101 protein-coding genes, 3 tRNA genes, 2 pseudogenes and 1 riboswitch are annotated in these 103857 nt (G+C 59.9%); of the genes and pseudogenes, 48 read left to right on the top strand and 58 right to left on the bottom strand.

What is annotated here, in order from left to right:
* The first annotated feature begins 71 nt into the window (after positions 1–71).
* The 8 genes and pseudogenes from ASC97_RS05250 (at position 72) to ASC97_RS05215 (ending at position 9194) form a co-directional block, all read left to right on the top strand.
* Positions 72–1159 (top strand): IS3 family transposase gene (locus ASC97_RS05250; protein WP_113001517.1). Its coding sequence is split into 2 segments (ribosomal slippage): positions 72–333 and positions 333–1159, totalling 1089 coding nucleotides; the frame shifts between segments, so codons are not numbered across the junction.
* A 138-nt stretch (positions 1160–1297) separates the two neighbouring features.
* Positions 1298–2059 (top strand): annotated as a pseudogene (locus tag ASC97_RS05245) (AAA family ATPase); the annotation flags it as partial.
* The gene (locus ASC97_RS05240) at positions 2056–3009 is read left to right on the top strand and encodes a DUF58 domain-containing protein (protein WP_057467292.1); all 954 of its coding nucleotides are present in this window, start codon (positions 2056–2058) and stop codon (positions 3007–3009) included. The pseudogene ASC97_RS05245 and the gene ASC97_RS05240, both read left to right, overlap by 4 nt.
* A gap of 4 nt (positions 3010–3013) precedes the next feature.
* Positions 3014–3526, top strand: a complete 513-nt coding sequence (locus ASC97_RS05235; RefSeq protein ID WP_057467291.1) for a DUF4381 domain-containing protein — start codon at positions 3014–3016, stop codon at positions 3524–3526.
* Positions 3513–4502, top strand: coding sequence for a vWA domain-containing protein (locus tag ASC97_RS05230; RefSeq protein ID WP_057467290.1), 990 nt, complete (start codon positions 3513–3515; stop codon positions 4500–4502). The genes ASC97_RS05235 and ASC97_RS05230 overlap by 14 nt, the downstream gene beginning before the upstream one ends.
* Positions 4499–6052: a vWA domain-containing protein gene (locus ASC97_RS05225; RefSeq protein ID WP_057467289.1), complete on the top strand. Its 1554-nt coding sequence runs from the start codon at positions 4499–4501 to the stop codon at positions 6050–6052. The genes ASC97_RS05230 and ASC97_RS05225 overlap by 4 nt, the downstream gene beginning before the upstream one ends.
* Positions 6049–7344 (top strand): BatD family protein, encoded by a 1296-nt coding sequence (locus tag ASC97_RS05220; protein ID WP_057467288.1) that lies wholly within the window; start codon positions 6049–6051, stop codon positions 7342–7344. The genes ASC97_RS05225 and ASC97_RS05220 overlap by 4 nt, the downstream gene beginning before the upstream one ends.
* Positions 7345–7535: 191 nt before the next feature.
* Positions 7536–9194, top strand: coding sequence for an arylsulfatase (locus ASC97_RS05215; RefSeq protein WP_057467287.1), 1659 nt, complete (start codon positions 7536–7538; stop codon positions 9192–9194).
* Between the two features lie 164 nt (positions 9195–9358).
* Here ASC97_RS05215 and ASC97_RS05210 read toward each other — a convergent pair whose 3' ends face one another.
* Positions 9359–11287: a hybrid sensor histidine kinase/response regulator gene (locus ASC97_RS05210; RefSeq protein ID WP_057467286.1), complete on the bottom strand. Its 1929-nt coding sequence runs from the start codon at positions 11285–11287 to the stop codon at positions 9359–9361.
* Between the two features lie 234 nt (positions 11288–11521).
* Between ASC97_RS05210 and ASC97_RS05205 the strand changes: the two genes are divergently transcribed.
* Positions 11522–11704: a YegP family protein gene (locus ASC97_RS05205; protein ID WP_057467285.1), complete on the top strand. Its 183-nt coding sequence runs from the start codon at positions 11522–11524 to the stop codon at positions 11702–11704.
* A 146-nt stretch (positions 11705–11850) separates the two neighbouring features.
* Here ASC97_RS05205 and ASC97_RS34580 read toward each other — a convergent pair whose 3' ends face one another.
* Positions 11851–12027, bottom strand: coding sequence for a hypothetical protein (locus tag ASC97_RS34580; protein WP_200959438.1), 177 nt, complete (start codon positions 12025–12027; stop codon positions 11851–11853).
* 209 nt (positions 12028–12236) lie between these two features.
* On the opposite strand from ASC97_RS34580, the gene ASC97_RS05200 reads away from it, so the two are divergent.
* Both ASC97_RS05200 and ASC97_RS05195 read left to right on the top strand, forming a co-directional pair.
* Complete coding sequence (locus ASC97_RS05200) at positions 12237–12485, top strand: hypothetical protein (RefSeq protein ID WP_244481397.1); 249 nt, start codon at positions 12237–12239, stop codon at positions 12483–12485.
* Positions 12486–12497: 12 nt separating this feature from the next.
* The gene (locus ASC97_RS05195) at positions 12498–12824 is read left to right on the top strand and encodes a hypothetical protein (RefSeq protein ID WP_057467284.1); all 327 of its coding nucleotides are present in this window, start codon (positions 12498–12500) and stop codon (positions 12822–12824) included.
* 82 nt (positions 12825–12906) lie between these two features.
* On the opposite strand, the gene ASC97_RS05190 is transcribed toward ASC97_RS05195, so the two are convergent.
* Both ASC97_RS05190 and ftsZ read right to left on the bottom strand, forming a co-directional pair.
* On the bottom strand, positions 12907–13110 hold the full coding sequence (locus ASC97_RS05190; protein ID WP_057467283.1) for a hypothetical protein: 204 nt from the start codon (positions 13108–13110) through the stop codon (positions 12907–12909).
* 79 nt (positions 13111–13189) lie between these two features.
* Positions 13190–14221: a cell division protein FtsZ gene (ftsZ, locus tag ASC97_RS05185; RefSeq protein WP_057467282.1), complete on the bottom strand. Its 1032-nt coding sequence runs from the start codon at positions 14219–14221 to the stop codon at positions 13190–13192.
* A 197-nt stretch (positions 14222–14418) separates the two neighbouring features.
* Here ftsZ and ASC97_RS05180 point away from each other — a divergent pair, with 197 nt between their 5' ends.
* Positions 14419–14631: a hypothetical protein gene (locus tag ASC97_RS05180; RefSeq protein WP_057467281.1), complete on the top strand. Its 213-nt coding sequence runs from the start codon at positions 14419–14421 to the stop codon at positions 14629–14631.
* Between the two features lie 88 nt (positions 14632–14719).
* Positions 14720–15727, top strand: coding sequence for a ketopantoate reductase family protein (locus tag ASC97_RS05175; protein WP_057467280.1), 1008 nt, complete (start codon positions 14720–14722; stop codon positions 15725–15727).
* A 90-nt stretch (positions 15728–15817) separates the two neighbouring features.
* On the opposite strand, the gene ASC97_RS05170 is transcribed toward ASC97_RS05175, so the two are convergent.
* Positions 15818–16975 (bottom strand): pyridoxal phosphate-dependent aminotransferase, encoded by a 1158-nt coding sequence (locus tag ASC97_RS05170; RefSeq protein WP_057467299.1) that lies wholly within the window; start codon positions 16973–16975, stop codon positions 15818–15820.
* 201 nt (positions 16976–17176) lie between these two features.
* Here ASC97_RS05170 and ASC97_RS05165 point away from each other — a divergent pair, with 201 nt between their 5' ends.
* The 5 genes from ASC97_RS05165 to aat all read left to right on the top strand — a co-directional run bounded on the left by ASC97_RS05165 (position 17177) and on the right by aat (position 20988).
* A complete protein-coding gene (locus tag ASC97_RS05165; RefSeq protein ID WP_057467279.1) occupies positions 17177–17935 on the top strand; it encodes a DsbA family protein in 759 nt (252 codons plus the stop codon).
* 144 nt (positions 17936–18079) lie between these two features.
* On the top strand, positions 18080–18517 hold the full coding sequence (aroQ, locus tag ASC97_RS05160; protein ID WP_057467278.1) for a type II 3-dehydroquinate dehydratase: 438 nt from the start codon (positions 18080–18082) through the stop codon (positions 18515–18517).
* 22 nt (positions 18518–18539) lie between these two features.
* The gene (gene accB, locus ASC97_RS05155; protein WP_057467277.1) at positions 18540–19010 is read left to right on the top strand and encodes an acetyl-CoA carboxylase biotin carboxyl carrier protein; all 471 of its coding nucleotides are present in this window, start codon (positions 18540–18542) and stop codon (positions 19008–19010) included.
* A 10-nt stretch (positions 19011–19020) separates the two neighbouring features.
* On the top strand, positions 19021–20367 hold the full coding sequence (gene accC / locus ASC97_RS05150; protein WP_057467276.1) for an acetyl-CoA carboxylase biotin carboxylase subunit: 1347 nt from the start codon (positions 19021–19023) through the stop codon (positions 20365–20367).
* A 6-nt stretch (positions 20368–20373) separates the two neighbouring features.
* The gene (gene aat / locus ASC97_RS05145) at positions 20374–20988 is read left to right on the top strand and encodes a leucyl/phenylalanyl-tRNA--protein transferase (protein WP_057467275.1); all 615 of its coding nucleotides are present in this window, start codon (positions 20374–20376) and stop codon (positions 20986–20988) included.
* A gap of 3 nt (positions 20989–20991) precedes the next feature.
* Here the strand turns inward: aat and ASC97_RS05140 are convergent, their stop codons facing one another.
* The 5 genes and pseudogenes from ASC97_RS05140 to gatB all read right to left on the bottom strand — a co-directional run bounded on the left by ASC97_RS05140 (position 20992) and on the right by gatB (position 24201).
* Positions 20992–21423 carry a DUF2155 domain-containing protein gene (locus ASC97_RS05140; RefSeq protein ID WP_057467274.1) on the bottom strand — a complete coding sequence of 144 codons (432 nt, stop codon included), beginning with the start codon at positions 21421–21423 and terminating at the stop codon, positions 20992–20994.
* A gap of 103 nt (positions 21424–21526) precedes the next feature.
* Complete coding sequence (locus ASC97_RS05135) at positions 21527–21925, bottom strand: NADH:ubiquinone oxidoreductase subunit NDUFA12 (RefSeq protein WP_057467273.1); 399 nt, start codon at positions 21923–21925, stop codon at positions 21527–21529.
* 104 nt (positions 21926–22029) lie between these two features.
* Positions 22030–22179: pseudogene (locus ASC97_RS35035) on the bottom strand (GNAT family N-acetyltransferase); the annotation flags it as partial.
* A 10-nt stretch (positions 22180–22189) separates the two neighbouring features.
* On the bottom strand, positions 22190–22693 hold the full coding sequence (locus ASC97_RS05130) for a GNAT family N-acetyltransferase (RefSeq protein WP_057467272.1): 504 nt from the start codon (positions 22691–22693) through the stop codon (positions 22190–22192).
* A 5-nt stretch (positions 22694–22698) separates the two neighbouring features.
* The gene (gatB, locus tag ASC97_RS05125; protein ID WP_057467271.1) at positions 22699–24201 is read right to left on the bottom strand and encodes an Asp-tRNA(Asn)/Glu-tRNA(Gln) amidotransferase subunit GatB; all 1503 of its coding nucleotides are present in this window, start codon (positions 24199–24201) and stop codon (positions 22699–22701) included.
* 144 nt (positions 24202–24345) lie between these two features.
* Here gatB and ASC97_RS05120 point away from each other — a divergent pair, with 144 nt between their 5' ends.
* On the top strand, positions 24346–24645 hold the full coding sequence (locus ASC97_RS05120; RefSeq protein WP_057467270.1) for a DUF1294 domain-containing protein: 300 nt from the start codon (positions 24346–24348) through the stop codon (positions 24643–24645).
* Here the strand turns inward: ASC97_RS05120 and ASC97_RS05115 are convergent.
* A complete protein-coding gene (locus ASC97_RS05115) occupies positions 24642–25148 on the bottom strand; it encodes a GNAT family N-acetyltransferase (RefSeq protein WP_057467269.1) in 507 nt (168 codons plus the stop codon). The genes ASC97_RS05120 and ASC97_RS05115 overlap by 4 nt on opposite strands.
* 291 nt (positions 25149–25439) lie before the next feature.
* Between ASC97_RS05115 and ASC97_RS05110 the strand changes: the two genes are divergently transcribed.
* On the top strand, positions 25440–25697 hold the full coding sequence (locus ASC97_RS05110) for a YjhX family toxin (protein WP_057467268.1): 258 nt from the start codon (positions 25440–25442) through the stop codon (positions 25695–25697).
* A gap of 49 nt (positions 25698–25746) precedes the next feature.
* Here the strand turns inward: ASC97_RS05110 and gatA are convergent, their stop codons facing one another.
* From gatA to ASC97_RS05095, 3 genes are all read right to left on the bottom strand, one after another.
* Positions 25747–27228 (bottom strand): Asp-tRNA(Asn)/Glu-tRNA(Gln) amidotransferase subunit GatA, encoded by a 1482-nt coding sequence (gatA, locus tag ASC97_RS05105; protein WP_057467267.1) that lies wholly within the window; start codon positions 27226–27228, stop codon positions 25747–25749.
* A gap of 56 nt (positions 27229–27284) precedes the next feature.
* A complete protein-coding gene (gatC, locus tag ASC97_RS05100; RefSeq protein ID WP_057467266.1) occupies positions 27285–27572 on the bottom strand; it encodes an Asp-tRNA(Asn)/Glu-tRNA(Gln) amidotransferase subunit GatC in 288 nt (95 codons plus the stop codon).
* A gap of 123 nt (positions 27573–27695) precedes the next feature.
* Positions 27696–28400: a metal-dependent hydrolase gene (locus tag ASC97_RS05095; RefSeq protein ID WP_057467298.1), complete on the bottom strand. Its 705-nt coding sequence runs from the start codon at positions 28398–28400 to the stop codon at positions 27696–27698.
* Between the two features lie 119 nt (positions 28401–28519).
* Here ASC97_RS05095 and ruvX point away from each other — a divergent pair, with 119 nt between their 5' ends.
* Entirely contained in the window at positions 28520–29014 is a 495-nt protein-coding gene (gene ruvX, locus ASC97_RS05090; RefSeq protein ID WP_057467265.1) for a Holliday junction resolvase RuvX, read from the top strand.
* On the opposite strand, the gene ASC97_RS05085 is transcribed toward ruvX, so the two are convergent.
* Positions 28951–29283 carry a DUF6105 family protein gene (locus ASC97_RS05085; protein ID WP_057467264.1) on the bottom strand — a complete coding sequence of 111 codons (333 nt, stop codon included), beginning with the start codon at positions 29281–29283 and terminating at the stop codon, positions 28951–28953. The two genes, ruvX and ASC97_RS05085, sit on opposite strands and share 64 nt — an antisense overlap.
* Positions 29284–29361: 78 nt before the next feature.
* On the opposite strand from ASC97_RS05085, the gene ASC97_RS33770 reads away from it, so the two are divergent.
* Positions 29362–29529: a hypothetical protein gene (locus ASC97_RS33770; RefSeq protein WP_156390312.1), complete on the top strand. Its 168-nt coding sequence runs from the start codon at positions 29362–29364 to the stop codon at positions 29527–29529.
* A gap of 54 nt (positions 29530–29583) precedes the next feature.
* On the opposite strand, the gene ASC97_RS05075 is transcribed toward ASC97_RS33770, so the two are convergent.
* Both ASC97_RS05075 and ASC97_RS05070 read right to left on the bottom strand, forming a co-directional pair.
* Positions 29584–30246 carry a TetR/AcrR family transcriptional regulator gene (locus tag ASC97_RS05075; RefSeq protein WP_057467262.1) on the bottom strand — a complete coding sequence of 221 codons (663 nt, stop codon included), beginning with the start codon at positions 30244–30246 and terminating at the stop codon, positions 29584–29586.
* Positions 30247–30397: 151 nt separating this feature from the next.
* Positions 30398–31600, bottom strand: a complete 1203-nt coding sequence (locus ASC97_RS05070) for a TCR/Tet family MFS transporter (protein ID WP_057467261.1) — start codon at positions 31598–31600, stop codon at positions 30398–30400.
* Positions 31601–31730: 130 nt separating this feature from the next.
* Between ASC97_RS05070 and ASC97_RS05065 the strand changes: the two genes are divergently transcribed.
* Complete coding sequence (locus tag ASC97_RS05065) at positions 31731–32366, top strand: TetR/AcrR family transcriptional regulator (protein ID WP_244481396.1); 636 nt, start codon at positions 31731–31733, stop codon at positions 32364–32366.
* Between the two features lie 33 nt (positions 32367–32399).
* Here ASC97_RS05065 and ASC97_RS05060 read toward each other — a convergent pair whose 3' ends face one another.
* Positions 32400–33017 (bottom strand): GNAT family N-acetyltransferase, encoded by a 618-nt coding sequence (locus tag ASC97_RS05060; protein ID WP_057467260.1) that lies wholly within the window; start codon positions 33015–33017, stop codon positions 32400–32402.
* A gap of 3 nt (positions 33018–33020) precedes the next feature.
* Complete coding sequence (locus ASC97_RS05055; RefSeq protein WP_057467259.1) at positions 33021–34670, bottom strand: acyl-CoA dehydrogenase family protein; 1650 nt, start codon at positions 34668–34670, stop codon at positions 33021–33023.
* 180 nt (positions 34671–34850) lie between these two features.
* On the opposite strand from ASC97_RS05055, the gene ASC97_RS05050 reads away from it, so the two are divergent.
* Genes ASC97_RS05050 through dprA form a run of 4 tightly spaced genes read left to right on the top strand, consistent with a single transcriptional unit; the run spans position 34851 to position 38908 of the window.
* Positions 34851–35807, top strand: a complete 957-nt coding sequence (locus tag ASC97_RS05050; RefSeq protein WP_057467258.1) for an aspartate carbamoyltransferase catalytic subunit — start codon at positions 34851–34853, stop codon at positions 35805–35807.
* Positions 35804–37093, top strand: a complete 1290-nt coding sequence (locus ASC97_RS05045; RefSeq protein ID WP_057467257.1) for a dihydroorotase — start codon at positions 35804–35806, stop codon at positions 37091–37093. The genes ASC97_RS05050 and ASC97_RS05045 overlap by 4 nt, the downstream gene beginning before the upstream one ends.
* Positions 37094–37137: 44 nt before the next feature.
* Entirely contained in the window at positions 37138–37758 is a 621-nt protein-coding gene (plsY, locus tag ASC97_RS05040) for a glycerol-3-phosphate 1-O-acyltransferase PlsY (protein WP_057467256.1), read from the top strand.
* Position 37759: 1 nt separating this feature from the next.
* Positions 37760–38908: a DNA-processing protein DprA gene (gene dprA, locus ASC97_RS05035; protein WP_057467255.1), complete on the top strand. Its 1149-nt coding sequence runs from the start codon at positions 37760–37762 to the stop codon at positions 38906–38908.
* Between the two features lie 4 nt (positions 38909–38912).
* On the opposite strand, the gene ASC97_RS05030 is transcribed toward dprA, so the two are convergent.
* Positions 38913–39092, bottom strand: a complete 180-nt coding sequence (locus ASC97_RS05030; RefSeq protein ID WP_057467254.1) for a hypothetical protein — start codon at positions 39090–39092, stop codon at positions 38913–38915.
* Positions 39093–39350: 258 nt separating this feature from the next.
* On the opposite strand from ASC97_RS05030, the gene topA reads away from it, so the two are divergent.
* The 5 genes from topA to rpmG all read left to right on the top strand — a co-directional run bounded on the left by topA (position 39351) and on the right by rpmG (position 46566).
* Positions 39351–42002: a type I DNA topoisomerase gene (gene topA / locus ASC97_RS05025; protein ID WP_057467253.1), complete on the top strand. Its 2652-nt coding sequence runs from the start codon at positions 39351–39353 to the stop codon at positions 42000–42002.
* Complete coding sequence (gene rnr, locus ASC97_RS05020; RefSeq protein WP_057467252.1) at positions 41999–44371, top strand: ribonuclease R; 2373 nt, start codon at positions 41999–42001, stop codon at positions 44369–44371. Before topA ends, rnr begins: the two co-directional genes overlap by 4 nt.
* Positions 44372–44403: 32 nt before the next feature.
* Positions 44404–44856: a DUF983 domain-containing protein gene (locus tag ASC97_RS05015; RefSeq protein WP_057467251.1), complete on the top strand. Its 453-nt coding sequence runs from the start codon at positions 44404–44406 to the stop codon at positions 44854–44856.
* Between the two features lie 264 nt (positions 44857–45120).
* Positions 45121–46305: an MFS transporter gene (locus ASC97_RS05005; protein WP_057467249.1), complete on the top strand. Its 1185-nt coding sequence runs from the start codon at positions 45121–45123 to the stop codon at positions 46303–46305.
* A gap of 93 nt (positions 46306–46398) precedes the next feature.
* The gene (gene rpmG / locus ASC97_RS05000; RefSeq protein WP_003547442.1) at positions 46399–46566 is read left to right on the top strand and encodes a 50S ribosomal protein L33; all 168 of its coding nucleotides are present in this window, start codon (positions 46399–46401) and stop codon (positions 46564–46566) included.
* Positions 46567–47304: 738 nt separating this feature from the next.
* Here rpmG and ASC97_RS04990 read toward each other — a convergent pair.
* Both ASC97_RS04990 and ASC97_RS04985 read right to left on the bottom strand, forming a co-directional pair.
* Entirely contained in the window at positions 47305–48672 is a 1368-nt protein-coding gene (locus ASC97_RS04990) for a PleD family two-component system response regulator (protein WP_057467247.1), read from the bottom strand.
* Between the two features lie 18 nt (positions 48673–48690).
* Positions 48691–49062, bottom strand: a complete 372-nt coding sequence (locus ASC97_RS04985) for a response regulator (RefSeq protein WP_003547430.1) — start codon at positions 49060–49062, stop codon at positions 48691–48693.
* Positions 49063–49194: 132 nt separating this feature from the next.
* On the opposite strand from ASC97_RS04985, the gene ASC97_RS04980 reads away from it, so the two are divergent.
* The 4 genes from ASC97_RS04980 to ASC97_RS04965 all read left to right on the top strand — a co-directional run bounded on the left by ASC97_RS04980 (position 49195) and on the right by ASC97_RS04965 (position 52904).
* Positions 49195–49503 carry a DUF3572 domain-containing protein gene (locus tag ASC97_RS04980; RefSeq protein WP_057467246.1) on the top strand — a complete coding sequence of 103 codons (309 nt, stop codon included), beginning with the start codon at positions 49195–49197 and terminating at the stop codon, positions 49501–49503.
* 2 nt (positions 49504–49505) lie between these two features.
* Entirely contained in the window at positions 49506–50177 is a 672-nt protein-coding gene (locus tag ASC97_RS04975) for a hypothetical protein (RefSeq protein WP_057467245.1), read from the top strand.
* A 108-nt stretch (positions 50178–50285) separates the two neighbouring features.
* Positions 50286–51575 carry a DNA polymerase IV gene (locus ASC97_RS04970; RefSeq protein ID WP_057467244.1) on the top strand — a complete coding sequence of 430 codons (1290 nt, stop codon included), beginning with the start codon at positions 50286–50288 and terminating at the stop codon, positions 51573–51575.
* Positions 51576–51668: 93 nt separating this feature from the next.
* The gene (locus tag ASC97_RS04965; RefSeq protein ID WP_057467243.1) at positions 51669–52904 is read left to right on the top strand and encodes a L,D-transpeptidase family protein; all 1236 of its coding nucleotides are present in this window, start codon (positions 51669–51671) and stop codon (positions 52902–52904) included.
* A gap of 3 nt (positions 52905–52907) precedes the next feature.
* Here the strand turns inward: ASC97_RS04965 and dnaE are convergent, their stop codons facing one another.
* Positions 52908–56399, bottom strand: coding sequence for a DNA polymerase III subunit alpha (dnaE, locus tag ASC97_RS04960; protein WP_057467242.1), 3492 nt, complete (start codon positions 56397–56399; stop codon positions 52908–52910).
* A 303-nt stretch (positions 56400–56702) separates the two neighbouring features.
* Here dnaE and ASC97_RS04955 point away from each other — a divergent pair, with 303 nt between their 5' ends.
* Both ASC97_RS04955 and ASC97_RS04950 read left to right on the top strand, forming a co-directional pair.
* A complete protein-coding gene (locus ASC97_RS04955) occupies positions 56703–57284 on the top strand; it encodes a hypothetical protein (protein WP_057467241.1) in 582 nt (193 codons plus the stop codon).
* Between the two features lie 24 nt (positions 57285–57308).
* Entirely contained in the window at positions 57309–57773 is a 465-nt protein-coding gene (locus ASC97_RS04950) for a DUF5680 domain-containing protein (protein ID WP_057467240.1), read from the top strand.
* 15 nt (positions 57774–57788) lie between these two features.
* On the opposite strand, the gene ASC97_RS04945 is transcribed toward ASC97_RS04950, so the two are convergent.
* From ASC97_RS04945 to proS, 3 genes are read right to left on the bottom strand one after another with little or no spacing between them, the layout of a single operon-like run.
* A complete protein-coding gene (locus ASC97_RS04945) occupies positions 57789–58472 on the bottom strand; it encodes an ABC transporter ATP-binding protein (RefSeq protein ID WP_057467239.1) in 684 nt (227 codons plus the stop codon).
* A 14-nt stretch (positions 58473–58486) separates the two neighbouring features.
* Positions 58487–59794 carry a lipoprotein-releasing ABC transporter permease subunit gene (locus tag ASC97_RS04940; RefSeq protein WP_057467238.1) on the bottom strand — a complete coding sequence of 436 codons (1308 nt, stop codon included), beginning with the start codon at positions 59792–59794 and terminating at the stop codon, positions 58487–58489.
* A 16-nt stretch (positions 59795–59810) separates the two neighbouring features.
* Positions 59811–61133, bottom strand: coding sequence for a proline--tRNA ligase (gene proS, locus ASC97_RS04935; RefSeq protein WP_057467296.1), 1323 nt, complete (start codon positions 61131–61133; stop codon positions 59811–59813).
* Here proS and ASC97_RS33765 point away from each other — a divergent pair.
* A complete protein-coding gene (locus tag ASC97_RS33765; protein ID WP_156390311.1) occupies positions 61132–61407 on the top strand; it encodes a hypothetical protein in 276 nt (91 codons plus the stop codon). The genes proS and ASC97_RS33765 overlap by 2 nt on opposite strands.
* Before the next feature lie 300 nt (positions 61408–61707).
* Here ASC97_RS33765 and ASC97_RS04930 read toward each other — a convergent pair whose 3' ends face one another.
* From ASC97_RS04930 to ASC97_RS04825, 22 genes are all read right to left on the bottom strand, one after another.
* Positions 61708–61989, bottom strand: a complete 282-nt coding sequence (locus ASC97_RS04930) for a DUF1467 family protein (protein ID WP_057467237.1) — start codon at positions 61987–61989, stop codon at positions 61708–61710.
* A 133-nt stretch (positions 61990–62122) separates the two neighbouring features.
* Positions 62123–62527 carry a methylmalonyl-CoA epimerase gene (mce, locus tag ASC97_RS04925; RefSeq protein WP_057467236.1) on the bottom strand — a complete coding sequence of 135 codons (405 nt, stop codon included), beginning with the start codon at positions 62525–62527 and terminating at the stop codon, positions 62123–62125.
* Between the two features lie 3 nt (positions 62528–62530).
* Positions 62531–64201, bottom strand: coding sequence for a ribonuclease J (locus ASC97_RS04920; RefSeq protein ID WP_057467235.1), 1671 nt, complete (start codon positions 64199–64201; stop codon positions 62531–62533).
* 17 nt (positions 64202–64218) lie between these two features.
* The gene (locus ASC97_RS04915) at positions 64219–64983 is read right to left on the bottom strand and encodes a biotin--[acetyl-CoA-carboxylase] ligase (protein ID WP_057467234.1); all 765 of its coding nucleotides are present in this window, start codon (positions 64981–64983) and stop codon (positions 64219–64221) included.
* On the bottom strand, positions 64983–66428 hold the full coding sequence (gene nuoN, locus ASC97_RS04910; RefSeq protein ID WP_057467233.1) for an NADH-quinone oxidoreductase subunit NuoN: 1446 nt from the start codon (positions 66426–66428) through the stop codon (positions 64983–64985). Before nuoN ends, ASC97_RS04915 begins: the two co-directional genes overlap by 1 nt.
* 18 nt (positions 66429–66446) lie before the next feature.
* A complete protein-coding gene (locus ASC97_RS04905) occupies positions 66447–67958 on the bottom strand; it encodes an NADH-quinone oxidoreductase subunit M (RefSeq protein ID WP_057467232.1) in 1512 nt (503 codons plus the stop codon).
* Positions 67958–69955: an NADH-quinone oxidoreductase subunit L gene (gene nuoL / locus ASC97_RS04900; protein ID WP_057467231.1), complete on the bottom strand. Its 1998-nt coding sequence runs from the start codon at positions 69953–69955 to the stop codon at positions 67958–67960. The genes ASC97_RS04905 and nuoL overlap by 1 nt, the downstream gene beginning before the upstream one ends.
* Positions 69956–69962: 7 nt before the next feature.
* Entirely contained in the window at positions 69963–70271 is a 309-nt protein-coding gene (gene nuoK, locus ASC97_RS04895; protein WP_018900202.1) for an NADH-quinone oxidoreductase subunit NuoK, read from the bottom strand.
* Between the two features lie 29 nt (positions 70272–70300).
* Positions 70301–70915 (bottom strand): NADH-quinone oxidoreductase subunit J, encoded by a 615-nt coding sequence (locus tag ASC97_RS04890; RefSeq protein WP_057467230.1) that lies wholly within the window; start codon positions 70913–70915, stop codon positions 70301–70303.
* A gap of 141 nt (positions 70916–71056) precedes the next feature.
* Positions 71057–71548: an NADH-quinone oxidoreductase subunit NuoI gene (gene nuoI, locus ASC97_RS04885; RefSeq protein WP_037063430.1), complete on the bottom strand. Its 492-nt coding sequence runs from the start codon at positions 71546–71548 to the stop codon at positions 71057–71059.
* Between the two features lie 40 nt (positions 71549–71588).
* Positions 71589–72629 (bottom strand): NADH-quinone oxidoreductase subunit NuoH, encoded by a 1041-nt coding sequence (gene nuoH / locus ASC97_RS04880; protein WP_057467229.1) that lies wholly within the window; start codon positions 72627–72629, stop codon positions 71589–71591.
* Between the two features lie 12 nt (positions 72630–72641).
* The gene (gene nuoG, locus ASC97_RS04875; protein WP_057467228.1) at positions 72642–74723 is read right to left on the bottom strand and encodes an NADH-quinone oxidoreductase subunit NuoG; all 2082 of its coding nucleotides are present in this window, start codon (positions 74721–74723) and stop codon (positions 72642–72644) included.
* Positions 74724–74944: 221 nt separating this feature from the next.
* On the bottom strand, positions 74945–75565 hold the full coding sequence (locus ASC97_RS04870; RefSeq protein WP_057467227.1) for a helix-hairpin-helix domain-containing protein: 621 nt from the start codon (positions 75563–75565) through the stop codon (positions 74945–74947).
* Between the two features lie 5 nt (positions 75566–75570).
* Positions 75571–76875: an NADH-quinone oxidoreductase subunit NuoF gene (gene nuoF, locus ASC97_RS04865; RefSeq protein WP_057467226.1), complete on the bottom strand. Its 1305-nt coding sequence runs from the start codon at positions 76873–76875 to the stop codon at positions 75571–75573.
* 10 nt (positions 76876–76885) lie between these two features.
* Positions 76886–78019: an NADH-quinone oxidoreductase subunit E gene (locus tag ASC97_RS04860; protein WP_057467225.1), complete on the bottom strand. Its 1134-nt coding sequence runs from the start codon at positions 78017–78019 to the stop codon at positions 76886–76888.
* A gap of 16 nt (positions 78020–78035) precedes the next feature.
* A complete protein-coding gene (locus tag ASC97_RS04855; protein ID WP_057467224.1) occupies positions 78036–78308 on the bottom strand; it encodes a hypothetical protein in 273 nt (90 codons plus the stop codon).
* A complete protein-coding gene (locus tag ASC97_RS04850) occupies positions 78308–79498 on the bottom strand; it encodes an NADH-quinone oxidoreductase subunit D (protein ID WP_057467223.1) in 1191 nt (396 codons plus the stop codon). The genes ASC97_RS04855 and ASC97_RS04850 overlap by 1 nt, the downstream gene beginning before the upstream one ends.
* 73 nt (positions 79499–79571) lie before the next feature.
* Positions 79572–80174: an NADH-quinone oxidoreductase subunit C gene (locus ASC97_RS04845; protein WP_057467222.1), complete on the bottom strand. Its 603-nt coding sequence runs from the start codon at positions 80172–80174 to the stop codon at positions 79572–79574.
* A gap of 15 nt (positions 80175–80189) precedes the next feature.
* Positions 80190–80774 (bottom strand): NuoB/complex I 20 kDa subunit family protein, encoded by a 585-nt coding sequence (locus tag ASC97_RS04840; RefSeq protein ID WP_037063407.1) that lies wholly within the window; start codon positions 80772–80774, stop codon positions 80190–80192.
* Positions 80765–81130, bottom strand: a complete 366-nt coding sequence (locus ASC97_RS04835; RefSeq protein ID WP_056537832.1) for an NADH-quinone oxidoreductase subunit A — start codon at positions 81128–81130, stop codon at positions 80765–80767. The genes ASC97_RS04840 and ASC97_RS04835 overlap by 10 nt, the downstream gene beginning before the upstream one ends.
* A gap of 330 nt (positions 81131–81460) precedes the next feature.
* Positions 81461–81537, bottom strand: a tRNA-Asp gene (locus ASC97_RS04830).
* Between the two features lie 50 nt (positions 81538–81587).
* Positions 81588–81664 (bottom strand) — tRNA-Asp (locus tag ASC97_RS04825).
* Positions 81665–82054: 390 nt separating this feature from the next.
* On the opposite strand from ASC97_RS04825, the gene ASC97_RS04820 reads away from it, so the two are divergent.
* The 3 genes from ASC97_RS04820 to ASC97_RS04810 all read left to right on the top strand — a co-directional run bounded on the left by ASC97_RS04820 (position 82055) and on the right by ASC97_RS04810 (position 84303).
* Positions 82055–82130: transfer RNA gene (locus ASC97_RS04820), tRNA-Val, on the top strand.
* Between the two features lie 368 nt (positions 82131–82498).
* Entirely contained in the window at positions 82499–83551 is a 1053-nt protein-coding gene (locus ASC97_RS04815; RefSeq protein WP_057467221.1) for a GGDEF domain-containing protein, read from the top strand.
* A 146-nt stretch (positions 83552–83697) separates the two neighbouring features.
* Complete coding sequence (locus ASC97_RS04810; protein WP_057467220.1) at positions 83698–84303, top strand: class I SAM-dependent methyltransferase; 606 nt, start codon at positions 83698–83700, stop codon at positions 84301–84303.
* A gap of 6 nt (positions 84304–84309) precedes the next feature.
* Here the strand turns inward: ASC97_RS04810 and ASC97_RS04805 are convergent, their stop codons facing one another.
* Positions 84310–84711: a (R)-mandelonitrile lyase gene (locus tag ASC97_RS04805; protein ID WP_057467219.1), complete on the bottom strand. Its 402-nt coding sequence runs from the start codon at positions 84709–84711 to the stop codon at positions 84310–84312.
* A 254-nt stretch (positions 84712–84965) separates the two neighbouring features.
* Between ASC97_RS04805 and ASC97_RS04800 the strand changes: the two genes are divergently transcribed.
* Positions 84966–85952: an aldo/keto reductase gene (locus tag ASC97_RS04800; protein WP_057467218.1), complete on the top strand. Its 987-nt coding sequence runs from the start codon at positions 84966–84968 to the stop codon at positions 85950–85952.
* 44 nt (positions 85953–85996) lie between these two features.
* Here the strand turns inward: ASC97_RS04800 and ASC97_RS04795 are convergent, their stop codons facing one another.
* From ASC97_RS04795 to ASC97_RS04775, 5 genes are all read right to left on the bottom strand, one after another.
* Positions 85997–86911: a DMT family transporter gene (locus ASC97_RS04795; RefSeq protein ID WP_057467217.1), complete on the bottom strand. Its 915-nt coding sequence runs from the start codon at positions 86909–86911 to the stop codon at positions 85997–85999.
* Between the two features lie 89 nt (positions 86912–87000).
* Positions 87001–87150: riboswitch (FMN riboswitch) on the bottom strand.
* Between the two features lie 123 nt (positions 87151–87273).
* On the bottom strand, positions 87274–87549 hold the full coding sequence (hupB, locus tag ASC97_RS04790) for a DNA-binding protein HupB (RefSeq protein ID WP_018900220.1): 276 nt from the start codon (positions 87547–87549) through the stop codon (positions 87274–87276).
* A gap of 206 nt (positions 87550–87755) precedes the next feature.
* Positions 87756–90170, bottom strand: a complete 2415-nt coding sequence (gene lon, locus ASC97_RS04785; protein WP_057467216.1) for an endopeptidase La — start codon at positions 90168–90170, stop codon at positions 87756–87758.
* 416 nt (positions 90171–90586) lie between these two features.
* Positions 90587–91864: an ATP-dependent Clp protease ATP-binding subunit ClpX gene (gene clpX, locus ASC97_RS04780; RefSeq protein ID WP_037063391.1), complete on the bottom strand. Its 1278-nt coding sequence runs from the start codon at positions 91862–91864 to the stop codon at positions 90587–90589.
* A gap of 293 nt (positions 91865–92157) precedes the next feature.
* Complete coding sequence (locus ASC97_RS04775) at positions 92158–92787, bottom strand: ATP-dependent Clp protease proteolytic subunit (protein ID WP_057467215.1); 630 nt, start codon at positions 92785–92787, stop codon at positions 92158–92160.
* Between the two features lie 382 nt (positions 92788–93169).
* Here ASC97_RS04775 and ASC97_RS04770 point away from each other — a divergent pair, with 382 nt between their 5' ends.
* Both ASC97_RS04770 and ASC97_RS04765 read left to right on the top strand, forming a co-directional pair.
* Entirely contained in the window at positions 93170–94420 is a 1251-nt protein-coding gene (locus ASC97_RS04770) for a GGDEF domain-containing protein (protein ID WP_244481395.1), read from the top strand.
* Positions 94421–94474: 54 nt separating this feature from the next.
* Entirely contained in the window at positions 94475–95719 is a 1245-nt protein-coding gene (locus tag ASC97_RS04765) for a cytochrome P450 (protein WP_057467214.1), read from the top strand.
* 63 nt (positions 95720–95782) lie between these two features.
* Here ASC97_RS04765 and ASC97_RS04760 read toward each other — a convergent pair whose 3' ends face one another.
* Entirely contained in the window at positions 95783–97117 is a 1335-nt protein-coding gene (locus ASC97_RS04760) for a dicarboxylate/amino acid:cation symporter (protein WP_057467213.1), read from the bottom strand.
* A gap of 238 nt (positions 97118–97355) precedes the next feature.
* Between ASC97_RS04760 and ASC97_RS04755 the strand changes: the two genes are divergently transcribed.
* Both ASC97_RS04755 and ASC97_RS04750 read left to right on the top strand, forming a co-directional pair.
* Entirely contained in the window at positions 97356–99218 is a 1863-nt protein-coding gene (locus tag ASC97_RS04755; protein WP_057467212.1) for a sensor histidine kinase, read from the top strand.
* Positions 99215–100576 carry a sigma-54-dependent transcriptional regulator gene (locus ASC97_RS04750; RefSeq protein WP_057467211.1) on the top strand — a complete coding sequence of 454 codons (1362 nt, stop codon included), beginning with the start codon at positions 99215–99217 and terminating at the stop codon, positions 100574–100576. Before ASC97_RS04755 ends, ASC97_RS04750 begins: the two co-directional genes overlap by 4 nt.
* A gap of 65 nt (positions 100577–100641) precedes the next feature.
* On the opposite strand, the gene ASC97_RS04745 is transcribed toward ASC97_RS04750, so the two are convergent.
* Positions 100642–101445 (bottom strand): SDR family NAD(P)-dependent oxidoreductase, encoded by an 804-nt coding sequence (locus tag ASC97_RS04745; protein WP_057467210.1) that lies wholly within the window; start codon positions 101443–101445, stop codon positions 100642–100644.
* Between the two features lie 150 nt (positions 101446–101595).
* Here ASC97_RS04745 and ASC97_RS04740 point away from each other — a divergent pair, with 150 nt between their 5' ends.
* Positions 101596–102102, top strand: coding sequence for a MarR family winged helix-turn-helix transcriptional regulator (locus ASC97_RS04740; protein WP_057467209.1), 507 nt, complete (start codon positions 101596–101598; stop codon positions 102100–102102).
* 53 nt (positions 102103–102155) lie between these two features.
* Here ASC97_RS04740 and ASC97_RS04735 read toward each other — a convergent pair whose 3' ends face one another.
* Together ASC97_RS04735 and ASC97_RS04730 are read right to left on the bottom strand one after the other, a co-directional pair.
* Positions 102156–102500: a cupin domain-containing protein gene (locus ASC97_RS04735; protein ID WP_057467208.1), complete on the bottom strand. Its 345-nt coding sequence runs from the start codon at positions 102498–102500 to the stop codon at positions 102156–102158.
* A 5-nt stretch (positions 102501–102505) separates the two neighbouring features.
* Positions 102506–103789, bottom strand: a complete 1284-nt coding sequence (locus tag ASC97_RS04730) for an O-acetylhomoserine aminocarboxypropyltransferase (RefSeq protein ID WP_057467207.1) — start codon at positions 103787–103789, stop codon at positions 102506–102508.
* Positions 103790–103857: the final 68 nt, after the last annotated feature.

Below are 103857 nucleotides of genomic sequence, written 5' to 3'. Positions count from 1 at the left end.
GGTAATCCCCCCGCAAATTAACGGGCTTCAAAAGTAGAATTTTCTCGGGCTTTATGATCGAGGAGATTTTGATGAAGACGAGCAGATTTAGCGAACCCCAAATCCTTGCCATCCTTCGCCAGGCGGAAGGGGGCGTCCCAGTCCCCGAGCTTTGCCGGGAACATGGAATGAGCACGGCGTCCTTTTACAAATGGCGATCCAAATACGGCGGCATGGACGCGTCGATGATCAGCCAGATGAAGGCTCTGGAGGATGAGAACCGTCGGCTGAAGAAGATGTATGCCGAGATGAGCATGCAGGCAGAACTGCTGAAGGAAGCTTTGGGAAAAAAATAACACGGCCGTCTCAACGCCGAGAGATGGCCGGGAAAGCAGTGGCATCGCGCGGGGTGAGCATTGCGCTTGCCTGCCGCACCTTCGCGGTCAGCGAGACCTGCTATCGTTACAGCGCCAAGCTGAACGACGAGAACGAGCAGATCGCCGATCTTCTGATCGGACTGACGCGGGCAAAGAAGACCTGGGGCTTCGGCCTGTGTTTTCTTTATCTGCGGAATGTCCGGGGACATCGCTGGAACCACAAGCGCGTATACCGCATCTACCGCGAGATGGAGTTGAACCTCAGGATCAAGCCACGCAAGCGTTTGAAGCGGGACAAGCCCGATGCCTTGACTGTGCCTGAGGCTCCGAACCTGGTTTGGTCCATGGACTTCATGGCAGATCGTTTGGAAGACGGCAGGCAATTCCGGCTGCTGAATGTTCTGGACGACTTCAACCGCGAAGGGTTGGGCATCGAGGTGGATTTTTCGCTGCCTGCTGAACGCGTCATCCGCAGTCTGAACCAGATCATCGAATGGCGCGGTAAACCGTTCGCCATTCGTGTGGACAATGGSCCCGAGTACGTCAGTGGCAAACTGATGGAATGGGCCGAAACGCAAGGAATTGCCTTGAGCCACATCCAGCCCGGAAAGCCGCAACAAAATGCCTATGTCGAGCGCTACAACCGCACCGTCCGACACGAATGGCTCGACCAATACATCATTGAAAGCATCGAGGAGGCGCAGGAATTCGCCACACAGTGGCTATGGACCTACAACAACGAACGGCCCAATATGGGCATCGGCGGCATAACACCCGCACAGAAACTGAAAATGGCCGCGTGAATTCTACTGCGGAGCCCCGTTAAAAACGGGGGGATTACCNGGCCCAATATGGGCATCGGCGGCATAACACCCGCACAGAAACTGAAAATGGCCGCGTGAATTCTACTGCGGAGCCCCGTTAAAAACGGGGGGATTACCCTACCAGCGGACATAACCGGATCGGAAATCTATTTTTCCGAGGGAGGAAAGGGCGAGTTCAAATTCCAGCAGGGCCCGATTTTCGCGAACCTCATCCTGGCCGACGAAATAAACCGCGCGCCGGCGAAGGTCCAATCCGCCTTGCTCGAGGCCATGGAAGAGCGTCAGGTTACCGTGGGCGGCAAAAGCTACCCCCTTCCCGACCTGTTCATGGTGATGGCCACGCAAAACCCCATCGAGCAGGAAGGCACCTACCCTCTGCCGGAAGCGCAGCTGGACCGCTTCCTGATGCATGTCGAGGTCGGCTATCCGGACGACGCGTCTGAGGCAGCCATCATGCGTCTCAATCGAAATGAGGAGAACGCCGCGCACACGAAGGGCCAGCCTACCGCCCCACAAAGACTCGATCCGCAATCTGTCTTCGACGCGCGCAAAGATATCGGCGCGGTCGTTGTTTCAGAGCCGGTCGAAAAGTACATTGTCGCTCTCGTGATCGCCACGCGGTATCCCGACCGCTACGACAAGGATCTCGCGAAGCTTCTTCAGGTCGGCGTCAGCCCCCGTGGCAGCATCGGCCTCGATAAGGTTTCCCGCGCCTATGCATGGTTGAAGGGTCGCGACTATGTGACGCCCGACGATGTAAAGGCAGTCGCCAATGACGTTTTCCGTCATCGGCTCATCCTGTCCTACGAGGCTCATGCGTCCAACACCACTCCCGACCAGGTCATCGACCGGATCACCGAACTCGTGGGCGTCTCATGAGCGCACCCCCGGCAAGCGGCGACGGAGTGCACGTGACGACCCAGCAGCTGGTCGCCCTCGAAAGCCGTGCCCGCAACCTTACGTTCGTACAGCGGGCGCGCAGTCACCAGCAGCTTGCCGGGCGCATGCAGTCGGCGATGCGCGGCCGAGGCCTGGTCTTCGAGGAACTGCGCGAATACCTTCCGGGGGACGATGTCCGCGCGATCGACTGGCGGGTCACAGCCCGAACCGGCAAGCCCGTGGTGCGCGTCTACAGCGAGGAGAAAGAGCGACCCGCGATCATCGTCGTCGACCAGCGCATCAATATGTTTTTCGGCAGTCGCCTCGCCATGAAATCCGTGGCTGCCGCACAGGCCGCCATGCTTGCGGCCTGGCGCATCCTGGGCTCCGGCGACCGCGTCGGAGGCTTCGTCTTTGACGACGAAAGCGTCAGCGAAATCAAACCACATCGCAGCCGCAATGCGGTCATCGCACTTGCGGACAAGATCGCGGAAATGAATGGCAGGCTGCGGGCTGACTATACGGGCGTCCCTTCTCCCGCAGCGCTCGACGGCGTGCTGCAGAAAGTGGCCAGCATCTCCCACCACGACCATCTCGTCATCGTCGTCAGCGATTTCGATGGCCATCAGGAGGCAACACGCCAACTCCTGCTGGAGCTTTCCAGCCGCAACGATGTGATCTGCCTGCTCGTCTACGATCCATTTTTGCTCGAACTTCCAAAATCGGGAGACATCGTCGTCAGCGGGGGAACGCTCCAGGCCGAGCTGTCGCTGCGTCAAACGGGCGTACGTCAATCGATCGATGCGTTCGCCCGCAATCGCGGACGCGAACTGAGAGACTGGCAACGCCAGCTAGGCCTCCCCATGCTTCCCATTTCCACGGCCGACGACGTCTCTGCTCAGCTGCGGAGCCTGCTCGAGCAATCCGCCTGGCGGCAGCGGAGGCGATGAACCGATGGAGCCGCAAGCCAAGCTCGATCCGCTGACTGAAATCGCGCTTCGATCCCTGAAGGATATCGCAGTGCCACCGCCCGTTTCATGGATGCCGCAGACATGGGGTTGGGGGATTCTGGCACTCGCCGTCGTGGCGGCCATCCTCGTGTGGTGCGCATTGGGCTACCGGCGCTGGCGCCGCAACGCCTATCGCCGGGAAGCGCTGAAGCTCCTTGACGAAGTAGCCGCAGCGATGCGGCATCCGAATACCAGAGAGCAAGGGATCAACGATCTCAGCCAACTTGTAAAGCGCACGGCGCTTGCCGCATGGCCGCGCAAGGACGTTGCGGCGATATCAGGGCCGGACTGGGTCGCATTTCTCGCGGCTCATGGAGGCGATAAGGAGAGCTTGGCGTTCAAGAGTTTTTTCAACGACCTCGAATACCAGCACGGAAAGCCGCCCACCTCGGATGCAATCGATGAACTTGTCCATAGCGCGCGGCGCTGGATCGAGGGCCATCATGTATCAGCTTGATTTGCCATGGATGCTTTTGGTTCTGCCGGCCCCTTTGTTGGTTTGGTGGCTCATGCCGTCACATCGCGAGACATCTGCTTCGATCAGGCTTCCGTTCTTCAATCAGGTCGCAAGCGCCGCTGGCATAGAACCGAGCGAGGGTTCGGTGGTACCGAAACGATCCTGGCCACAAACGATCGTGGACACGCTGGCATGGTGCCTCATCGTTCTGGCACTGGCGCGACCGCAGTATGTGGAGCCACCGATCGAGAGAACCGAACCGCAACGTGACATTCTACTCGCGCTCGACCTTTCACAGTCGATGGATACGCGCGACTTCGCTGCGTCCGATGGAACAGTCAAAGCACGCGTGGATGCTGTACGGACTGTCGTTTCCGACTTTGTCTCCAAGCGCCCAGGGGATCGCCTGGGGCTGATTGCTTTCGGCGACGCGCCCTACCCGCTCGCTCCCTTCACGATGGACCATGCGCTCGTCAAAACACTGGTCGAAGGGCTTTTGCCGGGCATTGCGGGACCACGCACAGCGCTTGGAGACTCTCTGGGTCTTGCCATCCGCATGTTCGACAAGACGAACGTGCCGCAAAAGGTTCTGATACTGTTGACCGATGGCAACGACACGGCGAGCAAGATGCCTCCCTTGAAGGCGGCGGAGGTCGCCAAGAACAAGGGTATCGTCATCCATGCCATCGGTATCGGAGACCCGGCGGCGACGGGCGAGGATAAGCTCGATACGGCGTCGCTTCAAAAGATCGCCACGGACACCGGAGGACGGTATTTCTTCGGCGGCGATCAAGGCCAGCTTCAGGACATCTACAACGAACTCGACCGGATCACCCCCCAGGACCAGAAACAGCTCTCCTGGCGTCCACGCTTGGAGCTCTTTCATTGGCCATTGGGAGCGGCGGTTATGCTTTTGGTACTTTGGTATGGTCTGGCCGGAATAATGGGCCTTTTGCACAGGAGGTCGCCGGCATGATTGCGGACTTCCATTTCCTCCGTCCCTGGTGGCTCCTCGCCCTGCTGGTCCCGCCGGCAATCATATGGATGGCGTCCCGCTCGGGAGACATCCGCAACCGCTGGAAGGGATTGATCGCCCCTCATTTGCTCGACAGTCTCGTTGTCGAACCCAACCAAGGACGCCGCGGTCTGCCCGCGTTTTTTCTCGCTGCCCTGATGACCTTTGCTGTGATTGGTGCGGCCGGCCCCACCTGGAAGCGCGAAGCGCCGCCGTTCGTTTCTGACACCGCCTCCCTCGTCATCGCCGTCGATCTGTCTCCGACGATGGATGCGATCGACATTTCTCCAAGCAGGATCGAACGGACGAAACTGAAGATCCGTGACATTCTCGCGACGCGAAACGGAGCACGCACCGCGGTCGTCGCATACTCCGGCACGGCGCACCTCGTGGTGCCGCTGACCGACGACATCGAGCTGATCGAAACCTATACGGACGCATTGGCGACGGGCATCATGCCGAGACCCGGAAAGGATACAGGAGCGGCCCTGAAGCTGGCCGACGGCTTGCTGGAGCGGGATGGAACCGCGGGCACGATTGTTCTCCTCACCGACGGAATCGAACCCGCGGCAACGGCGGTTTCGAACGACCTCAAGAGCGCCATCGTCGTCCTCGGCATCGGCACCGCGGAAGGCGGCGTGGTGAAACAGGCGAGCGGCGAATTTCTGAGTGAGGCGGGCGGAGCGCGTGTCAACGCCAAACTGGATGTCGACGCCCTCAAACAATTCGGACATGACACGGGGGCGCCTGTGGCGACAATCACCGATGACGATACCGATGTCCGCTGGGTGGCACTGCGTGTCCGCACGAACTTCGCCCAACAGACCGCTTCCGAAGGCGACAGGTGGCATGATCTCGGGTGGTGGCTGATCGGCCCTGTTGCGCTCCTGTTCGGCTTCACGTTTCGAAGCGGCTGGGTCGTCAGACTGTCTGCGATGGCAATATCGATCCATTTTGCGTTGCCATCGTCATCGTCTGCCGCTGACTTCGCCGATCTCTGGCTGACACGGGACCAGCAAGGGCGTCTCGCCTACCAGCATGATGACTATCCTTTGGCAGCCGAAAAGTTCGAACTGCCTATGTGGAAGGGCGTCGCGCTCTATCGAGCAGCCCACTACCAAGAGGCGCTTGACGCTTTTGCTACCGTCGACACGCCCGAGAGCTGGTACAATCAGGGAAACACCCTTTTGCACCTGGACCGGATCGAAGAAGCGGTTGCCGCCTACGAGCACGCTCTGGAAAGGCGCAAGGATTGGCCGGAGGCCGTAGCTAACCTTGCCGTCGCTGAGCAGCTTCTCAAAGTGCAAAAAGACAAGGAGCAAGAGCAGCAGCAGGATCCGAACGAAAAGCCCGACAGTGTCAAATTCGACGACAAGGCAAAGAAAGGCAAGGCGGGTGAAGTCGAGGTCGTCGAACAGACTTCCGAGATGTGGATGAAGAATATCCAGGTGAGCCCCGCTGACCTCATGGCGCGAAAGTTCTCCATCGAAGCGGGTGGGACGAAGCAATGATGAGGGTCCTGCTCGTCGTATTGTCGCTGATCTCCCCGTCGCTGGCGTGGGCGGCCGAGCCGTTCGCTCGTGCCAGCGTCGAGGATGGCGGAAACATCGTGCCGGGCCAGCAAGTACGCGTGGACGTGGATATATTTGTACCCGATTTCTTTACATCGCCTCCGCAGTTTCCGCTTTTCGACCTCCCGAACGCATTGGTTACTCTTCCGGAAGAGCGCACTCAGAACATCACGCAGACGATCGATGGGGTCCAGTACTCCGGAATCCGGCGCACCTATGCAATCGTTCCGCAGGCGCCAGGAGCGTTCACGTTGCCGGAGATCGACGTAGACCTCGGATACTCAGTCGACGGCACGCCGACACGGACCACGGTAAAGATCCTACCCGTCTCCTTTGCTGTCGGCGGATTCACGTCGGCCGATCAGCCATCGATCGCGTTCGCCGCAAGGAACCTGTCGCTCGAACAGTCCTTCGATCGCGACGCCCGATCGCTCGAGGTCGGCGATGCACTGGTCAGGACCATCACGGTGACCGCCGAGGACACACAGGCCATGATGATCCCGCCGATCGCGGCTGGGAACGCCGAAGGACTGCGACAGTATGAGAAATCGCCGAAGATCGAAGACGGCATAGCAGTCGGGCGGGAGACGGCGAGTCGGAGAACGGAAACGTATGTCTATACCGCCGACAGGGATGGCTCCTTCGTCATTCCGGCGGTCTCCTACGAGTGGTTTGACGTCGCAAGTCATGAAACCAAATCCAACTCTCTGCCGCCCATCACCGTCGCAGTTTCCGCCGCAGGGTCCGAGACTGCGATCAAACCCGTCGTTGACGACGTGCAAGAGGACCGGCCGCACGTGTCCCGGCAGAAGATCGCCCTCGCGATCACCGCGTTTCTGGCCTTGGTTTTTCTCGTCTGGCTGGCTTTGCGTCTTTTCCCGATACTGGCAAGGCGAATTGCCGAAGCGCGCCATCGCCGTCTCTCCTCGCATGGCTACCGTCTAAAGTTGCTTCGGCAGACCATTCGAACGGGCAATGACCCGGACATCTACTCCGGGCTGCATGCGTGGAGTCGAAGCCTCGGGTATCGGACGTTGGCAGCCTGGGTCGACGAAGGTCCAGATGATTTGGCGGTGCAGGTGGACATTCTTTCGCGCAAGCTGTTCCAGGGTAGCCGTGAGGAACTCGACAGGATAAAACTCGCGGCGGTGGTCGAGTTTGGAAATGCATCTCGTATGCTGCCGATGTCCGCGCTCCCACCACTCAATCCTTCCCCCAGGGCTGTTGCGTAAAAATGCGGGGTACTCGTCTCCCAAGTCGGTCTCTGGAACCGCTGGTGAAGCAGTCGGAATCAACTGTAACGTTACGTTTTTACAGGCATCGACGCCGGCATTTACGTTTTCAATTTACTGTAACGTACTTCCGTCACCAGGACCCTTCGAACACTACTGCGGTGCATGGCTCATCACGAAGGAGTTTCCCGATGAAGGATTATGATACCGGAACGACCACCGACGTGCCAACATCCGTCAGCCGCCGCAACCTGCTTTTGGGCAGCAGCTCGCTTGCCATTGCGGCTCTCGCCGTGGCGGCGACCACAGAACAGGCAGCAGCACAGACGCAGCAACCCGCCCCGGCTTCGGGCTCGAAAAAGCCCCCGAACATTCTCGTGATCTTTGGCGACGACATCGGCATCCCCCAAATTAGCGCATACACGATGGGGCTGATGGGATACCGCACCCCGAACATCGATCGCATTGCAAAGGAAGGCGCGATCTTTACGGATTCATACGGCCAGCAAAGCTGCACTGCTGGGCGCGCGTCCTTCATCCTCGGGCAGGAACCTTTCCGCACAGGCCTTCTGACGATCGGCATGCCGGGCGATCCCCATGGCATTCAAGATTGGATGCCGACTATCGCCGACGTCATGAAATCACAGGGTTACGCGACCGGCCAGTTCGGAAAGAATCACCTCGGCGACCAGGACCAGCACCTGCCAACCAAGCACGGCTTCGACGAATTCTTCGGCAACCTGTATCATCTCAACGCTGAAGAAGAGCCCGAAGGATATTTCTATCCGAAGGACCCCGCCTTCCGCAGGGAGTTCGGGCCGCGCGGCGTGATCAAGTCGAGCGCAGATGGAAAAATCGAAGATACCGGTGCGCTAAACACGAAGCGCATGGAAACAATCGACGAAGAGTTCCTGGCAGCCGCCAAGAATTTCATCGATCGGCAAGCGAAGGCTGAAAAGCCGTTCTTTTGCTGGTTCAACTCAACCCGCATGCATGTGTTCACGCACCTGAAAGCCGATTCGGTTGGCAAGACCGGCAAAGGCATCCATGCTGACGGCATGGCCGAACACGACGGTCATGTGGGCCAGCTTCTCGATCAGTTGGATCAGCTTGGAATTACCGACGACACGATCGTTCTCTATACGACCGACAACGGCGCCGAACTCGCCCTCTGGCCCGATGGCGCGCAGACAATGTTCCGCGGCGAGAAGGGAACGACGTGGGAGGGCGGGTTCCGCATTCCGATGATGGTTCGCTGGCCCGGCGTCGTGAAGCCCGGCACCGAGATCAACGAGATCGTCACGCTGATGGACTGGATGCCGACGTTCGCCAGTGCGGCGGGCCTGACAGACCTCAAGCAGCAGATGAAGGCAGGCTTCAAATCCGGGGCGAAGGACTTCAAGGTTCATTTGGACGGATATGACCTTGTGCCACTGCTGAAGGGCGAGGTTGCAACGGGTCCGCGCGATGCAGTCTACTATTTCGATCAGGGCGGCAATCTCAACGCGATCCGCTGGAATGACTGGAAGCTGAGCTTTGCGGTTGCAAGCCACGGCAACATTGCCACGGCAACCAGAGAGGTTCCAAGCTGGGCCTTGATCGCCAACTTGCGAATGGATCCGTATGAACGCGCCATGGAGGACGGCGGTGGTGCGCTGGAATTCCTTGCGAGAAACATGTGGCTCCTTGTGCCGATTCAGGGGAAAATCAAGGACTTCTTCAGTGATTTTGACAAGTTCCCCTACCAGGAAGGAAGCTCGCTGAATGCCAGCGGCATCAACTATGGCATGCTTCGCCAACAGGCCGCACTCAACCGCCTGAACGAATTGGAGCGGTTGACGCCACAATAAATCCTCCCGCTGCGTGGGGAGGCTACAAATGGTCTCCCCACGCGTTCTCTCGCCTCTTCTGCTTTATCAACCTACCAGATACGAAAAGAAAAATGATGCCGTGACACGTCCTCGGCAACGGCCTGCGCCGAGTTCGAAGACGCGATCTGGCTCAACGCCGCGCACTACCTGGCGCGTTCCGCGCGTGTGCGTGCCTGCCCCAGCGCCGCCGTCAATTGGGCCTGGGTGAACGGTTTCGACAAACGAACCGTCCGCGGATCGGCGCCTGCGGGGAGTTCCGCGTAGCCCGTTGCCAGGATCACCGGGATGCCCGGAAATGCGTCCTTGATCGTGGCTGCAAGCTCCGATCCGGTCATGCCGGGCATGGCGTGATCTGTCACCACGACGTCGGGCACCGTGCCGCTGTTGAGGATCGCAAGCGCTTCCTTTCCCGACTGGGCCTGGACCGTTTCGTGACCGAGATCTTCCAGCATGAGAACGGTGTTCATCAGGACGAGCCCGTCATCATCGACCGCGAGAACGGTCAGGGGCCGATCGGAATCAAATGCGGCCGTCTCCCCGATTTCCGTTTCCGTCGCGGTCGGGATTTCTGTTTCCACCACCGGCAACCAAAGTTCGGCCGTCGTTCCCTCTCCTTCTCGAGACTTGAGAACAAGCTTTCCGCCCGACTGTGCCATCAGCCCTTGAACCATGGGAAGACCAAGACCAGTTCCCTTGCCGATACCCTTGGTGGTAAAAAATGGTTCTACAGCGCTCGCGAGCGTCTTCTCGTCCATACCTTCGCCCTCGTCTTTCACGACGAGGCATACGTACTCGCCCGGAGGGAGGTCGTCCCGGGATGACGACTTCGATACGGATCGGTGATCGGCGCCGATCGTGATGGTTCCGCCGCCCGGCATGGCATCGCGCGCGTTGACACAAAGATTGAGCAGAGCGCTCTCGAGCTGGGCCGGATCCGACTTCACCTTCGACAGGCAAATTGGAAACTGCGTCAGGATCGGAATCTCTGGACCGATCGCGCGCTGCAAAAGATCCGCCATTCCGCGGACGAGATCCGTGATGTCGACCGCTTCGAACGACAGCTCCTGACGTCGCGCGAATGCAAGGAGACGCTGGGTGAGCGCTGCACCGCGCTGGGCGCCCTGAATGGCATTGTCGATCAGGTCGACGACCTCCATCCCCTTGAGAGCGCGCTTGCGTGCCACCTCAAGGCTGGCGAGCACGACGGTGAGAAGATTATTGAAGTCGTGGGCCATCCCGCCAGTCAGTTGACCGAGCGCTTCCATCTTCTGCGCCCGGATGAGTGTCTCCTGCGCTGCCCGCTTCTCGCTGACATCGCGTGTCACCTTGGCGAATCCTACGAGCGTGCCGTCGTCCGCGCGAATGGGATCTATGATGACGCTCGCCCAAAAGCGAGTGCCGTCCTTGCGCAGACGCCACCCCTCGCGCTCGAAGCGCCCTTCTTCGACAGCGATCTTCAATGCCTTGGCCGGCAGTCCTTCCGCCCGGTCTTCATCGCTGTAGAACCTGGAGAAGTGCTGGCCGATTATTTCTTCCGGCGTGTATCCCTTGATGCGCTGCGCGCCGACATTCCAGCTCGAGACGTTGCCTTCGGGGTCGAGCATGTAGATCGCGTAGTCCGTCACGCCCTGCACCAGCAATCGGAACTGCTCTTCGCTTCGACGGAGTTCCTCCTCAGCCTTCCTGCGCTCCGTCAGGTCGCGTGTAATCTTCGCAAAGCCCAGGATTGCGCCGTTCTGATCGCTTATTACGTCGATGATGACGTGTGCCCAAAAACGCGTTCCGTCCTTGCGGAGACGCCAGCCCTCATTCTCGCAGCGGCCCTCCTTGGTCGCTATTTCAAGGGCCCGCTGCGGAATTCCTCGATCGCGTTCTTCCTCAATGTAGAAGGTCGAGAAATGCGCACCTAAAATTTCGTTCTCGTTGTAGCCCTTGAACCGCTGCGCGCCGGCGTTCCAGCTGCTGACATAGCCTTCCGGGTCGAGCATATAAATCGCATAGTCCGTGATCCCATCGACCAGGAGCCGGTATCGGTCGTCCACCGGGACCTCGACGGTCGCTTCAGCTAGCATGTTACTGTCCGAACTGTTTTTGAGTAAAAGAAAGAAATAGGGCTGACACCCGAGTTTCCAACGGCCGGGGCAGGACATCGGATCTCACTGTGCGCATCACGCGAATTCGCCAGCGGCCAGCAGGAATCACAATCGCAACCTACAGCGCCGCCACCCTGCGGTTGCGTCTAATTCGTAGAGCGCCGCAACGGAATCACCTAGCTCTCTCCTGTTAACATCAAAAGGGAGACGAACATGGCAAGCTGCGTCGCAAGCAATGGCGATACTTGGGAAATCTATAGTGGAAGCGACGGATGGCGTTGGAGGCGCACTGCATCAAACGGCCGCATCGTCGGTGCATCTTCACAGGGCTATTCCAACCGAGGCGATTGCGTAGACAACGCCGCGCGCAACGGGATGACCTGCAATCCGGTCTGATTTCGTCGGCTCGCGAGCCGATTTTGACGGATTCTCGGATTGAGAACTGGTCATCGGCCGCCAACATAAAGTCAACTTGCTTCCAAGGCTTCTAGCCTCAGGGTAAGGGCTGATCATGAACGCCGAAAACGGCGCCCGGTCCGCCCTTACCGCACACTCTTCGCATCGGTCGTGACTGTCGTAACGGAATGCTTGGCGTCTTCGGCCACTTCTTCGGCAACGGCAGAAAGATCGAGATTACCCCAGATCGATTCCGATTGACGGCGATCGGTGCGGCGGGATGTTTTGATTTCGACGACGAACGGCTTCGACTGAGCGCGCATGGGCTTCCTATTGAAATGCGTTGAACGAATCCTCAACGCCGTGAGCCTATGAAGCGTTCCGCGCCGACGCAAGCTCCCCTGAAAATTGAATCCAGCTTCACACAGGCCACGAGATCTTTTGGTGCCGCGTGCTTTCGATATGCCGGCCTTTCCGCGGGTCGTCTGCCGGCTGTGAAGATTGTTGTGAAAAATCCTTGAAGCACGAAACGATGTCGATTACGAAGCACCTCGCCGAACACGATGGCGCCTGGGCACACCTGCCTGGACGAAGTCTGGTCGGAAACCTTCCCAACTCGAAGAAGCACTGGCAGCGATCAAAATCGCCGCCGAGCGATGACAGCTCGGTGGCCAGGATGCGGAAATCACATATCAGCGTGCACAACGACAGCTGGACAACGGAACGGTCGATCGGAGGCGACCGCCCCGAAGCTGCTGTCGTCGATGACGTCAAGGAATGAAAAAGACTACGAATGACAATCAAAGACCGTTTTCTAAAGCAGCAATACGCCTGGATGATCGCTGCCTGTTATTCCCGCAAGCATCCCGACTTCCATCGCTACGGCGGCGTCGACGTAGCGGTGTCGTCACGGTGGAAGGAAAGCCTGGACGCCTTCATCAACGACATGATCGACACCCTGCCGCGCAGCCTCTCCGAACGCCGGTTGGAACTCAGAAATCCGCGGCGTCCCTTCGAGCCCGGCAATGTCGAATGGGTATTCGCAAGCAAGCATCGCGGCCTTCGTGCCCCCGACGGGACTCATCCCAGCATGCCTGAGATGCGTGCGCGCCGGGTCTGAGTCCCCAGCCCGTCGCAACGTTCGCCGGCCACAACGCATAACGGGGGAGCAATCCTGCTTCTCGCTTATCCGGCGAACACCTTTATCGCGATCTGCCGCGCGCATTCCTGGTGATGACGAACAGAAGGACGCCCGCTGCAACGGCTAATGCTCCCCAGTATATCCAGGGCGTTTGATCGATCATGAAGCTTTCTGCAGGGTATGGGAAATAGCCGCTGCCCTGTCCCATCCAGATCATCCCGATCAGAACAAGCAGGCTCGCGAAAACATATGCAAGCTTCGCCATAAAACGTCCCCTCATAGCAACCGGGTGGAAAACCGCGCGCTTGAGAAAGCGCGCGGCCGAGAGATAACGAAAAAACCGTCTATTGCAGGGTGCGCGTCGGCATGCCTTGGCCAGGTGCGGCACCCGCGTGAACCGCCGTGGCACCGGCGCCGGCACCATCAAGGCCCGTCGCAACGACCGAGACACGGAACTTGCCGTCGAGATTGCGGTCGAAGATCGCGCCGACGACAATGTCGGCATCGTCCTGGACTTCGTCCCGGATTCGGCTTGCGGCCTCATCGACCTCGAACAGCGTCATGTCGGAGCCGCCCGAGATGGAGATCAGCACGCCCTTGGCGCCCTTCATCGAAATGTCATCGAGCAGCGGATTGGCGATTGCGGCTTCCGCCGCCTTCATCGCGCGCTCCTCGCCCGAAGCTTCGCCGGTCCCCATCATCGCCCGACCCATGCCACGCATGACCGACTTCACGTCGGCGAAATCGAGGTTGATCAGACCCTCCTTGACGATCAGGTCGGTGATGCAACCGACACCGGCGTAAAGCACGCGGTCGGCCGTCATGAAAGCATCGGCAAAGGTGGTTTTTGCATCGGCGATGCGGAAGAGGTTCTGGTTCGGGATGACAATGACGGTATCGGCGGCCTGGCGCAATGCCTCGATACCTGCCTCGGCTGTCTTCAAGCGGCGATTGCCTTCGAAGGTGAAGGGCTTGGTCACGACGCCGACCGTCAGGATGCCCGCGTTGCGGGCCGCCTGCGCAATGACCGGTGCAGCGCCTGTGCCGGTGCCGCCGCCCATGCCGGCGGTGACGAAGCACATGTGCGACCCGGCGAGATGATCCATGATCTCGTCGATCGATTCTTCGGCGGCAGCGCGGCCGATCTCCGGCAGCGAACCGGCGCCGAGACCTTCGGTCACATGCGCGCCGAGCTGAATCCGTCGCGAGGCCTTGGACGTCGCCAGGACCTGGGCGTCGGTATTGGCAGCGATGAAATCCACGCCTTCGAGATTTTCCGAAATCATGTTATTGATAGCATTACCGCCGCCGCCACCGACGCCGATCACAGTTATTCTTGGCCGCATTTCGGAAATCCCGTTCTTGGCGTTCGTCATCGCAATCTCCTTCGTGCGCTTTGCTGCCGGCTCCGCCTCTTTATCGGGAACCGAATCGAGCACCAGCCTAGGCGCGCAACAAGGCAGAGCCGGGGCGAAAGAACAAGATGAAGCGTTTGGGAAACTTTATCCGGAACCTTTTTTGCGCCCCGCGCATTGTAATGAATCGAGCCAGCCCAAAGAGGAGAATTGCGCAGATGCCTACGCTAGCCTCACGCCACTCCATTGCCCCTCCTAACGATCATATTCTTACCGCCCAGGAGGCGCTGGAACCTCTCTTCCTTCAGATCGAAGCGGAAGCGGAGGTGAGGATGATTGCCGCAGCCATCCGTGCAGGCTGGAGTGCGGAGGCTGCCGTTGTCGCAATCGACGAGCTTCGCCGCAACGAACTGCTACCGGGTGGGCATTGAGCGTGGCGGAATGCACATGCATATAGTTCGCCTTGCGGGCGGGATGACTTATGTGTAGCGCGGTCCACTGATCGCGAGGAAGCTCTTTATGCCCATCAGAAATATATGCGTTTTCGGCGCGGGCGCGCTCGGCGGCGCGATTGCAAGCAAGCTTGCCTCGTCGCTTGGAGAGGCGGTGAACGTGTCGGTCGTCGCGCGCGGAGCCCATCTCGAGGCAATACGGCGGGACGGGCTGAAGCTGTTTGATGCTGGGGCAGAAATACCGAAAACCGCGCGCCTGACAGCGACCGACGATCCCACCCGCCTGCCGGCGCAGGATCTGGTCATCACGGGCCTCAAGGGCCACCAACTCAGTCCAGCGGCCGAAGGCATTTCACATCTCCTAGGCGACCGCACCCGTGTCCTGACGATCCTGAACGGCATTCCCTGGTGGTATTTCCACAGCGACAAAGGCAGCCGCCACGCCGAACTCCAGTTCGAGGAGCTTGATCCGGGCGGCAAGCTTTGGCGGATGGTCGGACCCGAGCGCGTGATCGGCTGTGTCGCCCATCAAGGTGCCGAGGTCAGCCAGCCCGGCGTAATCAGGTTGAGCAATGACGGGCACTTCATCATTGGCGAGCCGTCAGGCGACGTCAGTGGCGACCTTCAGGACGTCGAGTCTCTGCTCCGGAGCGCGAGAATCGGCGTGACCGTCTCATCGCGGATTCGCGACGACATCTGGAGCAAGCTGATGGGCAATGCCTCCTTCAATCCGATCAGCGCCCTCACCCGCTCCCTGATGTCCGCCCTCATGGCCGACACCGCAGTCAGCTATCAGATCGGCAAGGTGATGACGGAAGTGAAGGCGGTTGGCGAAGCACTCGGCGCCAATGTGGGCATGTCCGTCGAACAGCGGCTGGAACAGGCGCGGCAAATCGGCCCGGTGCGAACCTCGATGCTGCAGGACCTTCTCGCCGGCAAGCCTCTCGAGATCACCCCGCTGGTCGGGATGGTGGTGGTGCTCGGTCGGCTGACGGAGGTGCCGACTCCGGTGTCGGAGACTTTGCTCGCTCTCGTTTCGGAACTCGACCGGGAAAACCGCCGGACCTTCCAGTAAACCGCCCCAGGGGGCGCTCTTCATTTCTTCATTCAGGACGGTAAGAAAAAGAATCCGAAAACCGTCACAGAACCTTGATGCCAAACGCCTTTATTTCAGCCATGAGGCCATCCGCTGGACCGCCTCTACGATCTCAGCCTCCGAGCCCGCATAGGACATGCGCATCGTCCTGTCGCCTTCCAACGGGTCGAAATCGAGGCCCGGAGTCGCAGCGACATTGATCTCGGCAAGCATCCGCTTGGCGAAAGCCATACTGTCGTTGGTGAAGCGGGTCACGTCCACATAGGCATAGAAAGCGCCGTCCATTGGCGAGGCAATGGAAAGGCCGATTTCAGGCAGGCGGCGCATCAGGAACTCGCGGTTGGCAGCATAGCTCGCCTTGTAGACGTCGAGCTCGGCGCCGGCCGCGAGGGCCGCCGTCGCCGCGATCTGAGAGAGTTCAGGGGGAGAAATGTAAAGACTCTGGGCAACGCGCTCGATCGGTCGCACCAACCGATCCGGCAACACCATCCAGCCAATCCGCCAGCCCGTCATGCAATAATACTTGGAGAACGAATTGATGACGATCGCTTCGTCGGTCAACTCCAGCGCGCTCGTTTCCTCGCCTGCGAACGTCAGGCCGTGATAGATCTCGTCCGAAATGAAGGCGATAGACTGGGCAGCGCAATAGCCGGCGAGCGCCTTCAGTCCTTCGCGCCCCGTCACGGTGCCGGTTGGATTGGCCGGGCTGGCCAGCAAAACACCCTTCAGCCGAACATTGTGTTCCGCCTGCGCGGCCTCGAGGCTTTCCGGCGTCAAGGTAAAATGCGTGTCAGCCGTTACCGGAACTTCGATCACCTTCAGACCGAGTGCTCCCAGGATGTTGCGATAGGCCGGGTATCCCGGCCGCGCGATCGCCACGGCATCTCCAGCATCGAACAGCGACAGGAAGGCAAGATTGAAACCTGCCGAGGATCCGGTCGTGATCGCAATCCGCGCCGGATCGATTTCCAGATCATGGCGATCCCTGTAATGCCCGGCGAGCGCGTGTTTCAATCCCGTTGTTCCGAGCGCATCGGTGTAGCCGATCTTACCTTTGGTCAGAGCAGCCCTTGCGGCCTCAAGAGCCGCTTGCGGCGCCGGGTGAGATGGCTGCCCGACAGCCATGGAGATGACCGGATGACCGCTTGCGCGCCGCTTGGTCGCCTCAGCCAGGACATCCATGGCATGAAAGGGTTCGACTTCGCTGCGTTTGGAAATGGAAAACACGATCGCTTCTCTCTTGCTTTGTTTACGGCCCGACAATTGCCGCATTAATCGGCTCATCACAATCCTGCGATCAAACAACCGAAGTGAAAATTCCTGTTTGACGACAGCCGACCGCACCGTAATTTGACGCTTCGCATTGCTGCCTGTTAACCGGGTGGTGATATCCGGAACGACGCATATCATCCCAAAGACGAGGATATCATGGCCCTTCTCCCAAAAATCTTCACTGCGCTGGCACTCACGGCCTCCGTCGCCGCTGCCTACCCGGCAGCCGCGCTCGATGACGCGCAGAAAAAGGAGTTCGGCGATTTCATCAAGCAGTACCTGATCGAGAACCCCGAGATCATGATTGACGTTCAGGACGCGCTGCAGAAGAAGCAGGAAGCCGCCCGCCTCGTCAAAGCGAATGCCGTGATTGCCGACAACAAGTCGACAATCTTCGATGCCAAGTACGACATGGCGATCGGCAACCCGAAGGGCGACGTCACCATCGTCGAGTTCTTCGATTATAATTGCGGCTATTGCCGACATGCGCTTACCGATATGCAGACCATGCTCAAGAAGGACAAGAACGTTCGTTTCGTCCTGAAGGAATTCCCGATCCTCGGGCCGGAATCCGTCGCCGCCCACAAGGTCTCGGATGCTTTCCGCAAATTGGCGCCGGAAAAATACAGCCAGTTCCATATCGCGCTTCTCACCAGCGAGGGCCGCGCCGACGAAGCAAGCGCCATCGAAGTGGCTAAATCGCTTGGCGTCGGCGAAAAGCAAATCCGTGAGGAAATGGCCAAAAGCACAAGCGATGCGTCCGTTCAGGAAACCTACCAGCTCGCCCAGAGCCTCGGCATCACCGGCACACCGTCCTATGTCATCGGAAACGAATTGGTGCAGGGTGCGGTCGGCTTCGACGACCTCGAGACCAAGGTGAAGAACATGCGCACCTGCGGCAAGACGCGTTGCTGAGGCGACGCCCATCAATTCGCCAAAATCGAAGCGTTTCAGCCATGTGGACAAATACTGTGCGATTCGGGCTGCCCTTCCCAAAGGGCTTTCATTAAGCCTTTGGTGAGTCTATAGGTTGCCCTCGCACATTTGACGGAACACTCGATGACGCAGACTATTTTCGTCCTGAACGGGCCAAACCTGAACATGCTCGGCAAAAGAGAGCCGGGCATCTATGGCGGCAAGACGCTCAAGGACATCGAAACGGATTGCAAGGCGGCTGGACGCGATCTCGGCATCGAGATCGATTTCCGTCAGAGCAATCATGAAGGCGCGCTTGTCGATTGGCTCCAAGAGGCGAATGACAAGGCCATCGGGGTGGCGATCAATGCAGGTGCTTACACACACACGTCGGTCGCGCTCCACGATGCTATCCGCGCTATTTCCATTCCGGTTGTAGAGCTCCATATTTCCAACGTTCATGCGCGGGAGGAATTCCGCCACAAGTCGATGATTGCGCCTGCGGTTAAGGGCGTCATCTGCGGCTTTGGACCGCATAGCTACATTCTGGCGCTGCAGGCGCTGAAGAATCTCACGGCATAAGAAGAAGACAGGGCAAACACTCATGGCTGAGAAGAAAAACGGTATCGATCAGGCGCTGATCCGCGATCTCGCAAACATCCTCAACGAGACGGATCTGACGGAAATCGAAGTCGAGCAGGAAGACCTGCGCATCCGCGTTTCGCGCAACGGCACCACACAGTATGTTCAGGCGCCCGTCGCGGCACCTGGCTATGCTGCTGCCGCCCCCGCCGCGGCTGCCGCAGCACCGGCGGCACCAGCCGCCGCCGTTCGCAACCCGGCGAACACGATCAGCGCGCCGATGGTCGGCACCGTCTATATGGCCCCTGCCCCCGGCGCCCGCGCTTTCATCGAAGTCGGTGCGACGGTGAAGGAAGGCCAGACGCTTCTGATCATCGAAGCGATGAAGACGATGAACCAGATTCCTTCGCCGAAGTCCGGCAAGGTCACAGAAATTCTCGTCGAGGACGGCAGCCCCGTCGAATACGGCCAAGCCCTCGTCGTCGTCGAATAAGGCGGGCATCATGGTCTCGAAAATCCTCATAGCGAACCGCGGCGAGATTGCGCTGCGCGTGCTGCGTGCCTGCAAGGAACTCGGCATTCCCTGCGTCGCGGTCCATTCGACCGCCGACGCAGATGCAATGCACGTGCGCCTTGCCGACGAAAGCGTCTGCATCGGCCCGCCGCAATCGCGCGACAGCTATCTGAACATCCATCAGATCGTCGCAGCCTGCGAGATCACGGGCGCCGACGCTGTGCACCCCGGCTATGGCTTCCTGTCGGAGAACGCCAAGTTCGCCGATATCCTCGAAGCACACGGCATCACGTTCATTGGCCCGACGGCGGACCATATCCGGATCATGGGCGACAAGATCACCGCCAAGACGACCGCCCTGGAACTCGGCATTCCCGTCGTTCCCGGGTCCGATGGCGAGGTGAAAACCGAAGAGGACGCGCTGAAGACGGCTGCGGAAATCGGCTATCCAGTCCTGATCAAGGCCACCGCGGGCGGCGGCGGACGCGGCATGAAGGTCGCCAAGACGCCCGAAGACCTCATAGAAGCCTGGTCGACGGCACGCACCGAAGCGGCTGCGGCCTTCGGCAACGACGCCGTCTACATGGAAAAGTACCTCGGCAAGCCGCGCCACATCGAAATTCAGGTGTTCGGTGACGGCGAAGGCAATGCGATCCATCTCGGCGAGCGCGACTGCTCGCTGCAGCGCCGCCACCAGAAGGTTTGGGAAGAAGCAAACTCTCCGGCTCTCAACGTCGAGCAGCGTATGAAGATCGGCCAAGTTTGTGCCGATGCCATGATGAAGCTCAAGTACCGCGGCGCCGGCACGATCGAGTTCCTCTATGAAAACGGCGAGTTCTATTTCATCGAAATGAACACCCGTCTGCAGGTGGAGCATCCGATCACCGAGGCGATCACCGGTATCGATCTTGTGCACGAGCAGATCCGCGTCGCTTCCGGCGGCGGCCTGTCGGTGACGCAGGACGAAGTGCATTTCCACGGCCATGCCATCGAATGCCGTATCAACGCCGAGGACGCGCGCACCTTCGTTCCCTCGCCCGGTACGATCACGCATTTCCATGCGCCGGGCGGTCTTGGCGTCCGTGTCGATAGCGGTGCCTATCAGGGTTACAAGATCCCGCCCTATTACGACAGCCTGATCGGCAAGCTCATCGTCTTCGGTCGCACGCGCGTCGAATGCATGATGCGCCTTCGCCGTGCGCTTGACGAATTCGTCGTCGACGGAATCAAGACCACGCTGCCGTTGTTCCAGGATCTGGTCGATAACCAGGATATTGCCAACGGCGACTACGACATTCACTGGCTGGAAGACTATCTGGCCAGCAAGCCGGCGTAACTAGGAATGGCAGGGTCGCGCAGGAAATCTCCAGGCATCACACCGGAAATCCTCCTGCGCGCCTATTCCATCGGGCTCTTCCCGATGGCCGAGTCAGCCGACGATCCTGAAATATTCTGGGTCGAGCCCGATATCCGCGGCGTCCTGCCGCTCGACGATTTCCATGTTTCCAAAAGTCTCGCCAAAACGATCCGGCGACAGCCCTTCGACATTCGCTTCAACGGCGACTTCGATGCTGTGATCGCCGCCTGCGCGGAGGAGACTCAGGGCAGACCGAGTACCTGGATCAACCAGACGATCAGGTCGCTCTATTCGACTCTGCATCGCATCGGCCACGCGCATTCGGTCGAAGCATGGGATGGCGATGAATTGGTCGGCGGCCTTTACGGCGTTTCGCTTGGCTCGGCGTTTTTCGGCGAGAGCATGTTTTCCCGTCGAACGGACGCGTCGAAGATCTGCCTCGTTCATCTGGTCGATCGCCTCCGAGAAAAAGGCTTCACGCTGCTCGACACGCAGTTCACCACCGAACACCTGAAGACGTTCGGCGCCATCGACGTGCCGAAGGACGACTACGCGCACATGCTCACTGCGGCGATGGAATCCGCTCACCTGCAGTTTTGAGGTTTATTTGGCCGCCTTATCAGGCGCCGGGACGTCCGAGGTCTGCTTGCAGTCCTTCAACCAGACGTCATAGATCGGATGCTCGACGGCGTTTAGGCCGGGGCTGTCCGCGAACATCCAGCCGGTGAAGATACGGCGGATCTTGCGATCAAGCGTGATCTCGTCCACTTCGACGAAGCCGTCGATCTTCTGCGCTTCGGCCTGGTCGCGGGAGTGGCAGGCTTTCGGGGTCACCTGCAGGGCACCGAACTGCACCGTTTCGTTGACATAGACGTCGAAGGTCGTGATGCGGCCGGTGATCTTGTCGAGGCCGGAAAAGACGGCGACGGCATTGTCGATGCGGGCCGCGGATGCTGCGTGCGGCAACAACGACGAGCAAAACGCAAGCGCCAACCCGGCAGCAAGCAGGGTACGGTTCCGCGTGAAAAGCTTCATATCTACCCGTCTCCACCGCATCTCGAAATCAATGGCCGCAGTTTCTGCGGCCAACCTGCGGGTAAAGGTCAATTGTGGCCAAAAGCGGGGCCGGATGGCCTTCTCAGTTGCCGGGCGTCCAAGCGTCGTAGTCACCGGTCACGCGCGGGCGCTCGCCAGGAACGGCAAGGGAGCCCGGCGGCCGGTAAGCCTGAGCCGTACCGGTCGGGTTGGCGCGATGACCAATTTGCCAGTCCTTGGCAACGTAGTTTTCCTTGGACGGCGGAACATCGGTGCGATGATGCATCCAGCCGTGCCAACCCGGCGGAATGGCTGAGGCTTCGGCGTACCCCTTGTAGATAACCCAGCGCCTGGGCAGTCCGAAAGACGACGTGCCGCCTTCATAGTAGATGTTGCCCAATTCATCTTCGCCGACGCGCTTGCCGAAACGCCAGGTCGCGAAACGCGTCCCCATCGTCTGACCGTTCCACCAGGTGAAGATTTGCAGGAGGAGATTTTTCATGTCTTTTCCTTGAGCTTGCCAGACGGCCAGCGGGACCTGAATTCGATCCCTCGCTTATGCCGTCAGCGGAATGTATTGTCCAGTGATTCCGGAGCAAACTGGCTTCATTTCAGGGTCATCACGAAGCCCAGGTGCGACGGTGAAAAGCCGAGCTTTTCGTAGAAACAATACGCGCCTTCGCGTCTGGCGCTTGAAATCAGGTGCACTCGGCAAAGACCGCGGCCTTTTGCCTCGCCAGGGCAGAATTCGATCATCGTGATCGCATCATTGTGTTTCGAGCGGCTTTTCAAGGATCAAGGTGGCAATGCCGGATTGGCCGGGACCGTCGTTTTCGTTGCGGCCGACGTCCGCAAAGCCGTGGGCGCGGTAAAAGGCTATGGCCGTCGCGTTCATCGGCTCGACCTCCAGGCGCATCATCTCCGCGTCTGGAAAACATGTCTCCAGTTCCGCAAAGATCTCGCGCCCGATGCCCTGCCGATGAAGTGCCGGACGGACGTAAAGCAGATGCAGCATGACTGTCTTGCTCATGTCGTCGGACATGGCGGCATAGCCGATGCCGCCTATGTGCTTGCCGTTGTCGGCGACAAGAAACTCCGCGTTCTTCCTGGCGAGCCGCGCCTGAAGCGCCGAGGGCGAAAAGAGGTGTGCGATGAGTTCGTTGACCTTTGCCTCGCCGTGGAGTGCGGCATAGGCGGCGCGAAACGCTTCGCCCAGCAGGGCGCTGACCTTGTCCAGGTCACGCTCGCTCGCTGTGCGCACGAAATACACGATCCTTACTCCTCGATGCCTAGCTTTGCCTTGACCAATGCCTGCACGGCCTGCGGGTTGGCCTTGCCGCCGGTCGCCTTCATCACCTGGCCGACGAACCAGCCCGCGAGCGCCGGCTTTGCCTGAACCTTGGCGACCTGGTCGGGGTTGGCAGCAATGATCTCATCGACCGCTTTTTCGATTGCGCCGGTATCCGTCACCTGCTTCATGCCGCGGGCTTCGACGATCTCGGCCGGATCCCCACCTTCGGCAAGCACGATCTCGAAGAGGTCCTTGGCGATTTTCCCGGAGATGGTCTCGGCCTTGATGAGATCGATGATCGCACCGAGTTGAGCGGCGGAAACAGGAGTCGATTCAATATCCTTGCCGATTCTGTTCAAGGCGCCCAGCAAGTCGTTGATGACCCAGTTCGCGGCCGTCTTGCCATCACGGCCAGCGGCAACAGCTTCGAAATAATCGGCAATTGCCTTTTCGGACACGAGCACCGAAGCGTCGTAGACCGACAAGCCCAGTTCGCGCACAAAGCGCTCCTTCTTGTCGTCGGGCAGTTCCGGCAGATCCGCTTCGAGCGCCTTGACGAACGCATCGTCGAATTCGAGCGGAAGCAGATCCGGATCGGGGAAGTAGCGATAGTCATGCGCATCTTCCTTGGAGCGCATGGAACGCGTCTCGCCCTTGCCGGCATCAAACAGGCGGGTTTCCTGATCGATGGTGCCGCCGTCCTCCAGAATGCCGATCTGGCGGCGGGCTTCGTATTCGATCGCCTGGCCGATGAAGCGGATGGAGTTGACGTTCTTGATTTCGCAGCGCGTGCCGAAACCTTCGCCCGGACGGCGGACGGAGACGTTGACGTCTGCGCGCATCGAGCCTTCGTCCATGTTGCCATCGCAGGTGCCGAGATAGCGCACGATCGAGCGCAGCTTGGTCATGTAGGCCTTTGCCTCGTCCGACGAACGCATGTCCGGCTTGGAGACGATTTCCATGAGCGCCACGCCGGAACGGTTGAGATCGACATAGGACATCGTTGCGTGCTGATCGTGCAACGACTTGCCCGCGTCCTGTTCCAGGTGCAGACGCTCGATGCCGATCTCGATGTCTTCGAACTGGCCCTGGCGATCAGGCCCAAGCGAGATCACGATCTGGCCCTCGCCGACGATCGGGTCCTTGAACTGCGAGATCTGGTAACCTTGCGGCAGGTCCGGATAGAAATAGTTCTTGCGGTCGAAGATCGAGCGTTTGTTGATCTGCGCCTTGAGGCCGAGGCCCGTGCGCACGGCCTGACGGACGCATTCCTCGTTGATGACGGGCAGCATGCCGGGCATGGCGGCGTCGACGAGCGACACGTTGGAATTCTGCGGCTTGCCGAACTCCGTCGACGCGCCGGAAAACAGCTTCGAATTCGACAGCACCTGCGCATGGACTTCCATGCCGATGATGACTTCCCAATCGCCAGTGGCGCCGGGAATGAAGCGTTTCGGATCAGGCGTGCGAACGTCGACAAGGGTCATGAGATGCTCTTTTTGAAGCTGTTCTTTTCAGCAGGTGAGGTAACGGAAATGGCTTGCCGGTGCAAGGCTTTCGGCGTGTTCCGGGTACCCATCGACGTGCACCGGGTTTTCCGGTTGTTAATAGGAACGCGATAGTATCGCACCATGCTGACGACGGATATCATCAAGTTTATGGGGCTATTCGCAGCACTCAACATCTTTGTGTTTTCGATCTATTTCGTGGACAAGCAAGCTGCCCGCAATGGCCGCTGGCGTATCAGCGAGAGAACGCTGCTCATGCTGGCTTTTTTCGGAGGCAGTCTGGGTGCTATCAGCGCCCAACGCCTGCTTCGCCACAAAACGCAAAAAGAGCCGTTTCGATCGTTCCTTCAGGGGATTGTCGTCCTTCACGTCTTGCTGGTGCTGGGCATCGGTTGGGCGGGCATGACGGTCGGCTTTCTCTAGAATAAGCCGTAAATTCCATCTCCTCCCGTTTCCATCGCCTTCGACAGTCCCACCGACGGCACGTCGCGATCGACTTTGGGATTGTAGACGATCGAAAGCCAGTGGATGGAGTATCCGTGCTTCTGGAAAAAGCCGATCGCTTCAGTGTTGCCCGAGTGCGTCTGCATCATCGCCTTTTCGAAACCGTGTTCGGCGATATCTCTTTCAATCTCTTTGAGCAGGGCGGAACCGAGACCGTGGCGAGTGAAAACGGGATCGATCCAGAAATCGGAAATGGTCTCGTCAAAGGCTTCCCGGGCGGCCCAGCCGGCGACGTGGCCGTGCCATTCCACGACGGTAATCGTCAGCCACCGGCTCGCAGCAAAATTGAAGAATGCACTGCGAGCGGCATCGACCATGGCGTCGGATTCGCCGATCGACGCCATCGCTCTCTGCCAGGCTCGCAGCCCGATCTCGCTCAAAAGTTCTGCTTCCCCTTCGCGGGCATTGCGAATGTGGATCAATGCTACCTCCGCGCTACCGAGAAATTAAACCATCGAATCGACGTATTATCAAAGCGTCGCCACGAAGATTCGCGCCTTTTTCCTCGTCTGCTCACAGGTGCGACGCTTGACGGGAATTTTGCCGCGCACTATCAAACCCGGATGTTGAGCCCGTCATCAGAGACCCGGTAGAGGCCCTGCCCGCAGATTTTCTTGCGCGCATGGGCCCGAAAAAACGAAGCCCTGACGTCCATCCGGACGCCAGATCGTTTTTGTGCGCCTTGTCAGGCGCGAGACCGGATCAACATTCCAATGGACATTTCACGCACGGAGCAGCGTATCCTGCATCTGTTGGCCCAGGGCGGCCGCATCGAAATCGAACGCGACGACAAACGAAAGATCGAAGCAGTGAGCTGCTTCACCCGCGACGGCTGGGTCTATCCCGGCTTTGACCTTGAGCTCTTCCGCAAGCTCAAACGGCTGAAGGCAATCAAGTCGCAGACCGGACAACCCTATCGGATCACGGAACGGGGGCTGCGACTCGTGAGGGCGCAGTTGGACAACCGCTGAAATGGAAACGGCGCCTCACGGCGCCGTTTTCGCATCAGGCAAGTTGAACTTACCACCATTTTGCAGGCGTAAACCGCCCCGCAGCCTGTTCGATGACATGCGCCGTCTTGAACAGCGTCTCTTCGTCGAAAGGTTTGCCGATCAGCTGCAGGCCCAGCGGCAGGCCCTTGTGGTCGAGGCCCGCGGGAACGGCGATGCCTGGAAGGCCGGCCATATTGACGGTCACCGTGAAGATGTCGTTGAGGTACATCTTCACGGGATCGGATGCGAGATCTTCGTCGGCGATGCCGAAGGCGGAGGACGGAGTGGCTGGCGTCAGGATCGCGTCGACGCCGGCATGGAAAGCCAGATCGAAGTCGCGCTTGATGAGCGTACGGACCTTTTGCGCCTGGATGTAGTAGGCGTCATAGTAGCCGGCCGACAGCACGTAAGTCCCGATCATGATGCGGCGCTTGACTTCCTTGCCGAAACCCGCAGCGCGGGTCTTCTCGTACATGTCGGCGATGTCCTTGCCGTCGACGCGCAGGCCGTAACGCACGCCGTCGTAGCGGGCGAGGTTCGACGAGGCTTCCGCGGGAGCGACGATGTAGTAGGCCGGCAGCGCATACTTGGTATGCGGCAGCGAAATGCTCACGATTTCGGCACCGGCATCCTTGAGCCAGGCGATGCCCTGCTGCCACAGCGTTTCGATCTCCTCGGGCATACCGTCGACGCGATATTCGTTCGGGATGCCGATCTTCATGCCCTTCAGCGACTGGCCGAGGACAGCCTCGTAGTCAGGAACCGGAAGATCGACCGAAGTCGTATCCTTGGCATCGACGCTGGCCATCGATTTCAACAATATCGCGGCATCGCGGACGTCGCGGGCAATCGGTCCAGCCTGGTCAAGCGAGGATGCAAAGGCAACAGTGCCCCAGCGCGAGCAGCGACCGTAAGTGGGCTTGATGCCGACGGTGCCGGTGAAGGCTGCCGGCTGGCGGATCGAACCGCCGGTATCGGTGGCCGTGGCGCCGGCGCAGAGGTGTGCGGCAACGGCAGCCGCCGATCCACCGGAGGAACCGCCGGGAACAAGCTGCTGATTGGAGCCCGCCGCACGCCAGGGATTGATCACGGCACCATAGTATGAAGTTTCGTTGGAAGAGCCCATGGCGAATTCGTCCATGTTCAGCTTGCCGAGCATGACGGCGCCATCGTCCCAGAGGTTCTGCGTGACGGTGGACTCATAATGCGGCTTGAAGCCGTCGAGGATATGGCTGCACGCCTGCGTATGGATGCCTTCGGTGGCGAACAGGTCCTTGATGCCGAGCGGGATGCCTTCAAGCGCACCTGCCTTGCCGCTGGCAAGGCGCGCGTCGGACACTTCGGCCATCTGCAGCGCCTTCTCAGGCGTGATCTTCACATACGCGTTTAGCTTCTCGTTCGCCGCTTCGATGGCCGAGATATAGGCCTCGGTCAGTTCGGTCGCTTTGATGTCCTTCGCACGCAGCTTCGCGCGGGCTTCGGCAATGGTCAGAGTGGTGAGTTCGCTCATGATACTTCGCTTCAAATCTAGAATCGCAACGGTGTCGGAAACAGGCAGCAGGGTCCTTATTCGACGACCTTGGGTACCAGGAAGAAATTCTGATCGGTGACTGGCGCATTGGAAACGATATCGGAGGCTTTGCTGCCGTCCGTTACCTGGTCAGTGCGCTTCTTCATGGCCATCGGCGTGACCGACGTCATGGCCTCGACGCCATCGACATTCACTTCGGAAAGCTGCTCCACGAAACCGAGAATGCCGTTCAACTCGCCAACCATGCGGTTTGCCTCTTCTTCGGAGACGGCAATACGGGCAAGGCGCGCAACGCGCTTAACGGTGGCAAAGTCGACGGACATGACATTCTCCGGATGGGATTTTCCTACTCGCTATAAAGGCCATGCCCGCGGTGTGCAACGGGCATGGCCTCTTGATCGCGCAGAATTCCGTCGCTCGAATCGAAGTGATTCAGCGCTCCCGGCCTATAGAGAAAGGCTCTCGCTGGGCCTGATCGCCTTCACGTCGGTCTTCGAACCATCCATGCCCGACACGAACTTCTCCGCCGTCTGGTCGATGATCGGGAACGTGCCATAGTGACAGGGGATCGCGGTCTTGAAGTTGAAGTAGCGCTGGCAGGCCAGCGCGGCAACCGCCCCGCCCATAGTGAAGCGATCGCCGACCGGCACGAGGCCGATATCGGGCTGGTGAAGTTCGTTGATCAGCGCCATGTCGGAGAAGATGTCGGTGTCGCCCATAGCAAGGATGGAGGCTTCGTCGTCGAAATGCAGCATCAGGCCGTTCGCGTTGCCAAGCGCATGGGACACGCCATCCTCGGTGATCTGTGCGGAGGAATGCAGCGCATTGGTGAATGTCGCCGAGAACCCGCCGAGCGAAACAGTGCCGCCGGTATTGCCCATCTCGATCTTCGCGATGCCCTTGGAGCCCAGCCAAGCTGCAAGATCGGCGTTGGCGAGAACCACGGCACCGCTCTCCTTGGCGAGCGCAATCGTATCGCCCACGTGATCGCCGTGACCATGTGTCAGGAGGATGTGGGTTACCCCTGCGGTCACGTCCTTCAAATTCTGGCCAGCGAAAGACGCGTTGTGGGTCAGGAACGGATCGAGGAGAATCGTTGCCTTTCCGGTCTCGATGCGGAAAGCCGAGTGACCTAGCCAAGTGATCTTCATGAAATCGATCCTTTTATTCTGGATGCAAAAGCGTACTTCGATCGCTATGGACATATCCGATGCGGCCGTAAAGAAAAGCGGCGGCGGCTTCAATTTCTTTTGACGGGATGACAACGACGATGACGGTGCTGACGATCGAGGAACTGGCGCAAGCGCTTCAGCCGGGACAGGCCATCGCCGGGCTCGACCTCGGCACGAAGACGATCGGACTTTCCATGTCGGATCTCGGGCGGCGCTTTTCGACGCCGAGACCGGTCATCAAGCGCGAAAAGTTCACGATTGACGCCCAGACGCTGCTGGCGTTCGCGGCCAAGGAAAAGGTGGCGGGCTTCGTCATCGGGCTGCCCATGAACATGGATGGCTCCGCCGGGCCCCGCGTGCAGGCGACACGCGCTTTCGTCCGCAACATGGAACAGAAGACCGCCCTTCCATTTGTCTATTGGGACGAACGGCTGTCCACGGTCGCCGCAGAGCGCGCATTGCTGGAGATGGACGTTTCACGCGCCAAGCGCGCCGAACGCATCGATTCGGCGGCCGCGAGCTTTATCCTTCAGGGTGCCCTCGACAGGCTTTCCTTGCTTGCAAGGGCCGGTTCGGACGATTTCGACGCCTGACGCGACTGCCACCAGCAAGCGATCGCTTTCCGTTTGCGGAAGGCAAGAATGGCGAAGACGACGAGGCTGTCGACGGCGATCGCGCGGGCAACCAGCGGTGGGATTGTTTCCGGCGGAATGCCGAGAATGTTGCCATAGATCTGGAACGTCAGGTCGTGCACCTGACGGCTGAACATATAGAAGCCGAAACTGATGTCGTAGTAGGAAAGCCAGTACCATCCCGCCAAAAAAACGATCGGACCGCCCCAGAAGATCAGGAACCACTTCATGCCGCGGCCTCTCCATGTCTCCGGCTAATTCTCCGGCTGGACGAACGCTCGTGCGACACCAGCCATGTGGACAGCACCATGACGCTCAAAACCGTCGCCGGAACTGCAATATCCAACGCCAGCACAGCGAAAAACGTCATTGCGCCGATGAGTAACGCCGTTCTTGCGATCTTGGTTCCCATGGCTCCGGCTCTCATTCTGAACTGTCCGGTAACCTGTCTCCTTAACGCCAACCGCGCAACGTAAACCATTCGTTAAGGTTAACGTCACCGCCGCTCGCTGTGGAAAGACTGGACGACGTCAGCCGTAGACGCCACGAACGATGCGTTTCAGCGCGGTGGCGGCCTTTTCCCAGTCCTTGGCTGATTTCAACGCGAGACCGGCGCATTGGCCACCGGCGGACGCAGACAGAACGAGATGCTGGATGGCCGCGATCAGAATCGCGTTGACCGCGACGGCATCGACGCCCTTCGGCGGCGTAAGCGATCCGCGCATGCGCTCCAGCCAATTTGCCAGCGCCTTGGACCTGGCTTCGGAAAGCCGCCTCACCTGCTCGGTATTCTCGGACACCTCCCAGGCGACGATCCGGCGAACCAGCGGATCGTCCCGAAGAGCCTCGAGGAACAGCAGCGACAGCCGCTCCATCAGATCGCCATAGGTGAGCAGGAACATGCCGCCGGTGTCTTCCGGGATGCGATCCTTGACCCATGTGCCGAGATCCGCCCCTATCGCTTCCACGAGGCCGTTCAGCCCGCCATAGTAGCGATAGATGAGCTGCTTGTCGCAACCCGCGCGGCGCGCGACCGCGTTGATACCGAAATTCTGGAAACCCTCTTCCGCCAGCAGAGACTTCGCGGCATTGAGGATTGCCCTTTCCGTTGCGCGGCGGTCGCGAACGCGCTTTTCGGGCTCGCTGCGATTGTCGCCGGCGATCGGCGCCAGAACCACGGTGTCATTCAGCATGTTCGAACAGATCCCCGTTCTTGTCACTGCAAGGTGAGTAGCAACGGCACCGCACCCCGGCAACGGACAAGCTCTTGGAAGATTGTGGATAATGGCATGGCCAACGGCACATTGCGAACCAATGCGGCCCAATGATCACGGCTGTCGACGATCAGACAACGTCAGCCGTTTCCGTCGTGGGAAGACGCAGGGTCAACACCATAGAAGCGGCGATCGCGTAGACGGCCACCGCGGAAAGCCAGATCGCGCCCGGCCATTGCTGCTGCACGACGAAATAGAAACTGGAAAAGCCGAGCGGTGCGACGACCGACGCGAGACTGACGGCCGAGGCCAGCACGCCTTGGAATTGCCCCTGCCAGTCCTCGCCTACCATGCGCGTTGCAAGGGACTGGAGCGACGGCACGCCAACACCCCCAAGCACGAACACCGGCATGATGGCAAAGACTACCCAGGGCTTTGTCGTGAAGGCCATGATGATCAACGCGAGGCACGTGCCGGCGAGACCGGTCAGGATGGTGGCACGCTCTCCGAGCAGCTTCACGGCGGGTCCTGGCAAGAACATCTGCGCGAGCGCCTGGCAGGCGCCATAGGTCCCGAGCGAGAGGCCTATCCACAGGCCGTTCCATCCGAACACGTCGTAGCCCCACAAGGCCCAGCAGGTGCCGTAGACTTCACCGATGCCGCTGAAAATGAAGAACACGATGATAATCGGCATCAGGCCCTGCATCGAGAATATCCAGCGGAACGGGCGGAGCGGATTGAGTGCCGCGAGGTCGATCGGCTCGCGTTTCTCGCGGCTTGGCCGGCGCGACTCCGGCAGCACGAACAAGGCCAGTAGCAGATTGCCGTCATTGAGGACCGCAGCGGCGATGAAGGGCAGACGCAGCCCGTAGTCGCCGAGTACCCCGCCGAGAATGGGCCCGACGATAAAGCCGATGCCAAACGTGGCGTTGAGCAGTCCGAAGCGGCGAGCGCGGTCTTTCTCGGCCGAAATGTCGGTGAGGTAGGCAGTCGCAACGGAGATGTTGGCACTGGTCACCCCTGCAATTGCGCGACCGATCAACAACATCCAGAGCTGCGGCGCACCGGCCATGATCAGATAGTTGATGGCGGCACCGGTCATGGAGATCAGAAGCACCGGCCGTCGGCCGAGCTGATCGCTGAGTGCGCCAAGCATGGGCGCAAAGATGAACTGCATCGCGGCGTAGAGAGCCGTCATGATGCCGATGTAGTGCGCCACGTTGCCAGCGTGCGTTACACTATCAATCAGTCGCGGCAGAATAGGAAAGATCAGCCCGATCCCGACAGCGTCGAGGCCGATCGTTGCAAAGATGACGACGAGAGCCTTGTTCAAGGCAAATCTCCATGTACCGAGTTTTAATTTGTACTCAGTACATAAAATGACGATGGCCTTCAGTCAACTGAATATGTACTCAGTATAGAAAATGCGCTATCAAGCCGACATGACACTAAGCGCCGAACCAATGCCCACTGATCTTCGATCCCGTAAGCGTCTCGCCACACGGCGGGCCATCTCGTTGGCTGCCGACCGCCTCTTCCTTGAGCGTGGCTTCGACAATGTGACGGTGGATGAGATTGCGGCCGCCGCCGACGTCGGCCGGATGACGGTGTTCAACCATTTCCCGCGCAAGGAGGATATGTTCTTCGATCGCGAGGAAGAGGGCCGCGAGGTCCTGCTCGACGCCCTGCGACAACGCGATCCGGGCGTCGCACCGGTCGAGGCGTTGCGGCTCCTCGCCCACCGGCTGGTGGCGGAACAGCGCCCATACGTCGAATTCTCGAACAGGAGCCAAGGCTTCATAAAGACGATCGAGGGCAGCGAAACCCTCAAGGCTCGCGCCAGGGCGATACGCGACGAACTCGCGCAAGCCGTAAGGGTCGCGCTAGCCGAATGCGCAGGGCGGGACCCCGGCGATACCGACGCCCGTCTGGCGGCCGAACTGCTGTTGGCGACGTGGACCGTGGCCTTCATCGAGGCTCACCGGACGTTTCGAGAGGGCGGCCGGGACACAGAGAAAGCGAAAGCCGCCTTCCTCGCAGTTGTCGATAAGGGAAGCGTCGGGGCGAAGGCTGCAATGGGGGGAACGCCTTACGTCTGAGCCCCCAAGGCCAATGTCTCCGCCGGGAGACGTTCAGAGTGTTTGGCCAAACCAGATCGAGCGGTCGGCGGGATCGACGATCGGTGGCGCGAGCCTGTGAAAGCCGCGCGAGCCCCAGAAACGAAGAGCATTGTGGTTGCCTGCATTGGCGCCGAGATGGACGCCTTTGACGCCTGCGCGCCGGGCGGTCGATATCCAGAGATCGAGCAGCCTACTGCCCATTCCCTGCCCCTGCAGCCGTGGCAGAAGGTTCATGTGAATATGTGCCGGGAAGGCGCCAACCAGCTGCTCCCTGGCATGACGCGGATTGTGAATGGTGAAACTGCGGCGCTGATCGGCGTTCCACGCCACCTCGTCACCCTCCGGTGCCGGAAAGGCATTGCGAAGTGCGGGCCACCATTCTTTCTCCAGCAGCCGCTCGAAGGCGGGCGTGTCGTAGGCGCCGACGATGTAGCCAGCGACGCCTTCCTCGTCCTCGACGACAACCGCCGTTTCAGGGCTGAGAATGACATAGGGCGCGGAATAGATGTGGCCGATGAGCCTGCGATCACCATGCAATGCCGAGGCGTCCTGCCCGGCATCGCCGGTCAGCAGGGAGATTTCGTAGATCTGGTCGAGATCGCCGGGGCGGACGCCGCGCAGCTCAGCCATGGATCAGCTCGCTGGCGGATAGAGCAGATCGACGATGTAGCTGGCGTCGAAGCGCGAATCGAGCATGCCGTAGGTCGCCCTCCAGCCACCCGCCAGGCGGGTTTCGATGAAGGCGTCGGCGATCCGCCCTGCCCCAAGCCGATAGAGTTCGGCGGCACCTGCGGCGAGCGCAAGCTGTTCGACCAGAAGTCGGGCAGCGCCCTCATCGCGTTCGCAAAGCGCCATCGCAGCGCGCAGGACATCGATGGTCTTTTTTCCGGCCGGTCCCAGATCGCGCGCAAGACCGGCAAAGACGGTTTCGAAAAGATCCTTGCCACGATTCAGGATGCGCAGGACATCGAGCGCCATGACATTGCCGGAGCCTTCCCATATCGCGTTGACTGGAGCCTCGCGATAGTGGCGGGCAATCGGGCGTTCCTCGATGTAGCCGCTGCCGCCGATGCACTCCATCGCCTCATAGATCAGGGCGGGTGCGATCTTGCAGCACCAGTACTTGGCAACCGGCGTCATGACGCGGGCGTAAGCGGCTTCTTCCGCGCTGCCGCGCGCTTTGTCGAATGCGTCTGCAAGGCGGAAGGAAAGTGCCGTCGCGGCGGCGACGTCGAGTGCCATATCGGCGAGGACCCGCGTCATAATCGGCTGGTTGACGAGCATCTTGCCGAAGACGCTGCGGCCACGGGTGTGGTGTACCGCCTCCGCCAGCGAAGCACGCATGATGCCGGACGAGGCAAGTGCGCAATCGAGGCGTGTCAGCGTCACCATGTCGAGTATGGTGCGGACGCCGGCATCAGGGCCTCCGAGCAGGAAGCCGAACGTATCGTTGAATTCGACTTCGGACGAAGCGTTGGAACGGTTGCCGACTTTGTCTTTCAACCGCTGGAACTGCAGGCCGTTTGCAGAGCCATCTTCCAGCAGGCGCGGGACGAGGAAGCAACCCATGCCTTCCTTCGTCTGGGCCAACATGATGAAGGCGTCGCTCATCGGCGCCGACATGAACCACTTGTGACCGGAGAGGCGGTAGATTCCGTCGCTTACCTTTTCGGCAGCCGTCTTGTTGGAGCGGACATCCGTGCCGCCCTGTTTCTCCGTCATGCCCATGCCGATCGTCACAGCTGATTTCTGCATGGCGGGCTTGTTGGTCGAATCGTACTTGCGCGAAAGTATTTTCGGCGCCCAATCTTTTTGCACGTTTGGAGAAGCCGAGAGAGCGGCAACGGAGGCGCTTGTCATGGTGATCGGGCAGAGATGGCCGGATTCGAGCTGCGCCGTCAGATAGAAACGTGCCGCCCTGATCTTGTGGGCTTCATCCTTTGCATCGGCATCTGCCTGCGGATCCCAGACCGAGGAATGAAGACCTGATGCCATCGAGCGGCGCATCAGAGCGTGCCAAGCGGGATGAAACTCGACAACGTCGAGGCGCTCGCCACGCGGTCCGTGGGTACGAAGCTGGGGCACGCCCTGGTTTGCCATGCGCGCCAGCTCCTGCGCCTCCGGCGAGGTGACGTAGCGGCCCATGTTGTCGAGGTCGTCCCGGATACCGCGCGGCAGCGACCCCGTCAGGTCGACGATCAAAGGATCGGACCTGTAGGCATTGATTCCGGACCACAGGCTCGGCTGATTGAGTTCGGCAAGTTTTTCTTCGGCGGGGGTCATGAATCGCTTCTAGTGCAAGAGGCAGGCAAAGGGAAACCGGAAGTTACGATTTCCGTCGCTCTTGCTTTAGCTGAATTCCCGGAAAATTGCAGGGGGAGATGGGCCTTTGCCCACAGGGCATGCTTGCAGCAGCCCTGCTCACTCTTTATAGAGCCGCTGACGACAGCAAGAGGCAGGTTCATGGTCTTCTTTCCCCACCGCCACCTCATCGGTATCAAAGGGCTCACAGAGCAGGATATCACCTTTCTTCTCGACAAGGCCGACGAGGCCGTCAAGATCAGTCGGCAGCGAGAAAAGAAGACGTCGACGCTCCGGGGGTTGACGCAGATCAACCTCTTCTTCGAGGCATCGACACGCACGCAAGCCTCCTTCGAACTTGCCGGCAAACGGCTTGGCGCCGACGTGATGAACATGTCGGTCGGCAATTCGTCGGTCAAAAAGGGCGAAACGCTGATCGATACGGCGATGACGCTGAACGCAATGCGGCCCGATGTGCTGGTGATCCGCCATTCGAGCGCGGGCGCCGCGGCACTCCTTGCGCAGAAGGTCTCCTGCTCGGTGGTCAACGCCGGTGACGGCCAGCACGAGCATCCGACGCAAGCGCTTCTCGACGCACTGACGATCCGCCGTGCCAAGGGCAAGCTGTCCCGCATCATCGTCGCCATCTGCGGGGACGTTCTGCACTCGCGCGTCGCGCGGTCGAACATCCTGCTTCTGAACGCAATGGGTGCACGCGTCCGTGTCGTGGCGCCGGCAACGCTGCTGCCGGCCGGGATCGCCGACATGGGCGTCGAGGTCTTTCATTCGATGAAGGAGGGCCTCAAGGACGCTGACGTGGTGATGATGCTGCGCCTGCAGCGCGAGCGCATGTCCGGCGCCTTTGTGCCGTCGGTACGGGAATACTTCCACTTCTATGGGCTGGACGCCGAGACACTGAAGGCAGCGAAAGACGATGCGCTGGTCATGCATCCCGGCCCGATGAACCGTGGCGTCGAAATCGCCTCGGAGGTCGCAGACGGACCGCAGAGCGTGATCGCCGAGCAGGTGGAGATGGGGGTTGCGGTGCGCATGGCGGTGATGGAGACGCTGCTTGTCTCGCAAAATCAGGGTCCTCGCAGCGAAGGAGCCGGCGCATGAGCAACTCGATCGTCTTCCAGAACGTGCGGATCGTCGATCCCTCGCGCAATCTCGATGAAATCGGAACGATCGTCGTTGAGGACGGCGTCATCGTTGCCGCGGACAAGGGTGCACAGAACCAGGGCACGCCTGAAGGCGTCGCAGTTCGCGACTGCACCGGGCTCGTCGCGGCACCCGGGCTTGTCGATGCGCGCGTTCATATCGGCGAGCCCGGCGCGGAGCACCGCGAGACGATCGCTTCGGCCAGCCGCGCCGCGGCGGCCGGCGGCGTCACCTCGATCATCATGATGCCGGATACCGACCCAGTCATCGACGACATTGCGCTGGTCGAGTTCGTCAAGAAGACGGCCAAGGACAAGGCGCTGATCAACGTCTACCCGGCGGCGGCCATCACCAAACACCTTGCCGGCGAGGAGATGACCGAGATCGGCATGCTGATGGAAGCCGGTGCCGTGGCCTTTACCGACGGCCGTTCCAGCGTTCATGACACCCAGGTTCTGCGTCGTGTAATGACCTATGCGCGCGAATTCGGCGCGGTGATTTCCTGCGAGACCCGCGACAAATATCTCGGCGCCACCGGCGTCATGCACGAGGGACTGTTCGCCAGCTGGCTCGGTCTTGGCGGCATCCCGAAGGAAGCCGAATTGATCCCGCTCGAACGCGACCTTCGCATCGCCAACCTGACGCGCGGAAAATATCACGCGGCGATGATCTCGGTGCCGGAATCGGTCGAAGCGATCGAAGTCGCCAAGAGCCGCGGCGCAATTGTCACCTGCGGCATCTCGATCAACAACCTGGCACTCAACGAGAACGACATCGGCGAGTACCGCACCTTCTTCAAGCTCTACCCGCCGCTTCGCTCCGAGGACGATCGCGTGGCGATGGTGGAGGCGCTGGCAAGGGGAGCGATCGACATCATCGTATCCTCGCACGATCCGCAGGACGTCGATACCAAGCGGTTGCCCTTCGGCGAGGCCGCGGATGGCGCAGTGGGTCTCGAAACGATGCTGGCCGCAGCACTTCGCCTGCATCACAGCGGCCACGTCAGCCTGATGCGTCTGATCGACGCCATGTCGACGCGTCCCGCCCAGATCTTCGGCCTCGATGCGGGCACGCTGAAGCCGGGCGCGAAGGCTGATATCGCCCTGATCGACCTGGAGGAGCCTTGGCTTGTCTCGAAGGACATGCTTCTTTCCCGCTCGAAGAACACGCCCTTCGAAGATGCGCGCTTCAGCGGACGGGCTGTCGCGACCTATGTCGCCGGGCAGTGCGTGCATTCCTTGTAAAGAAGAGACGATAACAAGAAGACTGAATGAGACCTGGAGGGGATATGGTTTCTGATCTCATGACCTGGCAGATCGCCCTGCCGATCGCCTTGATTGCCGCTGCGATAGGCTACCTGTTCGGCTCCATCCCCTTTGGGCTCGTGCTGACGAGGGCCGCCGGGCTGGGCGACGTCCGCAGCATCGGGTCTGGCAATATCGGCGCCACCAATGTCTTGAGAACCGGCAACAAGAAGCTTGCCGCCGCGACGCTTCTGCTCGATGCGCTGAAGGCGACGGCGGCCGCCTGGATCGTCGGTTACTTCCTTGGCGACGAGGCAGCGCTGATTGCCGGCTTCTTTGCCTTCATCGGACATCTCTTCCCGGTCTGGATTGGCTTCAAGGGCGGCAAGGGCGTCGCGACCTACATCGGCACGCTGCTTGGCGTCGCGCCGGTGATGGTACTCGGCTTTGCGCTCGTTTGGCTGACGGTCGCAGTCACGACGCGCTACTCGTCGCTTTCGGCGCTAGTTGCAATGCTTGTCATTCCGGTTGCATTGTGGATACTGGGAGCCGAAAAGGTTGCAGCGGTCATGGCCGTCATGACGGCGATCTCCTACTGGAAGCACAAGGCCAACATTTCCCGTCTCATCAGTGGGACGGAAAGCAAGATCGGGGCGAAGGGATAGGATGGACGGACGTAGCGCAAGGCCAAAGGGAATTGCGCTGACCGAACGGCAACGCATCGCGTGGCTGCGCCTCATTCGCTCCGACAACGTCGGTCCTGCGACCTTTCGCGACCTCATCAATCACTTCGGCTCGGCAGAAACCGCCCTGGCGGCCCTGCCCGAACTCTCGGCGCGCGGCGGAGCGACGCGGTCGATCCGCATCGCCACGGAAGGCGAAGCAGAACGAGAGCTGGAAGCCGCGAATAAGTTCGGCGCGCGCTTTGTCGGAATCGGCGAACCGGAATACCCCCCGTCGTTGCGGCAGATCGACGGAGCCCCGCCGCTTCTTGCCGTCAAGGGCAACTTATCTGCAGCCATAGAGTCGGCCATCGGCGTTGTCGGCTCGCGCAATGCCTCTATCAGCGGCGCCAAGTTCGCAGCCATGGTCGCCCGCGATTGCGGACGCGCGGGCTACACCATAGTCTCGGGCCTTGCCCGCGGCATCGATACCGCCGCGCACCGGGCAAGCCTCGACACCGGCACAATCGCCGCAATGGCAGGCGGGCTCGATCAGCCCTACCCGCCCGAAAACGCCGGCCTGCTTGAGGAAATCTGGAATGGCAACGGACTGGCTGTCAGCGAGATGCCGTTCGGCTGGGAGCCCCGCGCACGTGATTTTCCCCGTCGAAACCGGCTGATTGCCGGAATTGCGCTTGGTGTCGTGATCGTCGAGGCGGCAACCCGCTCGGGGTCCCTGATCACGGCCCGGCTAGCGGGAGAGTTCGGAAGGCTGGTCTTTGCCGTGCCCGGCTCTCCGCTGGACCCGCGCTGCCATGGGACCAACGGCCTACTCAAGGACGGCGCCATGATCGTGACCACGCCCAGCGACATTGTCGAGGCGGTGGGGCCGCTGTCAAAACCCGGCGTGTTCGCCGCACCTGTCGTCGAAGAGCCGGACCACGGCGCAGGCACTTCGCTTTTGCCACCCGACGAAACCGATCGCGCTCGCATCGTGGACGCCCTCGGGCCGACGCCTGTCGAGATCGACGATATCATCCGACACACCGGCCTGACGCCTGCCGCGGTCTACCTCGTACTGCTGGAACTGGATATCGCCGGACGTCTACACCGCCAGACGGGCGGGCTCGTCTCTCTTGCAATGGACGCCTGAGGCATTACATGCGGGCATGCAGATCACCTGCTTCGATGTAAGCCATTTCTATGAGATAGCAGAGCACGTCTGCGTTTTCCCTTTCCGCCACCTGACGCAACTCTGCGAGCATCTGCTTCACGAAGGCGATGTTTTCGCGGGCGCCAGATCGTCCGGCATCTTTCTTTGCGAACTTAGCCGCCATGGAATAAACTCTGATCCTGTCGAAACGCGCGGCGTGGAGCACCGCAAACTATGCTTCAAAAACGATACCGCAATAATCACAAATTGCAACACGACAATTATCTCTCAATGGTTGTATCGCGTTGCAATCGATAAAAATGCACCCAAAACACTTGACCGAAGCGATTTACCTGTCCATGTCGGAGAACCGGCAATCGTGACACGGCAGGGTCTCTGTCTGCTTATAGGCCGGCCAGCTTCCTTTTCTTAGAGAATCATCATGAATGTTGTAGTGGTGGAATCGCCTGCCAAAGCCAAGACGATCAACAAGTATCTGGGTCCCGGATACAAGGTGCTCGCCTCCTTCGGCCACGTGCGCGACTTGCCCGCCAAGGACGGCTCGGTGCTTCCCGACCAGGACTTCGAAATGCTCTGGGAGGTCGATGGAGCCTCGGCCAAGCGTATGAAGGACATCGCCGATGCGGTGAAGTCTTCCGATGGACTGTTCCTTGCGACCGACCCGGATCGCGAAGGCGAAGCGATTTCCTGGCATGTCCTCGATATGCTGACCAAGAAGCGCGTTCTGAACGGCAAAACGGTCAAGCGCGTGGTCTTCAACGCGATCACAAAGAAGGCCGTGCTTGATGCAATGGCCGATCCACGCGATATCGACGTGCCGCTTGTCGATGCCTATCTGGCGCGCCGTGCACTCGACTATCTCGTCGGTTTCAATCTATCTCCCGTTCTTTGGCGCAAGCTGCCCGGCGCACGTTCGGCCGGACGCGTCCAGTCGGTTGCCTTGCGCCTTGTCTGCGACCGGGAATCCGAGATCGAACGCTTCATCTCCGAAGAATACTGGAACATCTCGGCGCTCCTAAAGACGCCGCGCGGCGACGAATTCGAGGCGAGGCTGGTCGCCGCGGAAGGCAAGCGGTTGCAGGCCCGGTCGATTGGGAACGGTGAAGAGGCCGGCGCGCTCAAGGCGCTGCTCGAAGGCGCTTCCTATGTTGTCGATTCGATCGAGGCGAAGCCGGTCAAGCGCAACCCGGGACCACCCTTCACAACCTCAACGCTGCAGCAGGCCGCTTCCTCCAAGCTGGGTTTTTCGGCATCGCGCACGATGCAGGTCGCCCAGAAGCTCTATGAGGGCTTCGACATTGGCGGCGAGACGGTCGGTCTCATCACCTATATGCGTACAGATGGCGTCCAGATGGCGCCCGAGGCGATCGATGCTGCGCGTGGTGCCATTGTCGATCAATTCGGCCAGCGCTACCTGCCAGAAAAGGCGCGCTTTTATTCCACAAAGGCAAAAAACGCCCAGGAAGCGCACGAAGCCATCCGCCCGACTGACTTCAACCGGACGCCTGACAGGGTGCGCCAGTTCCTCGACGCAGATCAGATCAAGCTCTACGACCTGATCTGGAAGCGCGGCATCGCGAGCCAGATGGCATCTGCAGAAATCGAGCGTACAACGGCCGAAATTACCGCCGACAACAATGGCCAGAAGGCGGGTCTGCGCGCTGTCGGTTCCGTAATCCGCTTTGACGGCTTCATCGCCGCCTACACCGATCAGAAGGAAGATGGCGAGCAGAGCGACGATGGCGACGAGGATGGTCGTCTCCCCGAGATCAATGCGCGCGAAAGCCTCGCTAAGCAGAAGATCAACGCGACGCAGCATTTCACCGAACCGCCGCCGCGCTACTCGGAAGCGACGCTGATCAAGAAGATGGAAGAACTCGGCATCGGCCGCCCTTCCACCTATGCGGCGACCCTGGCAACGCTGCGGGACCGCGAATATGTGACGATCGACAAGCGCAAGCTGATCCCACAGGCAAAAGGCCGACTGGTGACAGCATTCCTCGAGAGCTTCTTCACCAAGTACGTCGAGTACGATTTCACGGCCGATCTTGAAGAAAAGCTCGATCGGATTTCAGCCGGCGAATTGAACTGGAAGCAGGTGCTGCGCGATTTCTGGAAGGATTTCTTCTCCCAGATCGAAGACACCAAGGAGCTGCGCGTCACCAACGTTCTGGATTCGCTGAATGAATCGTTGGCGCCGTTGGTCTTCCCCAAGCGCGAGGACGGTAGCGATCCGCGCATTTGTCAGGTTTGCGGCACCGGCAATCTCTCGCTGAAGCTCGGCAAGTACGGCGCCTTCGTCGGTTGCTCGAACTATCCGGAGTGCAATTTTACCCGCCAGCTGTCGTCCGAAGGCGGCGCGGAGGCCGATGGCGCCGCTATGACCGAGCCGAAAAATCTCGGCACCGATCCGGTTACCGGCGAGGAGCTGACGCTGCGGTCCGGCCGCTTTGGTCCGTACGTCCAGCGCGGCGACGGCAAGGAAGCGAAGCGTGCTTCGTTGCCAAAGGGTTGGAAGCCGGAGGATATCGACTACGAAAAAGCGATGGCGCTGATTTCGTTGCCGCGGGACATCGGAAAGCATCCGGAAAGCGGCAAGATGATTTCGTCGGGCATCGGGCGTTACGGACCGTTCCTGCTGCACGATGGGTCCTACGCCAATCTCGAAACAGTCGAGGACGTGTTCTCGATTGGGCTCAACCGTGCCGTGACCGTGATCGCCGACAAGGCAAGCAAGGCACCGGGCGGGCGTGCGGCTGCGGCCGCGCTGAAGGCACTCGGTGACCACCCCGACGGCGGCGCGATCACCGTGCGCGACGGCAAATACGGACCCTACGTCAATTGGGGCAAGGTGAATGCGACGCTGCCCAAGGGTACCGATCCGCAGGCACTGTCAGTCGAGGAAGCGCTCGTGCTGATCGCGGCCAAGGCCGGCAAGGCGCCGACCACAAAGGGCAAGGCGAAACCGAAAGCCAAGGCCGCGACAAGCGAGGCCAAGGCGACGAAAGCAACGGCAAAGCCGAAAGCGACCAAGGCCAAGACGCCAACGAAATCGAAGAAGAGCCAAGAGTGAGCAGAATTCCGCGCGAGAACATGAAAGGCATGGGCAGGCGTCCCGGCAAAACAGGACGCACCGGCCACGAACCAGCCGTCGAGCAGCCAACCATCGCACACGGTGCTCTGCCCTCTCGCGAGGTCATCCTCCGGTTTATTGCCGATCATCCGCAAAAGGCTTCCAAGCGGGAACTCGCCAAGGCATTTGGGCTCAAAGGGGAGAGCCGTGTCGAACTGAAGCAGTTGCTGCGCGAACTCGAACAGGAAGGCATGCTGCAGAAGACGCGCAAGTCGCTGATCCGCCCCGGCGCGCTGCCACCTGTCACCGTGCTTGACATCACGACGCGCGACAAGGACGGCGAGTTGATCGGCCGGCCGGCGGAGTGGCTGGACGAAATGGGCGTGGCGCCTGCGGTCGCGATCCGGCAGTCGTCTTCTCCAGCCGGACGCAACGGCCGGGGCAAGGCTCCTGTCGCCGGCATGGGCGACCGCATTCTCGCCAAGATCTTTCCCGCCACCGACCGCGGCGGGCCGGCCTACACGGCGCGCATCATCAAGATCCTGGACAAACGTCGCGGCGCCCTTCTCGGCGTATTCAAAGACGCACCAGGCGGCGGTGGACGCTTGCTGCCGATCGAACGCCGCGGCGAGGAAATGCTGATCGATCCCGACTACAAGGGCGAAGCCAAGGACGCCGACCTGGTCGAAGTCGAGGTGGCGCGCCTCGGCCGCTTCGGGCTGCCACGGGCCAAAGTTCTATCCGTCGTCGGATCGGTTGCCTCCGAAAAAGCGATCTCGATGATCGCCATCCACGCACACGGCATTCCCCATATATTCCCCCCGGCAGTCGTTGCCGAAGCCGACGACGCAAAGCCGGCGACCATGTCGCACCGCGAAGACTGGCGCAGCGTCCCGTTGATCACCATCGACCCCGCGGATGCCAAGGACCACGACGATGCGGTGTATGCCGAAGACGATTCATCGCCAGACAACGTAGAAGGCGTCATCGTCACCGTGGCGATTGCCGACGTTTCGTACTACGTGCGTCCGAATTCGCCGCTTGACCGAGAGGCCCTGAAGCGCGGCAACTCCGTCTATTTCCCCGACCGTGTCGTGCCGATGCTCCCGGAACGCATTTCGAACGATCTCTGCTCCCTGAGAGAAGGTCAGGATCGCCCTGCTCTCGCCGTCCGCATGGTATTTTCGAAGGAGGGGCGCAAGATCGGTCACACCTTCCACCGCGTCATGATGAAAAGTGCCGCCAAGCTTTCCTACCAGCAGGCCCAGGCAGCGATCGACGGCACCCCCGACGACAAGACCGGCCCGATGCTGGAACCGATCCTGAAGCCGCTGTGGCACGCCTACAAGGTGATGACACGCGGGCGCGAGCGGCGTCAGCCCCTCGAGCTCGATATGCCGGAACGCAAGATCCTGCTTAAACCCGACGGTACGGTGGATCGCGTTGTCGTGCCCCCGCGGCTCGATGCCCACAAGCTCATCGAAGAGATGATGATCCAGGCGAACGTCTCGGCTGCTGAAACGCTGGAGAAAAAGCGGCAAACGCTGATCTATCGCATCCATGACGGCCCGACGCTTGCCAAGCAGGAAGTTCTGCGCGAATTCCTGGCGACGCTCAGCATCACGCTGCCGAAGGGCGGCAACATGCGCGCCAACAATTTCAACGGGATTCTCGCCAAGGCAGCGGACACACCGCATCAGACGATGGTCAACGAGATGGTGCTTCGCTCACAGAGCCAGGCCATCTACAGTCCGGAGAATATCGGCCACTTCGGCCTGAACCTCATGAAGTACGCGCACTTCACCTCACCGATCCGCCGATACGCAGACCTCATCGTGCATCGCGCGCTGGTCGGTTCGCTCGGCTTCGGCGAAGGGGGCATTACGCCTGACGAGGAAGCAGCACTCGACGACATCGCCGCCGAGATCTCCACCTTCGAGCGCCGCGCCATGGCGGCAGAGCGCGAGACCGTGGATCGGCTGATCGCGCATCACCTTGCAGGACGCGTCGGCGAGGAATTCGAAGGACGCGTAGGAGGTGTGACGAAATCGGGACTATTTGTCGCCCTTCCGGACTATGGAGCCGACGGCTTCGTTCCTATATCTACGCTTGGAACGGACTACTTCATCTATGACGAAGCGCATCAGGCGTTGTCTGGCGAGAAGACCGGCCTCGGTTATCGCCTGGGGGACAGCGTCACGGTGAAACTTGCGGAAGCCATTCCGCTCGCCGGAGCGCTTCGTTTCGAGATGGTCAGCGAGGGGCGCAAAATGCCGACCGCTGTGCGTTCGTTCCACAAGTCCGGTCGGCGCGATGCAAATGCGGCGCGCAAGAAGGCCGGAACAAGGCCCCCGAGAGGGCGGCGATAGGGCGTGTAGGGACGCCAGAAAAGGAAGCGATCATGACGACCACCTCAGGCGACCAGGCCATCCGTTTCGGCGATATCGAGGAGGTCAAGCGCCCGCTCTGGCAATCGATCAAGCGTGGTCTTCTGTGCCGTTGCCCTGCATGCGGCAGCGGCAGGCTGTTCAGGAGCTTCCTGAAGCCCGTGGACAATTGCGCGGCCTGTGGCGAAGCGATGCATCATCATCGCTCGGACGACCTCCCCCCCTATCTGACGATTGTTGTCATCGGCCACGTCATCATTGCCGGATACATGATGACCGACATGGTCTGGCCCATGCCTCTTTGGCTCACCTTCACGATTTGGACGCCGATCACGCTGCTCGCCACACTAATGGTCATCCAGCCGATCAAGGGTGGCGTCATAGCGCTGCAATGGGCCATGAAGATGCATGGCTTCGGCGGACATAATGGTGACGACGAGTACGAGATCCCCGGCCGCCGCCGCTAGGCAATCGCCAGGTTTTCACCATCACGACACATTTCGCGTGTAGTGGGCGACGCTCGAATAAGCTGCGGTCGGCGTACCGCGGCGATAAGATCGCATTCCATGGTAAGTTCAATTGTCTGTATCCATCCAAATTTATTCAGGTTATTGCCGCCGGCGCCTTTCATCTTGTAAAGGACACCCGTCATCCGGATTTGGCGCGCCTGTGCCTCTCTAGGTACGCGGCGGCGCGCGATTCTCCGTAATAGGTCTCTAAGGGATGGATTTATGTCTCAGCCGAGAAACGGCACACCAGGCGATGTCGAGGAAATCCATTGGCCTTCACTGGTGGCAGCCGTCTCGTCCATTTCAGCAGTCGGCATAGCAATCGGCCTTGGGCTTCCCCTTCTCAGCATCATTCTCGAAAAGCGCGGCATCCCATCGACACTCATCGGCCTGAACACGGCGATGGCAGGAATTGCGGCCATGGTGGCAGCACCGATCACGACGAAGCTGGCGCACCGCTACGGTGTCGCACAAACGATGATCTGGGCGGTGGTGATTTCGGCGCTCAGCGCAATCAGCTTCTACTATGCCCAGGACTTCTGGATGTGGTTTCCGCTGCGATTCGCCTTCCATGGCGCAACGACGACACTTTTCATCCTCTCCGAGTTCTGGATCAACGCCGCCTCGCCTCCCTCGAAGCGCGGATTCGTGCTCGGCATCTATGCGACCGTGCTGTCGCTGGGCTTCGCGGCCGGGCCGCTGCTCTTTTCAATCCTCGGCAGCGACGGATTGCTTCCCTTTGCGGTCGGCGCCTGCGCGATCCTTGTCGCCGCAATACCGATCTACATTGCCCGTTATGAAAGTCCCGTTCTTGAAGAGAAGCCGGAGCTGCATTTCATGCGCTACGTCTTCCTTGTGCCAAGCGCCACGGCCGCCGTTTTCATTTTTGGAGCCGTGGAGGCGGGCGGTCTGGCACTATTTCCGATTTACGCCGTGCGCGCGTCCTTCACAGAGACGCAGGCGGCCCTTCTGCTGACGGTCATGGGCGTCGGCAACATGATCTTTCAAATCCCGGTCGGGCTTCTCTCCGACCGCATGAAGGACAAGCGTCCGCTGCTTGCCGGGATGGCATTCATGGGCCTGATCGGCTCGCTGATGTTGCCGCTGCTTGTGCACAGCTGGATCATGATGGCTGGGGTGCTGCTCTTCTGGGGCGGCTGCGTTGCCGGGCTGTACACGGTGGGCCTCAGTCACCTCGGCTCCCGATTGACCGGCTCCGACCTCGCGGCGGCCAACGCAGCGTTCGTCTTCTGCTATGCCGTCGGCACCGTTGCGGGCCCGCAGGTGATCGGCGCTGCCATCGACGTTGCCGGAAACAACGGCTTTCCCTGGGCTATCGCCGGCTTCTTCGGCCTTTATGCCGTGCTTTCCGCCATAAGACTGCTTTTCATCCGAAAGCGGGCTTGACTTTTCGGGCTAGATTCGTAGTTTCGCGCCAGAATTTGCCGTGGAGCCTATCCGGCCTTCCACGGCTTTCATTTTATTAAAGGCAGGACGACCATGGCCAAGGCTACAACAATCAAGATCAAGCTGCTGTCGACAGCCGACACCGGTTTCTTCTACGTCACGACGAAGAACAGCCGCACGATGACGGACAAGATGACGAAGACCAAGTACGACCCGGTTGCTAAGAAGCATGTCGAGTTCAAGGAAACCAAGATCAAGTAATCTCTTGATCTCTTAGGTTCTTCGAAAGGCGCGCGCCAACCGGCTGCGCGCTTTTTCATTTTTTGCCTGTCTGACAAGCGCGGGGGCAGGAAGCACAAACAGAAACGCCGTCCTGCCCGGTTCAACGGGCAGGACGGCGTTTTCATGAAAGGGGGTCGACCGGCAAGCAACGCGGCACGAGGAACCGCTAGTGTTGCATACCAGCCGACCGACCCCACGACCCAGGAGATGCGGCGGACCTGAGCATCATGGGGTATTCTTGCGCCACCAGACGGTAGCGTGTTTCTCTTATGAGCCGATAATTGGCGCGAAAATGAAAGAAAATCAACAAATTCTTAATGGTTAGAATTCCGAGGTTGATTTTATGGTTAAAAGTCCCGCTTTGAAACGTAATTGCGCATATCCGATCCTCTTTCGGGACTAGAATAGCTATTGCGGTGATCAAGGAATGCAAAATATAGCCCAATAGTATTATCGCCATCCTGCTTCCGCTGAAGCTCGGCATTCATCCGGATAGAGGAAATCTACCAGAAGAGGCGATTTAGCCTCATATTTTTTGCTAAACCGCCGTCGTCCTGTGCTTTGCGCCGCACCTTCCAAGAGGCATGGGCCTACCATCCCTTCAAGCGGTACTTGGCTGTATTTCAAACGCCCGCATTGTAAGCCGCGACAAGAGATCCATCACGTTTCTGTGGACGACCGGGAAGTCGCGGCGTTTCAGGTGCCCGCAAACTGGCATCAGGCAGCGGCGACCACGCGATTGCGTCCTGCGTTCTTCGCCTCGTAAAGCGCGAGGTCGGCCTGTTTCATCAGGTGTCCAGGCGTCACGATGGACTGCGTGCGGGAGGAAATACCGAAGGATGCGGTGACATTGAGCTCCTGCCCGGACGACTTCACCAAAAATGGTGCGGTCTCGATCACGGCGCGCAACCGTTCTGCGACGGTTGCAGCAACGTCCGGCGAGGTGTCGGGCATGACGACGACGAATTCTTCACCACCGAACCTGCAGGCAAGATCAGCACCCCTGACGGTCGAGCGCACGCGGTTTGCAAATTCCCTGAGGATGTCATCGCCCGCATCGTGGCCGTAGGTGTCGTTGATCTGCTTGAAACGATCGATATCCGCAATCAGCACCGACAGCGGACGCCCGCGGGCCATCGATCGGCTGAAAAGCGTGTTGATATGATTATCGAGATAGCGGCGATTGCTGAGGCCCGTCAGCGGATCGGTTACAGCCAGCTCGATCGTCTGCTGCACGCTGGTTCGCAGGCGATCGTTATAGTGCTTCCGACGCATCTGGGTGAGGCTGCGCGCCACGAGTTCATTGGGGTCGACCGGCCTGATGATATAGTCGTTCACCCCGAGTTCGAGCGCTCGCACGACCATTTCGTCGTCGCCCTGTTCGGTAATGATGAGGATAGGGAGAAAGCGCGTACGCTCCAGCGACCGCAGTTGCGAGCACAGCCGCAAGGGATCGTAATTGTCAAGATTGGCGTTGACGATCACAAGATCGAAGGCATTCTCGGATGCCTCGAAGAGCGCCGCCTGCGCATCCGATATCGCGAAGACATCGGCGATTGGCTTGAGCGTCTTTATGATGCGTTCCTGTGAATTGGCGCGGCCGTCGACCAGCATGACCTGACCGCCCTCCTCGCCCCGCGTATCGACACGCAGGAGCTCATCGATCCCCATCGTCTGCGCGGTCTGCGCGCGTATCCGCAGCTCATCGCTCAGCGTCTTGAGGCGCAGCAGGCTCTTGACGCGGGCTATCAGTTGGAGATCGTTGACCGGCTTCGTCAGAAAATCGTCTGCTCCGGCCTTCAGGCCGCGCACGCGGTCGGCGGGCTGGTCAAGTGCCGTCACCATGACGACAGGAATATGTGAGGTTTTGGGGTTGGACTTCAGGCGCTCGCACACCTCAAATCCATCCATTCCCGGCATCATGATGTCGAGAAGAATGAGATCGACCTGATTTCGATCGCAAATCGCCAGGGCCTGATAGCCATCGGCTGCCGTCATGACGTCGAAATATTCGGCAATCAGCCGAGCCTCGAGCAGCTTCACGTTTGCCGGGATATCGTCAACGACCAGGATTCGCGCAGTCATAGGCTTCTTTCCGATCTCTCAGGCATCGCCCAGATACGTCTTGATCGTCTCAATGAATTTCGGAACGGATATCGGCTTTGACACGTATGCTTCACAACCGCCCTGCCGGATCCGCTCTTCATCGCCTTTCATGGCAAAAGCCGTCACCGCGATGACCGGGATGACGTGCAGCTCATCGTCCTCCTTCAGCCATTTGGTGACCTCGAGCCCTGAGACCTCGGGCAACTGAATGTCCATGAGGATCAGATCCGGGCGATGCTTGCGTGCAAGATCCAACGCCTCCATGCCATTGCGCGTCTGAATCGTCGTGTAGCCGGATGCCTCGATGAGGTCGCGAAAGAGCTTCATGTTGAGCTCATTATCCTCTACAATCATCACCTGCTTGGGCATGATATGCTGTCCTACGTCCGTTCTGGAAACCGTTCAGCCGCACAAGAATGACATGCGACCGCACGGACCCATGAAACCGATAGCCACATGCTACCGGTATTTGGTTGAAAAATAGGTAATTTCGCGCAAGAAATGCAGAGCAACTTCAAGAAGTCCAAGCAACTCGCCGCAGATCCGAACCAGACCGCCATCGCGGTTCTTGCCTGGCTTGCCAACGAGCCGGATTTGTTCGGTCGCTTTCTCGCCTTGACCGGCGTAGAACCCGCACAAGTCCGCAACGCAATCAACGAGCCGGGCTTCCTGCACGGCATGATGGACTTTCTGATGAACCACGAGCCGACAGCCCTGGCGTTTTGCGAGGCGACCGGCACGGCGCCCGAAGCGCTCAATGCCGCGTGGCTGCATTTTTCGGCGCCCGGGCTCGGCTCAGGGGAGTATTGAGTTTGGACGTCGTCACCAGTCCCCATCACATCACCCTCGGCGACCGGCCGCTCGTCGTGTGCGACATCGACGAAGTGGTTCTCGAGTTTCTCTCGCCATTCACCGTATTTCTGCGGTCCCACAACTACGACCTTCTTCCCCGGTCCTTTCGGCTTCACGGCAACATCGTCTCGCTGCTCGATGGCAGCGAGATGGACAAGGAGCAGGTCTATGCTTTTGAAGACGTCTTCTTCGCGAACCAGCATCTCTGGCAGAAGCCGGCGGAGAGAGCGGTGGAAACACTGCATGCGCTTTCCGTCGACGCAGACGTCGTCTTTCTGACTGCTATGCCGCCCCGGCACCACGGCGTCCGGCGAAAGCTTCTCGACCAGTTCGGCCTCGCCTTCGACATGATCGCATCCGAAGAGCCCAAGGGACCGATCGTCGCCAAGCTGCACAATCGCAGAGACCTGCCTGTCGCATTTGTCGACGATATCCAACGCAATCTCCTTTCTGTTGCCGATCATGTGCCGGAATGCCTGCTCGTCACAATGATGGCCAACACGGACTTCAAGCCCTTCGCGCCGCCGCCGATCGGAGCGATTTTAGCTGCGACCGATTGGGACCACACCGGCAATATTTTGCGCCAACACTTTGCGACGGCGAAATCGAAAGACGTCAGCCCGGTCGCGTAGGCGGCCGCTCCGCGACCCTGCGGATGTGCACCGCAAAACCTCAAGCTCGCCCTTGAGACTCGAAAGCTTAGAGCGTAACGTCGTCGTGTTCAACCTTTGTTCTCACCCATGACACCTGCGCCCACCAAGACACCCGGCTTCTGTCGCGACTGCCTTGCCGAGCAGAAGGCGGAAACGCGTCGCTGCGCGGCGTGCGGCAGCCCTCGCCTCGCCCGGCACAAGGAGCTGTACGAACTGACGCTGGCGCACATCGATTGCGACGCCTTCTATGCCGCAGTCGAGAAACGCGACAACCCCGATCTTGCCGACAAGCCTGTCATCATCGGCGGGGGCAAGCGTGGGGTGGTCTCTACCGCCTGCTACATCGCCCGCATCCATGGCGTCCGCTCGGCCATGCCCATGTTCAAGGCATTGGAGGCCTGCCCACAGGCGATCGTCATCCGCCCCGACATGGAGAAGTACGTCAAGGTCGGGCGTGAGGTGCGCGCCATGATGCAGGAACTGACGCCCCTCGTGCAGCCGCTTTCGATCGACGAAGCCTTCCTGGAACTCGGCGGTACCGAGCGACTTCACCACGACCCTCCCGCACGAACACTGGCGAAATTTGCGCGTCGGGTGGAGCGGGAGATCGGCATCACCGTTTCCGTCGGGCTCTCCTACTGCAAATTCCTTGCGAAAGTCGCCTCCGATCTGCAGAAGCCGCGCGGCTTTTCCGTTATCGGTCGCGAGGAAGCCGTCTCGTTTCTGGCGCCACGGTCCGTGACGACGATCTGGGGCGTGGGGAAGGCGCTCGCAGCCACGCTCGAGGCCGACGGTATCCGTACCATCGGCCAGTTGCAGACCATGGAGGAAACTGACCTGATGCGCCGCTATGGCAGCATGGGACAGCGGTTAGCGCGTCTTTCACGCGGAATGGATGACCGGGAGGTACACCTCAACGATCCGGCCAAGAGCGTGTCTGCCGAAACGACATTCTTCGACGATATTTCCCGCCACACGGATCTCGTGCCGATCCTGCGCAGCCTTTCCGAAAAGGTGTCCTGGCGATTGAAGAAGAGCGGCATTGCCGGGCAAACGGTCGTGCTCAAGATGAAAACGGCCGATTTCAAGTCGCGGACGCGCAACAGGAAACTGGAGGACCCGACCCAGCTCGCAGACAGGATCTTCCGCACCGGTATTGATCTTCTGGAGAAAGAAACAGACGGCACGAAATTTCGCCTGATCGGTATCGGCGTGACCGATCTCTGTGATCCGGCGCGGGCCGATCCGCCAGACCTCGTCGACGTGGACCAGGGGCGTCGAGCCGCCGTCGAGGCGGCGATGGACAAGCTGCGCGACAAGTTCGGTAAAGGTACGGTCGAGACCGGCTATACGTTCGGTGGCAAGCGAGATCACTAGTATGTGAGACAGCCTCACCGACGGGTATTTCAAGTTTTCCTTAAGCTTCCCCGATTAGGCTTGCCTGCAGGTATTGCGTATTGGTTGGTTACAATGTTCTCGCGTCTTGTCTTCGGCCTTGGCTTGCTGTCGGCCACCGCACTCGTGCACCCCGCGCTCGCCGCGGATGCGCGCACGCTGCAGATCTTCGTATCGAAGGACAAGCAATCGCTTGCCGTCTATGACGGTGCCGACGTCATCGCGACATCGAAGGTTTCGACGGGTAAGCCCGGCCACGGAACTCCAAGCGGTATATTCTCGGTGATCGAGAAACAGAAGTACCATGAATCCAACCTCTATTCGGCGGCGCCGATGCCGTTCATGCAGCGGCTGACCTGGTCAGGCATCGCCCTCCACGAATCGAATTCCGTTCCGCGCTATCCGGCTTCGCACGGTTGCGTGCGAATGCCCGCGGCATTTGCAAAGCAGCTCTACAGGATGACCGAAATGGGCGTCCCGGTCATCATAACCGACGCGGAAGTGACGCCAAGGCCGATCGAGCATCCGGCGCTGTTCCACCCCGATGCTCCTGAACCTCCACCGCTGCTTTCCGACGCCGTCCTTCGGCCGGCCATAGGACAGTTACCAGTCCAGGTGGCGATGAACGACGTCGCCATGCCAAGAGCCCAGATGCAGCCTGCAGCGGCGCCGATCAGTGCCGAGCCTATCCGCATTCTCATCACGCGCCGCACGCAGCGCGAAGCAATCATCGACCTGCAGACGTATCTCAACGAACTCGGCTATGCCGCCGGCGATCCGGACGGGATGCTCGGGCCAGCTTCGGTCCAGGCGATCGGCGACTTCAAGGCGCAGCATCCGCTTGAAATCGGTGACGACAAGTCACTGATGAGTGACGCACTGCTGCGAGCCGTCTACGCTGCCGCAGGCAAGGGCGAGCCGCCGAACGGGGTCATCATGATCCGCCAGGGATTCAAGCCCGTCTTCGAAGCTCCGATCACGATCACCGATCCGCGCCTGGCGCTGGGCACGCATTTCCTGACTGCACAGAGCGTCGACCTGGAAAACGGTACAGCGGACTGGCTGGGCGTCACGCTTGCCAATACGCTTTCCAGCCAGACGATGAAGAGATTGGGTATCAGCAATCTTGAAAGTTCGATCATCAGCGGCACGCCGATCTCAAATGCCTTGAGCCGGGTCGACATCCCCGACGAGACGCGCCGGACGATAGATGCCATGCTGACGCCCGGATCGACGATGACCATCTCCGATGCCGGCCTCGGGCACGAAACCGGGGCCGGCACCGACTTCATCACTGTTACCCACCGCTGAGCGTCAAACCAGCTCCACGTCGATGACGCCTGGTGCGGCGCGAAGGGCTGCGGCGATTTCGGGCGTGATGCGGTATTTCTGCGGCAGTTCGACTTCAACCTCGCGCTTGCCTTCTTCCTTGATGACGATGAAGGAAACGAGGCCATCGCCTTTGGCATTGAGGTGTGCCGCGACCGCACGCAATGGCCCGGAATCGCGAACATAGACACGCAACGCCTTCTGCATCTGCAGCGACTTCTCCTCCAGAGACTGGATCGTCTGAATCCTGAGACCGATGCCCTCCGGTCGTTCCTCGCCGGTTGCGGTGATCACAAAGGATTTTCCGGATTCCAGCATGTCGCGATACTGATTGAGCATTTCCGAAAAGAGCACGGCTTCGAACTGGCCCGAGGAATCGGAGAAAACGATGATCCCCATCTTGTTGCCGGTACGCGTCTTGCGCTCCTGCTTGGAAATCACGGTTCCGGCCAGACGCGCATTGCTTGCGCCCTGCTTCACCGCCGCCGAGAAGTCGGCGAAGGTTTGCACGCGCATCTTCTGAAGGACGCTGTTGTAGGAATCGAGCGGGTGGGCGGTGAGGTAGAAGCCGAGAACCTGGAACTCCTTGAGCAGCCGTTCCGACGCGAGCCAGGGCGAGAATGGGGGAAGCGAGATCTTTTCCGGGCCGGACGAAAGGACGCTGCCGAAGATATCCGACTGTCCGCTCAGCTTGTTTTCCTGGGCACGCTGGGCGTAGCCAAGAACACGGTCAAGACCCGCCGACAGTTGCGCGCGATCGAGACCGAAACAATCGAAGCCGCCGGCGTAAATCAGGCTTTCCAGCACGCGACGGTTCACCTGACGGGGGTCGATGCGCAGGCAGAAGTCCTCCAGGCTGGCAAACGGCGTATCGCCGCGAACCGCGACAATGTGCTCGACCGCGGACTCGCCGACACCCTTCAGCGCCGCGAGGGCGTAATAGATGCGGTCGTCGCCGGTTTGGAAATGGCGAAACGACGTCTGCACTGAAGGAGCAATGACCTCGATACCGAGACGCTTGGCATCCTGGCGGAAGTCGTTGACCTTTTCGGTGTTTGACATATCCAGCGTCATGGAGGCGGCGAGGAACTCCACCGGATAATGCGCCTTCATATAGGCCGTCTGGTAGGAGACGATTGCGTAGGCGGCGGCATGCGACTTGTTGAAGCCGTAGTTTGCGAACTTCGCCAGCAGCTCGAAGATATTGTCGGCCTGCGGCTTCGAAACGCCATTCCTGATAGCGCCGTCGACGAAGCGCTCGCGCTGCTGATCCATCTCCGCCTTGATCTTCTTACCCATGGCGCGGCGCAGAAGGTCCGCTTCGCCGAGCGAATAGCCGGACAGGACCTGGGCGATCTGCATCACCTGTTCCTGATAGACGATGACGCCCTGCGTTTCCTTGAGCAGGTAGTCGATCGTCGGATGGATCGACTCGATCTCCTCCTCGCCGTGCTTGCGCGCGTTGTAGGTCGGAATGTTCTCCATCGGCCCCGGACGGTAGAGTGCCACCAGCGCGATGATGTCCTCGATGCAGTCGGGTTTCATGCCGATCAGCGCCTTGCGCATGCCGGCACTTTCAACCTGGAACACGCCGACCGTTTCGCCGCGCGACAGCATCTCGTAGGTCTTCTTGTCATCGAGCGGGATCGCAGCAAGGTCGACACTGATGCCGCGCTTGGCGACGAAGTCCACGGCGACCTTCAAGACGGTCAGCGTCTTCAGGCCGAGGAAGTCGAACTTCACGAGACCCGCCTGCTCGACCCATTTCATGTTGAACTGGGTGACCGGCATGTCCGACCGAGGATCGCGGTACATCGGCACGAGCTTCGACAGTGGGCGGTCGCCGATGACGATGCCCGCGGCATGGGTCGAGGCATGGCGATAGAGCCCCTCGATCTTCTGGGCGATGTCGAGCAGTCGAGCAACGACAGGCTCCTTCGCCGCCTCCTCCTGTAGCTTCGGCTCCTCCTCGATCGCCTTCGAGAGCGGCGTCGGGTTGGCAGGATTGTTCGGAACGAGCTTGCAGATCTTGTCGACCTGCCCGTACGGCATCTCCAATACGCGGCCGACGTCGCGCAGCGCCGCACGGGCTTGCAGCGAACCGAAGGTGATGATCTGGGCCACCTGCTCGCGACCGTACTTCTGCTGCACGTAACGGATCACCTCTTCGCGGCGATCCTGGCAAAAGTCGATATCGAAGTCCGGCATCGAAACGCGTTCGGGATTGAGAAAGCGCTCGAAGAGGAGCGAGAAACGCAGCGGATCGACATCGGTGATCGTCAACGCATAGGCGACAAGCGAACCCGCACCCGAACCACGGCCGGGGCCGACGGGGATGTCATGCTGTTTCGCCCACTTGATGAAGTCCGCAACGATCAGGAAGTAGCCGGGGAACTTCATCCGCTCGATGACGCTCAGCTCGAATTCCAGGCGCTCGCGGTAGTCCTTCTCCTCGTACCCGGGCGACATGCCGAGCGTTTCAAGGCGCTTGTCCAGCCCCTCCACAGCCTGACGGCGGAGCTCAAGCGATTCTTCGCGCTCTGCCTCTTCCGGATCGGCAGTCGCACCGGTAAAGCGCGGCAGGATGGGCTTGCGGGTCTTCAGGACAAAGGAGCATCGCCGCGCGATCTCGAGCGTGTTCTCCAGGGCCTCGGGCAGATCCGCAAACAGCTTTACCATCTCGGCGCGGCTTTTCAGATAGTGGTCCGGCGTCAGGCGGAAGCGGCTGTCGTCGGACACGATCGCATTGTGAGCCACGGCCATGAGGGCGTCATGCGCGTCGTAATCGTCACGCGTCGGAAAGAAAGCCTCGTTGGTCGCGACCAGCGGCAGATCGTGCGCGTAGGCGAGCCCGATCACCCGCTGTTCATGGCGCTTATCATAGGTACCGTGGCGCTGAAGTTCGACATAGAGCCTGTCGCCGAAACGCTGTTTCAATGACAACAACCGCGCTTCGGCCTGCGCTGCGTGGCCCTCTCTCAGCGCCATGTCGATCGGTCCGGTCGACGCACCCGTCAGCGCAATCAGGCCTTCTGTTCCGATCTCGTCCAGCCAGGAAGAGCGGATGTGAACCGATTGCCCTCCGCCCTCGTCACCGAGATAGGCCCGGCTGACCAGGTCCACGAGCCGCTCGTAGCCGGCGTCTGTCGCCGACAGCAGCACGATCGACGGCAGTTTCACGAGTGCCTGCTGGCCGCCGCGCCGATCCGTCTCGAGGCCGTCTTCCATGTCGATGGAGACCTGACAGCCGATGATCGGCTGCAGGCCATCGTCCATCGCCTTCTGCGCAAACTCGAGGGCGACGAACAGATTGTTGGTGTCGGTGATGGCGATCGCCGGCTGGCTGTCGGCCGCTGCCTTGTAGAGGATCTTCTTGAGCGGCAGAGCGCCCTCAAGAAGCGAATAGGCCGAATGGACACGCAGATGAACGAACCCCGGCGTTCCGCCGATGAAACCGTCCTGCTCCGTATCCGCCATAACATGCCCTTCCAATCGCCACGATGAATCGGGCCATTGTCGGCTTTGTCAGCGAGAGTGTCCAGACGACGTCCTGCATTCGGACCGCATGGCAGCCATGCGGTCCCCTGAATTCTACATTGCCATGCAAATCAGCGAGAAGCTGGCAACGAACATTGCGATGGAGGTGAATGCTGCGATATCACGGATCATATCAGTCATTTGGCTCTCCTGTGCTCTTATGTTTTTATTTTGTTCTGCACATGTTCTATTGTCAACAGGAATCTTTTCCGCTCTTCTGCTCGCGACCGAACGGAGAGAATCATGATTAGGATTGTCCTAACGGCTGTATTGAGCATTGCTGCCGGCTCTGCCTTCGCGGAACAGATCGATCCGGCGAAAATTATCGGCGGAGCGACGGGCGATTGGAATCATGATGGCGAGGCAGACCTCGCACTCCTGGTAGCACCGCCTGCGCAAGGGGACGACATCGGCATTTATATCTACCTGAGGGACAAGGATCATGCGCTGTTGACACTGGCGGCACATGCGCCCGGCAAGGTCCGGGGCAACGGAAGCCTGGACGGCATGTTCGGTCAGGACCCCTCGATCGAGGCTTTGCCGAGCGGATCGATTGCGGTGCACTCGCAGAATTCGGGTATCGGCCGCGATCGCTGGGAGCAGACATTGACGCTCGCCTACCGCAACGAGCAGTTCGTTGTCGCCGGATATACGTTCAGCCACTATGACACGCTGGATACCAGCGACAACGGCGCCTGTGACTACAACGTGCTGACGGGCAAGGTCACCAGCAACGGCAGGGCTTCGAAGGTCGACGCCAAGACGATTTCCATTGCGGAATGGGACGACGACGTCGGGCAGAAAGCCTGCGGACGCGCCGATTGATCTGAACGTCACAGCGGAGCGGGCATGAACATCACGGAGCTCAATGACTTCATCGTCGAGGCAAAGTCTCAGACCTATGTGGCGGGCGGTGTCAGGCAAACGTCCAGTCGGACCGGTTCACACGACATCGGCTATGAGCGCGGTCCCTGGCGCTATCTCGACAGCTATTTCGGCGGGACCGATTTTGCCGGGCAGGAGGTCGTGTGGCTGGGAGGCGAGCCGGTTTGGGCGATGAATTACTTCGGCCGAATCGTCCAGCCGGAGCTGATCGATTCCACCGCCGCAGGTACGGTGATCACCGCGGCTTTGTCACGGATGTACGCCGAGCACGGCCGGTTTCTGGGCGGCATGGAGTTCAGTCATGCGCTCGGGCGCTATGTCGATCGCAGCGATGGCGATTGTACGCATTTCCGCGGCCACGAAAGCATCAAGGTCGACGGGCGTGACGCCTACGAACTCGACTATCGCGGTGGTTTGATCACCCCCTGAGCGGTGTCAACCGCCTCAGAAATCCACAACCTTGCCGTCGGCTATAGTCACGCGGCGATCCATGCGGCGGGCCAATTCGTGATTGTGCGTCGCGATCAATGCAGCAAGACCGGACTGGCGCACCAACGCTTCCAGCGCTTCGAAGACGTAGCTTGCCGTTTCCGGATCGAGGTTGCCCGTCGGCTCGTCGGCGAGCAGCAGGCTGGGCGCGTTGGCGACGGCGCGGGCAATTGCCACTCGTTGCTGTTCGCCGCCGGACAGCTCGCCGGGACGATGCGCGCCGCGGTGGCCGATCCGCATGTAGTCGAGCAGTTGAGCGGCCCGTTCCTTAGCCTCACCGCGCGGCAAGCCGGCGATCATCTGCGGCATCATGATGTTCTCAATCGCCGAAAACTCCGGCAGCAGATGATGGAACTGGTAGACGAAACCGATTTCCCCGCGGCGGATCGCGGTGCGCTTGTCGTCGGACAGGCCGTTGCACGGGTTTCCGTTGATGCTGACCTCTCCCGCGTCGGGATGCTCCAGCAGACCGGCAAGATGAAGCAGCGTCGACTTTCCCGTACCTGATGGAGCAACGAGCGCAACGATTTCGCCACTGTTCAGCGTAAAATCGGCTCCCTTGAGGATCGAGAGTACTGTCTCTCCCTGGCCATATTGGCGCTCGACGCCGGAGAGCTTAAGAACGGTGTTCCGCTTCATGAAATGAGCATTCCTTATTCGTAGCGCAGGGCCTGGACGGGATCGAGCCTGGAGGCTCGCCATGCCGGGAAGATCGTTGCGATGAAGGAGAGCGTGAGCGCCATGATCACGACCGAGATCGTTTCGCCGAGATTCATTTCAGCGGGCAACTGACTGAGGAAATAGAGCTGCGGATCGAAAAGAACGGTTCCCGATATCCACGAGAAGAATCCGCGGATCTTTTCGATGTTGACGCAGACGACGACGCCGAGCAGCACACCTGCCAGCGTTCCGACGATGCCGATCGCCGCACCGGTCATGAAGAAGATACGCATGATGGCTCCGGAACTCGCGCCCATGGTGCGCAGGATGGCGATATCGCTGCCCTTGTCCTTCACCAGCATGATGAGACCGGAAATAATGTTCAGCGCAGCCACGAGGACGATCAGCGTCAGGATCATGAACATGACGTTGCGCTCGACCTGAAGCGCCGAGAAGAAGGTCTGGTTACGCTGGCGCCAATCGGTCACCGCAATCTGCCGTCCGGCTGCCGCTTCGACCTTGGGCCGCAGTCCATCGATATCATCAGGATTGTCGACGAAGAGTTCGATGGATTGCACCAGCCCTTCGGCATTGAAATAGAGCTGGGCTTCCTCGAGCGGCATGTAGATGATGGTCGCATCATATTCCGACATGCCGATCTCGAAGATACCCGAGACCTTGTAGGATTTGACGCGCGGGTTGATGCCCATCGGCGTCACGTCACCTTCCGGTGATATCAGGGTAATGTTGTCCCCCGCCTGAAGCCCCAGCTGGTCGGCCATGCGCGAGCCGATCAGAACGCCCTGCCCGGCGGCAAAGCCGACGAGATCGCCAGACTTGATATTGTCCGAGACGGTTTTCACCTTCGAGAGGTCTTCAGGACGAATACCGCGGACCAGCGCGCCCGTGCCAGCGCCCCCGGCCCCCGACGCGAGCGTCTGGCCCTCGACAAGCGGCAGAGCCAGCTTTATGCCGGGGACACCGGCGAACCGGTCGGTCAGTGCAGCGTAATCCGTGAACGGCCCATCCACCGGCTGTACGATCATGTGACCGTTGATGCCCAGTATGCGGGAAATCAGCTCCGTTCGAAAGCCGTTCATGACCGCCATGACGATGATGAGGGTCGCAACGCCGAGCATGATCCCGATAAAGGAAAAGCCGGCGATGACCGATATGAACGCTTCCTTCCGTCGGGCGCGCAGATAGCGCCAGGCCACCAAACGCTCGAAGGCGGAAAATGGCCGGCTGGCCGGAGCCGAGCCGGATTCAGAACCCCGCCGGCTCACCGCTGCGTCTGCCATTTTGCCTCCCGCCTTCTTAGCTCAAGAGCTTGTTAATCGCCGCGTCGATGGTCATCGTTTCGCGGGCGCCGGTCTTGCGGTCCTTGACTTCTACTTCGCCGTTCGCGACCGCACGCGGACCGGCAATGATCTGGATCGGAACGCCGATCAGATCGGCGGTCGCAAACTTGGTTCCGGCGCGATCGTCCGTATCGTCGTAGAGAACGTCCTTGCCGGCCTTCGAAAGCGCCGCGTAGATATTCTCGCAGGCAGCGTCGCAGGCAGCATCGCCCGCCTTCATGTTGATCACGACCGCATCGAACGGCGCTACCGACGCCGGCCAGATGATTCCGTTCTCGTCATGCGAGGCTTCGATGATGGCGGGAACAAGGCGGGTCGGGCCGATACCGTAGGAACCCATGTGGACCGCATGTTCCTTGCCGTCCGGTCCCTGCACTTTCGCGCCCATCGGATCGGAGTATTTCGTGCCGAAGTAGAAGATGTGGCCGACTTCAATCCCCCGCGCCGAAAGTCGCTCGGCATCCGGAATGGCATTGAACGCGGCTTCGTCGTGCATCTCGGAAGTGGCCGCATAGACGGACGTCCACTTGTCGAAGATTGCATTCAGGCCCGCGACATCGTCAAAATCCGTATCGACTGCAGGAATATCGAAATTGACAAAATCCCTGTGGCTATAGACTTCGGATTCACCGGTCTCTGCAAGAATGATGAATTCATGGCTCAGATCGCCGCCGATGGGACCGGTGTCGGCCCGCATGGGAATGGCGCGCAGCCCCAGACGATCGAATGTGCGCAGGTAGGCGGCAAACATCTTCTTGTAGGAGTGTTCTGCTCCTTCGCGCGTCAGATCGAAGGAATAGGCGTCCTTCATCATGAACTCCCGCGAGCGCATGGTACCGAAACGCGGACGGATCTCGTCGCGGAATTTCAGCTGGATGTGATAGAGGTTGAGTGGCAGGTCCTTGTAGGACTTGACGTAAGAACGGAAGATATCCGTTACCATTTCCTCATTGGTCGGCCCATACAACATCGGACGATCCTGGCGATCCTTGATGCGCAGCATTTCCTTGCCGTATGCGTCATAGCGGCCGCTTTCCTGCCAGAGTTCGGCGGACTGCAGCGTCGGCATCGAAAGCTCTATCGCGCCAGAGCGGTCCTGCTCCTCGCGGATGATGTTGTTCACCTTGTCAAGGACGCGCTTGCCCAGAGGCAGCCAGGAATAGATCCCCTGCGACTGCTGCCGGATCATGCCGGCGCGCAGCATCAGCCGGTGGGAGACGATTTCCGCCTCCTTGGGATTTTCCTTGAGGATGGGCATGAAATAGCGAGACAGACGCATGGCGAATTCCAGAGCTGTTGAGAAACCGCCGGTGGCGGAATCGAAGGCAATCACGAATGTTGGCAGCGTTCATATCCGCTTCGCGGCAGGAAGGAAACCCGCGATGGGTTCGTGGAGCCTACCGTTAATGCAAGTTCGGACCCGCGAAACAGAAAGACGAATAAAAACGCAGGATTATAATGGTTTGCACGAAATTCTTATCAACAGAAAAAAATTGCTAGAGTGTAGCAAAAATGCAAAAAAATCTGATGACAAAGCCCAATCTTTGAGCTAGCTTGAGCCCACAAAACAGGCAGAGAGGTAAATCTCTGCCGAATTCGCGGTCAAGTCTTGGGAGGATCAGATCTTAGGCGCGCTAGTCGCAGCCCCGGCAACGGTTAAGGATCACGCGATACTTAAAACAAGGCTTTTAGCCTTGTTTTTTTTTGGTTTTTTGCTTTCACTGTTGTGTCCCAGTGCGGGCGGCCTGCCGTAACGGAAGGTCTCTATTCCGTAACGGCATCTCCATGCGCCAGTATGATGACATCTGTGTGACGGCCTCAATTGCATCTGCCCAAAAGCTGGGCAAACGCCCTCACACATTCGAGAACGATGGCCCGATCTGCGGCAAGGCGTCAAAACCCCATCCGAAGTAATTCGAAGAAATATACCAGAGCGCATAGATGACAGCTGAAATAGCGGTCGTCATGGAGAAAACAAAGACCGGACGAAAGCGCGTCGGCGCGCTGTGAACGGTGCCGAGCACGATATCATTGTCGTCCGCCTGCGTGCGCAGGCCGATCGGAAGCACCGCAAAGAGGGTGATCCACCAGACGATGAAGTAGACGGCGAAGCCCTGTAAAAAAATCTGCAGCATGATATGTCCCGCTGAACGTCTGCGCGAAAACCGCGTTTGGCGTGCTTATAAGCCCGTTTGGCCGCCAACTCAAAGCAGCTTTGAGCGCTCTCCCGGAATTTGCAGGGTTTGGGTCACTCTGCCGCAGCGGAGTCTAGACCTGTTCGAGCTCGATCAACGTGCCGAAGAAGTCTTTCGGATGCAGGAAGAGCACCGGCTTGCCGTGCGCTCCAATCCTTGGATCCCCGCCTCCGAGCACTCTTGCGCCGGCGCGCACCAGGTGGTCGCGGGCGGCGAATATGTCGCCAACCTCGTAGCAAACGTGGTGCATGCCGCCGGACGGATTCTTGTCGAGGAACGCGGCGATCGGAGAATCTTCTCCCAGCGGCTCCAGGAGTTCGATTTTTGTGTTCGGCAGCTCCACGAACACGACGGTAACGCCGTGCTCCGGCAGGGCCTGAGGCAATGATACGGTTGCTCCGAGCGTATCCCGATAGGCCTCAGTTGCCGAGGCGAGGTCCGGTACGACGAGAGCGACGTGATTGACCCGGCCGAGCATCGGTCAGACCTTGTTGACGAAGACTGTAACGACCGGCTTCTTGCCCCAGATCTGGTTGGCAGCGGCGCGAATAGCACGACGAGCTGACTCCTGCAGCAGATCCAGATCTTTGCGCCGGGCGCGCGGAATGCTCTCAATGGCGCCGACGGCTGCGTCATAAAGCGCATCTTCCATCTCGTCTCCTTCATCGTCGTAGACCGGCAGGCCGATGGCGACGATATCCGGCTCGCCGACAATGTCGTAGCGAGCGTCGATGACGAGATTGAAGGCGACATGGCCGACGTAGGAGAGCTTCTTGCGTTCGCCGATGCCCATCTCGTCGAAGTCGCCGATCAGGGTGCCATCCTTGTAGATCCGCCCGTGAGGCGCCTCGTCGATCACCTCGACGGTACCAGGAGCCAGCCGCAGGACATCGCCGTTGCGCACGCGCGGGACGATCTTGATCCCCGACTGTTCCGCCAACTCCTTGTGGGCGGTCAGATGCGTTGCCTCGCCGTGGACTGGAACGACGACCTTCGGGCGCGTCCATTCATACATCTTCTGCAGCTCGTTGCGGCGCGGATGGCCGGAAACGTGGACCAGCGCCTCGCTGTCGGTGATGCAGTGGACACCCTGCTCGACGAGGCCGTTCTTGATGTCCTGGATCGCCTTTTCATTGCCCGGAATGGCACGGGACGAGAAGACGACGATGTCGCCCGCTGCGAGCGCGACATTGCGCATTTCGTCGCGGGAGAGCTTGGCGAGTGCCGCGCGAGACTCGCCCTGGCTGCCCGTCAGGATAACAACGACCTTGTCGCGCGGGATATAGCCGTATTCCTCTTCGGAGATGAACGGCTTCACGCCTTCCATAATGCCGATATCGCGCGAGACGTCGACGACGCGCTTCAGCGAACTTCCAAGCAGCAGGACCTCGCGACCCGCGGCCTCCGCCGCTTCGGCAATCGTCCTGATACGGCCGACATTCGACGAAAACGTTGTGATCGCAACGCGGCCCTCGGCGTTCTCGATGATCTTTCGCAGGCTTTCGGAGACGTCTTTCTCGGAAGGCGAGACGCCATCGCGCAGCGCATTGGTCGAGTCGCACATCAGCGCCAGCACGCCCTCGTCGCCGAGCTGGCGGAAGCGCGTTTCGTCGGTCAACGGGCCGAGCGACGGTTCGTGGTCGATCTTCCAGTCGCCGGTATGGATGACATTGCCCGCCGGTGTACGGATCATCAGCGACATCGGCTCGGGAATGGAGTGATTGACGCCCACGCCTTCGATACTGAACGGGCCGACGTTGATCGTATCGCCAGCGGTAAACGGCGTAATCGGAATCTCACCGATCGCCGACTTCTCGTAACTCCGCTTGGCTTCCAGCAACCCGGCCGTGAACTTCGAGGCGTAGACAGGCACGTTGAGGCCGGGCCAAAGGTCAGCCAACGCGCCGTAGTGATCCTCGTGCGCGTGGGTTATGATGATTGCCTTCAGGTTCTTGCGCTGTTTGGCAAGGAAACGGATGTCGGGCAGCACGAGATCGACGCCGGGAAGATCCGGCCCCGGGAAGGTGACGCCGCAGTCGACCATGATCCACTGGCGCTGCTCGGACGGGCCATAGCCATAAAGGGCGAGATTCATACCGATCTCGCCGACGCCGCCCAAAGGCAGAAATACCAGTTCGTCCTGCTTCGCCATAGTCTTCGTTTTTCCAATCATCCAAAGAAGACGTCGCCGGCGGCGATCGTCATCATCCTGCCTGCCCCAGTATCGAGCATCAACAGGCCATTATCATCAATTCCGGCGAAGTGGCCGGAAATCGACCGGTCCGGCAGGTTGACCGTTATTTTTTCGCCTATGCCGCACGCCACCTCGCGCCAGCGGGCAGTGATCTCGCGAATGCCGCGACCGCGATCCCAGGCACCAAGCACCTGGGCCATCGAGGCAAAAAGATGCGCAAAGAGCTCTTCCGGCGAGACCGCACTTCCCTGTTCGCGAATGCAGGTCACGGGATAAAGCGGGTTGTCCGGCATGACAGATACATTGATGCCGATACCAATGACGAGTGCGTGGCGGCCATCTGGCAGGCTTTCGCCCTCGACAAGAATGCCGCAGGTCTTCTTGCGTCCGATCAGAATGTCGTTCGGCCACTTAACCTCGAGCCGTTCAGCCTGCGGGGGCAGTACCTGGCGGATCGCCTGGTGCACCGCAACGGCGATGGCGAGCGGCAGGGAGCCCAGGCGCTCCATTGGAGCCGGATCGATCAGGAGCAGCGAGGCATACAGATTGCCCCGCTCCGAGATCCAGGGACGCCCACGGCGGCCGCGACCGCCTGTCTGTCGCTCCGCCGTCACCCAGAGGAGACCGCGGTCCCCTGCCCGAGCCCGGGCAAGGCATTCGCTATTGGTGGACGATGTCTCCGACAGAGCCTCGTGCCGGAAATCGTCGAGCGACATCCGACCCCGTGCCTCGAAGCTCATCAGAACAGCGTCGCCGCAGCAAGCTCTGCCGCACCGCCGATCGGACCACCGATGAGGACATAGGCGAGAACGAACAGACCGGAGACGCCGAAGACCAGACGCAACGAGCCGGAAACGCGGGCGAACTCACCAGTCGCCTCATCGAACCACATCAGCTTGATGACGCGCAGGTAATAGTAAGCGCCGACGACCGATGCGAGAACGCCGATGATGGCGAGCGCATAGAGCTTTGCCTCAATGGCGGCGATAAAGACGAAATACTTCCCGAAGAAGCCAGCAAGCGGCGGAATACCGGCCAGCGAGAACATGAGTACGGTCAGCACCGTCGCCATGAAGGGGTTCGTGGTCGAGAGGCCTGCCAGGTCGCTGACGCTTTCGACCATGGTTCCGTCCTTGCGGCGCATCGACATGATGATCGCAAAGCTGCCCAGCGTCATGACCATGTAAATGACCATGTAGAGCATCACGCCCGATACGCCCGTCTGCGTGCCGGCGGCAAGGCCGACGAGCGCGTAGCCCATGTGACCGATCGAAGAGTAGGCCATCAGTCGCTTGATGTTCTTCTGGCCGATTGCGGCGAAGGAGCCGAGCAGCATCGAGGCGATCGAGATGAAGACGACGACCTGCTGCCAGTCTGCGAGGACCGGCTGGAAGGCAGAGATGACGATACGGGTCATCATGGCCATCGCGGCAACCTTGGGGGCGCTTGCCAGGAAGGCCGTTACGGGCGTCGGCGCACCTTCATAGACGTCGGGCGTCCACATGTGAAACGGAACGGCCGAAATTTTGAAGGCGATGCCGGCCAGGATGAAGACGAGACCGAAGATCAGGCCGAGCGAACGGGCGCCGTCGATCGTGAGGGCGTGGGCGACATCAGCGAAGTTCGTGTGACCGGTGAAGCCGTAGACCAGCGACATGCCGTAAAGCAGCATGCCCGAGGACAGGGCGCCGAGCACGAAGTACTTCAGGCCCGCCTCCGTGGACTTCACGCTGTCGCGGTTGATCGCGGCAATCACGTAGATCGCGAGCGACTGCAGTTCGAGGCCGAGGTACAGCGAGATCAGGTCGTTCGCGGAGATCATCAGCAAAATGCCGAGCGTGCAGAGCACGAGCAGAACCGGGAACTCGAACTTGTCGAGCTGGTTCTCCTTGGCAAGGCCGAGTGACATGAAGAGCGTCACGAACGAACCGACCAGCGCCGTTACCTTCATGAACCGGGCGAAGCCGTCCGATAGGAAGACGCCACCATAGGCGAGGCCCTCGCTCGGCACGAAGACGAGCCAGAGCGCAGCAGCCGCGATGACGATCAACGCGAGAACGCTGACCATGCGGCCCGAGCGTTCACCCGTGAAGACGCCGATCATCAGCAGAACCAGGGCACCGATCGCGAGGATCAGCTCCGGAATTGAAAGATGCAGGCTTGCGAGAATTGTTTCAGAGGTCATGTCCCAAAAGTCCCGTCATCATTTCATCGACAGCGCAACATTCTGCGCTGCCTGGACTGCGGCTGAATAGCTGTGAACCAGTTGATCGACAGACGCGGCGGTCACGTCGAATACCGGAGCCGGATAGACGCCGAAGAAGATTGTGAGTGCAATCATCGGATAGAGGATCAGCTGTTCGCGCGGCGTGAGGTCGAGGAGAGCCTTGAGCTTTTCCTTTTCCAGTGCGCCGAAGATCACCCGACGATAGAGCCAGAGAGCATAGGCAGCCGACAGGATAACGCCCGTCGCAGCAAAGAGCGCAACCCAGCTGTTGACCCGGAAAACTCCGATCAGCGTCAGGAATTCACCGACGAAGCCCGACGTGCCGGGAAGGCCGACGTTGGCCATGGTGAAGACCATCATCGCGACAGCATACTTCGGCATGTTGTTGACCAGGCCGCCATAGGCCGCGATCTCGCGGGTATGGGTACGGTCGTAGACTACGCCGACGCAGAGGAAAAGCGCACCCGAAACGATACCGTGCGACAGCATCTGGAAGATCGAGCCCTGCAGACCCTGCGCATTGGCGGCGAAGATACCCATCGTCACGTAGCCCATGTGGGCGACCGACGAGTAGGCGATCAGCTTCTTGATGTCGTCCTGCATCAGCGCCACCAGCGAGGTGTAAATGATGGCTATGACGGACAACGCGAAGACCATCGGCGCGAAGTAGTCGGATGCAACGGGGAACATGCCGAGCGAGAATCGGATCAGGCCGTATCCGCCGAGCTTCAGGAGCACACCTGCCAGGATGACCGAACCTGCCGTAGGCGCCTGAACGTGAGCGTCGGGAAGCCATGTGTGGACCGGCCACATCGGCATCTTGACCGCGAACGAGGCGAAAAAGGCTAGCCATAGCCATGTCTGCATCTGCGGCGGGAACTTGTAGGCGAGCAGCGCCGGAATATCCGTCGTGCCGGCCTGCCAATACATCGCCATGATGGCGAGCAGCATCAGCACCGAGCCAAGCAGCGTGTAGAGGAAAAACTTGTAGCTGGCGTAAACGCGATCCTTGCCACCCCAGACGCCGATGATCAGGAACATCGGGATAAGGCCGGCTTCGAAGAAGACGTAGAAGAGAACGATATCGAGCGACACGAAGACGCCGACCATCATCACTTCCAGCACCAGGAAGGCGATCATGTATTCCTTCAGGCGCTTCTCGACGGCGAACCAGCTCGCCAGAACGCAGAAGGGCATGAGGAAAGTCGACAGGATGACGAACAGCATCGAAATGCCGTCAACACCCATATGATAGCTGATGCCGGTTCCCAGCCAGCCGTGCTTCTCGAGCATCTGGAAGCCCGGGTTCGCATTGTCGAAGCCGATCCAGATGAAGAGCGAGACGATGAAGGTAACGACAGTCGTGAGCAACGCGATGTTGAGCACGTTGCGGCGACCGTTCGGGCCGTTCTCGTTCATCAGAAGCAGGAGCACCACGCCGACGAACGGCAGGAAGGTGACCGTGGAAAGAATAGGCCAATCGGTCATCAAAGGGCACTCCCGAGCATCATCCAGGTAACGAGCGCAGCGATGCCGATCAGCATGGCGAACGCGTAGTGATAGAGGTAACCGGTCTGCAGACGGACCACGCGATTGGTGACGTCGACGACGCGAGCGGCAATGCCGTTCGGTCCATAGGTGTCGATGACGCCAACGTCACCCTTCTTCCACAGGAAGCGGCCAAGCGCCTTTGCCGAGCGGACGAAGAGGAAGTCGTAGAGTTCGTCGAAATACCACTTGTTCAAGAGGAACTGGTAGAGCACGCGGTGCTGCCTGGCGAGAACGGCCGGTGTCGACGGCGACTTGATGTACATGTACCAGGCCGTGACGAAACCGATGATCATCGCGATGAATGGGCTGAGCGCGACAATGGCCGGAACGTGATGGAATTGCTCCACCAGTTCGTTCTCGGCACCGGTAAAGAGCGCGCCCTTCCAGAACTCGGCATACTCCTCGCCGTAGAAGCGGCCTTCGAACAGGAAGCCGGCGGCGACGGCGCCGATCGCCAGGATATAGAGCGGCACCAGCATGACCTGCGGCGATTCGTGCACGTGATGCATGACCTCGTGCGAAGCCCGCGGCTTGCCGAAGAAGGTCAGGAATATCAGGCGCCAGGAATAGAAGCTGGTAAAGAGCGCAGCAATGACCAGCATCGCGAATGCGAAGCCTGCGACGGGCGAATGCGAAGCATAGGTCGCCTCGATGATCACGTCCTTCGAGAAGAAGCCTGCGAAGCCGACCGAGGTGAAGGGAATGCCAACACCGGTGATCGCGAGCGTGCCGATGATCATCATCCAGAATGTGACCTTAATGTGCGGACGCAGGCCACCCATGTAACGCATGTCCTGTTCACCATCGACGGCGTGGATGACCGAGCCAGCACAGAGGAACAGGAGTGCCTTGAAGAAGGCGTGCGTGAAGAGGTGGAAGATCGCCGCGCCATAGGCGCCGACGCCGAGCGCGACAAACATGTAGCCGAGCTGCGAACAGGTCGAATAGGCGATGACGCGCTTGATGTCGTTCTGCACGAGGCCCACTGTAGCCGCGAAGAAGGCAGTAATCGCGCCAATGACAGTCACGACGACCAGGGCATCCGGCGAAAGCTCGAATAGCGGCGACATGCGGGCGACGAGGAAGACGCCGGCGGTGACCATGGTTGCAGCATGGATCAGCGCCGAAACGGGTGTCGGACCTTCCATGGCGTCAGGCAGCCACGTGTGGAGCAGGAACTGCGCCGACTTGCCCATCGCGCCCATGAAAAGGAGCAGGCAGGCGCCGGTCAGCGCGTGAGCCTTGTCGAGATGCATGCCGAACAGGTTGAGAACGATCTCACCGCCCTCGCCGCCTTCTGCCGGAGCAAAGCTCGCGGCATTGGCGAAGATGGTGTCGAAGTTGATCGCACCGAAAAGAACGAAGAGGCTGGCAATACCGAGGATAAAGCCGAAGTCGCCAACACGGTTGACGATAAAGGCCTTCATCGCGGCGGCGTTCGCCGATGGCTTCTTGTACCAGAAGCCGATGAGCAGATACGAGGCAAGGCCAACACCTTCCCAACCGAAGAACATCTGGCCGAGGTTGTCGGACGTCACCAGCATCAGCATGGCGAAAGTAAAGAGCGAGAGATACGCGAAGAAGCGCGGGCGATGCGGGTCATGATGCATGTACCCGATCGAGTAGATGTGAACCAGTGTCGAGACTGTGTTCACGACGATCAGCATGACCGAGGTCAGCGTATCGATGCGCAGCGCCCAGGAGACATCGATGCCGCCGGACTGGATCCAGCGCAGCACTTCGACCTTGATCGGGCCTCCCTCATGGTGGCCCATGCCGACGGTGATGAAGACGTACCAGGACAGGACCGCGGCAATCACCATGAAGCCGGTGGTCACAAATTCCGATGCCTTGGCGCCGATTGCGCGGCCGAAAAGGCCGGCGATAACAGCGCCAATCAGGGGAAGAAAGACGATAGCCTTATATAAAAACATAGCCTTATCAGCCCTTCATCATATTGACGTCTTCCACGGCGATGGAGCCGCGGTTGCGGTAGAAGACGACGAGAATTGCGAGACCGATCGCGGCTTCAGCAGCGGCGACGGTCAGAATGAACAATGCGAAGACCTGGCCGACGATATCGTTCAGGAACGACGAGAAGGCGACCATATTGATGTTGACCGCAAGCAGAATGAGCTCGATCGACATCAGAATGACGATGATGTTCTTCCTATTCAGGAAGATGCCGAAGACGCCGAGCGTGAAGAGGATGGCGCTGACCGTCAGGTAATGGGAAAGTCCGATGACCATTGTGTTTGTTCCTTAAGCTCGCGCCTGCCTCAAAGACCTTGTCCAGGCTTTACCTTGACCAACTCGACGGCGGTCGCCGGATTGCGGGCAACCTGATCGGCAATGTTCTGACGCTTGACGTGCGTGCGATGTTTGAGCGTCAGGACGATAGCCCCGATCATCGCGACGAGCAGCACCAGTCCGGCGATCTGGAAGAAGTAGACGTAGTTCGTATAGAGCACATCGCCGAGAGCCGCAGTGTTGGCACGCTCGGTAATGGCCGGGATCGGCATCGCGACCGACTTTGCGATCTCAGGGGAAATGACGGTGCCGCCGACGACAACGATCAGTTCGGCTGCAAGGATCACACCGATCAGCGCACCGATCGGCGCATAATCGAGAACGCCCGCGCGCAGCTCCGTGAAGTCGATGTCGAGCATCATGACCACGAAGAGGAAGAGAACGGCCACCGCGCCGACGTACACGACGAGCAGGATCATCGCGAGGAATTCAGCGCCAAGCAGCAGGAAGAGGCCCGCCGCGTTAAAGAAAACCAGGATCAGGAAGAGAACCGAGTGAACCGGGTTCTTCGACCAGATAACCATGAACGCCGACGCTATCGCGATAAAGGCGAAAAGATAGAAAAATAGAGCCTGCAGACCCATGTTGGTGCCTTTTTCATCTTCCCCCGGGCGCCGGGAATTTCCCTGCCCGATGAAGCTTCGCGCGGAGATATCCAGCAAAGCTTAGGTGCATATTGACCGGAAGACGCCCTACGCAGCCTCTTCCGGCATTTTCAATGTCGATCAGCGGTACGGCGAGTCCAACGCAATGTTGCGCGCGATTTCGCGTTCCCACCGATCGCCATTCTCAAGAAGCCGCGCCTTGTCGAAGTAGAGCTCTTCGCGGGTTTCCGTCGCGAATTCGAAATTGGGGCCTTCGACGATCGCATCGACCGGGCACGCCTCCTGGCAGAAGCCGCAATAGATGCACTTCACCATGTCGATGTCGTAACGCACCGTGCGGCGCGTCCCGTCGTTGCGGCGCGGTCCGGCTTCGATCGTAATCGCCTGGGCAGGACAGATCGCCTCGCAAAGCTTGCAGGCGATGCAGCGCTCTTCACCGTTGGGATAGCGGCGCAATGCGTGTTCGCCACGGAAACGCGGGCTGACCGGCCCCTTCTCGAAGGGGTAGTTGATCGTTGCCTTCTGCTTAAAAATATACCGGAAGGTCAGCCAGAACGCACTGACGAATTCCTTCAGGAACAGCGAGCTGACAGCGTTGGACAAGCCTGCCATCTTCAACCTCCAATATTGCTTGAAACGAGGGTCGACATAGTCACGAACCCATCAGCTTCAGCACGAATGCAACGATAACGACCATGGCGAGCGAGAGAGGAAGGAACACTTTCCAGCCGAGGCGCATGAGCTGGTCGTAGCGATAGCGGGGTACGAATGCCTTGACCATCGCGAACATGAAGAACACCAGGCACGACTTCAGCATGAACCAGATGATGCCGGGGACCCAGTTCAGGAACCAGACGTCGACAGGCGGCAGCCAGCCTCCGAGGAACAGGATCGTCGTCAGCGAGCACATCAGGACGATGGCTGCGTATTCGCCGAGCATGAACATCATGTAGAGGGCGGAGCCGTATTCGACCATGAAGCCGGCGACGAGTTCCGATTCAGCTTCCGGAAGGTCGAAAGGCGGACGGTTCGTCTCGGCGAGCGCCGAAATGAAGAAGATGATGAACATCGGGAACAGCGCCAGCCAATGCCAGTCCAGGAAGGACGCCGGCAGGCCGAGACGCGTACCGATGCCGCTCTGCTGAGCGTGAACGATATCCGTGAGGTTCAGCGATCCCACGCAAAGCAGGACGGTGACGATGACGAAGCCGATCGAGACTTCGTAGGACACCATCTGTGCCGCGGAGCGAAGTGCGCCGAGGAATGGATACTTCGAGTTCGAAGCCCAGCCGCCCATGATGACGCCGTACACCTCGAGAGACGATATCGCGAAGATGTAGAGGATACCGACGTTGATGTTGGAGATCACCCAGCCATCGGCAAAGGGGACGACAGCCCAGGTCGAAAGCGCCAGCAGCACTGTGACAAGCGGTGCGAGGAGGAAGACCGCCTTGTCGGCGCCAGCCGGAATCACGGGCTCCTTGAAGACAAACTTCAAAAGATCGGCGAAAGACTGGAAAAGACCGAACGGACCCACCACATTCGGACCACGGCGCAGCTGGACGGCTGCCCAGACCTTGCGGTCGGCCAACAGAATGTAGGCGATGAAAACGAGCAGGCAGACGAGGACGAGAAGCGACTGACCGACCATGATGAGGCCGGGCCAGACGTATGTTGAAAAGAACGATTCCATAGTCCTCTGCCCTTACTCTGCCGCGACTTTGAAGTTGTTGCGGGCCAATGCCGAGCACTCGGCCATGACAGCCGAAGCACGCGCGATTGGGTTCGTCAAATAGAAGTCTTTCACAGGCGACGCAAACCCGGATTTGTTCATCTTGCCGGCTTTTTTTGCAACTGCGGCAATTTTGGCGCTGTCGCTCTCGGCGATCTCGTCGAGAGCGGCGAAATGCGGGAAAACGGCATACAGGTTTGCGCGCAATTGGCTAAGCGAATCAAACGGAAGCTTCTTGCCGAGCACGTCGGACAATGCACGCAGGATAGCCCAGTCTTCGCGAGCATCGCCCGGCGCGAAGCCAGCCCGATTGCCCATCTGGACCCGGCCTTCGGTGTTGACCCAGGTGCCTGATTTTTCCGTATAGGCAGCTGCCGGCAGGATGACGTCGGCATTCTGCGCGCCCTCGTCGCCATGCGAGCCGATGTAGACGGTGAGCTTCGCCTTCTTTGTCGTGAAATTCAGTTCGTCTGCCCCGAGGAGGAACAGAACGTCCAACGACGTCAGCATCTCGGCAGCATTAACACCCTTGGCGCCCGGAACGAAGCCGAGATCAAGACCGCCGACGCGCGATGCGGCCGTATGCAGGACGGCAAAGCCGTTCCAGCCTTCGACCACCGCACCGACATTGCCGGCAAGCTTTGCGGCACTTGCAAGCACGCCAGAGCCATCCGCGCGCGACAGAGCGCCCTGGCCGATGATGATCATCGGCTTCTTCGCATCCGTCAGGACCTTCGCGAAGGCATGGTTGCCATCAACCAGATCCTTGAGTGTATCCGGACCGGAGCCGAGGTATTCATAGTCATACCGAAGCTCGCCGCCCTCGCCGATCACGCCGATCGGGAAGTTGCCCCGGCGCCAGCGCTTGCGGATGCGGGCGTTGAGAACAGCCGCTTCGAAACGCGGATTGGAGCCGATGATGAGAAGAGCGTCGGCCTGCTCTATGCCTTCGATCGTCGGGTTGAAGACATAGCTTGCACGACCGAGCGACGGATCGAGTGCCGCCCCATCCTGGCGACAGTCGAGGTTCGCGGAACCGAGCGACTTCACCAGCTCGGAGAGCGCGTACATTTCTTCAACGGAAGCCAGATCGCCGGCGATCGCGCCAATCTTCTCACCCGTCGTTGCCGAAACAGCCGCCTTGATCGCACTGAAGGCTTCGCCCCAAGTGGCTGCTTGCAGGCGTCCGCCCTTGCGGACATAGGGCTTGTCGAGGCGCTGTGTCTTCAGGCCATCCCAGATGAAGCGGCTCTTGTCGGAGATCCACTCCTCATTGATCTGGTCATTGACGCGCGGCAGTACGCGCATGACCTCGCGGCCGCGGGTATCCACGCGGATCGCGGAACCGAGAGCGTCCATGACGTCGATCGATTCGGTCTTGTTCAGTTCCCATGGACGGGCCGTGAAAGCGAAAGGCTTGGAGGTCAAGGCGCCGACCGGGCAGAGGTCAACAACGTTGCCCTGCAGCTCGGAGGTCATCGCCTGCTCGAGGTAGGTGGTGATCTCGGCATCCTCGCCACGGCCGATCAGGCCGAGTTCGGCAATACCGGCAACCTCGGTCGTAAAGCGAACACAACGCGTGCAGTGAATGCAGCGATTCATCACAGTCTTGACGAGCGGGCCGATGTACTTGTCTTCGACGGCGCGCTTGTCTTCCTGATAACGCGAACTGTCGATGCCGAAGGCCATTGCCTGGTCCTGCAGGTCGCATTCGCCGCCCTGATCGCAGATCGGGCAATCCAGCGGATGGTTGATCAGCAGGAATTCCATCACGCCTTCGCGGGCCTTCTTGACCATGGGCGTGTTGGTGAACACCTCCGGCAGCTCGCCATTCGGGCCGCCACGGATGTCGCGCACGCCCATCGCGCAGGATGCCTGTGGCTTCGGCGGGCCGCCCTTGACCTCGACGAGGCACATGCGGCAATTGCCGGCAACCGAAAGGCGTTCATGGAAGCAGAAGCGCGGAACTTCAGCACCGGCTTCCTCACACGCCTGAATGAGGGTGTAATGATCCGGGACCTCGATCTCGTTACCGTCAATCTTCAGTTTTGCCATCGTCACTCAGTCCTGTTTTCCGTTTGCCGGATGGCGGCAAACAAACCTCATTTGCAACGCTTCCACTGCCAGGCCGGATTTTTGTCCCGCTAGCACCGGTGTCGTCCCAATTCTATTCACCGATCCCGAGGGAGCGGTATGCGGCACTCGCAGCGTTAGGCCCCTGCCCGTCCGCCGCTTTGCCCTATCCTGGATCCGGCCGGTCGATCCCGGCCGAAAATTCACGTCCGCTTCCGGCTCCTCGCCGCAAGCGCCTTGGCCTGTGTCGTCCAGCCATCGCGCACGATGCGGCCATCAAAGCCGAGTTCTGCTTCGATCCGGGCGATGTCATCGTCAGACCAGGCTGCGATGTCAGCGAAGGTGCGTATGCCCCTGGCGTTCAGCACCTGCTCCAGCTTCGGACCGACACCCGGGATCCGCTTCAGATCGTCGGCCTTTCCGGCGCGTGACGTCGGATTTGCCTTCGGCGCATCCGGCACTGATACCGGGACAACAGCAAGCTTCACTTTGCTCGCCACTTTCTTGGCGGGTGCCGAGCGAATGTTCTCAGGCTTGACTTCGATTTCAGGCTTCCCCTCATCCGGCGGCGTCTCGTCGAGAACGGCCTTCAGCTTGTTGGTGGCCTCCATCGCGCCTTGCAGGGCTCCGAAGAACGCACCAGCCATCTGCGACGAGAAACCGAAACCGATCGCTGTCGCGGCAGCCATGGCCGCGGCCGGATTGACCATAAGCGGTGGCAAGGCGCGTGCATTTTCAAGCATCTCGGCAGCAAGACGGCTGAAGTCAGCCGAAAAATCGGCCGCTCCTTCATTGTCAGTGCTATCGGGCGCCTTCGACATCATCAGCCTTATTCTGCAGCCTCGAGAACCGCACCGTGATCCATTGCGCTCGCCGTATACTGGTCGATGCGTGCTTCGATCTCCGGACGGAAGTTACGGATCAGACCCTGCACCGGCCATGCGGCGGCGTCGCCGAGCGCACAAATGGTGTGGCCCTCGATCTGCTTGGTGACCTGGAACAGCATGTCGATCTCGCGCTTCTGCGCATTGCCCTTGGCCATGCGTTCCATGACGCGCCACATCCAGCCGGTGCCTTCACGGCACGGCGTGCACTGGCCGCAGCTCTCATGCTTGAAGAACGCGGAAATGCGGGCGATTGCCTTGATGACGTCGGTGGACTTGTCCATGACGATCGCGGCAGCCGTTCCGAACGAGGAACCGACGGCTCGCAAGCCATCGAAATCCATCGGGCAGTCGATGATGTCCTTGGCCGGAACGATCGGGCAGGATGCACCGCCCGGAATGACGGCGAGCAGGTTATCCCAGCCGCCGCGAATACCGCCGCCATGCTTGTCGACGAGTTCGCGGAAGGTGATGCCCATTTCCTCTTCGACCGTGCACGGCTTGTTGACGTGACCGGAGAGCATGAACAGCTTGGTGCCGACGTTGTTCGGACGACCGAGTGCAGAAAACCAGCCAGCGCCGCGACGCAGGATGGTTGGCGCGACCGCGATCGATTCGACGTTGTTGACGGTCGTTGGGCAGCCGTAGAGGCCCATGTTCGCCGGGAACGGCGGCTTCAGGCGCGGCTGGCCCTTCTTGCCTTCGAGGCTTTCGAGCAAGGCTGTCTCTTCGCCGCAGATGTATGCGCCGGCGCCGTGATGAACATAAATGTCAATGGGATAGCCGAGCTTGTTGTTCTTTCCCAGCAAGCCGTAGTCGTAGCATTCGTCGATCGCGGCCTGCAGCGCCTCGCGCTCGCGGATGTATTCGCCGCGTACGTAGATGTAGGCTGCGTTCGCACCCATGGCGAAGCTGGCAATCACGCAGCCTTCGATCAGCGTATGCGGATCGTGGCGCATGATGTCGCGGTCTTTGCAGGTGCCCGGCTCCGACTCGTCGGCGTTGACGACGAGGTAGTGCGGGCGACCATCGCTTTCCTTGGGCATGAAGGACCACTTCAGACCGGTCGGGAAGCCTGCGCCGCCACGTCCGCGAAGGCCTGACGCCTTCATCTCGTTGACGATCCAGTCGCGACCCTTTTCGAGGATCTGTTTGGTGCCATCCCAGTGGCCGCGGCTCATCGCGCCCTTCAGAGACTTGTCCTTGAGGCCGTAGATATTGGTAAAGATGCGATCTTTATCTTGTAACATGCTTCACCTCTTACCGCGGCTTCTTGCCGAAGACCTTGATATATTCCGCTTCGCCGCCCTTGGCGAGCGCCTTGGCCTGCTTAACCCAGTCGTCGCGATCGATGCGGCCCTTGAAGTTCAGGTAGCCATCCACCCATTCGCGTTCGGCCTTTTTCCAGCTTGCGACCTGCGCAAAGGTGAAAATACCGAGGTCATGGAGCGTGCCTTCGATCTTAGGTCCGACACCGGAAATCAGCTTCAGATCATCAGGGGCAGCAGGCTTCTCGATGCCTGACGGCCGGTTCTTGTCGGTCAGCGACGGCTTCGCGGTTGCCGTAGCAAGAGCAGCAGTTGCCGGTGAAGGCTGCTCTTCGACTGCCTTCACATTCTTGGCAGCTGCCTTCGGCGCCGTTGCCGGCGTCTTCAATGCGGCATTGGTCTCTGCGTCGGTGCTTTTGGGGCGAGCCGCTTCGGACGGCGGAACCGGGGCAGCGTCGACGCTGGCGGTCGCAGCTTCCGCGACTGCCTTTTTTGCGGACGTCTTTTTCGCCTTCGGCTCTTCCGTCAGCGTCGTCGGGCCGCCTTCAGGCGAGGAGAAGTGACGGTCGATCTGCGGGCCCGGCGTGATGCTGGCACCATTGCCGGCTTCAAACGTGTCGATGATCTGCTCGAGGCGTTCCGGCGTCAGATCCTCGTAGGTGTCCTTGCCGATCATGACCATGGGCGCATTGACGCAGGCCCCGAGACATTCGACCTCTTCCCAGGAGAGCGTTCCTTCGGCGTTGCGCGCGAACGGGTGCTGATGGATCTTGCTCTTGCAGACCGACATCAGGCCTTCCGAACCGCGCAGCATGCAGGGAGTGGTGCCGCAAACCTGGATGTGAGCGCGCGTTCCGACCGGATTGAGCTGGAACTGGGTATAGAAAGTCGCCACTTCGAGAACGCGGATGTATGCCATATCCAGCATATCGGCGACTTTTTCGATCGCGGCGCGCGTGACCCAGCCGTCCTGCTCCTGTGCCCGCATCAACAGCGGAATGACCGCCGATTGCTGGCGGCCTGCGGGATATTTCTGGATCGTCTTATCCGCCCAGGCAGCATTTTCCTCGCTAAAGGAAAACGCAACCGGCTGGAATTGATCTTCGGCTAATCGACGAACGGACATTCTTCCTCACGCCTTGTCAGTTTAGTGTGCCACACTGCGATGCCGTCAGAGACTTCATCTCGCAAGCGTAGGCCGACTGGTCTTTTTGCAAAAACACAACGAATTTGCCGCCGTTTGGAACGGCGGCCTTGATTTGATAGCCCTTGGACAGCAGCTCGCCCATGGATGCCTTGCCTGCCGGCGGAGTCGCCTCTTCCTGGCCCAGTTTGGGGCCCATTCCGCCGATCTCCTGGGCGAGAGCCCCGGAACCGGCGAGAAGAACAACGGCAACGAGCGGCAGCAGGCGCATCAGCGATCTACCTCGCCGAACACGATGTCGAGCGAGCCGAGTACAGCCGTGACGTCAGCGAGCATATGGCCCTTGCACAGGAAATCCATCGCCTGAAGGTGGGCATAGCCCGGTGCGCGGATCTTGCAGCGATAGGGTTTGTTGCTGCCGTCGGAGATGACGTAGACGCCGAACTCGCCCTTCGGCGCCTCGACGGCTGCGTACACTTCGCCGGCGGGCACGTGATAGCCTTCGGTGTAGAGTTTGAAATGGTGAATGAGGGCTTCCATCGAGCGCTTCATCTCCCCGCGTTTCGGGGGCACGACCTTGCCGTCGATCGACGAAACGGGTCCAGTCTTCGCGTTGCCCATCAGCCGCTCTACGCATTGCTTCATGATGCGCACCGACTGGCGCATTTCGATCATGCGGATCAGATAGCGATCGTAGCAGTCGCCATTCTTGCCGATCGGGATGTCGAATTCCATGTCGTTGTAGCACTCGTAGGGCTGCGAACGACGCAGGTCCCAGGCAGCGCCCGAGCCGCGAACCATGACCCCCGAGAAGCCCCAGGACCACGCATCTTCCAACGAGACCACGCCGATATCGACGTTGCGCTGCTTGAAAATGCGGTTGTGCGTCAGCAGGCCTTCGATGTCGTCCAGAATCTTCAGGAACGGATCGCACCACTTGCCGATATCCTCGACCAGTTCCGGCGGGATGTCCTGATGGACGCCGCCGGGACGGAAGTAGGCAGAATGCATGCGGGCGCCACAGGCGCGTTCGTAGAACACCATGAGCTTTTCACGCTCTTCGAAGCCCCAGACTGGCGGCGTCATCGCGCCGACGTCCATGGCCTGGGTCGTGACGTTCATGATGTGCGACAGGATACGGCCGATTTCCGAGTAGAGAACGCGGATCAACTGACCGCGGATCGGAATTTCGAGCTTCAGCATCTTTTCGACGGCGAGCGCGAATGCATGCTCCTGGTTCATCGGCGCGACATAGTCGAGACGATCGAAATAGGGAACGGCCTGCAGATAGGTCTTGGTTTCGATCAGCTTTTCGGTGCCGCGGTGCAGAAGGCCGATATGCGGATCGACCCGCTCGATGATTTCACCATCGAGCTCAAGAACGAGACGCAGAACACCGTGCGCGGACGGGTGTTCCGGTCCGAAGTTGATCGTAAAGTTGCGAACGTTATGTTCAGTCATAGCGACGCGCTCCGCGCTGGCAATTGGCATAGGACGGCAAACCGGGAGGCATCGAGAGATACGAGCCTCATCGCTATTTCGCCGCCTTCTCGTCTCCCGGCAGCACGTAGTCCGTGCCTTCCCAAGGGGACATGAAATCGAAATTGCGGAACTCCTGCTTCAGTTCGACGGGTTCGTAGACGACGCGCTTGGCGGCATCGTCGTAACGAACCTCGACGTAACCTGTCGTCGGGAAGTCCTTGCGCAGCGGATGTCCTTCGAAGCCGTAATCGGTGAGAATACGGCGAAGGTCGGCATGTCCCGAGAAAGGAATCCCATACATGTCCCAGGCTTCGCGTTCGAACCACTCGGCACCCTTGTAGACCGATGTCGCCGACGGCACCGATTCACCATCGGCTACAGCAACCTTGATACGGATGCGCTGATTCTGCTTCGGCGACAGCAGGTGGTAGACCACGTCGAAGCGCTTCTCGCGCTGGGGCCAGTCGACACCGCAGATATCGATCATGCTGATGAAACCGCAGCGCGCGTCGTCGCGCAGGAACGTCAGCAGGGCCAAAATCGCTTCCGGCGTTGCGGTCAACGTGAGCTCGTCATAGCTGATGGACGCATCGACAATCAGGTCGCCGCGCATCTCTCGGAGATACGACGACAGTTCGCTCAAGGCTTCACTCATAACAGTCCTCCGCCCTTAGCGTTCGATCGTTCCGGTTCGACGGATCTTCTTCTGCAGGAGCAGCACCCCGTAGAGCAATGCTTCTGCCGTGGGGGGACAGCCCGGCACGTAGATATCGACAGGAACGACACGGTCGCAGCCACGCACGACCGAATAGGAATAATGATAGTAGCCGCCGCCGTTTGCGCAGGAGCCCATGGAGATAACGTAACGCGGCTCCGGCATCTGGTCGTAGACCTTGCGGAGCGCGGGCGCCATCTTGTTGGTCAGCGTGCCGGCAACGATCATCACGTCCGACTGGCGCGGCGAGGCGCGCGGCGCGACACCGAAGCGCTCCATGTCGTAACGCGGACCTGAAACCTGCATGAGGCCTTCGACGGCACAGCAGGCCAGACCGAACTGCATCCACATCAGCGAGCCCGTACGGGCCCAGGTAATCAGGTCGCGGGTCGAGGTAACGAGGAAGCCCTTGTCAGCCAACTCATCGTTGATTTCGCCGAAAAACGCACTGTCGCTGCCGATCGGCTTGCCCGTTGCCGGGTCGATCACGCCTTTCGGGTGCGGCGCGACGAGCGCCTTGTCGCTTGGGGCTACTCCCATTCCAGGGCTCCCTTTTTCCATTCATAGATAAAGCCGATGGTCAGAACACCGAGGAAGACCATCATGGACCAGAAACCGAACCAGCCGATCGCGCCGAAAGAAACGGCCCAGGGGAACAGGAAGGCGACTTCGAGGTCGAAGATGATGAAGAGGATAGACACCAGGTAGAAGCGGATATCGAACTTCATACGAGCGTCGTCAAATGCGTTGAAGCCGCATTCAAAGGCCGAAAGCTTTTCCGAATCGGGCGCCTTGTAAGCAACGGCAAAAGGCGCAATCAGAAGCGACAGGCCGATCACAAGGGCGATAGCAATGAAAATGGCGATCGGAATATAGGAACTGAGCAGTCCAGTCATCAGGTTCATCCCTGCTTGCCGGCTGCGCCGGGAGGCGCAAGTGGGCATTTGCCCGGCAAGCGAACGTGCGTTGCAACAAGCCGTGGTTAGCGCAGCCGGAGCCACGGCGCAAGACTTTAGACGGTCAATTCGAGCAGTCGATGTGCGACATTATCAAGCAGATGCAATGATGTCGCGACAAATCCACAGAAGTTGATTCAAGCGCATGCCAGCCCATCGAATATTGCATGGCTGGATGTGAAAGCCTGGCGCCAACGAGGGACGCCAAACATCGGCCGGCGCGTACATCGGTTATATCAGGAGGAGGAACAGTTTGAAATTTATAAAGAATGGCGCGAGTGACGGGGCTCGAACCCGCGACCTCCGGCGTGACAGGCCGGCACTCTAACCGACTGAGCTACACCCGCGCATTTCAGACACGATACCCGGACCATGCTTTTCAGCACTTGCTTTGAAATGGCGCGAGTGACGGGGCTCGAACCCGCGACCTCCGGCGTGACAGGCCGGCACTCTAACCAACTGAGCTACACCCGCATTCATTTCAAGCAATCCGGAAGCTTTCGCGTCCTTGTCAAAGCAGGCTTGCCGCTTCGATGAGCGGCTAACTAAGGGGTTCGCATTTGAGTGTCAAGCAGGTTTGGATACAAAACGATGACAGTCCGCGATTTGTTTGCGAACGGCGAAAAGCGGTGAGCAAATCAGCCCTCTTTCAACAGGCATGTCGCATCGCCGGTTTCGCCGGCGTCGCACCCCGCGGCCGCACTCGTCGATTTTATCCACAGCCGGCAATGCAGGCAATGCTACCAAATGAAGGCGCTCGTTCAAAAAAATCAAAAAATCTTCACAAACGCTCTTGCGGTTTCCACGCGATCCGCATAGATCACGGCCACCAACGCGGCGGACCGAACGGACCGACTTCGCGAAGGGCGATTAGCTCAGTTGGTAGAGCGCCTCGTTTACACCGAGGATGTCGGGAGTTCGAGTCTCTCATCGCCCACCATTCTTTTCCCTTAGCGATATTACTGGTCCAAGCTTCGTTTTGGGCTTCAGCGCGGCCTTCTCAGTCGGCAGCAATTGGCGATTCTCGTATTTACCTCGTCTTAATTAAGACTAGCTCATAATTTCCTCCCATGTTGCTTACCGTCTGTGCATGACGCGCCGCGGTTCTTCTCCCATATCTCTGCGCATTCGGCGGGACCCCGTCTTAGGTCGTTTGGTCGAAATCCCGCATCCAGCATTGCCCGACGGCTGTCGCGTTGCAGTCTCTTCCCCCGAGATTGCCCGACGATGCCGCCGAGCACTTAGAACTCGGCGTAAACGATCGGTCGTCAGTCGCGAACATGAAGTCGTTTTTGGAGAGCACACCAGATGCAGCCTACGGGGAATTCGACCACGCATGTAGCCTTTCGTGTTGCTACGATTATGCAGCAACTGGGCATTGACGGGCTGCCACGGAACTACGAGCTCGTTTTTGAGGCGATGACGGGCAACAGCCCGGATCTGGCGCGGGAACTGCGATCTCTTGGCTCGGCAAGAACGCAGGATGCCCTGGACAAGCTCGGCCGTCGGTATCTGCCGCATCATTACGAAGGCGGGCTGCTGGAAAGCCGGTCAGGCCAGGTTCGGGAAGAGTTGCAGAGCATCCTGACATTGCTCGACGAGGAAAAGTCGGCACTGACCCGATACGGCACCGTGATCAGTCAGGCGGCGCGCGTATTCGATTCAAGCAATCCGTCGGACCAGACCGCGCTCCAGCAGTCTCTCAAATCGGTGACCTCGGCAACGCATGATCGTGAGGCGCAAAGCGCGATGCTTGCCTCCAAGGTCGTCGAAAAATCGCAAAAGCTTGAACAGGTGCAGCGTGAGGCCGCAGCAGCCGAGGCTGCAAAGTTCACCGATGCGATAACCGGATTGGGCAATCGCCGAATGTTCAACAAGGAAATGGCGAAAGTCTATGACAAGTCCGGGCTTCCCGACTTGTGCGGGATCGCCTTTGCGGAACTCGACCGGTACGAGGCAATCACGACCATTCCAAATCTGATCGAACCGGTCCTCAAGAAGATCGGCGCCCTAATTCAACCGATGTTCGGCAGCGAGGATCTTGCCTGCCGATTCGATCGCGGGCGATTCGGTTTCATTTTTCGAACGGCCGACGAGACGGAGATCATGCGGCTTGTCGATCGGCTTCGCGATCGACTGAAAGGAATGCCCGTTGCCCATCCCGTCTCAGGCAAGCAGGCCGCCCTGCTCTCCTTCTCCGTCGGAATATGCATGTCCAAGCAGGCGCGTGCCGCAGATGCACTGATGACATTTGCGGAGCAGGCCTTGGGTATGGCGAAGGCTTCAGGCGGCGACAGCGTTTCCGTTCATGGCGTCGCCAATATCTCGCATGTGCCGAAGGATTGGCTGATTTACCGGTAGACGAAGCCGACAGAGCCGCCGCACCACCGTGGGCAAGGGCGCATTTTGCTGAACGTCTAGCCAAGGTCGCACTAGGCTGGCTATAAGGGCTGGGGATATGCCAGCATGGCTAGCCAGCCCCATTCATCAGAATTCGAGACAGCATCATGAAAACACGCGAGGAACGGCAGGCACAGCGGGCGGGCATGCCGCGAACCCAGCTGGCTGCCCACCACTTGGAAAACGCGCGACTGCTTCCCGATCGCGGGGAACTGCTCTATCGCATCCCCAATGGCGGCATCGGCGTCGAGGTGGGCGCTGCGTTTGGGGAATATACGGCTGAGATCCTCGAAAAGAATCGCCCCGCGAGGCTATACCTGATCGATCCGTGGAGCATGGATCGCTACAGTTCCGGGCTCGATCAGATCCATACGCAGTTCAAGCATCAGATCGAGGCCGGCCAGTTGCACCTGATGCAGGGCACGTCACTCGACAGGCTTGCGGATTTCGAGGACGATTTCCTGGACTGGGCCTATATCGACACGGATCACTCGTTCGAGCTGACCTGGCAAGAGCTTCTCCTGTGCGAAAAAAAGGTCAAGCGCACCGGCAGAATTGCGGGTCATGACTTCTGCACCGGCAACACTGTCAAGCCCATCGTCTACGGCGTGGTCGAGGCCGTGACCAAGTTCTGCAGGGACTTTGGCTGGCAATTCGAGTATCTCACCGTCGAATCGCACGCGCATTTCTCCTATTGCCTGAAGCGCCTCTAGGCGCCGTCAGGCCTTTGCGGTGTATTGCTCGTCGCTGACGTGTTCCATCCAGTCGGCGGCGTTGCCGTCGACGGCCTCCTGGATGGCGATATGTGTCATGGCCGTTTCCGGCGCAGCGCCGTGCCAGTGCTTTTCACCAGGCGCGAACCACACGGTATCTCCAGCCCGGATGTCCCGGAGTTGTCCGCCCCAGCTCTGCGCAAGGCCCCTTCCCGACGTGACGATCAGTGTCTGTCCCAAGGGATGCGTGTGCCAAGCGGTTCGAGCGCCGGGCTCGAAGGTGACGCTGACCACCCTCACCCGCGCAGGTTCGGGCGCGTCCATCAGCGGGTCCTGGCGAACGGCACCGGTGAAGTATTCGGCAGGCGCCTTCATAGAAGGTCGCGATCCAGCAGATTTGATGTCCATCGTCCGTTCCTTTGTGCATTGACCTCTATCGCTCAAACGAACGTAAGGCATGGATCGACATCATCCAAGTGAAGCAATGAATGATCGTGCGCTGGAGGGTTGCCAGTATCCTGATCCCTCCTATTCCGTCTGCCAGGCGAGTATCCGCTTTTCCAGGAAATAGGGGCGTCGTGCTCTATCTCCTGCCGCGAACGCTTGCCCACAAACCGGCGCGCTGCTAGTGCCGGGTCAATCGATCGCGCGGAGGATTTTCCATGAAACAGCATTCATTCGGCCACCTGCCTCACACCGTCTCCAATATCGGCTTCGGCGCGTGGCAAATCGGCGGTGCATGGGGCGATGTCAGCGAGGCAGACGGGCGTGCTGCGCTCAACGCGGCGCTGGATGCCGGTATGACCTTCATCGACACAGCAGACGTCTACGGTGATGGGCGCTCGGAAAAGATCATTGCCGACGTGCTGGAAAGCCGTGGCGGCGACCGCCCGATGGTCGCAACCAAGGCCGGCCGCCGGCTGAGCCCGCACGTGGCAGATGGCTACACCAAAGCCAATCTCGAGAGTTTCATCGATCGCAGCCTCGCGAATCTCCAGGTGGATTGCCTGGATCTCGTTCAGCTTCACTGCCCGCCGACGGATGTGCTCTATCGTCCGGAGGTTTTCGAAGGTCTGAACGAGCTTCAGAAGGCCGGCAAGATCATGGGCTACGGCGTCAGCGTGGAGAAAGTCGAGGAGGCGCTGAAGGCGATTGAATATCCGGGCGTCGTCAGCATCCAGATCATCTATAACATCTTCCGCCAGCGCCCTGACCACCTGTTCTTTCAGGAGGCCCGCCGGAAAAACATAGCCGTCATCGCACGCGTGCCGCTGGCAAGCGGCCTTCTGTCAGGCAAGATCACCCGCGAGACAACATTCGCAGGTGACGATCATCGTAATTTCAATCGCCACGGCGAAGCCTTCGACGTCGGCGAGACATTTGCCGGCGTGCCGTTCGACGTCGGCCTGCAGGCCGTCGAGGAAGTCCGAAAGCTGGTCCCCGCCGGCGTGTCGATGGCAGCGTTCGCGCTTCGCTGGATCCTTATGAACGACGCCGTCACCGTCGCCATCCCGGGGGCGCGCAATGCCGAGCAGGCCCGGGCCAATGCAGCAGCGGCCAGCCTTGCGCCACTGTCTCAGGGCGTGATGGAAGCCACGCGTGACATTTACGAGCGGCTGATTGCCCCGCACGTTCACCAGCGGTGGTAGCGTCCGCAATCTAGCCGGATTGGCCGGGATCGACCCGGCCACCCTCATTTCGCCGCTCGGCCGCCACCCTGGCGCTCTCGCTTCATCTCGTTTCGCATGATGAACAGCGACGCTCCGAGAATTAGCAAAGCTCCGAGCCACAGATAGCCCGACGGCGCGTACCCGAAGACGAGCCAGCCAGCCAAGACATTCAGCGGCAGCTTGAGATCGTCAAAGGGCTGCACATACGCGGCGTCGGCGGCAGCGTAGGCAAGCGTGAGGAAATACTGCGCCATCGCCGTCAGGACCCCTGCCGCGACGAAGAGGGTGAGCGCAATCCCCATCGGCGCGCTGAACCCGGCCGCGAGGGCAAGCCCCCCGTTGATCGGCGTCAGAAGAACCAGCAGCCACACGGTGATCGTCTCGGGTCTCTCTATGTCGGTCAAGCTCTTGGTCATCAGCGACGACGCGCCCCAGAGAAGCGCCGACAGGATCGGCAGGAACGCTGCCCAGGTGAAACCGTCCGACCATGGCTGCAGGATGATCATTGCGCCGGCAAACCCGATACCCGTCGCTGTCCAGCGAGCAGCACCGACCTCTTCCCCCAGGAAGAGCCTTGCGCCCAGAACGATGAAGAAGGGAGATGTCATCACCAGGGCAATCGCCTGCCAGATCGGAACGACCGCGAGCCCGGCAATCCAGGCCTGGACGCCAAATGCCGCAAAGGCTACCCGGATCACGTGCCGCCAGGGGTAGCGCGTCCGCAACGCCGGGAAACCGCCTTTCTTCAGGAAAGGCAGCGAAAAGACGAGCGCGAAAGCGTATTGCCAGAACGCAGCAGAGGCCGATGGAAAGGCAAGTCTCATCGTCAGCCATTGTGTGACGACGTTGAGGATCGCGAAGGCAATGCCAGCGAGCACCATCCAGCCGGCTCCGGCCATGGCACGTGATGGAAAAAACGCAAGGGAAGTCTGATTCATGTCATTCATCCGCACAAAAGGACCAACACAAATCAGGACGCATGAGCACGACAGCCGACGCCGGGCAGGAACTGCCCTTCGTGCGTTTTGCTCATTCTCTTTCATCCGGACTGTAACCGTCGGCTCCGGATTCACACCGGATCTGCTGACCCTCGCCGCTTTGATCGGAAAGGCGCTCGCGGGCTCGAGCAGATGCCCTTACCGCCGGTGGGGAGTTTCGCCCCGCCCTGAGAACGTCCATTGCGTAGTTGAAAGTCGCAGCGACGGCAAGGTCTTCAGAATGCGAAAAGGGTTCGGCTTGCGCCGAACCCTTCGAAAGACTTGTCCTGCCGGTCTCGTTACCCGGCAGCCAAGAAAACCTATCAGCCGTTGACGGCTTCCTTCAGGCCCTTGCCGGGCGTGAACTTCGGCACGTTGCGAGCCGGAATGTCGACTTCTGCGCCGGTGGAAGGATTGCGGCCCTTCGTGGCAGCGCGATGGGAAACGGTGAAGCTACCGAAACCAGCGAGGCGAACATCGCCCTTGCCCTTGAGTTCAGCCTGGACAACTTCGAAAACTGCATCAACTGCAGAAGCAGCATCGGTCTTCGAGAGTCCTGCCTTTTCGGCAACTGCGGACACGAGTTCATTCTTGTTCATGTTTCCACCCCTTTCTAAATGGTTCGAAACGACTCAAATCTATAAGCTAGGCGCGAATAACGTTCATCAGGCCCGCCGAACCCCAAAGACCCTGCAAACAAAGGAAATGCAAGCGTCTACACGTGGTTTTCACAAAAAAAGGCTGGCGAAAACGCCAGCCTTTTCAGGGTTTTTAAGCAATTTGGCACGAATGTGGCAAACAGGGCTCAGTGAGCTATGGTTGCGCCCGTTTCATCAAGCCCTTCGACCGTCGCGATGACCGGCGTTTCCACCGTGCCATCCCACTCGATCGGCTCCGGCCTGCGAACCAGAGCATGCTTGATCACCTCGCCCATGCGGGATACCGGGATGATCTCCATGTTGTTCTTCACGTTGTCCGGAATCTCCGCCAGGTCCTTGGCGTTTTCTTCCGGAATCAGCACCTTCTTGATGCCGCCGCGAAGTGCTGCAAGCAGCTTTTCCTTCAGTCCACCGATCGGCAGCACGCGGCCGCGAAGGGTGATTTCACCGGTCATGGCAACATCCTTGTTCACAGGGATGCCGGTCATGATCGAGACGATCGCCGTCGCCATGGCGACGCCGGCCGACGGACCATCCTTCGGCGTCGCGCCTTCCGGCACGTGCACGTGGATGTCGCTCTTGTCGAAGAGCGGCGGCTGGATGCCGAAATCGACGGCACGCGAACGGACATAGGATGCCGCAGCGGAAATCGATTCCTTCATGACTTCCTTCAGGTTGCCGGTAACGGTCATGCGACCCTTGCCAGGCATCATCACGCCTTCGATCGTCAGCAGCTCGCCGCCGACTTCCGTCCAGGCCAGACCGGTGACGACGCCGACCTGATCCTCGCGTTCTGCTTCGCCGTGGCGGAAGCGCGGAACGCCCAGATAGTCGTCGATGTTCTGCGCCGTTACGTGAACGGACGTCGATTTGCCCTTGATGATCTCGGTGACCGCCTTGCGGGCGAGCTTCATCAGTTCGCGTTCGAAGTTGCGAACACCGGCTTCGCGAGTGTACTGCTGGCTGATTGCCATCAGGGCATCGTCGCTGACCGAAAATTCATGCGGCTGCAGCGCGTGTTCCTTGATTGCCTTCGGCAGCAGATGCCGCTTGGCAATTTCACGCTTTTCGTCCTCGGTGTAGCCGGCGATACGAATAACTTCCATGCGGTCCATCAAGGGCGCAGGAATGTTCAGCGTGTTCGCCGTCGTGATGAACATCACGTCCGACAGGTCGTATTCGACTTCCAGGTAGTGATCCATGAAGGTCGAGTTCTGAGCCGGGTCCAGCACCTCGAGGAGAGCCGAAGACGGATCGCCGCGGAAATCCTGGCCCATCTTGTCAATTTCGTCGAGCAGGAAGAGCGGGTTGGACTTCTTTGCCTTCTTCATCGACTGAATGACCTTGCCGGGCATCGAACCGATGTACGTGCGGCGGTGACCGCGGATTTCGGCTTCGTCACGAACGCCGCCCAGCGCCATGCGGACATACTCACGGCCGGTCGCCTTGGCGATCGACTGGGCAAGCGAGGTCTTGCCGACGCCAGGAGGGCCGACGAGGCACAGGATCGGCCCCTTGATCTTCGTTGCGCGGGCTTGCACGGCGAGATACTCGACGATGCGCTCCTTGACCTTGTCGAGACCGAAATGATCCGCTTCGAGGATCTTCTCTGCATTGTTCAGATCCGACTTGACCTTGGACTTCTTGTTCCACGGAATGCCAAGCAGCCAATCGAGATAGTTGCGCACAACCGTCGCTTCGGCCGACATCGGGCTCATCTGACGCAGCTTCTTCAGCTCTGCGTCGGCCTTTTCCCTGGCTTCCTTGGAAAGCTTGGTCTTGGCGATGCGCTCTTCCAGTTCGGCCATCTCGTCGCGGCCTTCCTCGCCATCGCCGAGTTCCTTCTGGATCGCCTTCATCTGTTCATTCAGGTAGTATTCGCGCTGGGTCTTCTCCATCTGGCGCTTGACGCGCGAGCGGATGCGCTTCTCGACCTGAAGGACCGAGATCTCACCTTCCATGAAGCCGAGCGCCTTTTCGAGGCGTGCCTTGACGCTTGTGGTTTCCAGCATCTCCTGCTTTTCGGTGATCTTGATCGACAGGTGCGAAGCGACCGTATCGGCAAGCTTGGAGTAGTCATCGATCTGGCTGGCAGCGCCGACAACTTCAGGCGAAATCTTCTTGTTGAGCTTTACGTAGCTCTCGAATTCGGACACGACCGAGCGGCTCAGCGCTTCAAGCTCGACCGGATCGTCATTCGGCTCCTCAAGCACATGGCCGAGCGCTTCGTAAAAATCCTCGCGATCCGTGTAGGCGTCGATCTCAGCGCGTGCGCGGCCCTCGACCAGAACCTTGACGGTGCCGTCCGGCAGCTTCAACAACTGCAGCACGTTGGCAACCGTGCCGACTTTGTGGATAGCCGAGGGTTCCGGATCGTCGTCGCTCGCGTTGATCTGCGTGACGAGCATGATCTGCTTGTCGGATCCCATGACCTCTTCAAGCGCACGGATCGACTTTTCCCGGCCGACGAATAGCGGCACGATCATATGCGGAAAGACCACGATGTCGCGCAGAGGCAAAACCGGATAAGCAGTGCTCGCAACTGACGTTTTCTTCGTCATTTTATTTCCTTTCCATCGTCCCGTTGCCGGGCTCTTCTGGCGCGGCCGTTTTGGACCGGCCACACTCTCACTTGAGACACAAGTGGAGGTTCTGACTACGCTTTTCAAGCTGCGCCATGGCCGACGTCCCCCTGGACATGACAGCTATGCTACAACGGAACACCTGCACTCTGGCGCACCAGGCTGGACCGGCGCTTACCATTTCCGAACCGGCTAAAATACGAGGCCGAAACAACACCAACGGAATCATTGCATAATCGCCAACGGCGGATCAAATCGCAACGGCAACGCAGGCGGTTTCCGATCTCATCAGCAAGATTTATCAGCGCTGCGCACCGGTTTGCAAATAGAAAGGGGCTCGCCAACGGCAAGCCCCTAAAAATCACGGTTCATATCGCAAAGATATCGAAAGCGCTTTACGCCGAAGCGTTTGCCTTCTCATCCTGGCGATCTGCGTAGATATAGAGCGGACGCGACGATCCGCGAACCACCTCGTCCGAGATCACCACCTCGCGAACACCTTCCAGAGTCGGCAATTCGAACATCGTGTCGAGCAGGATCTTTTCCATGATCGAGCGGAGACCGCGGGCGCCGGTCTTGCGGGTGATCGCCTTGCGGGCGATTTCGCGCAATGCGTCCTCATGGAACGTCAATTCGACATCTTCCATCTCGAACAGCCGCTGGTACTGCTTGATCAGCGCGTTCTTGGGCTCCGACAGGATCTGGATCAGCGCGTCCTCGTCGAGGTCTTCCAGCGTTGCAAGAACCGGCAGACGACCGATGAATTCCGGGATGAGGCCGAACTTGACCAGATCCTCGGGTTCCAGTTCACGCAGCACTTCGCCGACGCGCCTGTCGTCCTGCGATTTGACGGTCGCGCCGAAGCCGATCGAGGTCTTTTCGCCGCGGGCGGAGATGATCTTGTCCAGGCCAGCGAAAGCACCGCCGCAGATGAACAGGATGTTCGTCGTATCGACCTGCAGGAATTCCTGCTGAGGATGCTTGCGTCCGCCCTGCGGAGGCACGGAGGCAACCGTGCCTTCCATGATCTTCAGAAGCGCCTGCTGGACGCCCTCGCCCGACACGTCGCGCGTGATCGACGGATTGTCCGACTTGCGCGAGATCTTGTCGACTTCGTCGATGTAGACGATGCCGCGCTGGGCGCGTTCGACGTTGTAATCGGCAGACTGCAGGAGCTTAAGAATGATGTTCTCGACGTCTTCGCCGACGTAACCGGCTTCGGTCAACGTCGTTGCATCAGCCATGGTGAAGGGAACGTCGATGATGCGAGCGAGCGTCTGGGCAAGATAGGTCTTGCCGCAACCGGTCGGGCCGACCAGCATGATGTTCGACTTCGCCAACTCGACTTCGCCGTTCTTGGAGGCGTGCGCGAGGCGCTTGTAATGGTTGTGAACGGCAACCGACAGGATCTTCTTCGCCTGACGCTGGCCGATGACGTATTCATCGAGGACCTTGATGATATCCTGGGGCGTCGGAACGCCGTCTCGGGACTTGACCATCGAGGATTTGTTTTCCTCACGGATGATGTCCATGCACAATTCGACGCATTCATCGCAGATGAAGACTGTCGGTCCGGCAATAAGCTTCCGGACTTCGTGCTGGCTCTTTCCGCAGAACGAACAATAGAGGGTGTTTTTGGAGTCGCCGCCGTTGCTGCCGCTGACTTTGCTCATATCACTTTCCTTCCAGCACGCCGCATTTCAAGGTGAAATAACGGTCAACTCATTGGCCTGCTCCACTCTGGAGCTCCAGCCGGCCAAGGCCGTTAAGGGGCACGAACCGGGACCAGACTAGGCTGTCCTGGCTCCGGCGGCAACGAGTTCCCCTTCGAAGCCGAATGCTATGTCATAAAAATTCAACATAGCATTAATACTTGAGATTGGTTCACCCGCCACCGGGTTTATTCCCTTGTTCGATCACAAATGAGATAGAACTGTGGCGGATAAAACACCATCCCTACTTCTTACTAGGCCGCATCGCCTTCCATTTCGGCGCGAGACGTCAGGACTTTGTCGATAACGCCCCAGTCTCGTGCTTCGACCGCATCCATGAAATGGTCGCGATCGAGCGTCTTTTCAACTTCGTCGTAGGTGCGGCCCGTATGCTTCACGTAGACTTCGTTCAGGCGGCGCTTCATCTTGAGGATATCGCGCGCGTGGCGCTCGATATCGGAAGCCTGCCCCTGGAATCCGCCTGAAGGCTGGTGAACCATGATGCGCGAATTCGGCGTCGCGAACCGCATGTCCTTGTCGCCCGCAGCCAGAAGCAGCGACCCCATCGACGCCGCCTGACCGACGCAGAGCGTCGAAACGGCCGGCTTGATGAACTGCATCGTATCGTAGATCGCCATGCCTGCGGTCACGACGCCGCCCGGAGAATTGATGTAGAGAGCGATCTCCTTCTTCGGGTTCTCGGCTTCGAGGAAAAGCAGCTGGGCGCAAACGAGCGTCGCCATGTGGTCCTCGACCGGGCCTGTCAGGAAGATGATGCGTTCCTTAAGCAGGCGCGAATAGATGTCGTAGGATCGTTCACCGCGATTGGTCTGTTCCACAACCATCGGCACGAGGGCCATAGCGGTATCGACTGGGTTTCTCATGTGCGTCCTTTGTCAACGTCTTTCCGGCCCGACGCCGGGAATCAAAGAAAATGCCTTACCCCTACATAGAACTTCCCTACCCTCCTCTTCAAGACGCGCCTATGCATAACGTTGAGAGTGCCGGGAGCCACGTGAAATAACTTGTGCCTTTCCGTAGGGGTATTGTCCAAAACGGTCGTTAATGGCGAGGCGGGGGTGCGTGCCCTCACAGTTTTTCTCGGCAGCAAGATGAAGGAATGCTGAATCCAACCGCAAGCAGCCCCCACGTTTACCTGGCGGAAATCCTATTCCGGATAAGTGCGAGCGGGCGCCAGCGAATGGCCGGCGATTAACGAAGTTGCCAGCTTCTTCGGCAAGTATGCGCCCAACAAGGGGTATTGCCGTGTTCAATGTTACGACGGGATTGGCCATCTGGTGTGCCGAGGCCATGACGCTTGCACTGGTGGCGTTCATGGCATGGCGTCACGATGTCCGCAACAGGACCTATCTTTACTGGGGCATCGGCTTTTTGCTAAGCGCGGCCGGTTTTGCCATGGTAGCCCTGCGCGACCACATCCCGACCTACCTCTCGATCGAAGTCGGCAACGCTGTCGCGCTTTCAGGTCAGAGCGCCTGGGTTGCCGGTTATCTGGCGCTCTACAAGCGCAAGGCGGAGTGGTGGATGCTGTTGCCACCCCTTGTCTGGCTCGCGGGTGTCTTCCTTCCCTGGGTGAACGACGACTACGCAAACCGCGTCGTCCTCTACAATCTCGCCTCGGCGACCGGCGCAACGGCTCTTGCCATGGCCGTCACGTCGCCCAACGGCCGCGGCGACGCTGCCAGGATCAAGCTTGCGGCGATCTTTGTCGTCCAGAGCGGCCTCTGCTTCAGTATGGCGGTGGCAATCGGGTTGGCCGCCCCCACGGATCTGCAGGCAGCCAACTACGCCGGCGCTGCCGCGCTTGGCACGGCGTTCCTGCTGACGTTTGCCTGCGCGCTGACCTTTCGCGTGATCATGGAACGCTCGGAGCGCCATCTGCGATTGCTCAGCGTGACCGACGCGCTGACCGGGGTCCTCAACCGACGCGGGCTGTTCGGGCAGTTCGAGTCCGTCCAAACCAAGGCGTTCGACGAAAAGCGGCAGATCGCCGTTCTTCTGTTCGATCTCGACAACTTCAAGCGGATCAACGACCGCTTCGGTCATCAGGCCGGCGATGCTGTGTTGACGGTCTTTGCCCGAATGGCGCGCCAGTATACTCCGGCAGGTGTCTTCGGACGGATGGGCGGTGAGGAATTCGCAGCTTTCACCAGCGTCGTCGACCAAACCGAGGCCGAGGCACTCGCCGAATCGATCCGGGCAGAGTTCTGCCGGGTCCCGATCAGCACGGGCAGCGCCATCATTCCGGCGACTGTCAGCATTGGGGTAGCGCTCGCATCGCCGATAGAGGCCAACATGGATAAGCTGGTTTCCGCGGCGGACCGTGCCCTCTACGCCGCGAAGGCGGCGGGACGGAACTGCACGGTCATCTTTGGAGAAGCGGAGACCGCCGCGCCTGTGCCGACCGAGCCTCGCCGCAACAGCGGCGAACTGGTCCCGACGCTCGACGATCAGATCCATGCCCTTCGCCGAGTTGGATCGCTGTCCAGAGGTTGAAGATCCGACGGCGCTCTCTTTTCGTGACCTGGCAAATCCGCTAAGCCTCGAAACATGATGATACCGGCTTTTCTTTCGATCGATCCCGCCACCCGCCGCGTCTCTCTCGACGCCGGCAATCCAGCTTTCTACAGCAACCCCAACGCCGCATATGCGGCGTTGCACGCCCATTGTCCGACCTTCTATTGGGAGGAGCAGAAGCAATGGTTCTTTACCGGCTACGACCATGTGAACGCACTGTTGCGCGACCGCCGATTCGGGCGCCAGATCCTGCACGTGGCGACGCGTGATGAGCTCGGTCTCCCCGAGCCGGACCAGCATCTCGCCAACTTCGATCTTGCCGAGCGCTATTCGCTGCTTGAGCTGGAGCCGCCCGAGCACACCCGCCTCAGAACGCTCGTCAATCGCGCCTTCGTGTCGCGACATGTCGAGAAAATGAAGCCGGAGCTTACCGAACTCGCCAACAGGCTGATCGACGATTTCGAGAAGAAGGGAGATGTCGAGCTGCTTTCGGCTTTCGCCGACATCATACCCGTGACGATGATCGCCCGCATGATCGGGATTCCGGAAGAGATGGGTCCGCAGCTCCTGAAGTGGTCGCATGCTTATATCCGCATGTATCTCTTCGGCCGCACCAGGGGCGATGAGGACGGCGCCGAGCAGGCAGCCAAGGAGTTTTCCGACTATGTGAAGACCGTCATTGCCGAGCGCCGCGCCAATCCCCGCGACGACCTGCTGACGCACATGATCCACACCGAGCACAAAGGCCAATACCTGACCGAGGATGAGCTGGTCTCGACCACGATCGTGCTGCTGAACGCCGGCCATGAGGCAACCGTCCACCAGATCGGCAACTCCGTTCGCATGATCCTCGACAGCGGCTACGATCCGGCAGAGCTTTTCAGGGATGAAAATGCGACGGAGCGGACGGTGGAAGAATCGCTGCGCATCTGTGCACCCGTGCATATCTTCCAGCGCTGGGCGCTGGAGCCGGCAGAGATCGACGGCATTTCGTTCAAGCGCGGCGACAAGGTCAGTCTTATCCTGGCGGCCGCCAATCTGGATCCGCTGAAATTCACCGACCCGCTGACGTTCAAGCCTGCCCGAGACGAGGCGCCCAATCTCTCATTCGGCGCCGGCATTCATTTCTGCATCGGGGCACCACTGGCCCGCCTGGAGCTCAACGTCGTACTGCCGATCCTGTTCGATCGGTTGCCGGGCCTCAGGATCGCGAAGACGCCGTCCGTCAAGGATGTCTACCACTTCCACGGATTGGACCGATTGGAACTCAGCTGGTAGGCGGAACAGGAAATCCGCGCCTCAGGTGAAGCGCGGATTTCTGATGATCGGATGCTGCAGGGGTTACTCGGCGGCCTGCAGGGCCGGCACAGTGGCTTCGATTTCCTCCGGCAGCTCGCCCGCCATGGCCGCGGAAAACTGCGTCAGGTCCAGTTCGTTCTCCCAACGCGCGACGACAACCGTCGCGACCGCGTTGCCGACGAAGTTCGTAAGCGCACGGCATTCGGACATGAATCGGTCGATGCCAAGGATGAGCGCCATACCGGCTACCGGAACGGACGGGACCACGGAGAGCGTAGCCGCCAGCGTAATGAAACCTGCGCCGGTAATGCCTGCGGCACCCTTGGAACTCAGCATGGCGACGAGCAAAAGCAGGATCTGATCAGCCAGGCTAAGTGGAGTATCCGTCGCCTGCGCTATGAAGAGCGCCGCAAGGGTCATGTAGATGTTCGTGCCGTCGAGATTGAACGAGTAGCCGGTGGGAATGACGAGGCCGACGACAGAGCGTTTGCAGCCCGCCCGCTCCATCTTCGCCATGAGGCCCGGAAGTGCTGCCTCGGAAGAGGACGTTCCCAGCACCAGCAGCAGTTCTTCCTTGATGTAGCGGATCAGCGCCAGGATCGAAAAGCCATTGTATCGCGCAACCGCGCCGAGGACGACGAGCACGAAGATCAGCGAAGTCAGGTAGAACGTGCCGATCAACATGGCGAGGTTCGCAATGGAGCCTATCCCGTACTTGCCGATGGTGAAGGCCATTGCGCCGAATGCGCCGATCGGCGCAGCTTTCATCAGGACGGCCACCAGCTTGAACACTGGCGCTGTCAAAGCCTGTAGAAAGTCGACGACTGGACGGCCGCGGTCACCGACCATGGCGAGCGCGATGCCGAAGAGAACCGAGAAGAACAGCACTTGCAGAATATCGCCATCGGCAAAGGCGCCGACGATCGTGTTCGGGATGATGTTCATCAGGAAGCCCGTGACAGTCGCGTCGTGCGCCTTGGCGGTATAAGTCGCAACGGCCTTCGCATCCAGCGTCGCGGGATCGATGTGCATTCCGGCTCCCGGCTGTACGACGTTGGCGACGACGAGGCCGACCGCGAGTGCCAGGGTGGAGAAGACGAGGAAATACAGCATCGCCTTTCCGGCAACACGGCCGACCTTCTGCAGATCGGACATGCCGGCGATGCCGGTCGCAACAGTCAGGAAGATGACTGGCGCAATGATCATCTTCACGAGTTTGATGAAAGCGTCGCCAAGGGGCTTCAGCGACGTGCCGATGTCGGGGTAGAAGTGTCCGAGCAGGATCCCCGCGGCGATCGCGGTCAGAACCTGCACATAGAGATGCCGGTAAAATGGTACTTTGCCGCGCGGCTGCGCGACCGGAAGTGCTACACCCATGATGTCCTCCGTCAGCCCCAAACCAAATCGGCCTCCCGGGGCAATTGCGTTGCTCGATTCAACAGCCATGCAGCTGTTTGCGAATACACAGCAACCGCCATGCCAGTTTACCAATGAGTTGATATCCTATTGATTTTGTATACTTTTAATTGAAGCAGTCAAAATCCATGACGGGCGCTGCGCGGATTTCCGCACGAATTTATTTGACGAACGTGCGAAATTACGCACATTCTGCGCAATGACAACGCCCGTCTCGATCCCGGAATTTCAGCATGTCGCGGACGTCAGCCGGCGCGCGCGGCGCGTCTGGATTGTGTTTGCCGCTCTGTCAGCGATTGCGATTGTCGCTGCGCTCGCCGGGGCGGAGCTCTACGGCCGCCGCTCCTCGATTGAGGCGCTTGAAAGCCAGAGCCGGGCTGATGCCACGCTCAAGGTCGCACTGTTGCGCGCCGTTCTGGAGAGACCCCGGGCGCTGCCGTTGCTGCTTGCTGAAGACCAGCAGGTGTTCGATGGGCTGGCTTCGTCGCACACCAACGCTGTCGATGTTCTGAACCAGAAGCTCGAGCGGCTGGTCTCAGGTACGCAGGCCGCTGTGCTCTACGTTATCGGTCCGGATGGGATAGCGATCGCGTCGAGCAACTGGCGGGAGCCGATCAGCTTCGTCGGCAACGACTACAGTTTCAGGGATTATTTCCGGCGAGCGATCGAACAGGGAACCGCTGAGCATTTCGCGCTCGGCAGCGTGAGCAAACGTCCGGGCCTCTACATCTCGCGCCGTGTCGGCAGCGCCGCTGCTCCGCTCGGAGTGGTGGTGGTCAAGCTTGAATTCGACAGGCTCGAGGAGGATTGGCGCGACGCGCGACGCCCCGTGTACGTGACTGACGACCATGGGGTGGTGCTGATCACCAGTATTCCCTCGTGGCGCTTCATGACGGCAGCTCCGGTGCCGCAAGAGGATCTTGCTGCGATCCGCAACAGCCTTCAATTCGGCGATGCCCCGCTTGCGCCCCTACCCATCATGCGCCCCCGGATCATCGATGCGGAAGCCTCGCTGGTCTCCGCAGTTCTGCCCGGCAGCGGCGAAGCCGACTATCTGCGTCTGTTTGCAGCAGTTCCAACGACGCCGTGGCGACTGGAATATCTCGTTCCGACCGATGCCCCGATCGCTTCTGCTGTGCGGGAGATGCGGCTGCTGACGCTCGCCGTCCTCGTGCCCATCCTGGCAATCGGCGCGTTTCTTCTGAGACGCCGCCAAGTCTCGGCGATGAAGATCGCCGTCGAACAGGGGATGCGAGAGGAACTCGAGTGGCGCGTCGCGGAACGCACCGAGGATCTGAGCCGCGCCCGGGACCGCCTTCAGTCCGAAATTTCCGACCACAGAAACACTGAGGCACGGCTGCAAGTCGTGCAACAAGAGCTCGTGCAGGCGAACCGCCTCGCAATTCTGGGTCAGGTCGCGGCAGGCGTCGCGCACGAAATCAACCAGCCGGTCGCGACCATTCGCGCCTATGCGGACAACGCGCGCGTCTTCCTGGAGCGTCAGCAACCCGATCCGGCAAGGGAAAACCTCGGCGCGATCGCCGCGCTGACGGAGCGGATCGGGACGATCACGGAGGAGCTCAAGGCATTCGCCCGCAAAGGCCGAACGGCAGCGGAACCGGTTGAGCTGCGCGACGTCATCGATGGTGCCCTGGTGCTGCTGAAAAGCCGCTTTTCCGGACAGCTCGAAGCGCTTTCCATTCGCCCGCCCGCGCAGGGCCTGCGCGTTCTCGGCAACCGCGTTCGCCTGGAGCAGATCCTGATCAACCTTTTCCAGAACGCCTTGGAGGCGCTTGAAGGCCGTGACGATGCGAAGGTGGAGATTTCGGTTGCTGAAACGTCGGACGAGGTCGCGATAACAATCGCCGACAACGGCCCCGGGATCCCGCCCGCGATTTTGGGTTCGCTTTTCACGCCCTTCAACACCTCCAAGGAAAAGGGACTGGGGCTCGGCCTCGTCATCTCCAAAGATATTGCTGCCGACTACGGCGGGCGCATCGAGGTCTCCAGCGGCGACAGCGGCACTACGTTTGTCGTGCATCTCACGAAGGCGAAACCATGAGCGAAGCAACCCCCATTTTCCTTATCGACGACGACAAGGATCTCCTTCGGGCAACCAAGCAGACGCTTGAGCTTGCGGGCTTTTCCGTGTCCGCCTTTTCGGTCGCGGGCGATGCACTCGCCGCCCTCAGCCCGGATTTTCCCGGGGTCGTGGTTTCGGATATCCGCATGCCCCACATCGACGGGCTGCAGCTTTTTGGGCGCGTACGGCAGTGGGACGAAGACATGCCCGTCATCCTCATTACCGGTCACGGCGACATTCCAATGGCCGTGAACGCCATTCAGGACGGCGTCTACGACTTCATCACCAAGCCGTTTGCAACGGACAGGCTGATCCAGAGCGTTCGTCGGGCTGCCGAGAAACGCCGTCTCATTCTGGAGAATCGCGCCCTTCGCAAGGCGACGGAGCAGGTTCGCGACGATCTGCCCCTGATCGGTCAAACACCGGCGATGGAAAGACTGCGTCACACCCTGCGGCAGATCGCCGATACCGATGTCGATGTCCTCGTGACGGGTGAGACCGGCAGCGGCAAGGAAGTCGTCGCCAGCCTCCTACATCAGTGGAGCCGCCGCGCATCGGGAAACTTCGTTGCACTCAACTGCGGCGCGCTGCCGGAAACGGTGATCGAAAGCGAGCTCTTCGGCCACGAGCCGGGCGCCTTCACCGGAGCTCAGAAGAGGCGCATCGGGCGCATCGAGCATGCAAGCGGGGGTACGCTCTTTCTGGACGAGATCGAAAGCATGCCGCCGTCGACGCAGGTCCAGATGTTGCGCGTCCTCGAAATGCGGGAGGTCACGCCGCTCGGCACGAACGACGTCCGGCCGGTGGACCTGCGTGTGGTCGCAGCCGCCAAGGTCGATCTCGGCGATCCCCGGCAACGCGGCGATTTCCGTGAGGATCTCTATTATCGGCTGAATGTCGTCACGATTTCCATTCCCCCCCTCCGAGAGCGACGGGACGACATTCTCCTCCTCTTCGGCTACTTCTCGGAGCGCGCCGCGAAGCGGTTCAAGCGGGACGTTCCCCTTGCATCAGCCTCGATACACCGACACCTGCGCGACCACAGCTGGCCTGGCAACGTTCGCGAGCTGTCGCATTTTGCCGAGCGCTTCGTCCTTGGCGTCGAACAGGTTGCGAGCGACACGCCTGTTCCAGCCGACCAGAGCGATGGGCTCCCTCTCCCGGACAGGCTGGAGCGCTATGAGGCTCGCATCATTCGTGAGGCGCTCGATGCCAACAACGGCGACGTCCGGCGGACGATCACCGAACTCGGCATCCCCCGCAAGACGTTCTACGACAAACTCCAGCGCCACGGCATCATACGCGCCGACTTCACACCGAATGGCGACCGAAGTTAGCAGGCTTCGACAGAGGCGGCGACGCCCCATGCGAGACGCGCCACCAATGCTCCCTCGGAATCCGCTCAGGCCGCGGCGACGCCGTATCGCGCAGCGGGCTTGTCATGCGACAGGTTGGGCCCCAGCGCCAACCGTGCGGCCGTTGCAGCAGCCAGGTCCTGAGCGTCGGGCAGCGAGGGGATCGTGATCAACTCGCCCTGATCGAGGCCAGCCAAGGCGGCATCGACCATATCGGTGACATCCATCACCATCGACGGCGGGAACCTGTCCGTGGAAACGCCTGCACGCTCGAAAATCTCGGTTCGCGTCAGACCTGGCAGAACCGCCTGGACCCTGACGCCCTTTTCAGCCGTTTCAGCGTGAATTGCCTGCGTGAGATTGAGCACGAAAGCCTTGGTGGCGCTGTAGGTGCCATTGAACTGCTCGGGCACATAGGCAACGACGGATGCGATGTTGACGATAGCCCCTCTTCCCCTTGCCGCGAACGCCTGCGCTGCGGCAACCGCAAGGCGATTCACCGCGATCACGTTGAGCTCGATCATTTTTTCCAGGTAATCGACATCGTCGGCGAGAAGCTTGCCTCGGGGGCCCACGCCCGCATTGTTGACAAGCAAGGTGATGGCCTCATCCTCCCTCAGGCGCTGCTCGACGGCACGCACGGCCGCCCGCTCCGTCAGATCTGCCGGCAACACATCCACCTTCACGCCCGTCTCTTTCGTCAGCTTCTCGGCAAGCGCCGAAAGGCGCGCGGCATCGCGTGCGACGAGCAGGAGATCGTAGCCGCGCTTGGCAAGGCGCTCGGCGTAGGTTGCACCGATGCCTGAGGAGGCGCCGGTGACAAGGGCAGTTCCAAGATCGTGGCGGGACATTGCGGCTTCCTTTTGTTGGTGGAATTTACTGGTATATGCCACTATATTGGTACTGCGGTATCCCTTGTGCAAGGGCTACGTTCGAAATAGTCGGCGCAACGATTGACTGACCGTCAACATTGGGGAGACATCGCCTGCGGAGAACTCGAGATGAATGAAAAAGCAGACGCACCGGGTGTATGGACCTATTGCAGCAACAGCGCGCTCAAACGTGCGTCCCGCCAACTTGGCCAACTGTATGAGGATATCCTCGCTCCGTGCGGTCTCAGGATTACGCAACACACCCTGTTGGCGCAGATCAAGATAGGCGGGGAAACGCCGCTCAAGATGCTGGCGGAAGCTATGGTGATGGACCTTTCGGCACTTGGCCACACGCTGAAACCCCTCATAAGGGACGGCCTCGTCGAGCTGGTGCCCGACGTCCGTGACCGACGGGTCAAGCGCGTACGCCTGACGCAAGCGGGCGACAAGGAATGGACGGAGGCGAGCGCACGCTGGCAGGACGCTCAAGCCCGCTTTGACAAGGCATTCGGCACCGAGGCTTCTGCAGCTCTTCGACGCACGATGGATATGATTTCTTCACCAGATTTTGCCCGTGCCTTTGCCAAGGCGGCAGGTGCAACCGGCAATGGCGTGGCGATAGACGAACCGAGTTAAAGCGTACGCCGCGCACGCAGCGTACGCGAATGCTCCTCGGGTGCCGCATCCAGCTAGAGCTTGATCACATAGTCCTTGCGAGTCGTTTCAATGACTTCCCATGTTCCCCTAAAGCCCGGTCTCAGGATCATTCTATCCCCGGCGCGGAGATGAACGGGCTCTCTACCGTCCTCGGTGACGATAGAGTGGCCGGACAGTACATTGAAGTACTCCCACTCGTCATAGGCGATGCGCCATTTGCCCGGCGTCGCCTCCCAAATCCCGGCATAGAGTCCTCCGGCGGCCTCTTCCAGATTCCAGGTCTGGAACTGTGGATTGCCGGAAACGATGCGATCAGCCTCGGGGGCGCCGAACTCCGGTTCGGCGCCCCCGATGTCGAAAGTGATGTGGTTCGCCATTGGTCTCAGATCTTTGCGAAAGACTGTTCGAGGTCGGCGATGATGTCCTTCACGTCTTCGATGCCGATCGAGAGGCGGACGACGTCGGGGCCGGCACCGGCAGCAATCTTCTGCTCGTCGGTCAGCTGGCGATGCGTTGTCGATGCTGGATGGATGACGAGCGAGCGCGTGTCGCCGATGTTGGCGAGATGCGAGAAGAGCTGCAAGCCTTCCACAAGCGACTTGCCGGCTTCGTAGCCGCCCTTGACGCCGAAGGTGAAGACCGAACCTGCGCCTTTTGGCGAGTAGCGCTGCTGCAAGGCGTGATTCGGATCGTCCTCCAGCCCCGCATAGTTGACCCAGGCGATCTTGCTGTGGGCTTTCAGCCATTTTGCGACGGCAGCGGCATTTTCGCTGTGGCGTTGCATACGAAGCGGTAATGTCTCGATGCCGGTCAGGATCAGGAATGCGTTGAAGGGCGATATCGCCGGACCGAGATCGCGCAGGCCGAGAACGCGGCACGCGATGGCGAACGCAAAATTCCCGAAGGTCGAATGCAGGACGACGCCATTGTACTCCGGCCGGGGACTGGAGAGCATCGGATAGTTGCCGGATTTCGACCAGTCGAAGGTGCCGCCGTCAACGATGATGCCGCCCATGGAATTGCCGTGACCACCAAGGAATTTCGTCAGCGAGTGGACGACAATGTCGGCGCCATGTTCGATCGGGCGAATGAGGTAGGGGCTGGCCATGGTGTTGTCTACGATGAGCGGCAATCCGTGCTTGTGGGCGACCTCGGCGATAGCCGCGATATCGACAAACGTTCCGCCAGGGTTCGCAAGGCTCTCGATGAAGATGGCGCGGGTCTTTTCGTCGATCTGGCTCTCGAAGCTCGCCGGTTCTGCGGGATCGGCCCAGCGGACCTGCCAGCCAAAATTATCGAAGGCATGGCCGAACTGGTTGATCGAACCGCCATAAAGACGCTTGGCGGCCACGAAATTCTCGCCCGGCCGCAGAATAGTATGGAAGACAATCATCTGCGCGGCATGGCCAGAGGCCACAGCAAGAGCCGCCGTGCCGCCCTCGAGCGCCGCCACCCGCTCCTCGAGCACAGCCTGTGTCGGGTTCATGATGCGCGTGTAGATATTGCCGAACTGCTGCAGGCCGAAAAGTGCGGCTGCATGATCTGCGTCGTTGAAGACGTAGGCGGTGGTCTGGTAGATCGGCGTCGCGCGCGCGCCGGTTGCGGGGTCCGGCTTGGCTCCCGCGTGCACTGCCAAAGTATTGAATCCCGGATCGTTATTGGCCATGAAGCCCTCCCATTCTGGTTGACCGAATGGGCCGGAGCATAGCGGACGATCTAGAAAAGTTAATCTCC

This window comes from Rhizobium sp. Root1203 (assembly GCF_001424945.1).
Lineage (GTDB): Bacteria > Pseudomonadota > Alphaproteobacteria > Rhizobiales > Rhizobiaceae > Rhizobium.
The sequence above is the reverse complement of the archived record's forward strand: the minus strand, read 5'-3'. Positions and strand labels throughout refer to the sequence as shown.

Coding starts and splice junctions, on each gene's coding strand:
- ASC97_RS05240 (WP_057467292.1), top strand. CDS start 2,056: ATGAGCGCACCCCCGGCAAGCGGCGACGGAGTGCACGTGACGACCCAG.
- ASC97_RS05235 (WP_057467291.1), top strand. CDS start 3,014: ATGGAGCCGCAAGCCAAGCTCGATCCGCTGACTGAAATCGCGCTTCGA.
- ASC97_RS05230 (WP_057467290.1), top strand. CDS start 3,513: ATGTATCAGCTTGATTTGCCATGGATGCTTTTGGTTCTGCCGGCCCCT.
- ASC97_RS05225 (WP_057467289.1), top strand. CDS start 4,499: ATGATTGCGGACTTCCATTTCCTCCGTCCCTGGTGGCTCCTCGCCCTG.
- ASC97_RS05220 (WP_057467288.1), top strand. CDS start 6,049: ATGATGAGGGTCCTGCTCGTCGTATTGTCGCTGATCTCCCCGTCGCTG.
- ASC97_RS05215 (WP_057467287.1), top strand. CDS start 7,536: ATGAAGGATTATGATACCGGAACGACCACCGACGTGCCAACATCCGTC.
- ASC97_RS05210 (WP_057467286.1), bottom strand. CDS start 11,287: ATGCTAGCTGAAGCGACCGTCGAGGTCCCGGTGGACGACCGATACCGG.
- ASC97_RS05205 (WP_057467285.1), top strand. CDS start 11,522: ATGGCAAGCTGCGTCGCAAGCAATGGCGATACTTGGGAAATCTATAGT.
- ASC97_RS34580 (WP_200959438.1), bottom strand. CDS start 12,027: ATGCGCGCTCAGTCGAAGCCGTTCGTCGTCGAAATCAAAACATCCCGC.
- ASC97_RS05200 (WP_244481397.1), top strand. CDS start 12,237: ATGTCGATTACGAAGCACCTCGCCGAACACGATGGCGCCTGGGCACAC.
- ASC97_RS05195 (WP_057467284.1), top strand. CDS start 12,498: ATGACAATCAAAGACCGTTTTCTAAAGCAGCAATACGCCTGGATGATC.
- ASC97_RS05190 (WP_057467283.1), bottom strand. CDS start 13,110: ATGGCGAAGCTTGCATATGTTTTCGCGAGCCTGCTTGTTCTGATCGGG.
- ftsZ (WP_057467282.1), bottom strand. CDS start 14,221: ATGACGAACGCCAAGAACGGGATTTCCGAAATGCGGCCAAGAATAACT.
- ASC97_RS05180 (WP_057467281.1), top strand. CDS start 14,419: ATGCCTACGCTAGCCTCACGCCACTCCATTGCCCCTCCTAACGATCAT.
- ASC97_RS05175 (WP_057467280.1), top strand. CDS start 14,720: ATGCCCATCAGAAATATATGCGTTTTCGGCGCGGGCGCGCTCGGCGGC.
- ASC97_RS05165 (WP_057467279.1), top strand. CDS start 17,177: ATGGCCCTTCTCCCAAAAATCTTCACTGCGCTGGCACTCACGGCCTCC.
- aroQ (WP_057467278.1), top strand. CDS start 18,080: ATGACGCAGACTATTTTCGTCCTGAACGGGCCAAACCTGAACATGCTC.
- accB (WP_057467277.1), top strand. CDS start 18,540: ATGGCTGAGAAGAAAAACGGTATCGATCAGGCGCTGATCCGCGATCTC.
- accC (WP_057467276.1), top strand. CDS start 19,021: ATGGTCTCGAAAATCCTCATAGCGAACCGCGGCGAGATTGCGCTGCGC.
- aat (WP_057467275.1), top strand. CDS start 20,374: ATGGCAGGGTCGCGCAGGAAATCTCCAGGCATCACACCGGAAATCCTC.
- ASC97_RS05140 (WP_057467274.1), bottom strand. CDS start 21,423: ATGAAGCTTTTCACGCGGAACCGTACCCTGCTTGCTGCCGGGTTGGCG.
- ASC97_RS05135 (WP_057467273.1), bottom strand. CDS start 21,925: ATGAAAAATCTCCTCCTGCAAATCTTCACCTGGTGGAACGGTCAGACG.
- gatB (WP_057467271.1), bottom strand. CDS start 24,201: ATGACCCTTGTCGACGTTCGCACGCCTGATCCGAAACGCTTCATTCCC.
- ASC97_RS05120 (WP_057467270.1), top strand. CDS start 24,346: ATGCTGACGACGGATATCATCAAGTTTATGGGGCTATTCGCAGCACTC.
- ASC97_RS05110 (WP_057467268.1), top strand. CDS start 25,440: ATGGACATTTCACGCACGGAGCAGCGTATCCTGCATCTGTTGGCCCAG.
- gatA (WP_057467267.1), bottom strand. CDS start 27,228: ATGAGCGAACTCACCACTCTGACCATTGCCGAAGCCCGCGCGAAGCTG.
- gatC (WP_057467266.1), bottom strand. CDS start 27,572: ATGTCCGTCGACTTTGCCACCGTTAAGCGCGTTGCGCGCCTTGCCCGT.
- ASC97_RS05095 (WP_057467298.1), bottom strand. CDS start 28,400: ATGAAGATCACTTGGCTAGGTCACTCGGCTTTCCGCATCGAGACCGGA.
- ruvX (WP_057467265.1), top strand. CDS start 28,520: ATGACGGTGCTGACGATCGAGGAACTGGCGCAAGCGCTTCAGCCGGGA.
- ASC97_RS05085 (WP_057467264.1), bottom strand. CDS start 29,283: ATGAAGTGGTTCCTGATCTTCTGGGGCGGTCCGATCGTTTTTTTGGCG.
- ASC97_RS33770 (WP_156390312.1), top strand. CDS start 29,362: ATGACGCTCAAAACCGTCGCCGGAACTGCAATATCCAACGCCAGCACA.
- ASC97_RS05075 (WP_057467262.1), bottom strand. CDS start 30,246: ATGCTGAATGACACCGTGGTTCTGGCGCCGATCGCCGGCGACAATCGC.
- ASC97_RS05065 (WP_244481396.1), top strand. CDS start 31,731: ATGCCCACTGATCTTCGATCCCGTAAGCGTCTCGCCACACGGCGGGCC.
- ASC97_RS05060 (WP_057467260.1), bottom strand. CDS start 33,017: ATGGCTGAGCTGCGCGGCGTCCGCCCCGGCGATCTCGACCAGATCTAC.
- ASC97_RS05055 (WP_057467259.1), bottom strand. CDS start 34,670: ATGACCCCCGCCGAAGAAAAACTTGCCGAACTCAATCAGCCGAGCCTG.
- ASC97_RS05050 (WP_057467258.1), top strand. CDS start 34,851: ATGGTCTTCTTTCCCCACCGCCACCTCATCGGTATCAAAGGGCTCACA.
- ASC97_RS05045 (WP_057467257.1), top strand. CDS start 35,804: ATGAGCAACTCGATCGTCTTCCAGAACGTGCGGATCGTCGATCCCTCG.
- plsY (WP_057467256.1), top strand. CDS start 37,138: ATGGTTTCTGATCTCATGACCTGGCAGATCGCCCTGCCGATCGCCTTG.
- dprA (WP_057467255.1), top strand. CDS start 37,760: ATGGACGGACGTAGCGCAAGGCCAAAGGGAATTGCGCTGACCGAACGG.
- ASC97_RS05030 (WP_057467254.1), bottom strand. CDS start 39,092: ATGGCGGCTAAGTTCGCAAAGAAAGATGCCGGACGATCTGGCGCCCGC.
- topA (WP_057467253.1), top strand. CDS start 39,351: ATGAATGTTGTAGTGGTGGAATCGCCTGCCAAAGCCAAGACGATCAAC.
- ASC97_RS05015 (WP_057467251.1), top strand. CDS start 44,404: ATGACGACCACCTCAGGCGACCAGGCCATCCGTTTCGGCGATATCGAG.
- ASC97_RS05005 (WP_057467249.1), top strand. CDS start 45,121: ATGTCTCAGCCGAGAAACGGCACACCAGGCGATGTCGAGGAAATCCAT.
- rpmG (WP_003547442.1), top strand. CDS start 46,399: ATGGCCAAGGCTACAACAATCAAGATCAAGCTGCTGTCGACAGCCGAC.
- ASC97_RS04990 (WP_057467247.1), bottom strand. CDS start 48,672: ATGACTGCGCGAATCCTGGTCGTTGACGATATCCCGGCAAACGTGAAG.
- ASC97_RS04985 (WP_003547430.1), bottom strand. CDS start 49,062: ATGCCCAAGCAGGTGATGATTGTAGAGGATAATGAGCTCAACATGAAG.
- ASC97_RS04980 (WP_057467246.1), top strand. CDS start 49,195: ATGCAGAGCAACTTCAAGAAGTCCAAGCAACTCGCCGCAGATCCGAAC.
- ASC97_RS04970 (WP_057467244.1), top strand. CDS start 50,286: ATGACACCTGCGCCCACCAAGACACCCGGCTTCTGTCGCGACTGCCTT.
- ASC97_RS04965 (WP_057467243.1), top strand. CDS start 51,669: ATGTTCTCGCGTCTTGTCTTCGGCCTTGGCTTGCTGTCGGCCACCGCA.
- dnaE (WP_057467242.1), bottom strand. CDS start 56,399: ATGGCGGATACGGAGCAGGACGGTTTCATCGGCGGAACGCCGGGGTTC.
- ASC97_RS04955 (WP_057467241.1), top strand. CDS start 56,703: ATGATTAGGATTGTCCTAACGGCTGTATTGAGCATTGCTGCCGGCTCT.
- ASC97_RS04950 (WP_057467240.1), top strand. CDS start 57,309: ATGAACATCACGGAGCTCAATGACTTCATCGTCGAGGCAAAGTCTCAG.
- ASC97_RS04945 (WP_057467239.1), bottom strand. CDS start 58,472: ATGAAGCGGAACACCGTTCTTAAGCTCTCCGGCGTCGAGCGCCAATAT.
- ASC97_RS04940 (WP_057467238.1), bottom strand. CDS start 59,794: ATGGCAGACGCAGCGGTGAGCCGGCGGGGTTCTGAATCCGGCTCGGCT.
- ASC97_RS33765 (WP_156390311.1), top strand. CDS start 61,132: ATGGCGAATTCCAGAGCTGTTGAGAAACCGCCGGTGGCGGAATCGAAG.
- proS (WP_057467296.1), bottom strand. CDS start 61,133: ATGCGTCTGTCTCGCTATTTCATGCCCATCCTCAAGGAAAATCCCAAG.
- ASC97_RS04930 (WP_057467237.1), bottom strand. CDS start 61,989: ATGCTGCAGATTTTTTTACAGGGCTTCGCCGTCTACTTCATCGTCTGG.
- mce (WP_057467236.1), bottom strand. CDS start 62,527: ATGCTCGGCCGGGTCAATCACGTCGCTCTCGTCGTACCGGACCTCGCC.
- ASC97_RS04920 (WP_057467235.1), bottom strand. CDS start 64,201: ATGGCGAAGCAGGACGAACTGGTATTTCTGCCTTTGGGCGGCGTCGGC.
- ASC97_RS04915 (WP_057467234.1), bottom strand. CDS start 64,983: ATGAGCTTCGAGGCACGGGGTCGGATGTCGCTCGACGATTTCCGGCAC.
- nuoN (WP_057467233.1), bottom strand. CDS start 66,428: ATGACCTCTGAAACAATTCTCGCAAGCCTGCATCTTTCAATTCCGGAG.
- ASC97_RS04905 (WP_057467232.1), bottom strand. CDS start 67,958: ATGACCGATTGGCCTATTCTTTCCACGGTCACCTTCCTGCCGTTCGTC.
- nuoL (WP_057467231.1), bottom strand. CDS start 69,955: ATGTTTTTATATAAGGCTATCGTCTTTCTTCCCCTGATTGGCGCTGTT.
- nuoK (WP_018900202.1), bottom strand. CDS start 70,271: ATGGTCATCGGACTTTCCCATTACCTGACGGTCAGCGCCATCCTCTTC.
- ASC97_RS04890 (WP_057467230.1), bottom strand. CDS start 70,915: ATGGGTCTGCAGGCTCTATTTTTCTATCTTTTCGCCTTTATCGCGATA.
- nuoI (WP_037063430.1), bottom strand. CDS start 71,548: ATGGCAGGCTTGTCCAACGCTGTCAGCTCGCTGTTCCTGAAGGAATTC.
- nuoH (WP_057467229.1), bottom strand. CDS start 72,629: ATGGAATCGTTCTTTTCAACATACGTCTGGCCCGGCCTCATCATGGTC.
- nuoG (WP_057467228.1), bottom strand. CDS start 74,723: ATGGCAAAACTGAAGATTGACGGTAACGAGATCGAGGTCCCGGATCAT.
- ASC97_RS04870 (WP_057467227.1), bottom strand. CDS start 75,565: ATGATGTCGAAGGCGCCCGATAGCACTGACAATGAAGGAGCGGCCGAT.
- nuoF (WP_057467226.1), bottom strand. CDS start 76,875: ATGTTACAAGATAAAGATCGCATCTTTACCAATATCTACGGCCTCAAG.
- ASC97_RS04860 (WP_057467225.1), bottom strand. CDS start 78,019: ATGTCCGTTCGTCGATTAGCCGAAGATCAATTCCAGCCGGTTGCGTTT.
- ASC97_RS04855 (WP_057467224.1), bottom strand. CDS start 78,308: ATGCGCCTGCTGCCGCTCGTTGCCGTTGTTCTTCTCGCCGGTTCCGGG.
- ASC97_RS04850 (WP_057467223.1), bottom strand. CDS start 79,498: ATGACTGAACATAACGTTCGCAACTTTACGATCAACTTCGGACCGGAA.
- ASC97_RS04845 (WP_057467222.1), bottom strand. CDS start 80,174: ATGAGTGAAGCCTTGAGCGAACTGTCGTCGTATCTCCGAGAGATGCGC.
- ASC97_RS04840 (WP_037063407.1), bottom strand. CDS start 80,774: ATGGGAGTAGCCCCAAGCGACAAGGCGCTCGTCGCGCCGCACCCGAAA.
- ASC97_RS04835 (WP_056537832.1), bottom strand. CDS start 81,130: ATGACTGGACTGCTCAGTTCCTATATTCCGATCGCCATTTTCATTGCT.
- ASC97_RS04815 (WP_057467221.1), top strand. CDS start 82,499: ATGCAGCCTACGGGGAATTCGACCACGCATGTAGCCTTTCGTGTTGCT.
- ASC97_RS04810 (WP_057467220.1), top strand. CDS start 83,698: ATGAAAACACGCGAGGAACGGCAGGCACAGCGGGCGGGCATGCCGCGA.
- ASC97_RS04805 (WP_057467219.1), bottom strand. CDS start 84,711: ATGGACATCAAATCTGCTGGATCGCGACCTTCTATGAAGGCGCCTGCC.
- ASC97_RS04800 (WP_057467218.1), top strand. CDS start 84,966: ATGAAACAGCATTCATTCGGCCACCTGCCTCACACCGTCTCCAATATC.
- ASC97_RS04795 (WP_057467217.1), bottom strand. CDS start 86,911: ATGAATCAGACTTCCCTTGCGTTTTTTCCATCACGTGCCATGGCCGGA.
- hupB (WP_018900220.1), bottom strand. CDS start 87,549: ATGAACAAGAATGAACTCGTGTCCGCAGTTGCCGAAAAGGCAGGACTC.
- lon (WP_057467216.1), bottom strand. CDS start 90,170: ATGACGAAGAAAACGTCAGTTGCGAGCACTGCTTATCCGGTTTTGCCT.
- clpX (WP_037063391.1), bottom strand. CDS start 91,864: ATGAGCAAAGTCAGCGGCAGCAACGGCGGCGACTCCAAAAACACCCTC.
- ASC97_RS04775 (WP_057467215.1), bottom strand. CDS start 92,787: ATGAGAAACCCAGTCGATACCGCTATGGCCCTCGTGCCGATGGTTGTG.
- ASC97_RS04765 (WP_057467214.1), top strand. CDS start 94,475: ATGATGATACCGGCTTTTCTTTCGATCGATCCCGCCACCCGCCGCGTC.
- ASC97_RS04760 (WP_057467213.1), bottom strand. CDS start 97,117: ATGGGTGTAGCACTTCCGGTCGCGCAGCCGCGCGGCAAAGTACCATTT.
- ASC97_RS04755 (WP_057467212.1), top strand. CDS start 97,356: ATGACAACGCCCGTCTCGATCCCGGAATTTCAGCATGTCGCGGACGTC.
- ASC97_RS04750 (WP_057467211.1), top strand. CDS start 99,215: ATGAGCGAAGCAACCCCCATTTTCCTTATCGACGACGACAAGGATCTC.
- ASC97_RS04745 (WP_057467210.1), bottom strand. CDS start 101,445: ATGTCCCGCCACGATCTTGGAACTGCCCTTGTCACCGGCGCCTCCTCA.
- ASC97_RS04740 (WP_057467209.1), top strand. CDS start 101,596: ATGAATGAAAAAGCAGACGCACCGGGTGTATGGACCTATTGCAGCAAC.
- ASC97_RS04735 (WP_057467208.1), bottom strand. CDS start 102,500: ATGGCGAACCACATCACTTTCGACATCGGGGGCGCCGAACCGGAGTTC.
- ASC97_RS04730 (WP_057467207.1), bottom strand. CDS start 103,789: ATGGCCAATAACGATCCGGGATTCAATACTTTGGCAGTGCACGCGGGA.